Source organism: Bradyrhizobium sp. USDA3516, assembly GCF_057651995.1.
The window spans coordinates 959,972-1,074,513 of sequence record NZ_JBYGYN010000001.1 but is presented as its reverse complement, the minus strand read 5'-3'; the positions used below and the strand labels follow the sequence as shown (position 1 = coordinate 1,074,513).

General features: G+C 65.2%; 103 protein-coding genes (2 of these 103 running past the window's edge). 52 read left to right on the top strand and 51 right to left on the bottom strand.

Annotated elements, in window-relative coordinates; genetic code table 11:
• Nucleotides 1-242: the 5' end (the start) of an ArnT family glycosyltransferase gene (locus AC24YW_RS05165; RefSeq protein ID WP_487481692.1), read on the bottom strand. The gene continues 1,408 nt to the left of window position 1, outside the view; only the first 242 of its 1,650 coding nucleotides appear in the window; its start codon is at nt 240-242; its stop codon lies beyond the left edge, outside the window.
• A 329-nt stretch (nt 243-571) separates the two neighbouring features.
• Here AC24YW_RS05165 and AC24YW_RS05160 point away from each other — a divergent pair, with 329 nt between their 5' ends.
• Both AC24YW_RS05160 and AC24YW_RS05155 read left to right on the top strand, forming a co-directional pair.
• Nucleotides 572-1,432: a DUF308 domain-containing protein gene (locus AC24YW_RS05160; protein ID WP_487481691.1), complete on the top strand. Its 861-nt coding sequence runs from the start codon at nt 572-574 to the stop codon at nt 1,430-1,432.
• A gap of 146 nt (nt 1,433-1,578) precedes the next feature.
• Complete coding sequence (locus tag AC24YW_RS05155) at nt 1,579-1,995, top strand: Ros/MucR family transcriptional regulator (RefSeq protein ID WP_487481690.1); 417 nt, start codon at nt 1,579-1,581, stop codon at nt 1,993-1,995.
• 5 nt (nt 1,996-2,000) lie between these two features.
• Here AC24YW_RS05155 and AC24YW_RS05150 read toward each other — a convergent pair whose 3' ends face one another.
• Together AC24YW_RS05150 and AC24YW_RS05145 are read right to left on the bottom strand one after the other, a co-directional pair.
• The gene (locus AC24YW_RS05150; RefSeq protein ID WP_487481689.1) at nt 2,001-2,429 is read right to left on the bottom strand and encodes a SufE family protein; all 429 of its coding nucleotides are present in this window, start codon (nt 2,427-2,429) and stop codon (nt 2,001-2,003) included.
• A 68-nt stretch (nt 2,430-2,497) separates the two neighbouring features.
• Nucleotides 2,498-2,971: a DUF5330 domain-containing protein gene (locus AC24YW_RS05145; protein WP_487481688.1), complete on the bottom strand. Its 474-nt coding sequence runs from the start codon at nt 2,969-2,971 to the stop codon at nt 2,498-2,500.
• A 411-nt stretch (nt 2,972-3,382) separates the two neighbouring features.
• Here AC24YW_RS05145 and AC24YW_RS05140 point away from each other — a divergent pair, with 411 nt between their 5' ends.
• Genes AC24YW_RS05140 through AC24YW_RS05130 form a run of 3 tightly spaced genes read left to right on the top strand, consistent with a single transcriptional unit; the run spans nt 3,383 to nt 6,351 of the window.
• Nucleotides 3,383-5,245 carry a sensor histidine kinase gene (locus tag AC24YW_RS05140; protein WP_487481687.1) on the top strand — a complete coding sequence of 621 codons (1,863 nt, stop codon included), beginning with the start codon at nt 3,383-3,385 and terminating at the stop codon, nt 5,243-5,245.
• A complete protein-coding gene (locus AC24YW_RS05135) occupies nt 5,238-5,948 on the top strand; it encodes a peptidoglycan-binding protein (protein ID WP_487481686.1) in 711 nt (236 codons plus the stop codon). The genes AC24YW_RS05140 and AC24YW_RS05135 overlap by 8 nt, the downstream gene beginning before the upstream one ends.
• 58 nt (nt 5,949-6,006) lie before the next feature.
• Entirely contained in the window at nt 6,007-6,351 is a 345-nt protein-coding gene (locus AC24YW_RS05130; protein WP_487481685.1) for a DUF1491 family protein, read from the top strand.
• Nucleotides 6,352-6,499: 148 nt separating this feature from the next.
• On the opposite strand, the gene AC24YW_RS05125 is transcribed toward AC24YW_RS05130, so the two are convergent.
• Entirely contained in the window at nt 6,500-7,474 is a 975-nt protein-coding gene (locus AC24YW_RS05125) for a DUF2336 domain-containing protein (RefSeq protein ID WP_487481684.1), read from the bottom strand.
• A gap of 253 nt (nt 7,475-7,727) precedes the next feature.
• Here AC24YW_RS05125 and AC24YW_RS05120 point away from each other — a divergent pair, with 253 nt between their 5' ends.
• From AC24YW_RS05120 to AC24YW_RS05095, 6 genes are all read left to right on the top strand, one after another.
• Complete coding sequence (locus AC24YW_RS05120) at nt 7,728-7,916, top strand: hypothetical protein (RefSeq protein WP_036005903.1); 189 nt, start codon at nt 7,728-7,730, stop codon at nt 7,914-7,916.
• 16 nt (nt 7,917-7,932) lie between these two features.
• Entirely contained in the window at nt 7,933-8,694 is a 762-nt protein-coding gene (locus AC24YW_RS05115; RefSeq protein ID WP_487481683.1) for a hypothetical protein, read from the top strand.
• A gap of 280 nt (nt 8,695-8,974) precedes the next feature.
• Nucleotides 8,975-12,316: a CHAT domain-containing protein gene (locus AC24YW_RS05110; protein WP_487481682.1), complete on the top strand. Its 3,342-nt coding sequence runs from the start codon at nt 8,975-8,977 to the stop codon at nt 12,314-12,316.
• Nucleotides 12,317-12,341: 25 nt separating this feature from the next.
• A complete protein-coding gene (locus AC24YW_RS05105) occupies nt 12,342-12,782 on the top strand; it encodes a hypothetical protein (RefSeq protein ID WP_487481681.1) in 441 nt (146 codons plus the stop codon).
• Between the two features lie 10 nt (nt 12,783-12,792).
• On the top strand, nt 12,793-13,005 hold the full coding sequence (locus AC24YW_RS05100) for a hypothetical protein (protein ID WP_487481680.1): 213 nt from the start codon (nt 12,793-12,795) through the stop codon (nt 13,003-13,005).
• Nucleotides 13,006-13,007: 2 nt separating this feature from the next.
• Nucleotides 13,008-13,772: a hypothetical protein gene (locus tag AC24YW_RS05095; protein WP_487481679.1), complete on the top strand. Its 765-nt coding sequence runs from the start codon at nt 13,008-13,010 to the stop codon at nt 13,770-13,772.
• A 28-nt stretch (nt 13,773-13,800) separates the two neighbouring features.
• Here AC24YW_RS05095 and arsC read toward each other — a convergent pair whose 3' ends face one another.
• The 4 genes from arsC to AC24YW_RS05075 are packed head-to-tail and all read right to left on the bottom strand — an operon-like array spanning nt 13,801 to nt 15,782.
• The gene (gene arsC / locus AC24YW_RS05090) at nt 13,801-14,202 is read right to left on the bottom strand and encodes an arsenate reductase (glutaredoxin) (protein WP_487481678.1); all 402 of its coding nucleotides are present in this window, start codon (nt 14,200-14,202) and stop codon (nt 13,801-13,803) included.
• Nucleotides 14,199-14,900, bottom strand: coding sequence for an aquaporin (locus AC24YW_RS05085; RefSeq protein WP_487481677.1), 702 nt, complete (start codon nt 14,898-14,900; stop codon nt 14,199-14,201). Before AC24YW_RS05085 ends, arsC begins: the two co-directional genes overlap by 4 nt.
• On the bottom strand, nt 14,900-15,427 hold the full coding sequence (locus AC24YW_RS05080) for an arsenate reductase ArsC (protein WP_487481676.1): 528 nt from the start codon (nt 15,425-15,427) through the stop codon (nt 14,900-14,902). Before AC24YW_RS05080 ends, AC24YW_RS05085 begins: the two co-directional genes overlap by 1 nt.
• Nucleotides 15,420-15,782, bottom strand: a complete 363-nt coding sequence (locus AC24YW_RS05075) for an ArsR/SmtB family transcription factor (RefSeq protein ID WP_487481675.1) — start codon at nt 15,780-15,782, stop codon at nt 15,420-15,422. The genes AC24YW_RS05080 and AC24YW_RS05075 overlap by 8 nt, the downstream gene beginning before the upstream one ends.
• A gap of 126 nt (nt 15,783-15,908) precedes the next feature.
• On the opposite strand from AC24YW_RS05075, the gene AC24YW_RS05070 reads away from it, so the two are divergent.
• Genes AC24YW_RS05070 through AC24YW_RS05060 form a run of 3 tightly spaced genes read left to right on the top strand, consistent with a single transcriptional unit; the run spans nt 15,909 to nt 18,808 of the window.
• Entirely contained in the window at nt 15,909-16,226 is a 318-nt protein-coding gene (locus tag AC24YW_RS05070) for an ArsR/SmtB family transcription factor (protein WP_487481674.1), read from the top strand.
• Nucleotides 16,227-16,274: 48 nt separating this feature from the next.
• On the top strand, nt 16,275-17,636 hold the full coding sequence (locus AC24YW_RS05065; protein ID WP_487481673.1) for an NAD(P)-binding domain-containing protein: 1,362 nt from the start codon (nt 16,275-16,277) through the stop codon (nt 17,634-17,636).
• Nucleotides 17,633-18,808, top strand: coding sequence for an MFS transporter (locus AC24YW_RS05060; protein ID WP_487481857.1), 1,176 nt, complete (start codon nt 17,633-17,635; stop codon nt 18,806-18,808). Before AC24YW_RS05065 ends, AC24YW_RS05060 begins: the two co-directional genes overlap by 4 nt.
• A 22-nt stretch (nt 18,809-18,830) precedes the next feature.
• On the opposite strand, the gene AC24YW_RS05055 is transcribed toward AC24YW_RS05060, so the two are convergent.
• On the bottom strand, nt 18,831-19,241 hold the full coding sequence (locus tag AC24YW_RS05055; protein WP_487481672.1) for a GFA family protein: 411 nt from the start codon (nt 19,239-19,241) through the stop codon (nt 18,831-18,833).
• Between the two features lie 152 nt (nt 19,242-19,393).
• On the bottom strand, nt 19,394-20,281 hold the full coding sequence (locus AC24YW_RS05050) for a LysR substrate-binding domain-containing protein (protein WP_487481856.1): 888 nt from the start codon (nt 20,279-20,281) through the stop codon (nt 19,394-19,396).
• A gap of 135 nt (nt 20,282-20,416) precedes the next feature.
• Here AC24YW_RS05050 and AC24YW_RS05045 point away from each other — a divergent pair, with 135 nt between their 5' ends.
• The 5 genes from AC24YW_RS05045 to AC24YW_RS05025 all read left to right on the top strand — a co-directional run bounded on the left by AC24YW_RS05045 (nt 20,417) and on the right by AC24YW_RS05025 (nt 26,130).
• The gene (locus tag AC24YW_RS05045) at nt 20,417-21,178 is read left to right on the top strand and encodes an SDR family NAD(P)-dependent oxidoreductase (RefSeq protein ID WP_487481671.1); all 762 of its coding nucleotides are present in this window, start codon (nt 20,417-20,419) and stop codon (nt 21,176-21,178) included.
• A 17-nt stretch (nt 21,179-21,195) separates the two neighbouring features.
• A complete protein-coding gene (locus AC24YW_RS05040; protein ID WP_487481670.1) occupies nt 21,196-22,041 on the top strand; it encodes a transketolase in 846 nt (281 codons plus the stop codon).
• The gene (locus AC24YW_RS05035) at nt 22,038-23,048 is read left to right on the top strand and encodes a transketolase family protein (protein ID WP_487481669.1); all 1,011 of its coding nucleotides are present in this window, start codon (nt 22,038-22,040) and stop codon (nt 23,046-23,048) included. Before AC24YW_RS05040 ends, AC24YW_RS05035 begins: the two co-directional genes overlap by 4 nt.
• A 167-nt stretch (nt 23,049-23,215) precedes the next feature.
• Nucleotides 23,216-24,241: a TRAP transporter substrate-binding protein gene (locus AC24YW_RS05030; RefSeq protein ID WP_487481668.1), complete on the top strand. Its 1,026-nt coding sequence runs from the start codon at nt 23,216-23,218 to the stop codon at nt 24,239-24,241.
• A gap of 14 nt (nt 24,242-24,255) precedes the next feature.
• Complete coding sequence (locus AC24YW_RS05025) at nt 24,256-26,130, top strand: TRAP transporter large permease (RefSeq protein ID WP_487481855.1); 1,875 nt, start codon at nt 24,256-24,258, stop codon at nt 26,128-26,130.
• A 44-nt stretch (nt 26,131-26,174) separates the two neighbouring features.
• Here the strand turns inward: AC24YW_RS05025 and AC24YW_RS05020 are convergent, their stop codons facing one another.
• The 5 genes from AC24YW_RS05020 to AC24YW_RS05000 form a co-directional block, all read right to left on the bottom strand.
• Nucleotides 26,175-27,254, bottom strand: a complete 1,080-nt coding sequence (locus tag AC24YW_RS05020) for a Cj0069 family protein (protein WP_487481667.1) — start codon at nt 27,252-27,254, stop codon at nt 26,175-26,177.
• Between the two features lie 158 nt (nt 27,255-27,412).
• A complete protein-coding gene (locus AC24YW_RS05015; protein ID WP_487481854.1) occupies nt 27,413-28,195 on the bottom strand; it encodes a sulfite exporter TauE/SafE family protein in 783 nt (260 codons plus the stop codon).
• Nucleotides 28,196-28,430: 235 nt separating this feature from the next.
• Complete coding sequence (locus AC24YW_RS05010; RefSeq protein WP_487481666.1) at nt 28,431-29,015, bottom strand: DUF1254 domain-containing protein; 585 nt, start codon at nt 29,013-29,015, stop codon at nt 28,431-28,433.
• On the bottom strand, nt 29,012-29,590 hold the full coding sequence (locus AC24YW_RS05005; RefSeq protein ID WP_487481665.1) for a DUF1214 domain-containing protein: 579 nt from the start codon (nt 29,588-29,590) through the stop codon (nt 29,012-29,014). The genes AC24YW_RS05010 and AC24YW_RS05005 overlap by 4 nt, the downstream gene beginning before the upstream one ends.
• Nucleotides 29,591-29,600: 10 nt before the next feature.
• A complete protein-coding gene (locus AC24YW_RS05000) occupies nt 29,601-31,889 on the bottom strand; it encodes a transglycosylase domain-containing protein (RefSeq protein ID WP_487481664.1) in 2,289 nt (762 codons plus the stop codon).
• A 293-nt stretch (nt 31,890-32,182) separates the two neighbouring features.
• Between AC24YW_RS05000 and AC24YW_RS04995 the strand changes: the two genes are divergently transcribed.
• Nucleotides 32,183-32,698 carry a YcgN family cysteine cluster protein gene (locus AC24YW_RS04995; RefSeq protein ID WP_487481663.1) on the top strand — a complete coding sequence of 172 codons (516 nt, stop codon included), beginning with the start codon at nt 32,183-32,185 and terminating at the stop codon, nt 32,696-32,698.
• 156 nt (nt 32,699-32,854) lie between these two features.
• Nucleotides 32,855-34,438, top strand: coding sequence for an MDR family MFS transporter (locus tag AC24YW_RS04990; protein WP_487481662.1), 1,584 nt, complete (start codon nt 32,855-32,857; stop codon nt 34,436-34,438).
• Between the two features lie 3 nt (nt 34,439-34,441).
• Here the strand turns inward: AC24YW_RS04990 and AC24YW_RS04985 are convergent, their stop codons facing one another.
• The 7 genes from AC24YW_RS04985 to AC24YW_RS04955 form a co-directional block, all read right to left on the bottom strand.
• A complete protein-coding gene (locus tag AC24YW_RS04985; RefSeq protein WP_487481661.1) occupies nt 34,442-36,937 on the bottom strand; it encodes a GAF domain-containing sensor histidine kinase in 2,496 nt (831 codons plus the stop codon).
• Between the two features lie 103 nt (nt 36,938-37,040).
• Nucleotides 37,041-38,696: a thiamine pyrophosphate-requiring protein gene (locus AC24YW_RS04980; RefSeq protein WP_487481660.1), complete on the bottom strand. Its 1,656-nt coding sequence runs from the start codon at nt 38,694-38,696 to the stop codon at nt 37,041-37,043.
• An 86-nt stretch (nt 38,697-38,782) separates the two neighbouring features.
• On the bottom strand, nt 38,783-41,620 hold the full coding sequence (locus tag AC24YW_RS04975) for an ATP-binding protein (RefSeq protein WP_487481659.1): 2,838 nt from the start codon (nt 41,618-41,620) through the stop codon (nt 38,783-38,785).
• Nucleotides 41,621-41,837: 217 nt separating this feature from the next.
• Entirely contained in the window at nt 41,838-42,254 is a 417-nt protein-coding gene (locus AC24YW_RS04970) for a putative quinol monooxygenase (RefSeq protein WP_487481658.1), read from the bottom strand.
• A gap of 77 nt (nt 42,255-42,331) precedes the next feature.
• Nucleotides 42,332-43,162 (bottom strand): VOC family protein, encoded by an 831-nt coding sequence (locus AC24YW_RS04965; RefSeq protein ID WP_487481657.1) that lies wholly within the window; start codon nt 43,160-43,162, stop codon nt 42,332-42,334.
• 87 nt (nt 43,163-43,249) lie between these two features.
• A complete protein-coding gene (locus tag AC24YW_RS04960) occupies nt 43,250-44,263 on the bottom strand; it encodes an aldo/keto reductase (protein WP_487481656.1) in 1,014 nt (337 codons plus the stop codon).
• A 56-nt stretch (nt 44,264-44,319) separates the two neighbouring features.
• Nucleotides 44,320-45,075 (bottom strand): alpha/beta fold hydrolase, encoded by a 756-nt coding sequence (locus AC24YW_RS04955; protein WP_487481655.1) that lies wholly within the window; start codon nt 45,073-45,075, stop codon nt 44,320-44,322.
• A gap of 337 nt (nt 45,076-45,412) precedes the next feature.
• On the opposite strand from AC24YW_RS04955, the gene AC24YW_RS04950 reads away from it, so the two are divergent.
• The 7 genes from AC24YW_RS04950 to AC24YW_RS04920 all read left to right on the top strand — a co-directional run bounded on the left by AC24YW_RS04950 (nt 45,413) and on the right by AC24YW_RS04920 (nt 51,696).
• Nucleotides 45,413-46,348 (top strand): helix-turn-helix domain-containing protein, encoded by a 936-nt coding sequence (locus AC24YW_RS04950; RefSeq protein ID WP_487481654.1) that lies wholly within the window; start codon nt 45,413-45,415, stop codon nt 46,346-46,348.
• Between the two features lie 82 nt (nt 46,349-46,430).
• The gene (locus tag AC24YW_RS04945) at nt 46,431-46,895 is read left to right on the top strand and encodes a (2Fe-2S)-binding protein (protein WP_487481653.1); all 465 of its coding nucleotides are present in this window, start codon (nt 46,431-46,433) and stop codon (nt 46,893-46,895) included.
• Nucleotides 46,896-46,905: 10 nt separating this feature from the next.
• Nucleotides 46,906-49,152 carry a xanthine dehydrogenase family protein molybdopterin-binding subunit gene (locus tag AC24YW_RS04940; protein ID WP_487481652.1) on the top strand — a complete coding sequence of 749 codons (2,247 nt, stop codon included), beginning with the start codon at nt 46,906-46,908 and terminating at the stop codon, nt 49,150-49,152.
• A gap of 8 nt (nt 49,153-49,160) precedes the next feature.
• Nucleotides 49,161-49,793 carry a hypothetical protein gene (locus AC24YW_RS04935; protein ID WP_487481651.1) on the top strand — a complete coding sequence of 211 codons (633 nt, stop codon included), beginning with the start codon at nt 49,161-49,163 and terminating at the stop codon, nt 49,791-49,793.
• A gap of 127 nt (nt 49,794-49,920) precedes the next feature.
• Nucleotides 49,921-50,610: a type 1 glutamine amidotransferase domain-containing protein gene (locus tag AC24YW_RS04930; RefSeq protein WP_487481650.1), complete on the top strand. Its 690-nt coding sequence runs from the start codon at nt 49,921-49,923 to the stop codon at nt 50,608-50,610.
• Between the two features lie 76 nt (nt 50,611-50,686).
• On the top strand, nt 50,687-50,992 hold the full coding sequence (locus tag AC24YW_RS04925) for a putative quinol monooxygenase (protein WP_487481649.1): 306 nt from the start codon (nt 50,687-50,689) through the stop codon (nt 50,990-50,992).
• A 509-nt stretch (nt 50,993-51,501) separates the two neighbouring features.
• Entirely contained in the window at nt 51,502-51,696 is a 195-nt protein-coding gene (locus AC24YW_RS04920; protein WP_487481648.1) for a hypothetical protein, read from the top strand.
• A 67-nt stretch (nt 51,697-51,763) separates the two neighbouring features.
• On the opposite strand, the gene AC24YW_RS04915 is transcribed toward AC24YW_RS04920, so the two are convergent.
• From AC24YW_RS04915 to ku, 5 genes are all read right to left on the bottom strand, one after another.
• Nucleotides 51,764-53,359 (bottom strand): MBL fold metallo-hydrolase, encoded by a 1,596-nt coding sequence (locus tag AC24YW_RS04915; protein ID WP_487481647.1) that lies wholly within the window; start codon nt 53,357-53,359, stop codon nt 51,764-51,766.
• Nucleotides 53,360-53,362: 3 nt separating this feature from the next.
• Complete coding sequence (locus AC24YW_RS04910) at nt 53,363-54,889, bottom strand: thymidine phosphorylase family protein (protein WP_487481853.1); 1,527 nt, start codon at nt 54,887-54,889, stop codon at nt 53,363-53,365.
• A 111-nt stretch (nt 54,890-55,000) separates the two neighbouring features.
• A complete protein-coding gene (locus AC24YW_RS04905; protein ID WP_487481646.1) occupies nt 55,001-55,165 on the bottom strand; it encodes a Flp family type IVb pilin in 165 nt (54 codons plus the stop codon).
• A gap of 273 nt (nt 55,166-55,438) precedes the next feature.
• Entirely contained in the window at nt 55,439-55,675 is a 237-nt protein-coding gene (locus tag AC24YW_RS04900) for a hypothetical protein (RefSeq protein WP_487481645.1), read from the bottom strand.
• A gap of 59 nt (nt 55,676-55,734) precedes the next feature.
• Nucleotides 55,735-56,739 (bottom strand): non-homologous end joining protein Ku, encoded by a 1,005-nt coding sequence (ku, locus tag AC24YW_RS04895; RefSeq protein ID WP_487481644.1) that lies wholly within the window; start codon nt 56,737-56,739, stop codon nt 55,735-55,737.
• Between the two features lie 229 nt (nt 56,740-56,968).
• Here ku and AC24YW_RS04890 point away from each other — a divergent pair, with 229 nt between their 5' ends.
• From AC24YW_RS04890 to AC24YW_RS04795, 20 genes are all read left to right on the top strand, one after another.
• Nucleotides 56,969-57,124 carry a hypothetical protein gene (locus AC24YW_RS04890; RefSeq protein ID WP_487481643.1) on the top strand — a complete coding sequence of 52 codons (156 nt, stop codon included), beginning with the start codon at nt 56,969-56,971 and terminating at the stop codon, nt 57,122-57,124.
• A 238-nt stretch (nt 57,125-57,362) separates the two neighbouring features.
• A complete protein-coding gene (locus tag AC24YW_RS04885; protein WP_487481642.1) occupies nt 57,363-58,037 on the top strand; it encodes a response regulator transcription factor in 675 nt (224 codons plus the stop codon).
• A gap of 108 nt (nt 58,038-58,145) precedes the next feature.
• Nucleotides 58,146-59,522 (top strand): ATP-binding protein, encoded by a 1,377-nt coding sequence (locus tag AC24YW_RS04880; protein WP_487481641.1) that lies wholly within the window; start codon nt 58,146-58,148, stop codon nt 59,520-59,522.
• A 162-nt stretch (nt 59,523-59,684) separates the two neighbouring features.
• Complete coding sequence (locus tag AC24YW_RS04875; RefSeq protein WP_487481640.1) at nt 59,685-61,085, top strand: hypothetical protein; 1,401 nt, start codon at nt 59,685-59,687, stop codon at nt 61,083-61,085.
• Between the two features lie 98 nt (nt 61,086-61,183).
• Complete coding sequence (locus AC24YW_RS04870; RefSeq protein ID WP_487481639.1) at nt 61,184-61,453, top strand: hypothetical protein; 270 nt, start codon at nt 61,184-61,186, stop codon at nt 61,451-61,453.
• A 132-nt stretch (nt 61,454-61,585) separates the two neighbouring features.
• Nucleotides 61,586-62,692 (top strand): c-type cytochrome biogenesis protein CcmI, encoded by a 1,107-nt coding sequence (ccmI, locus tag AC24YW_RS04865; protein WP_487481638.1) that lies wholly within the window; start codon nt 61,586-61,588, stop codon nt 62,690-62,692.
• Between the two features lie 37 nt (nt 62,693-62,729).
• Nucleotides 62,730-63,239 carry a cytochrome c maturation protein CcmE gene (ccmE, locus tag AC24YW_RS04860; RefSeq protein WP_275513421.1) on the top strand — a complete coding sequence of 170 codons (510 nt, stop codon included), beginning with the start codon at nt 62,730-62,732 and terminating at the stop codon, nt 63,237-63,239.
• On the top strand, nt 63,236-65,218 hold the full coding sequence (locus AC24YW_RS04855) for a heme lyase CcmF/NrfE family subunit (RefSeq protein ID WP_487481637.1): 1,983 nt from the start codon (nt 63,236-63,238) through the stop codon (nt 65,216-65,218). Before ccmE ends, AC24YW_RS04855 begins: the two co-directional genes overlap by 4 nt.
• 4 nt (nt 65,219-65,222) lie before the next feature.
• Nucleotides 65,223-65,705, top strand: coding sequence for a cytochrome c-type biogenesis protein (locus AC24YW_RS04850; RefSeq protein WP_487481636.1), 483 nt, complete (start codon nt 65,223-65,225; stop codon nt 65,703-65,705).
• Nucleotides 65,706-65,835: 130 nt separating this feature from the next.
• Nucleotides 65,836-67,179, top strand: a complete 1,344-nt coding sequence (locus AC24YW_RS04845) for a methyl-accepting chemotaxis protein (RefSeq protein ID WP_487481635.1) — start codon at nt 65,836-65,838, stop codon at nt 67,177-67,179.
• 221 nt (nt 67,180-67,400) lie between these two features.
• Nucleotides 67,401-68,984 (top strand): Do family serine endopeptidase, encoded by a 1,584-nt coding sequence (locus AC24YW_RS04840; RefSeq protein ID WP_487481634.1) that lies wholly within the window; start codon nt 67,401-67,403, stop codon nt 68,982-68,984.
• A 275-nt stretch (nt 68,985-69,259) separates the two neighbouring features.
• The gene (locus tag AC24YW_RS04835) at nt 69,260-69,940 is read left to right on the top strand and encodes a response regulator transcription factor (protein WP_036023302.1); all 681 of its coding nucleotides are present in this window, start codon (nt 69,260-69,262) and stop codon (nt 69,938-69,940) included.
• A gap of 194 nt (nt 69,941-70,134) precedes the next feature.
• A complete protein-coding gene (locus tag AC24YW_RS04830) occupies nt 70,135-71,358 on the top strand; it encodes a TetR/AcrR family transcriptional regulator (RefSeq protein ID WP_487481633.1) in 1,224 nt (407 codons plus the stop codon).
• 276 nt (nt 71,359-71,634) lie between these two features.
• On the top strand, nt 71,635-72,867 hold the full coding sequence (locus tag AC24YW_RS04825) for a branched-chain amino acid ABC transporter substrate-binding protein (RefSeq protein WP_487481632.1): 1,233 nt from the start codon (nt 71,635-71,637) through the stop codon (nt 72,865-72,867).
• Nucleotides 72,868-72,981: 114 nt separating this feature from the next.
• The gene (locus AC24YW_RS04820; RefSeq protein WP_487481631.1) at nt 72,982-73,929 is read left to right on the top strand and encodes a branched-chain amino acid ABC transporter permease; all 948 of its coding nucleotides are present in this window, start codon (nt 72,982-72,984) and stop codon (nt 73,927-73,929) included.
• On the top strand, nt 73,926-75,224 hold the full coding sequence (locus tag AC24YW_RS04815) for a branched-chain amino acid ABC transporter permease (RefSeq protein ID WP_487481630.1): 1,299 nt from the start codon (nt 73,926-73,928) through the stop codon (nt 75,222-75,224). Before AC24YW_RS04820 ends, AC24YW_RS04815 begins: the two co-directional genes overlap by 4 nt.
• Nucleotides 75,221-75,970, top strand: a complete 750-nt coding sequence (locus AC24YW_RS04810; RefSeq protein ID WP_487481629.1) for an ABC transporter ATP-binding protein — start codon at nt 75,221-75,223, stop codon at nt 75,968-75,970. The genes AC24YW_RS04815 and AC24YW_RS04810 overlap by 4 nt, the downstream gene beginning before the upstream one ends.
• Nucleotides 75,970-76,665 carry an ABC transporter ATP-binding protein gene (locus tag AC24YW_RS04805; protein ID WP_036005758.1) on the top strand — a complete coding sequence of 232 codons (696 nt, stop codon included), beginning with the start codon at nt 75,970-75,972 and terminating at the stop codon, nt 76,663-76,665. The genes AC24YW_RS04810 and AC24YW_RS04805 overlap by 1 nt, the downstream gene beginning before the upstream one ends.
• Nucleotides 76,666-77,031: 366 nt before the next feature.
• A complete protein-coding gene (locus tag AC24YW_RS04800; protein WP_487481628.1) occupies nt 77,032-78,492 on the top strand; it encodes a sensor histidine kinase in 1,461 nt (486 codons plus the stop codon).
• Nucleotides 78,489-81,458, top strand: a complete 2,970-nt coding sequence (locus AC24YW_RS04795) for a bifunctional [glutamine synthetase] adenylyltransferase/[glutamine synthetase]-adenylyl-L-tyrosine phosphorylase (RefSeq protein WP_487481627.1) — start codon at nt 78,489-78,491, stop codon at nt 81,456-81,458. The genes AC24YW_RS04800 and AC24YW_RS04795 overlap by 4 nt, the downstream gene beginning before the upstream one ends.
• On the opposite strand, the gene AC24YW_RS04790 is transcribed toward AC24YW_RS04795, so the two are convergent.
• The 5 genes from AC24YW_RS04790 to AC24YW_RS04770 are packed head-to-tail and all read right to left on the bottom strand — an operon-like array spanning nt 81,433 to nt 87,401.
• Nucleotides 81,433-81,666, bottom strand: a complete 234-nt coding sequence (locus AC24YW_RS04790) for a formate dehydrogenase subunit delta (protein WP_487481626.1) — start codon at nt 81,664-81,666, stop codon at nt 81,433-81,435. The genes AC24YW_RS04795 and AC24YW_RS04790 overlap by 26 nt on opposite strands.
• Entirely contained in the window at nt 81,656-82,483 is an 828-nt protein-coding gene (gene fdhD, locus AC24YW_RS04785; RefSeq protein WP_487481625.1) for a formate dehydrogenase accessory sulfurtransferase FdhD, read from the bottom strand. Before fdhD ends, AC24YW_RS04790 begins: the two co-directional genes overlap by 11 nt.
• A 4-nt stretch (nt 82,484-82,487) precedes the next feature.
• Entirely contained in the window at nt 82,488-85,361 is a 2,874-nt protein-coding gene (fdhF, locus tag AC24YW_RS04780; protein ID WP_487481624.1) for a formate dehydrogenase subunit alpha, read from the bottom strand.
• A 10-nt stretch (nt 85,362-85,371) separates the two neighbouring features.
• Nucleotides 85,372-86,928, bottom strand: a complete 1,557-nt coding sequence (locus tag AC24YW_RS04775; protein WP_487481623.1) for a formate dehydrogenase beta subunit — start codon at nt 86,926-86,928, stop codon at nt 85,372-85,374.
• Nucleotides 86,925-87,401 (bottom strand): formate dehydrogenase subunit gamma, encoded by a 477-nt coding sequence (locus tag AC24YW_RS04770; protein WP_487481622.1) that lies wholly within the window; start codon nt 87,399-87,401, stop codon nt 86,925-86,927. Before AC24YW_RS04770 ends, AC24YW_RS04775 begins: the two co-directional genes overlap by 4 nt.
• Before the next feature lie 225 nt (nt 87,402-87,626).
• Between AC24YW_RS04770 and AC24YW_RS04765 the strand changes: the two genes are divergently transcribed.
• Nucleotides 87,627-88,520, top strand: a complete 894-nt coding sequence (locus AC24YW_RS04765) for a LysR family transcriptional regulator (RefSeq protein WP_487481621.1) — start codon at nt 87,627-87,629, stop codon at nt 88,518-88,520.
• Between the two features lie 189 nt (nt 88,521-88,709).
• On the opposite strand, the gene AC24YW_RS04760 is transcribed toward AC24YW_RS04765, so the two are convergent.
• The 16 genes from AC24YW_RS04760 to AC24YW_RS04685 form a co-directional block, all read right to left on the bottom strand.
• Nucleotides 88,710-91,040 carry a PAS domain-containing sensor histidine kinase gene (locus tag AC24YW_RS04760; protein ID WP_487481620.1) on the bottom strand — a complete coding sequence of 777 codons (2,331 nt, stop codon included), beginning with the start codon at nt 91,038-91,040 and terminating at the stop codon, nt 88,710-88,712.
• Nucleotides 91,041-91,266: 226 nt separating this feature from the next.
• Nucleotides 91,267-92,640 (bottom strand): cation diffusion facilitator family transporter, encoded by a 1,374-nt coding sequence (locus AC24YW_RS04755; RefSeq protein ID WP_487481619.1) that lies wholly within the window; start codon nt 92,638-92,640, stop codon nt 91,267-91,269.
• A gap of 256 nt (nt 92,641-92,896) precedes the next feature.
• Entirely contained in the window at nt 92,897-93,865 is a 969-nt protein-coding gene (locus tag AC24YW_RS04750; RefSeq protein ID WP_487481618.1) for a zinc-binding dehydrogenase, read from the bottom strand.
• Nucleotides 93,866-93,890: 25 nt separating this feature from the next.
• Complete coding sequence (locus AC24YW_RS04745) at nt 93,891-94,886, bottom strand: NAD(P)H-dependent flavin oxidoreductase (protein WP_487481617.1); 996 nt, start codon at nt 94,884-94,886, stop codon at nt 93,891-93,893.
• 294 nt (nt 94,887-95,180) lie between these two features.
• Nucleotides 95,181-95,843, bottom strand: a complete 663-nt coding sequence (locus AC24YW_RS04740) for a hypothetical protein (protein ID WP_487481616.1) — start codon at nt 95,841-95,843, stop codon at nt 95,181-95,183.
• 51 nt (nt 95,844-95,894) lie between these two features.
• Nucleotides 95,895-96,092, bottom strand: coding sequence for a hypothetical protein (locus tag AC24YW_RS04735; protein ID WP_198399686.1), 198 nt, complete (start codon nt 96,090-96,092; stop codon nt 95,895-95,897).
• A gap of 194 nt (nt 96,093-96,286) precedes the next feature.
• On the bottom strand, nt 96,287-97,690 hold the full coding sequence (locus tag AC24YW_RS04730) for a hypothetical protein (RefSeq protein ID WP_487481615.1): 1,404 nt from the start codon (nt 97,688-97,690) through the stop codon (nt 96,287-96,289).
• Between the two features lie 558 nt (nt 97,691-98,248).
• Complete coding sequence (locus tag AC24YW_RS04725; protein ID WP_487481614.1) at nt 98,249-99,031, bottom strand: fumarylacetoacetate hydrolase family protein; 783 nt, start codon at nt 99,029-99,031, stop codon at nt 98,249-98,251.
• Complete coding sequence (locus AC24YW_RS04720; protein ID WP_487481613.1) at nt 99,031-100,050, bottom strand: 2-dehydropantoate 2-reductase; 1,020 nt, start codon at nt 100,048-100,050, stop codon at nt 99,031-99,033. The genes AC24YW_RS04725 and AC24YW_RS04720 overlap by 1 nt, the downstream gene beginning before the upstream one ends.
• A 103-nt stretch (nt 100,051-100,153) precedes the next feature.
• Nucleotides 100,154-100,582: a CBS domain-containing protein gene (locus AC24YW_RS04715; protein ID WP_487481612.1), complete on the bottom strand. Its 429-nt coding sequence runs from the start codon at nt 100,580-100,582 to the stop codon at nt 100,154-100,156.
• A 173-nt stretch (nt 100,583-100,755) separates the two neighbouring features.
• Nucleotides 100,756-102,072, bottom strand: a complete 1,317-nt coding sequence (gene oxlT / locus AC24YW_RS04710; protein WP_487481611.1) for an oxalate/formate MFS antiporter — start codon at nt 102,070-102,072, stop codon at nt 100,756-100,758.
• A 238-nt stretch (nt 102,073-102,310) separates the two neighbouring features.
• On the bottom strand, nt 102,311-103,603 hold the full coding sequence (gene oxlT / locus AC24YW_RS04705) for an oxalate/formate MFS antiporter (protein WP_487481610.1): 1,293 nt from the start codon (nt 103,601-103,603) through the stop codon (nt 102,311-102,313).
• Nucleotides 103,604-104,013: 410 nt separating this feature from the next.
• Entirely contained in the window at nt 104,014-105,513 is a 1,500-nt protein-coding gene (locus AC24YW_RS04700; protein ID WP_487481609.1) for a tripartite tricarboxylate transporter permease, read from the bottom strand.
• 42 nt (nt 105,514-105,555) lie between these two features.
• Nucleotides 105,556-106,053, bottom strand: coding sequence for a tripartite tricarboxylate transporter TctB family protein (locus AC24YW_RS04695; RefSeq protein WP_487481608.1), 498 nt, complete (start codon nt 106,051-106,053; stop codon nt 105,556-105,558).
• Between the two features lie 84 nt (nt 106,054-106,137).
• On the bottom strand, nt 106,138-107,142 hold the full coding sequence (locus AC24YW_RS04690) for a Bug family tripartite tricarboxylate transporter substrate binding protein (protein WP_487481607.1): 1,005 nt from the start codon (nt 107,140-107,142) through the stop codon (nt 106,138-106,140).
• A gap of 461 nt (nt 107,143-107,603) precedes the next feature.
• Nucleotides 107,604-107,741, bottom strand: coding sequence for a hypothetical protein (locus tag AC24YW_RS04685; protein ID WP_487481606.1), 138 nt, complete (start codon nt 107,739-107,741; stop codon nt 107,604-107,606).
• 325 nt (nt 107,742-108,066) lie between these two features.
• Between AC24YW_RS04685 and AC24YW_RS04680 the strand changes: the two genes are divergently transcribed.
• A complete protein-coding gene (locus tag AC24YW_RS04680; protein ID WP_487481605.1) occupies nt 108,067-109,389 on the top strand; it encodes an Hsp70 family protein in 1,323 nt (440 codons plus the stop codon).
• Between the two features lie 221 nt (nt 109,390-109,610).
• Here AC24YW_RS04680 and AC24YW_RS04675 read toward each other — a convergent pair whose 3' ends face one another.
• Nucleotides 109,611-110,054, bottom strand: a complete 444-nt coding sequence (locus tag AC24YW_RS04675; RefSeq protein ID WP_487481604.1) for an SRPBCC family protein — start codon at nt 110,052-110,054, stop codon at nt 109,611-109,613.
• 497 nt (nt 110,055-110,551) lie between these two features.
• On the opposite strand from AC24YW_RS04675, the gene AC24YW_RS04670 reads away from it, so the two are divergent.
• The gene (locus AC24YW_RS04670; RefSeq protein WP_487481603.1) at nt 110,552-110,797 is read left to right on the top strand and encodes a hypothetical protein; all 246 of its coding nucleotides are present in this window, start codon (nt 110,552-110,554) and stop codon (nt 110,795-110,797) included.
• A gap of 109 nt (nt 110,798-110,906) precedes the next feature.
• On the opposite strand, the gene AC24YW_RS04665 is transcribed toward AC24YW_RS04670, so the two are convergent.
• Together AC24YW_RS04665 and AC24YW_RS04660 are read right to left on the bottom strand one after the other, a co-directional pair.
• Nucleotides 110,907-111,593, bottom strand: coding sequence for a hypothetical protein (locus AC24YW_RS04665; RefSeq protein WP_487481602.1), 687 nt, complete (start codon nt 111,591-111,593; stop codon nt 110,907-110,909).
• A gap of 205 nt (nt 111,594-111,798) precedes the next feature.
• The gene (locus AC24YW_RS04660) at nt 111,799-112,836 is read right to left on the bottom strand and encodes an AraC family transcriptional regulator (RefSeq protein WP_487481601.1); all 1,038 of its coding nucleotides are present in this window, start codon (nt 112,834-112,836) and stop codon (nt 111,799-111,801) included.
• Nucleotides 112,837-113,173: 337 nt separating this feature from the next.
• Here AC24YW_RS04660 and AC24YW_RS04655 point away from each other — a divergent pair, with 337 nt between their 5' ends.
• On the top strand, nt 113,174-114,542 hold the 5' portion of the coding sequence (locus AC24YW_RS04655; protein WP_487481600.1) for an outer membrane protein. The gene runs 1,934 nt beyond the window's last position; the window shows 1,369 of its 3,303 coding nt (coding positions 1-1,369); its start codon is at nt 113,174-113,176; the stop codon falls past the right edge of the window.

Here is a 114,542-nt window from a genome sequence, read left to right as displayed (position 1 = left end):
TACATGTAGAGATTGGCGAAGGACAGCGCAGCGGTGTCCTTGAAACCGGAACCAAACATGCGCAGCAGCAGGTCGGCATATTCGGCGTGGGTGTAGTCGTCCCAGCCGAGCCCGTAGTCGCGGAAGGTCAAGCCGGCAATGACGGCGACCGCTGCCAGCACCAGCATGGCGAGATCGTCGCAAGTCCGTTCGATCGAGCGCCGCTGAGGCGTGTCGATCGCCGAAGTCGTGATGGATGTCATAGCTATCGGTGCCCCGGAATCCCCTCTTGGCCCTGCCGGCGCGCGCGGGCCTCAACCCCGGACTCCCTATAGCGCAGTTCCATTACCAAGTAATTGGGCATTATGGCTAAATTCCTGATGCGACGCAGCAATTCCGGTTGGCACCAATTCAGTTGAGTTGCGAGCAGCTTCAGCAGTAGCGAGGCCCGGCTGAAGGGAATGTGAATAAGTCCCTGATTTCCTTCCCTTTAGGAACACGGCTCGGAATTGGCCGTTGGCGTGGAACAGCGTATGACGGTATCGTGGCGTAGCGGTTCTTGCGCGTGGATGCGCGGCCGGGGGTGAGTTCGATGAATTTGGCATTGCTGATCGTGGGGATTTGCGCCGTGCTGGCGGGTCTCCTCGCGATGATTTTCGGCATGACGATCCGGGAATTCAGCCTCGGTGGGACTCTCATAATCTCGGGCGCCATTGGCGTCTGCTCCGGAATGTTACTAGTCGGCCTGTACCTCGTGCTACTCGAGCTCAAGGGCATCGCGCGGCGGCTGGCCGGTGCGGTCGCACCATCCGAGGTCCGGGTCAGGCCCGTGCTGCCGGGCCTCGCCGTGCCCGGCGCGGTCGCGCCCGAGCCGGTGCCCGCTGCGGCGGTGAGAGCCGAGCCCACGCCGCCGCCACCGCCCGGAGGTCCGCCGCCATGGCAGAGCGAAGCTGCCGCGCGCGAGCGTCCGCGCGCCGAGGCACCGCAGCAGGAGGCGGAATCGCCGACATCGCCTCCCTCTCCCGAAGCGCCGCGACGGCGCAACCTGCTGTTCGCCTCGACCTCGCGCAAGGAGCGCGATCGCGCCGAGGCGAAATCCGGTGAAGCTGCGCCGCCAGCTGCGGAGGCGGGTGAGGCCCCCAACCTTCCGCCGCCTGCGAGCTTTGACGTGGCCTGGCCGAAGCCGGACCGTACGCGCGCGCCGGAGCCGCCGGCCGCCCCGCGCCGTCCGCCGCCGCGCTCGCCGTCGACCCTCGCAGAGACCGCCCCACCGCCGTCACCCGAGCCGCCGCCCGTGGAGCCCGCACCCGTGACGGTGCTCAAGTCCGGCGTCGTCGATGGCATGGCCTATTCGCTCTATTCCGATGGCTCCATCGAGGCGCAGATGCCGGAGGGCATGATGCGCTTTGCCTCGATCGACGAGCTCCGCGCCCATCTCGACCAGCGCGGTTGACGCAGCCTGCGCCCAAGTAAAGCGACGCTTTCGCCAGTAATCAGCGCCTCGACGTCAGTTGTCGTGTTTTGGCCGAATGTATTCTTGACAGGGAATACTTCGGTGTCGTCAATCCTGTAGCCACAAGCGGACAAGGGAGGGGGCGCATGTCGGATGCGGGGGCGAAGAATTTCATCGAGCTGACCGCGAGCATCGTGTCGGCCTATCTCAGCAATAATCCGACGCCGGCGGCCGAGATCCCGAACCTGATCAGTCAGGTGCATGGCGCCTTGGTGCGGGTCTCGTCAGGCCGCACCGAGGCCGTACCGCTGGAGCCGGCCAAGCCCGCCGTCTCGCTCAAGAAGTCGATCGCGCCCGATTATCTCGTGTGCCTCGAAGACGGCAAGCGCTTCAAGTCGCTGAAGCGCCATCTGCGCACGCAGTACAACATGACGCCCGAGCAGTACCGCGAGAAGTGGGGCTTGCCGCCCGACTATCCCATGGTCGCCCCGAACTATGCGGTGGCGCGCTCGCAGCTGGCCAAGCAGATGGGCCTCGGGCAGCAGCAGCGGAAGCGGAAGTAGGCTTCCTACGACGCTTCCGCGAGCGCCTCTCTCGCGTCGGTCTTGATGCGCTCGACCATCGAGCGCAGGCCGTTGGAGCGCTGCGGCGTCAGATGGTCGCGAAAGCCGAACTCGTTGAACACGGCGATCGCGTCGGTATCGAGGATCTGCCGCGGCGTGCGGCCCGAATACAGCGCGAGCACGATCGCGACCAGTCCGCGCACGATATGGGCGTCGCTGTCGCCGCGATATTTCAGGACCGGCTCGCCATTGCTGCGATCGACCGTCTTCTGCAGCCAGACCTGGCTGACGCAGCCCTGCACCTTGTTCTCGGCCGAGTGTTCCGCCTCCGGCATCGGTTCCAGAGTGCGGCCGAGCTCGATGACGTACCGGTAGCGGTCGTCCCACTCGTCCAGAAGCTCGAAATTGTCCCTGATGTCGTCGATCGCTGTCATATCGGCCCGCAGTTCCAGTTGAGGCCAATATAGAGACGCGAAGCCCTGAAATCGATAGGGTTCGGGCGCTAATTCGCCGGCCCTGGCCCGCGCCATTCGAGCGCGAGGTCGTCCTGGGACAGGGTATCGCGCGGCGCCTCGCTCGCAGCAAGATCGCCTTCGCCGGCCAGCGCGATCGAGCCGGTATGGTCGGGCGCTTTCTTGTTGTCGGTCTTGCCGCCGTCGGTCTTGCCGCCGTCGTTCTTGCCGCCCTCGTTCTTGTCGTTGGTGATGTGCTCTTTCTTGTCGTTGATGATCTGATAGAGCTTCTTCGCGCCGTCCTGGGCGCGCTGGCCGATGATGGTCGCGGCCTGGCCGCCGACCTCGCAGGCCGCCGGCTGGCGCTTGCAGAACTGGGTCACGTCGGACACGGCCGCGGTCGCGGCCTGCACCGCATCGGCGGCGCCGATCTGCGGCAGCTTGTCCGATTCGGGCGTCTTGTCCCGCGGCAGGAGCACCAGCACCAGCCCGAGCCAGAATGTGATGCGAAGCAGAAAGCGCATCTTGTCGACCTGTCCGTTAGACTCCGCCCGCGGCGATCTCCCGCGGATGTCGGACCTAGCAATCCTCGATAAATCGCAAGTGATTGCCTTGAGCTTAATTCGCGGAAAATTGACGCAAGATTCTTCGCCAGCGACGTTCCGGTAAATTTTCGATTGACGCCCGCCCGTGTTTCCGCCGGCCGGCCCGCCTCCACCAATTCGAAACCATGCCGAGCGAGGTGAAACCCTGCGTTCACCATTCGCGGCGAAGACGTCGCCAAATCGTCTAAAAAGCTCCGCGATAACGCGGTGTCCGGCCACACGCTGTGCCGCCTTAGCACTCGTTTAAGGTCGCTCTGACACGGTGGCTCAACGACAAGGAGGCGTTCCGGCGCGTCTTCCAAGAGACGATTGAGCCGAAGCGCGAGACCCGTGACAGTTTTGAGTATCATCCGCGATTGTCTCGATGCACTGCTGCATCCCTCCGCGCGTTACGATGCGCTGATGCGCGCGCGCCATCGCGCCTTCATGGCACCGCGGCTGCTCGGCAGCCTCGTCGCCTTCGCCGCATTCCCGGTCTATCTCGCCATGCGCGGCGCGCCGAGCGCGATCGAGGTCGCGGCTTTTGCCTGGCTGATCGCGCCGATCATGTTGTCCTGGTTCCTTTCGCGCACCGGCCGTTACGAGGGTGCCCATGTGCTGTCCTCGCTGGCGCTCGCCAGCCTGATCATGGCCGTCGCCATCACGACGGGCGGCATCGAATCGTTTGCCGCGGTCTGGCTGGTCGTGGTTCCGCTCGAAGCTGCGCTGTCGGCCTCGCGCCGCGTCGCGGCGTTCGCCTCGCTGCTCGCGCTGTCCTGCGCCGGAATGCTGATCCTGGTCAGCCAGCTCGGCTGGCTGCCGGTGGTTGAGCCGAGCGCCGCCGAGCGCGGCGTGCTGATGGCCTTCGGCGTCGCATCTGCCACTCTTTATGCCGCCGGCCTTGCGTTCGGCGCGGAATCGCTCGCGCGCACCGGCGTCGCGCTGTTGTCGCGCGAGGAGGAGCGGTACCGCCTGCTGGCGCGCAACATGAGCGACGTCATCTCGCGGCATCAGCGCAACGGGGCGGTGCAATTCATCTCGCCGGCGGTGGAGGCCATGCTCGGCATGCAGGTGGTGCAACTGCTCGGCCACGGCCTATTCGACCGCGTCCATGTCGCCGATCGGCCGGCCTATCTCACGGCACTGTCCGATGCGGCGCGCGGCGAGGTGCGCAGCGTCGAGTTCAGGCTGCGGCGCGAGCCCGCCGCCGAGAGCGGTCAGGTCGATTTCATCTGGGTCGAGATGCGCTGCCGGCCGCTCGATCAGGACAAGGCGCGTGACGTCACGTGCGAAGCCGAAGTCGTTGCCGTGATGCGCGACGTCACCGACCGCAAGCTTTTCGAGCAGGCGCTGGACCAGGCGCGCAGCGCCGCCGAGGCGGCCGATGCCGCCAAGACGCGCTTCCTCGCCACCATGAGCCACGAGCTGCGCACGCCGCTCAACGCCATCATCGGCTTCTCCGAGATGATCGCGCAGGAGCAGACCCTGATGCTGGGTGCTGCGCAGCGCAAGGAATACGCCCACCTGATCAACGATTCCGGCCAGCACCTGCTCTCGGTCGTCAACGGCATCCTGGACATGTCGAAGATGGAATCGGGCAATTTCGAGATTGCGTCCGAGCCGTTCGCGCCGCGCGCCTCGCTATTGCATTGCTGCAATCTGCTGGCGCTGAAGGCGCGGGAGAACGGCATCGACCTGATCACCGATGCGCCGCAGGACCTGCCCGTCATGACCGGCGATCCCAGGGCCTTCAAGCAGATCGTGCTCAACCTCGTCGCCAACGCCATCAAGTTCACCGAGCGCGGCGGCCAGGTCTGCGTATCGGCCGCGGTGTCCGGCTCGCTGCTGACGCTGCGCATCAGCGACACCGGCGTCGGCATCGCGCCCGACGATCTCAAGCGCATCGGCGCGCCGTTTTTCCAGGCCGGCACGACCTATCAGCGCCGTCACGAGGGCACCGGCCTTGGACTTTCGATCGTGAAGAGTCTCGTGGCGTTGCATCTCGGCGAATTGACGGTACAAAGCAGGTTGGGCGAGGGCACGGCGGTCACCGTCAAGCTGCCGCTCGTCTACACGCCGCCGCAAGCCAAGCCGGCCGAGCGCAAGATTGCGACGCTGACGCCCGTGCTGCGCCAAGAACTTCAAGGTCAGGATCTTCAAGACCAAACTCACGATCAGTCTTACCAACCCGCTCTGGTGAAGAAAAGTGCCTAAGAAGTCTGCCAAGGACGAAGCCGCTACGCGGCGCCGTAGCAAGGCCGCGGTCATCGATGTCGAGACCGAGCGCAATCTCGTGATGCGCGTGCTGCTGCACAGCCCGAAGGACACACTGGCCGGCCTCGTCGCCGTCGCCGCGATCGCCGCGATCGTTGCCAATGCGCTGTTCCTCCAGACCGGCCGGCACCCCGCGCCGATGTTCGGCACGGTGATCAATCTTCCCGCGCCGTCGTCCGTGCCGCTGTCGAACCCCATGCCGCGTCCGCGCCCCGTCGGCGCCGATACCTCGCCGCTCGAGCCGCGCGCGACCGAGTTCCGCGTCGAGCCCAAGCCTGCCGCTGAGCCCAAGCCTGCCGAGCGTGCCGCCGAGAAGGAAAAGCCGGTCGAGGCGACCGCCTCGACGCGGTCGAACGATCCGATGACCAATCTGGTCAAGGCGACGACCTCGACGCCGCCCGCGGCCATGCGTCCGCCGGCGCCGATCCCGGCGCAAAGCCCGGCCGCACGCCGCATCGCCGGCGTGCAGCGCGCGCTGTCCGAATATGGTTACGGCAATCTGAAGATCACGGGCAGCATGAGCGCCGAGACCCAGGCGGCGATCCAGAAGTTCGAGCGCGAGCACAAGATGCAGGTCACCGGTCAGGTCTCCGACCGGCTGCTGCGTGAGCTCGCCGCTGCAATCGGCCACCCCGTCGAATGATTGTCACGCTCCCGCGCAAGGCTGGTGCTGATGGCGGCACTGGCCTATCGTGCGATTCATGCGTTTGAAATCCAACATATGGGTCGCGGCCTACTTGCGCCGCTGCCAGACCGAGGGCGTGTTCGGCGCCGTGCGGCGTCGCGGTGCCGAGGAGGCGGGCGCGGTGTTCGTCAAGGTGTCGCTGCTCGACGGCAATGCGATGCTGTACGCGCCGGCGCCGCAGACTTCTTACGACGACGGCCGGCCGATCGACCGCTTCTTCGTGCCGGTCGCGCCGCAGCCTCTGCCGGAGCACACGATCGAGGAGCGTCTGATCAAGGAAGTCCGCTTCGATCCGGATGCCTGGATCGTCGAGACCGAGGATCGCGCGGGCCGGCATTTTCTGGAATTGGCGAAGGCGTAGCTGTTGCCTCCACCGTCATTGCGAGCGCAGCGAAGTAATCCAGAATCTTTCCGCGGAGGGACTCTGGATTGCTTCGCTGCGCTCGCAATGACGAGCTTGGGGCGCGTTGCGTGCCCAATACTCGCTCGCTGAGGCGGTGTAACCAAAATCAGCGATCCGACGAATCGGTCCCCGTCCGCACCGCTGGGCTGGAGCCCGGCTGCACGCCCGGCCGCGTCTGGCTCGCGCTTGCGCGGGCGCGCTGGCGTTCGCCATCATGCAGCGCGGATTGGTACTTCGCGCGCGTCACCGCGAGCGTCGAGCCGCGCCAGGCCGCCAGCATCACCAGCGCCGATCGCTCCGCGAGGCGGTCGTAGAGCCGCGACAGACGGTACACGGCGTTCACGGACGTTCCGATCTCCGGCTTGAAGAACAAGAGGATGCGCTGGAACACCGGGCTCGGCATGTCGAGCGCGCGCGCGGCGACCGCAAGCGCCTCGCCGCCGGCATCGTCGACGATCTCAGCTGCGACGCGCGAGGGCAGGATCAAGCTGTCGCCGAGCTCGAAGGTGAAGCTTTCGATATCACCCGCGATCGCCGCCATCTCCAGGATCTGGATCGCGCGCTTGGCGTGCACGGTCGGAATGCGGGGGGCGGCTTTCAGCGGGGTCTGCGCCAGATTGTGCAGGATCAGCGCGCGCTCCGAGGCGTCGGCGCGGAAGAACATGTTGTGGATCTCGGCCGCCTCTTTCGGCTGCATCGCCAAGTTGGCGGCCATGCGCTGCTCGGCCTCGGTCGGCACGCGCGCCGGAGCGGGCGCGCGCGGCGCAGCTGGTATCTCCCGGGCCAGTGGAACCCTGCGGCCTTCCTGGGTGGCGACCAGGCCGAGCTTCTGCAGGATCAGGACGGGCGTCTGCGGATAGACCGCGAGGCGGGCCTTGACGGCCGCGCGCGTCGCATCGTCGACCTGGTCGATCAGCCGCGTGGCGAGCTCGACGAATTGCCGCTGCTCGTCGTCGCTGTGGGTGCTCGTCTGGACATAAAGGTCGGTCAGCACGCGCAGCAGCGTCGGGCGGACATCGACACCTTCGCGACGGGACAGGGTCATCAGCCCGTCGAATCCGGGAAACAGCGACTTGGTCATGGAGGCGTACGCAACTCGGGAAAGACTTGGTGGCGAGCCTAGCGCAGGTTCGTTTAAAGCCTCGTTAAGGAAAACGAGGCGTGAAGGCGGCCCTGCAATTTGAGCCGTTGCCGTGCCGCAACGGGACGGCGCGGCGCGGCCCGTGCGGCTACGGTTGAAGCGGCCCGTTTACACCCCGTTAACCATGAGCTGATCTTAATGAATGCATGTTGCTGGGGCGCGTTCGGTCGCGCGGCAATCGAAGAGAGCTGACATGGGGACCATCATCGAATTTCCGGCCGGTCGCCGGGTGGGCTCGTCCGGGGATGTCGCTCCGCGCGCGGACATGGGAACGGTCCTGATCCTTCCCGTGATTCGAATCGAGCGCGAGGCGGACGAAACCAGCGGCGATCGCGGGCCGGAGCAGGGCACAGCGCCGGGGCGCCGTCGTCGCCGCCGCTGACATCCGGCTTCATGCGATGCCGGACGTCATCCGCCAGATCCGGCCTGTCCTGTCGGCCGTCCTGCTCACGCTGCTGGGCGCCTTGCTCGCGGCGTGTAGCGGCGGCGACTTCGGCCGCACCCGCGAGAGCATGCGCAGCGACGACATGCATCGCTGGCTCGGTGCGGAGGTCACCTCCAGCGTCGGCCTGAAGCCCTCGCAATTCCAGCTCACCGACGAAGAGCGCCAGCTCCGCGATCTCGCCTATCCCATGATCGAGCCGCCGCTGTCGCGCCCGGCATGGAAGAGCGTGTTCGGCGACTACAAGGCGCTGCCCTCGCCGTGGCGGCAGAAGGTCGTGTTCGACCGCACCATGTACGGGCGCACGCTGATCGACGAGCCGCACCGCTCGCATTCCTCGCGCTATGCGCAGCTGATCGAGGACGTGCGCAACGACATCACCCGCTTCGAGCCGTTCTTCGCATCCGCGATCCGCGTCATCGATCTCGACAGGAAGCGCGATGCCAGCATGGCGCGTGTCTCCGCGCTGTCGCCGAGGGAGAGGGACGATGCGGTCGCGCGCATGCAGGAGAACTCGCTGATCATCCAGTGGGTGCAGCAATGCCTGGAGCAGCGCATCTCGTCCTATCGCTGGGCGCTGGAGCGCCTGGTGATCCAGGCCCCCGACGGCATGGCCGCCGATGCCGACCGCCTGATCGGCGAGCTCGCCGCCCAGACCGCCAATCCGCCCGTCGCAGGCCAGCCGCCTTACGGCCGCGCGGTCGTCTCGAAGGGCTGAGGGAAGGACTGTTGGGTCGCGGCAGTCCCGCTGCGACCGACCGGCACGATGAGATTCTCAACCCGCGCGTTTGCGCATCCGCACGGCCATGGCGGCAGCGCGGCCTCCTTCCCGGTTGAGACTTGGTACGGGAACCCTGATTGCGCTTGTCCTTCCGAGCCGGATGGGTAGGATTATTTCGTTTTTCTTCAAGTCATTTTACCGAAGGTCCTTAGCGATGCGCCTTGTCGCCCCGCCTCCCTTCTCGAGCCGCTTCAACGTCGCCCCGAGCCGCCAGCTGATGGCACTTGCCCTTCTGCTCGGATCGACCGCCTCCGCGGCTGCGCTGACCAAGGAAGCAGCGCTCGAGAACTGCCGGATGAGCGTCGGCAAGCCGATCGTGCAGGCCTGCATGCGCTCCGGCGGCGCCAATCTCGAAGCTTGCCGCGCCAAGGCCTCGCCCCAGGTCCGGGCCTGCACGATGGCGGCGCTCAACGCCGCCAACGGCCGGGCCAACGTCGCCGTCGAGCTGCCGAAGGAAGCGGCGCCGAAGCTGGAACCAGGCACCGCACTGCCGAAGGGCTTCATCGCGCCCCCTCGCACCATCGCCGACATCACGGCGATCCTGGATAGCGAGAAGCCGAACGAGAAGCTGATCCTGAAGTTGAAGGCGGACGCCGATTCCACGCCCACCGGCAAGGAATCGCGCGCAGATCTGGCACAGTTCTATTTCGACCGCGCCAATGCGCGTGCGCAGCTCGGTCGGCTCGCCGAATCCATTGCCGATGCCGGCAAGGCCATGGAGGTCGGCCGCGGCGCGGTCGAGGCCACCCTGATGGGCCGCATCCAGCAATTGCTCTCGCTGCAATACGCGGCAGCCGGCGATCCAAAACGGTCGCTGGAGGTGATCCAGAAGTTGTTGCGTGAGACCGCCACCCAGCCGGGCGCAAAGGGATTCCAGCTGAGCGCCAACCGGTCCATTGTCGGCAATCTCATCCAGATGGGCGATGTCGCCCAGGCAGAAGCCTATCTGCGTCGCACACAGGCCGTCATCCAGGAGGCGCGCACCAGCGGTCATCCGGGGTGGCGCGCCTCCTATGCGCGCTTCGGACAGAACTGGGAAGGGGAGCTCGAAGCGACCAGGGCGATGATCTTCGAAGCGCGCGGGCAATTCGCGGAGGCCGAGGCCGCCTATCGCGTGGCCGAGCAGCGCAAGCGGGCCGGCATGAAGGGCGTGATGAACTCGGACAATCCCCCGGCAGAAACCGTCTTCCTGCAGTCGATCGACGGTCTGGTGCTCAGTCAGGCCCGCATGAAGGCGCGACAGGGCCGGCTGGCCGAAGCCGAGGTCGACGCCCGTCGCGCCCTGCTGGCGCGACTGACGGACACCGGCAAATACAATCCGGTGACGCCGCGCTACGTCACGGGCCTCGCCGGTATCCTGGTCGAACAGGGACGCTACGAGGAAGCCGAGCAGCTCGGCCGCGTGGCCCTCGAGATCAACAAGACCGTCGGTGTTCCCGACGATTCCCAATCCACCGTGCAATTGCTGTCGCAACTGGCCGGCATCCTGTCGCTTCAGCGCAAGGCGGCCGAAGCCAACGCGATGTACGCGGCGATCGACAAGGCGATCGCCAATTGGGATCCGCAGCGCCGCCAGGTGTTCGAGCTCAATCCGTCGCGCATTCTCTCGCTCTATTCGTCCGGCCAGCTCGAGGCCGGCATCGCCGCGGCCGAACAATTGGTGAAGAAGCAGGTCGGGCGCGTCGGCGAGAATCATTTCGATGCGGCCTCGGCGCGCGGCACGCTGGCGGTCGGTCTGATGCGGGCGCGGCGCGATGCCGAGGCGATCCGCGAGTTCAAAGCCGCCATCCCGATCATGATGGCGAGTGCGCGGGAAAACGCCGACGACGAGAACACCACGGTGGTCGCCGCGCGCAGCCAGCGCCTGCAGAGCATCGTGGAAAGCTATTTCGTGCTGCTCGCACGCACCGAAGCTGCAAGCGGCGGGGTCGGCGAGGAGACCTTCAGTCTCGCGGACGCCATCCGCGGCCGCTCGGTTCAGCAGGCTCTGGCGGCATCGAGCGCGCGGGCGGCCGCCAAGGACCCGGCGCTGGCCGATCTCGTCCGCAAGGAGCAGGACCTCACCAAGCAGGTCAACGCGCAGCTCGGAACGCTCAACAACGTGCTGGCGCTGCCGTCCACCGAGCGGGACGAGAAGGGCGTGCAGCAGATCCAGGCCTCGATCGCCGCCTTGCGCGCCGAACGTGACAAGGCGCGGCAGGAGATCAAGCAGAAGTTCCCGGTCTATGCCGATCTCGTCGCTCCCAAGCCGCCCAGCGTCGCCGAAATCCGTGCGACGCTCGCCGACGGGGAGGCGATGTTGTCGTTCTATTTCGGCCAGAGCGCCAGTTTCGTCTGGGCCGTGCCGAAGTCGGGCCCGGTGGCGTTCGCCGCGGTCAACGCCAGGATTGGCGATATCGAGAGCAAGATCCGCAAGCTGCGCGAGGCGCTCGAGCCGCAGGCAGCGATGATCTCGGACATTCCGCCGTTCGATCTGAAGCTCGGATACGAGCTCTACGAGCTGCTGCTGAAACCGGTCGAGAGCGGATGGAAGCCGGCCAGGAACCTGATCGTCGTGACCAACGGCGCTCTCGGACTTCTGCCGCTGTCCTTGCTGCCGACGGCGCCGGTTGAGGTGGCTACGGACGAGGACCCACTCTTCGTCGGTTATCGCAACGTGCCCTGGCTGGCGAGAACCCATGCCGTGTCGACGGTGCCGTCGGCGGCGGCGCTGCGCACGCTGCGGCAGTTGCCGCCCGGCAAGCCCGGCCGCGGCGACCTCGTCGCGTTCGGCGATCCCTATTTCAACAGCGATCAGCACGCCGAGGCGGAAGGCACGGGTGAGAAGATTCAGCTCGCCGACGCCGGCGGCAACCTCACGCGCGGCGGGCCGCTGAAGCGGCGCAACAGTCCCAAGCTCGATGGCGTCGACAGCGCCGAACTCGGTCTGCTGCCTCGGCTTCCCGATACTGCCGATGAGTTGAAGTCGATCGCGCTGGCCTTGCAGGCGGATCCCTCGAAGGTGCTGTTTCTCGGCAAGAGCGCGACCGAGAGCGCGGTGAAGACCATGAATCTCTCCGGCTTCAGGATCCTGGCCTTTGCGACCCACGGCCTGGTCCCGGGCGAGCTCAACGGACTGACGCAACCGGCGCTCGCTCTGTCGTCGCCGGTGGTGACGGGCGAGGGCGGCGACGGACTGCTGACGATGGAAGAGATTCTCGGTCTCAAGCTCGATGCGGACTGGGTCGTCCTTTCGGCCTGCAATACCGGCGCCGGCGCAGGCGCTGGGGCCGAGGCGGCCTCCGGGCTGGGCCGCGCGTTCTTCTACGCCGGCACGCGCGCCCTGCTGGTGACGAACTGGTCGGTGCACTCCCAGTCGGCGCGGCAATTGGTGACGGACCTGTTCAAGCGACAGGCCGACGATCCCAAGCTGTCGCGCAGCGAAGCGCTGCGCCAGGCGACGATGGCTCTTGTTGATGGTCCCGGCTATCTCAACAGCGAGGGCAAGACCGAGTTTGCCTATGCGCATCCGTTGTTCTGGGCGCCGTACACGATCATCGGCGATGGCGGCTTGCGCTGACGGCATGGGAAAGGGGTGCAGGGGAATGAAACGGAATATGTTGCCCGGGCTTGTTGCTGCGGCTTTGCTGGTATCGGCACCATCGCATGCCGCGCAGTTGATCACGGAAGAGGAGGCCAAGCTGCCGCCTCCCAAGGGTGCCGTTGCCGTCGAGCAGCGCGGCATCCTGCGTGGCCCGAAGGTCGAGTTCGTCTCGCCGGGCAGCGCGGCGAGTTCGCCGCTGCGGCTGGTGTTGAAATTTCAGTCCTATGGCGGAGCGAAGATCGACCCGGACTCCGTCAAAATGATCTTCCTCCGCACGCCGAATGTCGACCTGACCCAAAGGGTCAAGCCCTTCGTGCAGGCTGACGGTATCAACATGCAGGAAGCGGAGCTGCCTCCCGGCGAATACACCATGCGCGTCGACATCAAGGACAGCGATGGCCGGCCGGGCACGACCGTCTTCACCCTGAAGGTCGCGAAGTGAGCTGTACCAAGTGAGCTTTGCCCAAGTGAGCTGCCCGTACTGCCGGTCCGAAAATCCCGAGGGTGCGCTGGCCTGTGCGTCGTGCGGGCGCGACATCGCGCCCCCCGCGACGCTGATCGCCGAACGCGACGATCTCCTGCGCAAGCGCGAAGCGTTGCGCGATGAACTGCGAAGGGCCAGAGACGAGATCGAAGCCATCATGAGGCGAAGGAAGTCGCGCTAGCGATGGAATGTCCGTTCTGCGCCGAGACGATCAAGGACGAAGCCATCGCGTGCAAGCATTGTTCGCGCGACTTGCGCGTTGTGCGGCCGACCCTTCTCGAGATCGACGAGATCGTTGCGGAGCTGGACAAGCTCAGGCGCGATCTCGATCGCGTCAACGTCCGTCTCGAGCGCTACAACAATCCGCTGCGCTACTACGGAACGCATGCGGTTCTCTATGTCGCGATCCCATCCCTGCTGCTCGTGATCGCGCATGTGCTTGTGACCATCACCTTCAACCTGTCGCCGATCCCGCTTCGGATCGCGTCGATTGCCGTACCGCTGTTGTTCGGATTTGTCGCCTATCCGCTGCACAGGGTCTACGTCCTGGCGGCATTCGTGCTGGCGTTCCTGACCGCAACTGTCAGCATCCTCGCAATGCTGACGGTCACCGGGATCCATGATGATGTCTCGATCCTTCCAGCGGTGTGGATCGAATGGCGGGAGGTGTTCGAATATGGCGCCAGTATCCTGCTCGCCTTCGTCTCGGGTAACATTCTCAGCGTCATGGTCTTCCAGATATTGCCGCGCGTGCTGACCCAGGGCGGCAAGCCGAATGCATTCGCCTTCCGCATGGCGCGTCTATTGGGCCAGCATGTCGGAGAGGAGCAGCTGCGCCGCCGCGCCCGGTTGATTCAGAACCTCATGCAGACCGCGGGGCCACTGGTCGGCGTTGCCGCGACCGGCGTCGGCTCGATCTATGCGGGCTTGAAGGGCTTGCTGGGATAGCCGAACCTTCCGAAGCGCGCTTGCAGCCCTATCGCGCTTCCACCACTTCGCCGTCTTCCTTCACGAAGCGGCCGACCGGATTGTCCAGGAGATCCACCACGGCTTCCGACGGCCGGCACAAGCGCGTGCCCTTTGGCGTCACCACGATTGGCCTGTTGATAAGGATAGGATGGGCGATCATGACATCGAGGAGTTGGTCATCGCTCCATTTGGGATCGTCGAGGCCAAGCTCCTTGTAAGGCGTTCCCTTCTCGCGCAGCAGCGCGCGGACGGGAATGTCCATGGTCGCGATCAGCTCCTTGAGCTTGTCGCGCGAGGGCGGCGTCTTCAGATATTCGACGACGACGGGCTCGGTGCCGCTCTGCCGGATCATCGCCAGCGTGTTGCGCGAGGTGCCGCAGGCGGGGTTGTGATAGATCGTGACGGTCATCGAGCTGTCTCCGTGATTGCGACCGAGGCGGACGCGCGTGAGCGTCCGAGCAGCCAGTTCATCAGCAGCATGCCGGCGAACGCTCCGCACAGCTCGGCAATGATGAAGCCGGGCAGGTCGGCGGGCCGAATCCCTGAGAACGTGTTGGTCAGCGACCTCGCAATGGCCACGGCTGGATTGGCAAACGAGGTGGAGGCCGTGAACCAATAGGCCGCGGTGATGTAGAGGCCGACCAGCCAGGGGATCGCCGTCCGCTGAAACCGGATGCCGGCCAGGATCGTCGCGACCAGCCCGAACGCAGCGACCGCTTCGGCGAACCATTGCGGCCCTCCGGTTCGGACTTTCGTCGAGAGGTCGAGCAGCGGCAGGCCGAACATCAGATGCGCCGCCACCGTTCCCGCGATGCCGCCGGCGATCTGCGCGACAATATAGAGCGCAGCCTCGTATCCCGGCAGCTCGCGCTTGCCGGTGAAGACGAGCGTCACCGCGGGATTGAAATGTGCGCCGGAGATCGGGCCGAGCACCGTGATCAGGACAATCAGGATGGCGCCGGTCGGCAAGGTGTTGCAGAGCAGTGCAAGCGCGACGTCCTTGGTCAGCGTTTCCGCCATGATGCCGGAGCCGACCACGGTGGCGACGAGAATGCCTGTGCCGAGCGCTTCGGCCGCAAGGCGCCGCGGGAGATCGAAACTGTCCATCAGCCGGCCTTCGGCGCCGGATCGGTTGCGCCTTCGGAGCGGCCGATTTCGCGCAGCTTGGTGCCGAGCGAAAGCTTGTCGATGCTCCTCAGCGGGAGGTTCACGAATGTAGCAATGCGGTTTCTCAGATAACGAAACGCGGTGACGAATGCCGCCTGTTTCTCCAGTTCTGAGCCCTCTGCCGCGGCAGGATCTTCGATGCCCCAATGTGCCGTCATCGGCTGACCCGGCCAGATCGGACAGGCCTCACCGGCTGCGTTGTCGCAGACGGTGAAGACGAAATCCATCACCGGTGCATCCGGAGCGGCAAACTCCAGCCAGCTCTTCGAGCGCATTCCGTCGGTGGGATAGCCGATGCTCTCCAGCGTGCGCAACGCCAACGGATGGACTGCGCCTTTTGGGGTGCTGCCGGCGGAGAAGGACTGAAAGCGGCCGCCGCCGTCCTTGCGCAGGATCGACTCGGCCAGGATCGATCGCGCCGAGTTGCCGGTGCATAGGAACAAGACGTTGAACCTGTGATCAGACACGGCTTCGCTCCTTTCGTCTTGGCGAGCAGCACGATTGCAAGGACTCGACGACGGGGTCGCAAACTTCCGGCCGTCCGCCACAGCAATCGCGCAGCAGGAAGAGCGCGACGTCGCGAAATTCGCCGAGATTGGCGCGGTAGACGATCGAGCGACTATGCCGCTCGGACGACACGAGGCGGGCGCGGCTCAGTATCGACAGATGCGCCGACAGCGTGTTTTGCGGGACTTCCAAGAGGCGCGCGAGATCGCCGGCCGCAAGACCTTCAGGCTCGTGCCTGACCAGCGTCCGGAACGCCTCCAGACGGGTCGGTTGCGACAGCGCGGCGAGCGCCAGGACGGCTTGCTCTGTTTCCATATATCCAGATTTATGGAATTACGCGTGCCGAGTCAATCCGGGCCTCCGGCCATGGCGTAGCGGTTATTTCCAATATTCTAGAAATATCGTTTGACAATCGATGTTCGCGGGCACATCGTGTCGCTCATGAAGATCGACGACGCAGCAGCACGCCTGGAAGCCCTGGGGAATCGGACTCGCCTGCAGATTTACCGGGCGCTGGTCCGGGCCGGGCACGCGGGCATGCCGGTCGGCCGATTGCAGGACAAGCTCAAGATCCCGGCCTCCACGCTGTCGCACCACATCAAGACCCTGGTCTCGGTCGGATTGGTCAGTCAGATCAGGGAATCGACGACCCTGATTTGCCGCGCCAATTTCGACGCCATGCGCGGGCTGGTCGACTTCCTGGCCGCGGAGTGCTGTGCGGAAGAAGTGGGGTGCAAGGATGCCCAGACCGCAGCCTGATTCATTTGCTCAGTAATTCCATAATTCTAGAAGGATGGAGATTTCGAAATGGACAAGACCGTAGCCATCATCGGGGCGGGGCCGGTCGGCCTCGCAGCCGCAGCTCATGTGCTCGAACGCGGCATGTCTCCTGTCGTGCTCGAAGCCGGACCCGAGGCCGGGCATGCGGTGCGGCAATGGCAGCACGTCCAGCTCTTCTCGCCTTGGGAATACAACGTCGACAACGCGGCGGCGCGCCTGCTTGCGCCGACCGGATGGAATTCGCCGGACCCGAGCTCCTATCCGACCGGCGGCGAACTGATCGATCGCTATCTCGCGCCGCTGGCGACGCGAACGCCATTGCGCGAGACGATCCGCACCTCGAGCCGCGTCATGGCGATCAGCCGCGCCGGCTTCGACAAGGCGAAGACGAAGGGGCGGGACCAAGCGTCGTTCGAGATCCGCTACCGGAACGGCAAAGGCGACGAGATGCTGCGCGCCGATGCCGTGATCGACGTCTCCGGTACGTGGTTCTCGCCGAATCCCGCCGGCAGCAACGGTCTGCCGGCGTTCGGCGAAAGCGAATGCGCCGGCCGCATCGCTTATGGCATGCCGGCCGTGCGCGGCTCCGCTCGCGACAGGTATGCGGGCAAGACCGTCGCCGTGCTCGGTGCCGGCCATTCCGCGCTGGGCACGCTGATCGATCTCGCACTGCTCGCCGAGGAGGTGCCCGGCACCAGGCCGGTTTGGCTGCTCCGCGGCGACGATCCGGCAAAGGCCTTCGGCGGCGGCGGCAACGACAAGCTTGCCGCGCGCGGCGAGCTCGGCGCGACCTTCGCCGCGCTCGTGACTGCCGGAAAGATCGCGGTCGAGCCCGGTTTCGCTGTCACCCACATCTCGGAGCGCGAAGGCCGCCTCAGGATTTCGGCAGGCGCCGGCTCGGCTGTGCGGAGTGTGGTTGCCGACGAGCTGGTGGTGTCGACCGGCTTCCGGCCCGATCTTTCGTTCCTGTCCGAGCTGCGGCTGCGGCTCGATCCGGCGATCGAGGCGCCCATCGCGCTGGCGCCGCTGATCGACCCCAACGAGCATAGCTGCGGAACGGTGCGGCCTCACGGCGCGCGCGAGCTGGCGCATGATGAGCCGGGCTTCTATCTCGCCGGCATGAAATCCTACGGCCGGGCGCCGACCTTCCTGATGATGACCGGCTACGAGCAGGTCCGTTCGATCGCCGCCGACATCGCCGGCGACAAGAGGGCCGCGGCACGGGTCGAGCTCGTGCTGCCGGAGACCGGCGTCTGCACACGCGCCAGCGTGGCGTCCGCCGCCGCGGCGGGATGCTGCGGCGGCCCGGCCAAGGCCGAACCCTCGGCCTGTTGTGCCGCGGATGAATCCGCCAAGAAGGCGGGCGGTGCGGGGTGCGGTTGCTCATGAGCCGAGGCGCTGCCGGCCCGCTCACCGTCGTCATCGCGCTCGGCACCGCGCAGACCATCGCGTGGGCGTCGAGCTACTATCTTCCTGCGATCCTGGCCGCGCCGATCGCGAGCGATCTCGGACTCGCGCCGACTTACGTGTTCGGCGTGCTGTCTGGCGCACTCGTCATCTCCGGCCTGATTGGTCCGCGCGTTGGGCACGCCATCGATACGTTCGGTGGGCGCAGCATGCTTGCGGTCTCGAACCTCGTTTTCGCGGCTGGCTTGCTGCTGCTGTCCGTGACCAATGGCGTAGCGGTGCTGATCGCAGCCTGGACCCTGCTCGGGATCGGCATGGGCATGGGTCTCTATGAAGCCGCGTTCGCGACGCTTGCGCGCATTTACGGCGCCGATGCGCGACGAACGATCACCGGCATCACCCTGATCGCGGGTTTCGCCAGCACACTCGGCTGGCCGCTCACGACGTGGCTCGCCACGGAGTATGGCTGGCGCGCGGCCTGCCAGCTTTGGGCGGTGATCCACATCGGCCTTGCCTTGCCGCTCAACCTTGCGCTGCCCCGCGCCGCTCCGTTGCGTCAGGAGGCCGGACCGAGCGCGAGCGCAAGCCAGCAACCCGGCCGCCAGAGCGAAACCTTCGCAATGATTCTGCTGGCGTACATGTTTGCGGCCGCGAGTTTTGTCAGCTCCGGAGTCTCGGCCATTCTGCCCACCATGCTGGTTGCGTTCGGCGCCACGCCAGCACAGGCGTTGCTCGCAGGAGCTTTGGTCGGACCGGCGCAGGTCGGTGCCCGCCTGCTGGAAGCAGGATGGCTTGGCCGGTTTCATCCGCTGCTGTCGGCGCGGCTCGCCCTGCTCATGAATCCGATCGGCGTGCTTGCGCTGGTCGCGGGCGGCCCCATGCTCGCACCGGTCTTCACGGTGCTGTATGGCGCCGGTAACGGCATCATCACCATTGCCCGTGGTACGCTGCCGTTGGCGCTGTTTGGGCCGGTAGGATTCGGCCGGCGTATCGGGATGATTTCGCTGCCTTCCAGGGCAACGGGCGCTTTCGCGCCGCTTGCGCTGGGACTGATGGTGGAGCATCTCGGCAGCAGCGCGCTCTGGATCGGCGCGCTGGCCTCGGTCTCTGCGTTCTTCGCGCTTCTGCTGCTCCGTGCTGATCGGAACGCATAGGCTGCATTGCCGAAATGGGGTGCTACTCCGGCTGCGGCGGATAGCGCTCGAATGCCGGCAGTTCGTGCGCATGCTCCATCCAGCGCAGGCGCTCGGCGACCTGGATCTGCATCGTGGCGGGCACCGCCTCGGGATCGTCGTAGGTCGCGCTCTGGATGTCGATGACACCCGGCAGCATGTCGGCATTGACGTAGAACAGTCCGGTTCCGCACGCGCTGCAAAAGTGCCGCCGCCCGTGTTCCGAAGAGCGGTAAACTTTCGGCTCGCCCTTCGTCACCTTGACCGCGCCCTCCGGGTACATCGTCCAGCCGACGACCGGAGCCCCGGCGTGAAGCCGGCAATCGCGGCAGTGGCAAAGCGCGTGCACGATCGCGTCGCCCTCGACGTCGTAGCGGATTGCACCGCAGTGACAGCCGCCGGTGATTTTGCTCATGCGTTCCTCCGATCGAAGATGACTTTTCAGATCGATAGCTCTCGTGCCCGGTGGCTTCAACAACGCAGCCAAGCCGGGATTGCGTCGTACTGTCGCCTGACAGCTGCTGCCATCGCGTGGTTGGCCGGCTGTGTTCCAGGGACCGCGACGGTTCAAGCCGAGCGGCCGGCCGCAAGCTCGCGCGTGATCCAGTCGGCGAACACGCGGATCGAACGGCGCTGCTGGCCTGCGCGCGGAAACACGAGATGGTGGCCGACATAGCGCATGTCGACCGAACGTCGAGCGAGCGGCGCAACCAGCCGCCTGGTCGCGATTTCGCGTTCGGCCAGCCGGGTTGATTCCAGCGTCACGCCGAGGCCGCTTGAGGCCATCGCGATTGCCAGGAAGCTGCGATCGAAGCGCATGCCGTGAATGGCCGGCGCTTCGAGGCCGTTTGCGCTGAACCATTGATGCCACTGCACCTGCTTGACTTCCGAGCGGATCAGCACCTGATCGACCAGGTCCTTCGGCTTGCGGATCTTCTTCGCGAGCTCGGGAGTGCAGAGCGGCGTCACGGTCTCCTCGCCCAGCGGAATGATCTCGACCCCTTCGGCCCGTGGCTGGCCATAGACGATGTCGATGTCGAAATCGTCGTTGCTGAACCTTGCATACTCGGTATTGGCCGCGAGGCGGACCTCGAGCTTGGGCTCGGCGGCCATGAAGCGGGCAAGGCGCGGGGCGAGCCACTGCGCGGCAAAGCTCGGTGCGCAATGCACCCGTAGCAATTGCGGGCCGCGGCCTGCGACCTCCTCGATGCCGCGGCGCAGATTGTCGAAAGCGGCGCCGGCATGACGCATCAGGTTGGCGCCCGCCGGCGTCAGGCGGATCGCGCGGGCGCTGCGTTCGAACAGGATCGTGCCCATCGCGCTTTCGAGCTTGCGAATGGCGTGGCTGACCGCGCTCGGAGTGAGGTGAAGCTCGTTCGCGGCATCTCGGAACGAGCCGGTGCGCGCGGCCGCCTCGAAGGCGCGGATGGAGGATATGGGGATACTCGACAGCAGCATCCCATGAGTGAACCAAATTCACCTGAGCAAGACAACAGCGCGTTTGTGGGAACGGCGGCAGGGGCCTATTCACCCGGGTCAAGAACAGCGGCGCGACCAGGTGCCGGCAACGGCCATTTAGGGAGGATCACAATGCTGCTACGCGGCAAGACAGCCATTATCACCGGAGCAGCCTCGCCGCGGGGCATCGGCCTCGCAACGGCCCGCCGCTTTGCCGCCGAAGGCGCCCGGGTCGCCATACTCGACATCGACGCTCTGGCCGCGGAAGCCGCCGCACGCGGCCTGGAACCGGTCGCTGGCGAGCCGCATCTCGGCCTCGCCCTGGACGTCACCGACAAGCAGGCCTGCATCAAGGCCGTCGAAGCAGTCGTCGGAAGGTTCGGCCACATCGACATCCTCATCAACAATGCCGGCGTGACCCAGCCGGTGAAGCTTCTCGACATAACGCCGGAAGATTGGGACCGCATACAGGATGTCAACCTCAAGGGCATCCTGTTCCTGTCGCAGGCCGTGATCCCGCATATGCGAAAGCGCAAGAGCGGATCGATCGCCTGCATGTCCTCGGTCTCCGCACAGCGCGGCGGCGGCATTTTCGGTGGACCGCATTATTCGGCGGCCAAGGCCGGCGTGCTCGGCCTTGCCAAGGCGATGGCGCGCGAATTCGGGCCCGACGGCATCCGCGTCAATTGCGTGACGCCGGGCCTGATCGGCACCGACATCACCGCGGGCAAGCTCACCGACGAGATGCGGACGAAGATCCTCGAAGGCATTCCGCTCGGCCGGCTCGGCGAAGCGGCCGATGTCGCCGGCATCTACACCTTCCTCGCCTCGGACCTGTCGGCCTACGTCACCGGCGCCGTCATCGACGTCAACGGCGGCATGCTGATCCACTGAGCGGGAAGGGGAGACACATGGCGACACCGACACTCGCAAACGCGCCGACGCTGGCGCAGCGCGCCCGCAACATCCGCCGCAATGCTCTGTTGATGGGCGAGGTGCAGGGCCAAGGCTATATCGCCCAGGCGCTCGACATCGCCGACGTGCTGGCGGTGGCCTATTTCCACGCGATGCGTTTTCGCGCCGAGGATCCTGCCTGGGAAGGCCGCGACCGCTTCCTGCTGTCGAACGGACATTACGCGATCGCGCTCTATGCGGCCCTGATCGAGGCCGGGATCATTCCCGAGGCGGAGCTCGAAACCTACGGCTTCGACGAGAGCCGCCTGCCGATGTCGGGCATGGCCTCCTATACCCCGGGCATGGAGATGTCCGGCGGCTCGCTCGGCCTTGGCCTCGGCATTGCCGTCGGCATGGCGCTCGGGCTGAAGCGCAAGAAATCGGCGTCGCGAATCTTCACGCTGTTCTCGGATGGCGAGCTCGACGAAGGCTCCAAATGGGAAGCCATCATGTCGGCGGCCCATCACAAGCTCGATAACCTCATCGCGATCGTCGACGTCAACAATCAGCAGGCCGACGGTCCCTCCAGGCAGATGCTCGGCTTCGAGCCGCTGGTGGACAAGCTGGAGGCCTTCGGCTGGTTCGTGCGGCGCGTCGACGGCAACGATCTCGACGCGGTCGTAGGCGCCTTCGATGCCGCGATGACGCATGCCGAGCCGAAGCCGCGCATGATCGTCGCCGACACCTTGATGGGCAAGGGCGTTCCCTTCCTGGAGCAGCGCGAGAAGAATCATTTCATCCGCGTCGAGCCGCACGAATGGCAGCTCGCGCTCTCGGCCCTGAACGCGGGAGAGCAGCCATGACGTCCGCCGGATCGCCCCCTTCGGCCAAGCCGCGCCTCACCACCTCCGCCATGATCGCCTCGATCGCGTCGGAAGGACAGCGCACCAAGCCCGCCCCGTTCGGGCACGCGCTCGTCGAGCTCGCCCGCGGCCGCGAGGAGGTCGTCGGCATGACCGCCGATCTCGGCAAATACACCGATCTGCACATCTTCGCGCAGGCCTTTCCCGATCGCTACTACCAGATGGGCATGGCCGAGCAGTTGCTGTTCGCCGCAGCCTCGGGGCTGGCGGCCGAAGGCTTCATGCCGTTCGCAACGACCTACGCGGTGTTCGCCTCGCGCCGGGCCTACGACTTCATCCACCAGACCATAGCCGAAGAAGACCGCAACGTGAAGATCGCCTGCGCGCTGCCCGGCCTGACCTCGGGCTACGGCCCGAGCCATCAGGCGGCCGAGGACCTCGCGCTGTTCCGCGCGATGCCGAACATGATGGTGATCGACCCTTGCGACGCGCATGAGATCGAGCAGATCGTGCCGGCCATCGCCGCGCATCGCGGGCCGGTCTACATGCGGCTGCTGCGCGGACAGGTGCCGCTGGTGCTCGACGAATACAATTACCGCTTCCAGCTCGGCAAGGCCGCGCTGCTGCGCGACGGCACCGATGTTCTGATCGTCTCCTCGGGTATCATGACCATGCGCGCGCTGGAGGCGGCCCAGGCCTTGACGGACGACCGCGTCAACGCAGCCGTCCTGCACGTGCCGACGATCAAGCCACTCGATACCGCGGCGATCCTGCGCGAAGCGCGCAAGCCAGGTCGCCTGGTCGTGGTCGCCGAGAACCACACCGTGATCGGCGGCCTCGGCGAGGCGGTGGCGACGCTGTTGATGCGCTCTGGCGTTCATCCCGCATTCCGGCAGATCGGGCTTCCCGACGAGTTTCTCGCCGCCGGCGCGCTGCCGACGCTGCATGACCGCTATGGTATCTCGACCGCGGAAGTGAAGCGGCAGATCAAGGAATGGCTGCGCTAGCTGCCACCGCTTTACGACCGGCGCAACCGACATGCTTCGCGGCATTGCTGCGGAGAACGACGGCTGCTGTGCAAATGCCGGCGCATCGAGAGCCGGCCGGCAGCAACAATGGCGGCGACGAGTCATCGCCGCAGATCGACCAATCCATGCTCGACAGGAGGAAAACGATGACCTTGCGCAAGCCGACCACTCTCAGCCGTCGTAAGCTGCTCATGGCCGGCGCCGCCGTGCCACTGTGCGCCATTCTTACGCGTCCGGCTTCGGCCGCGGAATTCACCTACAAGCTCGCGACCGGGCAGGATCCCACGCATCCGGTCAATATCCGCGCCAAGGAAGCGATCGACCGCATCCGCGAGGCGACGAGCGGCCGGCTCGAGATCAACCTGTTCCCGGCCAACCAGCTCGGCTCCGATACCGATCTCCTGACGCAGGTCCGCAACGGCGGCGTCGAGTTCTTCAACCTGTCGTCGCTGATCCTCGCGACGCTGGTGCCCGCGGCCGGCATCGTCAATCTCGGCTTTCTCTTCACGAGCTATGACGCGGTCTGGAAGGCGATGGACGGCGAGCTCGGCGCCTATATCCGCGCGCAGATCGCGCGGATGCCGATCATGGCGGTGTCGAGCCCGTGGGACAACGGCTTCCGCCACGTCACCTCCTCCGGCCGCGAGATCAGGACGCCCGAGGACCTCAAGAACTTCAAGCTGCGCGTGCCGGCAGCCCCTAACCTGACCTCGCTGTTCCAGGCGCTCGGCGCCGGGCCTGCGCCGATCAATTTCAACGAGGTCTACTCCGCACTGCAGACCAAAGTGGTCGACGGGCAGGAGAATCCGCTGCCGATCATCGCGACCGCCCGGCTCTACGAGGTGCAGAAGACCTGCTCCCTGACCGGCCATGTCTGGGACAATTACTGGATCCTCGGCAACAAGCGCGCCTTCGAGAAGCTGCCCAAGGACGTGCAGGCGATCGTGACGCGCGAGCTGGATCGCTCGGCCCGGGACGAGCGTGCCGACATCGCCAAGCTGAGCGACACGCTGCGCGCGGATCTCACCGCCAAGGGCATGCAATTCATCGAGGTGGACCGCGGCGCGTTCCGCCAGGCCCTGGCGAAGACGAGCTTCTACGCGGACTGGAAGGGCAAGTTCGGCGAGGAGGCCTGGGCGCAGCTCGAGAAAGCAGCGGGCAAGCTGTCATGACCGCGATCAACCAAATGCATGGAATCCATCAGGCTGCCGTAGCCGCGGCACCTCAATCCATCGCGCACCGGTGGGCAGTGGCAGCCAACAGGGTGCTTGGTCATGTGGTTGCGATCCCGGCAGCGCTGCTGGTGGTGGCCGAGATCGTCGTTTTGTCGGCCGGCATCGTCGGACGATATGTCTTTCACGCCCCGATCGTCTGGGCGGACGAGCTCGCCGGCATCCTGTTTCTGTGGCTCGCGATGCTCGGTTCGGTGCTTGCGTTCCAGCGCGGCGAGCACATGCGGATGACGGCCATCATCGGCATGCTCGGGCCGAACGCGCGAGCATTCCTCGACGTCGTTGCCGCAGCGGCGTCGCTGGCGTTCCTGTTGCTGGTGATCCATCCGGCCTACGAATTCGCGGCGGACGAGCTGTTCATCACCACACCGGCACTCGAGATCGTCAACAGCTGGCGGGCCGCGGCATTGCCCGTCGGGATCGGATTGATGCTGATCGCGGCGCTCCTGCGGCTCGTCCGCATCTCGGGGCTGCGCAACCTGCTCGCGGCCATGGCACTCGTCGCCGGCATCATCGCCGCGCTGGTCCTCATCGCGCCGGTCCTGAAACCGCTCGGCAATCTGAACCTCCTTATTTTCTTCGTGATCATCGTCGGCGCGATGGTGCTGGCGGCGGTGCCGATCGCCTTCGCCTTCGGCCTCGCCACCGTCGGCTATCTGGCGCTGACGACGAGCACGCCCGATGTCGTCATCATCGGGCGCATGGACGAGGGCATGAGCCATCTGATCCTGCTGGCGGTGCCGCTCTTCGTGTTCCTCGGTTTGCTGATCGAGATGACTGGCATGGCCCGCGCCATGGTCGGCTTCCTCGCCAGCCTGCTCGGCCATGTGCGCGGAGGCCTGCATTATGTGCTGGTCGGCGCGATGTATCTGGTGTCGGGCATCTCCGGCTCGAAGGCGGCCGACATGGCGGCCGTGGCGCCGGTGCTGTTTCCGGAGATGAAAAAGCGCGGCGCGAAGCCCGGTGATCTCGTCGCGCTGCTCGCCGCGACCGGCGCGCAGACGGAGACCATTCCGCCGTCGCTGGTGCTGATCACCATCGGCTCGGTGACGGGTGTCTCGATCGCGGCGCTGTTCACCGGTGGCCTGCTGCCCGGCATCGTGCTCGCGATCGGCCTCTGTGCTGTGGTCTGGTGGCGATACCGCGGCGAGGACCTGTCGCATGTGAAGCGGGTCACGGGAAGGGAGATCGGCCGCGCCTTCGTCCTCGCCATTCCGGCGATGGCGCTGCCCTTTGTCATCCGCGCGGCCGTGGTCGAGGGCGTTGCGACCGCGACCGAGGTGTCGACCATCGGCATCGTCTACGCGGCTCTCACCGGGCTTCTGATCTATAGGCAGTTCTCTTGGCGCCGGCTCTATCCCATGCTGGTGGAGACCGCGTCACTGTCAGGCGCGATCCTGCTGATCATCGGCGCCGCGACCGGCATGGCCTGGGCTCTGACGCAATCGGGCTTTTCGGCCTCGCTCGCCAAGTTCATGACGGCGCTGCCCGGCGGCACACCTGTTTTCCTTGGCGTGACCATCGTGGCTTTCGTCATCCTCGGCAGCGTGCTCGAGGGCATCCCGGCCATCGTGCTGTTCGGGCCGCTGCTGTTTCCGATCGCCCGCCAGGTCGGCGTGCACGAGGTGCACTACGCCATGGTCGTCGTTCTCGCCATGGGCATCGGGTTGTTCGCTCCGCCGTTCGGCGTCGGCTATTACGCGGCCTGCGCGATCAGCCGTATCAGTCCCGACGAGGGCATCAGGCCGATCGTCGGCTATATCGTCGCCCTGCTGATCGGCACGCTGATCGTCGCCGCGATCCCGTGGATATCGACAGGCTTCCTGTGAGGCACGAGTAGCCGTAGCGCAGAGCTGCGGCTCCGCCGACCAAGCTAAGTTCGCGCCCGTGTGCTCTCGGTCCGCATCAGCCGTTGCTTCACCGTCCGCGCGATCGCTGCCGGCGCTTCCTCGGGGATCGCAAAGCACGAGCTCGCGTTGATCTCGCACAGCACAAAGGTGTCTGCGCCGGCCGCATCTTTCGGCCCGTACAGGAAGTCCGCATCCCAGATCACCGGCAACGACGACTCATCGATGCCGAGCGTTGCCATCATCTGAGGCGTCCATTCGTCCTCCATCGCTCCTCGCAGCGCCTGGAATGGCGAAGCATCAGGCCCGTGCATGATCCGCGGCCCGGGCTGGGCCTCAGGCGCCTCCGGTCCTTCCGGCGGCGGCGGGATCAGGGCCTTGATCTTCTGGTGGCCGAAGCCTGCGACTTTGGCGCCGCTCATGTAGCAGCGGATCATGCCGTCGGGCAGGCGCGGTTGAAACGCCTGGTCGATGATGCAGCCGCCCCAACTGAAATAGGGCTCGCACCGTGCGAGCAGCGCATCGATCGGCATGTCCTCAGGCGTGCTGCCGCGCTGTGCATGCAGCACGCGAACCATGCCTTCGGTATCGGGCAGGACCTCAACCTTCCAGACCCCCTGGCCGCCATTGCCGCGGTTCTGCTTCAGCACGCGCGGGCCGCCGGCACGAAGGCGCGCCGGAAACTGGCTGCGGAAGCTTGCCGCGGTGTCATAGCGATGCGTGTCGGCGCCCCAGCCCAGATGACGCGTCCGGTAGAGCACCTCCTTGACGCCCATCTTCAGAATGATGTCCGGATGCGCGCTCACCCACGGCCCTTGCGCCGCGACGTCGCGCAGCAGGGCGTCGAGCTCGGCGCGGGTCTTGCCCTGGTGGATCGGATCGACCCAGACCAGCACGCCGTCGGCTGGAAGCAATTGGTCGCGGACCGCGCCCGCAAAGCTCTCGTCGTAGATCACCGGGAAAGCTTCGATACCTGCAGCGGCCAGCGCCTCGAAGACGCGGACGAAGCGGCTGTTCTGCGCCGTCGCCTCGCGCCGCGCGGCAACGTCGCCGCGCGAGAGGATGGCGATGGTTCGGAGGGGAGAGGAGTGACGTTCGGTGTCCATGCGCAAGCTCCACGGATTTGCGTGCTGCGCAGAGCTTGGACCTGGGTCTCACGGGGAGTCTGCATCGTCCCCACGCCGACCATTTTACGTGAGATGGCCCTTGAGTTTCAAGAGAGGTCAGCGGTCCCGCATAGTCAGTCACCGGCGCCCAAGGCCGCCTACTCATGCCGCCAGATTCTCACGGCCGAAATGACCAGGATCGCAGCCAATCCCGGCAGAAGAATCGAATTTGGGACGACCCCGAGAAGCAGGCCGCCTACGAATGTGCCGGCGATGGATCCGATGGCCATCGCAAGCATGAACTGCCAATTGGCGCGGAGCACGGAAAAGCTCTGGTCGCGACTATAGCGCGCAAATCCCACCAGCATGGTCGGCAGGCTCACCGCGAGTGAGAGGCTGCCCGCGAGCTTCACGTCCGCGCCGAACAACAGGATGAGGGTGGGGATCAGGAATTCCCCTCCGGCAACGCCGAGCAACGATGCCACGATCCCGATCGCAAAGCCCGCTGCTATGCCCGCGACGATCAGGCTCGCGCCTGTCAGCGCCGGTGGGGTTGCCGCCTCGTTGCCGTGCGCGAACAGAAGCATGGCGGCGATCAGGAGCAGCAGGACGGCAATGATCTTGTAGAGCGTCCCGGACTCCAGGCGCGTCGCCCAGGATGCTCCGGCATAGGCGCCGACGAGGCTGCCCGCCAGCAGGTTCAGGATGATCGGCCAATGGGCATAGATCTCCGCGAACGGAACGGCGCGTGCGCGAAACGGCAGTGCGCTCGCCACCACGATCAGGCTCGCCGCTTTGTTGATAACCACGGCCTCGAGGCCGCGAAATCCGAACAAGCCGATGAGCAGGGGTAGCCGGAATTCTGCACCACCGAGACCGATCAGGCCGCCCAGCGTGCCGATGATTGCGCCGGAGCCGAAGGCGGCAGGATTGTTTCGCATGGACACGACGCAAAGATGCGCGAAAGACAACACCCGCGACGGACGGCTCCGTGCGGGTGTGACGAACTCTCGATGATGCCAGTATGCCCCTGTTTTGCCCGACGAGTCAAAGGGAGCGCGTGGAATCGGCAGCCTCAACACCATCGATCCGAAGAGCGTAATGATTTCAACATCCCCGCTACTGTGCATGGGGTTGTTTTCGCAACTTTTGTTTTAGCCCGCCGAAACGGCCGACTCATCGCCGTCCGCGGGGCGCCTCGGCCTTGGCCGGCGGCTCGGTCTGCGGGGCGCAGGTCGCAGCCTGGAGCGAGCCTTGCGCCTGCTGCATCAAACCGGGCTCGGGGGCGAGCGCCTTCATCAGGATCAAGCCGGTCGTGGTCGGAGAATCGATGATCAGGCGGTCGGCCGCGGTGACCTCTTCGTCCTCCGGCAGCTCGCTGTGCTGCGCTTCCGTCATCAGATCGAGCTCGATCACCTTGCGGCCCGCGGAGCGGTCGTTGATGGCGTAATAGGCGATCTCGTTGCGGGTGTAGAACGACACCGAGGTGTAGGCCTGGCTCACCGGCACGGTGAGCTTGATCGGCCCGCCAGACAGATCATAACGACAGATCGCCAGCGCGAAGGCCGGATCCATGAACGGCATCGGCGAATTGTTGGGATCGGCGAGGGGGAGCTGGGTGACGGCGTTCACCCTGGTCATCGGTGTCAGCCGCGAATAGGCATCCTGCGTCGCGATCCGCGGCAGCGCCAGCACGCTGACGAGATGGACCACGAGGCCCAGCACCACGCCGGCGACGATGGTGAAGACGAGCCGGATCATGAGCAGCCCACCGTGGTGATGCTCGGCATCGGCGCATCGCGCTGGGTGCGCGTCCCAACGCCGACCGGCGTGTCGTAGAGACGCAGCATCAAGGCGTAGCGCTCGATGCCGCCGGTCGGCAGCCAGTTGCCGGCGCGCGAGCGCGAGGCGATCCGGATCTCGAACGAGCCGTCGGAGGCGCGCACGATCTCCTGGCTGGTGAAGCCGTAGCGCTGCAAGGAATTGGCGACGAGATGGCCCTTGCGGTCATAGAGCGTCAGCGTCCAGAACCGCGCCGGCGGCGTCACGCCGGAGACGACCACGTCGCAGCGGCCGTCGAGCGCCTTCTTCCTGTCGTCGGTGGTGGCAGTGAAGGCGACACCGTCGCCGGTGCCGATCGGCAGCTCCCCGTTGCGGACGATAGTGGCGCGCGAATAGGGATCGACGTCGGCGGTGCCGGTGCGCGGCCGCGCGGTCCAGGCGCCGATGGTCAGCGCGCCGATCTCGGTGCCGCGCGTCGTGGTCATCCACGTCGCGCCGACGCCGACTACGCCTGCGAGAAGAAGCGCCGTCAATGTGATCAGGATCAGCCGCACTTGCTTTCGATCAGTTCTTGCGCGGGGCAGAGGCGTTGGCGTTGTCTTCCGCATAATTCTGCGGGAAGGCGAGCGCGCTCGTCGACGAGGACGGCCTCGCCGGATTGCTGTCATTCGCCGTCGATTTGTTTGCGGCCTTGGCCGCATCATCCAGCAGCTTCTCGACCCGCACCAGGATGTCCGCGCCGCGCTTGGTCAGCACCGGCGGCGGACCGGGCTTGGTCTCCAGCACCTTCGGCGCCGCGTTGGCCTGCGCGTTGCTCACATGCTGCGGCGGCAGCTTCTGGCCCATGCCGATGCCGGGGATCTCCCGGACCTCGACGCCCTGATGCGCCACCAGCATGATGTCGTGCCAGGTCTGCGCCGGCAGCGAGCCGCCGGTCATGCGGTTGGTCGGCGAGTAATCGTCGTTGCCGTACCACACCGCGCAGGTGAAATTGCCGGTGAAGCCGACGAACCAGGCGTCGCGATAGGCATTGGTCGTGCCGGTCTTGCCCGCGGTCGGAATGCCGTCCAGCGCGGCGCGCCGTGCGGTGCCTTCGCTGACGACGTGGCTCATCATGCCGGACATGTCGGCGGCGACGGAGGCGGGGATCGCCTGCCGCGGCTTCGGCCCGTCGCGGTCCCAGCGCCAGACCAGATCGCCGGCGCCGGTGCGCACCTCCAGCACCGCATGCGGCGTCACCGCCTTGCCGCGGTTGGGGAAGGTCGCGTAGGCGACCGCGTGCTCGAGCACGGTGACTTCGTCCGAGCCGATCGGCAGCGACGGCGTGTCGGGCAGCGGCGCCTTGAGGCCGAAGCGGCGCGCGACCTCGACGATCTTGGCGCGGCCGACCTTGGCCGGGTTCTGCGTCTTGGGCTCGTTCTTCCGGCCGATCTCGATCGACAGCTTCACCGGCACGACGTTGATCGAGCGGGTGATTGCCTGCGTCAGCGTCACCGAGCCGGAATAGGAATGGCCATAGTTCTGCGGGCACCAATTGCCGATGCAGACCGGACCGTCGACCACGACCGAGTTCGGCGTGTAGCCGTTCAGCAGCGCCGTGGCGTAGACGTATGGCTTGAACGAGGAGCCCGGCTGGCGATAGGCGTCTGTGGCGCGGTTGAACTGGCTGGCGCCGTAGTCGCGCCCGCCGACCATGGCGCGGACGCCGCCGTCGAGGTCGGCAACGACAGTCGCCGCCTGCGTTGCGTGATAGTCGCGACCGAACTGGCGCAGCTGGTTCTCGACAGCGGCCTCCGCCGCCTTCTGCAAGTTGGCGTCCATCGCCGTGCGGACCACGAAGACGCGCTCGGTGTAGGACCTCGGGAAGGTGTCGACCAGCTTGCGCATCTCGTCGAAGGCATAGTCGAGATAATAGTTCGGCGAGGCCTCGTCGCGGCGGTCGACCGCGAAGGCCGGGTTGCGGCGGGCGCCGAACACCTGGCCCTCGGTCATGAAGCCGGCATCGACGAGGTTGTCCAGCACGACGTTGGCGCGCGCGCGGGCGGCGGGCAGGTTGATGTGCGGGGCGTACTTGGTCGGCGCCTTGAACAGGCCGGCAAGCATCGCCGCTTCCGCCAGTGTCACGTCGCGCGCGGACTTGTTGAAGTAGAAATGCGCCGCGCCGTCGACGCCGAAGGTGCCGCCGCCCATATAGGCGCGGTCGAGATAGAGCTTGAGGATCTCGTTCTTGGTCAGGCGCCATTCCAGCCAGATCGCGAGGAAGGCCTCGTTGACCTTGCGCTCGATGGTGCGCTCGTTGCTCAGGAACAGGTTCTTGGCGAGCTGCTGGGTGATCGAGGAGCCGCCCTGGCGCACGCCGCCGGCTTGCGCGTTGGTGACGAGCGCGCGCGCGGTGCCGGCGATGTCGATGCCGAAATGCTCGTAGAAGCGGCGGTCCTCGGTCGCCAGCGTCGCCTTGATCAGCACGTCCGGAAAGTCTTCCAGCGGAATGGAGTCGTTGTGCTTGATGCCACGGCTGCCGATCGGGTTGCCGTAGCGGTCGAGGAAGCTCACCGCGAGGTCGGACTTCTTCAGCCAGTCCTCGTCCGCGGTCTCGCGGAAGGCGGGAATGGCGAGGGCGAGCATCACGACAAGGCCGCCGAGCCCGAGGGTTGCGGCCTCCGACAGCGGCTCGATGAACACCCAGCGCTTCCACCGCCCGACATAGAAGCGGTCCATGAAGGTCGAGTAGCGCTCGTAGAGCTCGCGGATGCCCTTGGCCGAGGAGAACAGCGAGGAGTCGATGCGCGCATCGAGATCCAGGAAGAAGTTCCGGATCCTCTGCTTCCAATGCGGTGGTATGATCTGGCGCACCTAGAACCCTTGCGGCTTGCTTCGAAAGCGTTCAAGCACCCGGCCGGGGCGGCATCGAGACGTCTTGCGGGAATGTTGCGGCAAACCCAAGGCGCCCGGCCAGCATCCGAGGGGCTTGCTGTTCCTTCTAGCCGAGCGGGGCCCATAAACCAATGGTCACGCTCGCGATTTTGAACAACAGGCCTAATTGACCCCGGTTCATTACGGGCCTCAAAGGGGCCTCGCTTGCAACCCTGCCGCCGCGCGCCCTAGATGGCGTTGCTAGTTGCTCTTTCGAACTCTTGTTGAGGCGCATGACCGCAGCTCCCAAACGATCTCAAGGCCAGGAAGGATTCTTCTGGAAAACCAAGACGTTGGAACAGATGTCGCAGCGCGAATGGGAAAGTCTGTGCGACGGCTGCGGCCGCTGCTGCCTGAACAAGCTCGAGGACGAGGATACCGGGCAGATCTACTTCACCCATATCGGCTGCAAGCTGCTCGATGGGACGAGCTGCGCCTGCAAGGACTATCCGAATCGCTCCGACAAGGTTCCGGACTGCGTCCGTCTGACCCCGGCCAATGTCCGAACCCTGAACTGGCTGCCGCCGAGCTGCGGCTACAAGCTCGTCGCCGAAGGGCGCGACCTCTATTGGTGGCATCCGCTGGTTTCGGGCGATCCCAACACCGTGCACGAAGCCGGCGTCTCCGTGCGCGGCCGCGTCGAGGGCAGCGAGGAGGAGGTCCCGGACGAGGAGCTCGAGGACCACATCGTGCAGTGGCCGGCGGTCTTGCCGAAGCAGGCGCGCTTGAAACGACGTCCGAAGGACTGATCCGCCGCCGCGCCGAGGTCACGTCCTTGGGATGACCTCAGGGTGGGATGCACCCATGCGCCGCGGTGCCTGCCTGGGAAGAAATTTCCCCTCTACATTGGACTGCATAGAACGAATCCTTCGCGGTGTTGCGCCGCATCACGACGTCCGATCGAGATGAACAAGTTCGACCGGCAGAGCGATTCTGCCGACATCCAGGCCTTGCCCGACGATATTGCCGAAGAGCTGTCCCGCCTGCCGAGCGAGGTCATCAGCGTCGACGACGCGCCGTCGATCGCCCCGCCGGTGCCGCTGAGCTCCGACGAGGTCCGCACCATCGTCATCAGCCTGATGGTGACGATGTTCCTGGCCGCGCTCGACCAGACCATCGTGGCGACGGCGCTGCCGACCATCGGACGCCAGTTCCAGGACGTCTCCAATCTGTCCTGGGTGATCACCGCCTATCTGCTCGCCTCGACTGCGGTCGCGCCGGTGTTCGGCACGCTCAGCGACATCTACGGCCGCCGCGTCATGATCATCATCTCGCTCAGCCTGTTCGTCGCAGGCTCGGTGCTGTGCGCGATCGCGCCGAACATGCCGATGCTGATCCTGGCGCGCGGGCTTCAGGGCCTCGGCGGCGGCGGCATCATGCCGGTGGTGCAGACCGTGATCTCCGACGTGGTGAGCCCGCGCGAGCGCGGGCAGTACCAGGCCTATTTCTCCAGCGTCTGGATGGTCGGCGGCATCCTCGGCCCGGTCATCGGCGGCGTGTTCGCCGAGCATCTGCACTGGTCGATGATCTTCTGGATCAACCTGCCGCTTGCGGCCGCAGCGCTCGCATTGCTGCTGCCGAAGATGAAGAAGATCCCGGTGTTCCACCGCAAGCGCAAGGTCGACTGGCTCGGCGGCGTCTTGCTGATGGCGTCTGCCGTCGTCTTTATGCTGGTGCTGACCTGGGGCGGCACGCGCTATCCCTGGCTGTCGCCGACCGTGCTGGCGATGGTGGGCGGTGCTGTCGCGCTCGCGGTGACCTTCGTGTGGCACGCCCGGCGAGCCGACGAGCCGTTCCTGCCGCTGCCCTTGTTGACGGGATCGGTGGCGCCTTTCGCGCTGACCGCGGGCGGCTGCGGCCTCGGCGCGATCACCGGCCTGACCGTGCAGCTGCCGCTCTATTACGAGCAGGTCTATCATCTCAGCGCCAGCGAGGCGGGGCTTGCGCTGATCCCGCTCGCGGCGGTCTCGACCGTCGGCGCGGCCGTCGCCGGCCGCACCATGGCTCGCGCAAAACACTACAAGCGCGTCGCCATCATCGGAACGTCATGGGCCGCGCTGTGCGGTCTCGCCCTCACGGTCACCACCTTGCCGCTCTGGGGCCTGCTGTTGCTGATGGCCGCGTTCGCGCTGGGACTCGGCACGACTTTTCCGGTATGCGTGGTCTCGCTGCAGAATTCGGTGGCTCGTCCGCAAGTCGGCACCATCACCGGCGCGATGAACTTCTTCCGCTCGCTGATGTCCTCGTTCACGGTCGCAGCCTTCGCCGCGATCCTGCTCATCGCGCTCGGCACCGACATCCCGCTCGCCGGCGAGCATCACGCCGCAGGTGCCGTCGCGATCCCCGCCGACGACATGCGGCACGCTTTCCGCTACGTGTTCGGCGCCGCCACCGCGCTGATGACGATCGCTGCGCTGTGCCTGATCGCGATGGAGGAGCGGCCGCTGGCCGGTCCCTCGGCCAAGCAACCCGTGGAGATGGCCGAGTAAGGCTCAGCGGCTAGCGTCCGGGAAGCTGCTCTTTCGCGGCAGCCGGATCGTGAACTCCGTGAACGCGCCGAGCTCCGTTGCGACGTCGATCGTGCCGCCGTGCTGCTTCACGACGATGTCGTGGGTCATCGACAGCCCGAGGCCGGTGCCTTCGCCGGCTGGCTTGGTGGTGAAGAACGGATTGAACATTTTCTCCCTCACATCGTCGGCAATGCCGGTGCCGTTGTCGCGGATCGCAATCTCGACGTCATCGCCGCGATCGCGCGTCGCCGCGATCAGCGTCGGCTCGTAACCGGCGGCACCGTCGGCCTTGCGCCTGATGACAGCGTGGAAGCCGTTCGAGATCAGATTCAGGAGCACGCGGGTGATTTCCTGCGGAAACACTTCGGCCTGTCCGGCCGCTGGATCGAGCGCGCGCTTCAGCGTCACGTGGAATCCGGGTTTCTCGGCGCGTGCGCCGTGATAAGCGAGATTCAGGCTCTCCTCGACCAATGCATTGATGTCGCTCAACCCATGCTCGCCGCCGCCTTCGCGCGAATGCAGCAGCATGTTCTTGACGATGGAATCGGCCCGGCGGCCGTGCTGCACGATCTTGCCGAGATTGTCCTGCAGAAGCTCCGTCAGCTCGTCGACCTCGCTGCGGACATTCTCGGGGAGCGCGACCGGCGTGAGCACCTCGTTCAGCTCCTCCGTCAGCTCGGCAGACAGTGAGGCGAAATTGTTGACGAAGTTGAGCGGATTCTTGATCTCGTGCGCAATGCCGGCCGTGAGCTGTCCCAGCGACGCCAGCTTCTCGGTCTGGATCAGGCGATCCTGCGCGGCGCGCAGATCATCGAGCGATTTGGCGAGCTCACGGGTGCGGTCCTGAACCTCGTTGAACAGGCGCGTGTTCTCGACCGCGATCACGGCCTGGTCGGCAAAGGTCTTGATCAGGTTGATGGCCTTGTCGGGGAAATGACCGGGCTCCCGCCGCGTGACGGCGATGGTGCCGATCGCAAGGCCATCACGCAGCATCGGCACCACGAGGATGCTGCGATAACCGCGTGTTCGCGCCAGCTCCTTCATCGCTTCGGTAAGATCAGGCTCGTTCTGCATGTCGCTGCGGAAGGCAAACACGCCGCTCCTCGCCACCCGACTGTGAATGCCCGACGAGGACAGCGGCGTCGGAAACGAGCTCAGCAGATCCGCATTGCCGGCCTCATTGTCGGTCGTGAAGGCGGCCAGATGCAGCATCCCGTCGACGACGCGGGTGACGGTGGAGGAGTGCGCTCCGATCAGCGCCTTGGCGCTGTCGGAAATGGCCTGGAACACCGGCGTGACATCGGACGGTGAAGCCGCGATCACCTTGAGAATGTCGGCAGTCGCAGTCTGACGTTCCAGTGCTTCCTTGGTCGCGTTGAACAGGCTGACATTCTTGATCGCGATCACGGCCTGGTCCGCGAAGGTCTGCAGCAGGCGCACATGATGCTCGGCGAAGTTGCCGGTGGCGCGTCGCGTCGCGATGATGATGCCGATGGCCTCACCTTCGCTCATCAAGGGCGCGAACAGCATGCTGCGATAGCCGCGGGCCCGCGCGATGTCGCGCGCGGCCGGCTCGAGCTCCGTGTCGGGCAATTGCGCCGCGGCACCATTGGCCACGAGCTGATAGGGCGGGAACTGCGCGAACGGCACCGGGAACGAGGCCTGGAGCACGCGATCGCCGGCCGGATCGGTCGGGGTGAATGCCGCAAGGTGCGCGGCGCCGTCGATATAACGCAGCACCGCGGTGGAGAAGCCGCCGATCAGCCGGTTGGCATTATTCGCGATGGCCGCGAACACGGGCTGCATGTCGGACGGGGAGGCCGCCATCACCTTCAGGATATCGGCCGTCGCGGTCTGGCGTTCCAGCGCCTCCCTCGTCTCGTTGAACAGGCGCGCGTTCTCGATCGCGATCACGGCCTGGTCGGCGAAGGTCTGCAGCAGCTGGACGAGGTCGGGCGCGAATGCGCCCGGCTCCGCGCGCGTGACGCTGATCATGCCGACCGGCGCGCCCCGGTTCATCAGCGGCATGAACAGCACGCTGCGGAAACCGCGCAGCCGCGCCAGCTCCCGGTTCAATGCCGGGACGTCGGCCGCCTCGCTGTCGGGAAACTGGATCGTCTCGCCCTCGCGCACGAGGGCAAAGGTCGGGAAGTCCGTGATCTTGCGCGGGAACGAGGCTTTCAGCCCTGCGTCCGCCTCCGGGCTGGTCGGCGTGAACGCTACCAGGTGCAGCTCGTCGCCGATGAATTGAAGCACGGTGGCGGAGAAGCCGCCGAGCAGGCGCTTCGCGCTGGCGGCGACTGCCGCAAAGACCGGCCGCGCATCGGACGGCGAGGCTGCGATGGTGCGCAGGATCTCGGCGCTGGCGCTCTGGCGATCCCGCGCAATCGCAAGCTCGGCGCGCAGCCGTGCGTTCTCGGCCGCGGCCGATTGGAATCGGCGCTCGAGTTCCTCGATGTCGTACGAAGGGGTGATCATTCCTCATCCAGCCCGATGCCGCGACACGGCGGCACCGGGCCGGATTATCACAATTTCTGCGGCCGGAGCCAGCGCTCGCAGCCATGCTCCGCACCGGCCCGTCTCACGTCCCCGGCCGCGACACCTCGGTCTCCTTGGCTGTGATGAACTCCAGCAGCACTGGCACGCCTTCCTTCGTCTTCGCGATGCCGCGCTTGATCGCGGGGACGATGTCCTCCGGCCGCGTCACCCGCTCGCCGTAGCCGCCGAAGGCGCGCGCCATCGCGGCGTAGTCGCCGGAGATGTCGGTCGAGCGATATTTTTCGGTCGAGATCGGCATCACCTTCAGCTCGATCGCCATCGAGAAATTGTTGAGCAGGATCGACATGATCGGGATGCGCTCGCGCACCGCCGTCTCGAAATCCATGCCGGTGAAGCCGATGGCCGCATCGCCCCAGACGTTGATGCAGAGCTTGTCGGGCTTTGCCAGCTTGGCGCCCATCGCAAGACCGAGGCCGTAGCCGAGCTGGGTGGTTTTGCCCCAGCCGAGATAGGTGAGGGGCTCGACCGATCGCCAGAACGGCGAGAGCTGGTCGCGCGGGCTGCCGGCATCGTGGGTGATGATGGTATTCTCGATGTCGACGGTGTGCTGCAAGTCCCAGAGCACGCGATAGGGGCTGAGCGGCGCATCGTTGCTGGTGAGCTTCGGCATCCATTTCGCCAGCCATTCCTTGTGCGAGGCCGCGATCTCGGCGGCGACCGCTGACGCATCGCGATCCGCAGTGACGGTCTTGCCGATCTCCTCGAGCAGCGCATCGAGCACGAGGCCGGCATCGCCGACGAGGCCGATTTTGGCTTCCACGTCCTTGTTGAGATGATTGGGGTCGAGTGTGGAATGGATGATGGTCTTGCCCTTCGGCATCGCGATGCCGAAATTGGTCTCGGTGAAGGAGCAGCCGATGCCGAAGATGACGTCGGCCTCGCTCAGGAACTTCGGCACCGCGCGCGGTACCGCAAGCCCACCCGAGCCGAGCGAGAGGGGATGCGTTTCCGGGAACGAGGATTTTCCGCCTAAGCTGGTGGTGACGGGGATCGCCAGCCGCTCCGCCAGCCGCTTCAACTGCGGCCAGGCCTGTGCGTAGTGCACGCCCTGGCCGGCATAGATCACAGGCCGTTTTGCATTCACGAGCAGGCTGGCGGCTTCCTTCACGTGAACCGGGTCGGCGCCGTAGCGGGTGCGCAGCACCGGCGTGTAGTCGAGCGGCTCCGGCACCTCCTCGTTCCACATGTCGGCGGGGATCTCGACGATCACGGGCCCACCGCGGCCGTTCTTCAATTTCGTGAAAGCGCGGCGGAGGATGTTGGTGACCTCAGCGGCGAGGATGATCGGCTCGGACGATTTCGCGAACGGCTTCATCGCCTCGCTGGAATTGAAGTTCGGCTCGATATGCGCCAGCCGGCGCTGATAGCCCATCGGCAGCACCAGCACGGGGACGGATTCGCCGAAGCACTGCGCGACGCCGCCCATCGCGTTCTCCGCGCCCGGCCCGTGCTGCATGCAGAAGGCGCCGATGCTGCGCCCCGACGTCACCCGCGAGATCGCGTCCGCCATATGGATGCCGACGCGCTCCTGCCGCACCATCACGGGGCGGATCTCGGCCCTGGCCGCGTGCTCGATGAGATGGTTGACCGGATAGCCGCAGAGGATCTCGATCCCCTCGCGCCGCATGATTTCCGCAATGGCGGTGCCGAGCTTCATGGCGTCTCTCTCCTCAGGCAAAGCCGGTTGATCCGGCTTGTTGGGAAGAGAGGATCAGGAATTTCCGGTAGCGTAAAGCGCGCGCGGCGAGCGCGGCGGTAGGCCAGCTATGCGTCGCGGGCGTGTACCGGCTCCAACCTGTGATAGTCGCCGCAGCCGCTCGCGGTCGGCCGCAGGCGCTGCAGCAGGCGCTTGGCCGCAAGCAGATCCGGCGTCGCGAAGCCCTCGGTGAACTCGCTATAGATCGGGGAGAGCAGCCGGACAGCCTTGGATCTGCGGCCGGTCGCGATCCAGTGTGCCGCGAGATCGGTCGCGATCCGCAACTGGAACGTCAGCGCGCCTATGGTGCGCGCTTCGGTGAGGGCCTGCTGAAGCCGTTTTTCGGCGCGCAGCGGCTCGCCGGTGTGGAGAAGGATCGCGGCGTCAACCCTCTGGAGCTCCGGCCGGCACCAGCGCTCGCCCTGGCGTTCCTGATGCTCGATCGCCCGGGTGATGGCCTGGCGCGCTTCCGCGATCCGCCCTTGCCTCAGATAGGCGCGGGCGAGGACGGCGAGATAGCTGCCGATCCGCATCAGGAACCGGCATTCTATCAGCTCGTCGATCGCGGCTCGAATATCCTCCACCGCGCGCGGATCGCCCCGCAGCTCGCGAAGGCAAGCGGAGAAATAGCGCTCGACCGGAACCCAGCGTGAGATGCGCTCGCGTTCAAGGTTGCGACGCAATCGCTCAGTGTAGCTCGCGAGCCCGTCCAGATTGCCGGTTTCGAGCGCGACGGGAAGGGCGGCGAGCCCAAATGCGTTCGACTGCGACACCCAATGGCCGCTGCGGTCGGCGGCATCGACGGCGTCCTTGGCGAGCCTTGCCGCATATTCGGCTTGCCCTTGCATCCACGCCACGAAGGGCAGGTTGAAGCGGACGGTGATGAACCGGTAGACTTCGTTCGCATCCTTGCGCGAACGGCCCTCTGCCAGCGAATAAGTTGCCGCGAGGCGATCGAGAACCGGGCGGCTCTTGCTCAACTCGCCGGCAAAAGCGCGGGCCCAGGCGAGCGCCCGATCGGCTTCGGACGTTGCCGTGAGGTCGCGGTGGCGGTCGGCAAGCTCAGTGGCTTCCTCGAGATAGGTCGTGGCGCGCGGGACCTCGCCAATCTGCAGCAGGTAGAAGCCAAACCCGACCAGCGATCGCTGCTGATATTCGATGTTGCCGGCCCGCTTTGCAAAGAGGATGGCATCGAGCCAGGCAATCTCGTTCTCATTCGACAATTTGCGGGCGTAGAATAGGCTCCACCCAAGGGCGCAGGCGAGTTTTGTCTTCGACAGATCGTCGCAGGGGACGGTCTTGGCCAACGCGAGCGCAGCTGCCAACCGCGCCTGCGCTTCCGACAGGATCGACGTTTCCGACCACAAGGTGATCGCGGCAACCGTGAGCCTGATCCCGAGCACGGGATCTCCGTGCTCGCCGAACGCCCATGACAGAGCGGCGCGCAGATCGGCGATGCGGCCGAGGTAACGCTGTGTCCAATCGGCCGGCTCGCGCCATTTCCACTCCTCCTCGGACCGTTCGAACAGGGTGAGGACGCGTTGCGCATGACGGCGCAGCGCCTGGTCGCAGACAGGATCGGCCCGGCGCCGCTCGCCCGCGTAGCGGCAGGTGCTGTCGAGCAGGCGATAGCGGAGGCTCGCGCCATGTGCCTGCGCGCTCAAAAGCGATTTGGCCACGAGACTGCCGAGGCCGGTGGCGACGTCGACCGGCGTGAGCCCTGCCGCTTCGGCGACGAAGACCGCGTCCTCGACCTCGAACGCTTCGCTGAACACCGAGAGCAGGCCGAACAGTCTGGCTTCCCGCTGCGACAGCAGCCTGAAGCTCCAGTCGATCGTCGCCATCAGCGTTTCATGGCGCGGCGGCGCGCCATCGGCGGCGGGGGCACGAAAACCCAGATTCTGGTCGAGCAACTCCACCAATTGGCGAGGATTGAACCTGCCGATCTGGGCTGCCGCCAATTCGATCGCCAGCGGGAGGCCGTCGAGCGAGTGGCAGATTGCGGCGACGGCCTCGCAATCATCATCGACGAATTGGTAGTCCGCCCATTCAGCGGCGCGGCTGACGAACAATTGCACTGCCGGAAACCTGACGGCTTGATCGGCGGTCAGGGCGTGACCGGGTTTGGGTGAGACCAGGGAGCCGAGCCGGACGACGTGCTCGGTGGCGGTGCCGAGCGGTTCGCGGCTGGTCGCAAGCAGCCTGGACGGCGACGTGTCCGCCATGAGCCTGCCGGCGAAGATCGTTGCGGCTGGCAGTACGTGCTCGCAATTGTCCATAATGACCAGCATCTGCCGCGGTCTCAGATAGTCGATGGCCGCAGCCAGGCTGTTGTCCGGATTGCCCCTGATGCCCAATGCCGTCACCAGCGCGGTGCCGAACAGCGTCGGGTCGGAGATCGTTGCGAGATCGACGAAGCACACGCCGTCGCGGCACTGTGGCGCAAATGCCTGGGCGACAGCCAAGGCAACCGTCGTCTTGCCGATTCCTCCAGCGCCAGCCAGAGTCACGTGCCTGTTGCCGGTCAACAGACCCGTGATCTCGTCGATTTCCGCTTCACGACCAACGATGCCGCGCAGCAATGGCAAACTGGACGAGGGGACCGGTTCGGCGAGGGCAAGATCGTCGTCGACCTCGCCGATGCTGATCTGCACCTGCGCGATGAACTTGTATCCGCGGCGCGCCACGGTCGCGATGTATACGGGCTCGATCTGGGTATCTCCCAGTGAACGCCGCAAGCTCCACATGTTGACCTTGAGATTGCTGTCGTGGAGGAAGATGCCCGGCCAGGCGGCCGCCATCAGCTCGGTCTTGCTGACCAGCTCGCCGCAGCGCTGCACCAGCAGCTGCAAAAGCTCGAATGCGCGTCCACCCAGCTTGACGGGGTGCCGGTTGAGAAGGAGCAACTGGCGGCTGGGTATCAGTCGAAACGGGCCGAAGCAGTAGGTGAGCTCCCGCCGGCCTGTGCCCCGTTGTCGTGTCTCCGTGGCAGCCCGCATTGATCATGGCCAATCGATCGAACCGATCGACCGGTATTATCATGCACTGCAATATTTTTGAAGAGAACCCTTCCGAGTTCGTACGATTTGCCGCAGGGCAAAGCGCTCGCGCAGGACGGTTCGGCTATTTTTTGGGCTTGCCAAGAATGGCCATGCGCATGACTTCGACGCCGCCGTCGGCAAGTTCCGGAAGCTTGGCGAACCAATCCTTCACATAAGGCATCGCGTTGTGTGCGTCGAAATCGGCCTGGCTGGCGAACACTTCGTAAAAGATGAAGTGGCCGGGCTTGGCGCGGTCTTCCTGAAGGAAATAGATCAGGTTTTTGGGATCGCTGCGGACCAGGTCGATCAGCGGCAAGGTGGCGGCGCGCAGCATGTCTTCCTTTCCAGGCTTGGCGCGCACCTGGGCCACCACGGAATATGCACCCTCCGGAATCTCCCGATAGTGCACGCGCGGCGCTTCCTGAGCCAGAGCCGGAAGCGTCGGTGTCGCCGTCGAGGCGATCAGCAGGGCGGCGAGCGAGTTGCGGAGAGCTTGCATGGTGAAGTCCTTGACATGTGATTGTATCGCCGGGTGACCAGCTGAGGCACGGACAGCCGCTCCCGCCGCACGAGCGTTCAGCGCACGATCTTCTGTTGCCGTTTTGCCAAGGCCTCGCTGAAGCGCTTCTTGACTGGACCGAGCGCCTTGACGAATTCGAGCTGCTCGCCCTCCGGTCCCTTGCAGTAGATCAGCTCCCAACCGTTCGAAGGTTCGGCGGTCACCCGGTTCGTGTTGGTGTTGCGGGGCGCGGCCTTGCGATCCGCTTCCGTCATGACGCGGATGGTGCGGTTCGCTCTCACCTGCGTCATGCCGCGACGCGTCGATTCCGCTTCGAGATCGGCAATGAACTTGTTGAAGTCGACATCGTCGCGAACATAGAAGCAGATGTGCATCATGCGCGGGAAAGCAGGGCTCATGTGCTCCACCGGTTCGGCGAAGCTCTTCGCGCTGCCCATGGGCTGATCGGCCTCGCGATATTGCAGCAGCTCCAGCACCATGTTGTCGAACTGGATGAAGCGGACATCGAGCCGCTGCGCCCCGGTTCGCAAGTCGGGCACGCCAATGGTTCGCGGATTGACCCCGCGTGCATTCGCCTCGATCTCCTGGTCGGCCAGCAGCGTGTTCTGCACCCCGTCGCCCTGGAAGTCGCCGTGCCGGAACACCTCGGTGCCGCCGAGAACCTCCGTGTAGAACTGGTAGGCCCGCTCCATGTTCTGGACCGTGAGCCCGAAATGCTGGACGCCCTGGAGCCGCGCGCCGAGCGGCGCCTCGTCGCGCTCGGCATCCTGTGTCGCGGCCCGTGCGTCGATCGCCGTGCCGGCGACGAGACCCGTGACGACGGCGCCGGCGGTCTGAAGCAAGGCGCGGCGACCCATGTCGGTGGTGTTGTCGGCTGCATCTGTCATGTCGTTCTCCTTGGTCGTTCGGTGGATTGGTCTGCGTTGTCCTGCCGAGCAGTGCTTGGCCGGGGTGAACCCGCCGCCCTCGGGCTTTCAATCGGCGGCGGGAAGCGGAGCTGCGGGGCTGACCAGCCCCTCGGAGCGGAGCTCGCGCCAGAAGTCCGCGGGGATGGCTTCCTCGAGCGCAGCGCGATCCTCGGCGATGCGCCCCGGGCGGCTCGCACCGGGAATGACGGCGGCGACCACCGGATTGGCGAGCGCGAACTGCAGGCCGGCCGCCTTCATGCTGATGCCATAGCGGTCTGCAATCGCTTTGATCCGCGCCACCTTCTGGAGGATTTCACGAGGCGCCGGCGCATATTCGAAGTTCGGGCCGCCGACGAGCGCGCCGGAACTGTAGGGGCCGCCGACGACGATCGCGAGCTCGTGCTCGGCGACCGCCGGCATCACCCGCTGCAGCGCCCTTGCATGGTCGAGCAGCGTGTATCGGCCTGCGAGCAGGAAGCCGTCGGGGCGCGGCTCGTCCAGCGCGAGCAGCAGCTCGATCGGCTCGACCCGGTTGACACCCAGTCCCCACGCCTTGATCACGCCCTCGTCGCGCAGCCGGTCGAGCGCTCTGAAGGCGCCCTTGCGGGCGCCTTTGAACACCGAGAGCCACTCGTCGCCGTAGAAGTCCTGCGCAACGTCGTGCACGAAGACGACGTCGATGTGGGAGGTGGCGAGCCGCATCAGGCTGTCCTCGATCGAGCGCAACGTTCCGTCCCGGGAATAGTCGTTCACGATCCGGTTCGGGCGTCCGTGTCTGAAGACGCCGCCCTTCTCGCCGAGGTCGCGCGCATCGACGTCCTCGATCTCGTCCAGGATCAGTCGGCCGACCTTGGTGCTGAGGGCGTAGTCGCTCCGCGGCCGGCCGGCGAGCGCGGCGCCGATGCGGATCTCGGCGAGCCCCGCGCCGTAGAACGGCGCGGTGTCGAAATAGCGGATGCCGTCCTCCCAGGCTGCGCTCACCGTCGCGATCGCTTCCTGCTCCGGGATGTCGCGAAACATGTTGCCGAGCGGCGCCGCACCGAACCCCAGTTTTCTCGGCAGAATATCCTTGAGGGCCATGTGGTGAGTCCTTGTCTGCGACAGGCAAAGTCCGTCCGTGTGCGGCGCCGCCGATCTCAGTCGGTCGCTGAGGTATCTGCGCTTCTGATGAACGCCGCGACTTCGCGCGGATGCGACAGCATCACCGCGTGGCTGCTCTTCATCTCCGTCACCTTCGCGCCGGAACGCTTGGCCATGGTGCGCTGTGCCGTCGGCGGGATCATGTGATCCTCGCTCGTCACCATGTAATAGGTTGGCTTCGTCTTCCAGGCCACGCGATCGACCTTGGTCTGCACCGCCTGCAGTCCCCAGGGCAGCTGCGCCGCATTCATGAACCGGGTCGTGGCCGGGTCGACATCGGCCGCGAACGAGGTGGGGAATTTCTCGCGGTCGACGAGCAGATAATTGCCCTCGGTGACCAACGGAGCCTTGTGCTCGCCGGGCGGTACGGGCGCTTCCGCCAACGTGCTGACGGACTCTCCGGCGTCGGGAGCAAACGCCGCGAGATAGACCAGGCTGCGAACCTTCGGATTGTCGCCGGCTTCCGTGATGACCATTCCGCCATAGGAATGCCCGACCAGAATGACCGGATGCCGCGCCTTGGCGATCACGCGTTCGGTCTCCGCGACATCGTCGCGAAGCGAGATCGTCGGCTGCTGGACGACGAGCACCTCATAGCCCGCCTTCGAGAGAACGTCATAGGTGTCCTTCCAGCCCGATCCGTCGACGAAGGCGCCGTGCACAAGAACAATCGAAACATTCCTGTCGGCCGCGGCCGCGGGGACGGCGGTTGCGATCGACAATGCAGCAAGCGCGAAGATAAGCGGCTTCATGGCAGGCTCCTGTCCTCGACACGGCGACATCGCCGTTGATGCGCTCTTCGATAGAGGACGCCCGCCTTGCGGTATTTCCGATTCCTGCGCGATGAGGTACGCATCTTGCTGAGGTGCGACGAGATCGGCTTTCGAAGCCGAACGCGCCTGGCTTCAAGCCTTTGCGCTGCCTGGCTTTTACCTCTTTTAACCGCGCCGCCTCTGGACTTCGGCGGCCCAGCTTGTGAGTAATGAGCTACCGGCGTGGCAGTGACCGGGACTGCAACTCTCTACCGGATGGAATGATCGCTCGCGCGAGACGGGGGCCGGGAATCGCCGCAACGAAGCGGAGGTCGTGATGGCGCTCGTGACGCATGGAGATCAGAAGTACAAGAACAGCGAGAAGCTCGCGGAAGCCAATGATTGGCCGGGGCTGAGTATCGAGCATCGCAAGTTCGAGGCGGGCCGTCAGGCAACGCCCGAACCCCTCTGCACCGAACTCATCATGCTGCTGTCGGGCGGCGGGATGGTGTGCCGCGCCGGCAACGGCGAACTCCAGAAAAGCCTCGCGCGTCCGGGCATGAGTTACCTTGTGCCCGTGGGGACGCAGGAGAGTCACCTCGAGCTTTCCGACCGGATGGAATGTCTGCATCTCTATCTGCCGCCGGCGCTGCTGGACCACAGCGCGCTTGCGGATTTCGGCATCGATCCGGCGAAGGTCGAGATCGCCTACGCTCACGGCCTGGCGGACCATGTGCTCTTCCACATCTGCTCGCCGCTTCGCGATCTGCTCCATCGCCCGCGTCAGCCGACCGACGCGCTGTTCGTGGAGGGGATCCAGGCCGCTCTCGCGGCGCATCTTCTGGGCAATTACACGATCGACCGTTGGCGCGCGCCCGAAAGGTCACCGTCGCTCGATCCGAGGCGCCTGCAGCGGGTGCTGGACTATATCGAGGCCACTCTCGGCGGTGAGATCAGGCTCGAGGATCTGGCGGGCCAGGCCTGCCTTAGCCCCTATCATTTTTCCCGGCTTTTCCGCGAAGCGACCGGATTGTCACCGCATCGCTACGTGACCGATCGCCGCGTCCAGGCGGCGCGGCACGAACTCGCGCGCGACCGCTTCTCCCTGGTCGAGATCGCCCTGGAGTTCGGCTTCGGCTCGCAGGCGAATTTCACGCGTGTGTTCAGGAAGGCCGCAAATCTCACCCCGGGCCAATATCGCGAATTGTGCTGCGGCGGGGCCGAGATGGAGACCGACTCCGACGATGCCGCATCGCGCAGGAATTGCGCATGATCCCGCAGGATTCGGAAATATTCATCAACGTGCATCGGGCAGTGCTGTTGCTGCGACCAGGTCGGCGAGAGGACATATCGACATGATCGAGCTCACGGTGAACGGGATCAAGCGCCAGGTCGACGTCGTTCCCGAGATGCCCCTGTTGTGGGTGCTGCGTGACGAACTCGGCATCACCAGCGCCAAATACGGCTGCGGGGTCGCGCAATGCGGTGCCTGCACCGTTCACATCGACGGCAAGGCGGTGCGGTCCTGCCAGGCCCATATGGGCGAGGTCGCGGGCAAATCGGTTGTCACGCTGGAAGGACTGCACAACAAGGACCATCACCCGGTCCTTCAGGCCTGGATCGCGCATCAGGTGCCGCAATGCGGCTATTGCCAGACCGGCCAGATCATGCAGGCCATCTCGCTTCTTGCGTCGATCCCCAAACCGACGGACGAGCAGATCAATCAGGTGATGTCCGGCAATCTCTGCCGCTGCGGCACCTATCCGCGCATTCGTACGGCAATCCATGCGGCTGCCGCAAACAAGATGGCGGAGAAGTGAGATGGGCCACATGCAGACCCTTTCGCGTCGGTCCTTCGTTTTCGGCTCTGCCGCCGTCGCCGGCGGCATCGCTTTCGGTGCCTATAGTCGGGCCGAAGCGGCCGCGCCGAGCGCCGATGGCAATCCGCTGGCCGCCGGCCTCGGCCCAAATTCGGTGACCTTCAATCCGTGGGTAGAGATCAGCCCCGACAAGATCACGCTGATCGCGCAGCACGCCGACATCGGCCAGGGCGTCGGCTCGGTGCAGCCGATCATGATTGCCGAAGAGATGGACCTCGACCCCGGCCAGTTCGAAGTCCGCTTCGCCGGCCCGAGTCCGGCTTACTTCAACACCGGATTCAAGGAGGAGCTGGCGCCGTTCCTGGCCGCGGACCAGAGTCCTGAGGCCGAAGCGGCACGCGCTGCCGCGCTGGAGAGTCTTCGGAAATCCGGCCTGCAGATGACGGGCGGCTCGAGCACGATCCCGGACACCTATGAGAAGCTGCGCGTGGCAGGGGCCGTTGCGCGCGAGACGTTGAAGGCAGCTGCGGCCAAACGTTCGGGCGTCGCCGTCGCCGACATCCGCACGCAATCCGGCCACGTGATCCTGCCTGACGGACGCAAAATTCCGTACGTCTCACTGGCGGCCGAGGCCGCGAGGATTCCGCCGGTGCTCGATGCGCAGCCGCGCGATCCCTCGACATGGCGCATGCTGGGTAAGCCGATGACGCGCCTCGACGTGCGCGCCAAAGTGATGGGCGAGCTGCAATTCGGCATCGACCTGAAGATGGAGGGCATGCTCTACGCCTCCGTCAAGCTGAACCCCGGCAAGGGACAGCCGCTGAAATCCTACGACGCCAGCAAGGCGCGCGCGATGCCGGGGGTCAAGAAGATCCTCGAGATCAAGAACGGCGTTGCGGTGATCGCCACCAACAGCTGGTACGCGATGAAGGCGGTCGACGCCATCGCTTGCGAGTGGGCGCCCTCGGCCTATCCCGCCGAGCAGGCCGATCATTGGAAGGTGCTGGAATCATCGTTCAAGCCCGAGTTCCTCGGCAAGGAGTGGCGGACGATCGGCGACGTCGAAGCCGGCCTGAAGAGGGGCATGCTCGTCGAAGCCGAATATCGCGCTCCTTACGTGGCGCATCAGCCGCTTGAGCCGCTGAACGGGATCGGTCTCGTTACCGACAAGGGCATGGAAATCTGGGTTGGCCATCAGAGCCCGCAGGCGGTGCAAGCCATCGCGGCGAATGCGATCGGCCTTAAGCCGGAGCAGGTCACCTTCCACAATCAATGGACCGGCGGAAGCTTCGGCCATCGTCTCGAATTCGAGAACGTCCGTGTGCTCGCCGAGATCGCCAACCAGATGCGCGGGACGCCGATCAAGCTCGTCTTCTCGCGCGAAGAGGATTTCCGTCAGGATATTCCGCGGCAGATTGCGGTCGCGCGTCACAGGGGAAGCATTGCCGACGGCAGGATCGTTGCGACCGACCTGCAACTGGCATCGACGGCGCCGTTCAAGGGACTGCTCGAGCGCATGGGTGCACCCTCGAAGGATCCCGATCCTCAATTGGCGGCCGGCACGTGGAACGTCTATTACGACATTCCCAATTTCCGCGCCACCAGCTACGAGGCGCAAGGGCTGTCGCCATGCACCACCTGGCGCTCCGTGGGAGCGTCCACGGCCGGCTTCTTCACCGAAAGCTTCATTGACGAATTGATCCATGCGGCCGGCCTCGATCCGATGAAGGCGCGCATCGCGATGTGCAATGTGCCGCATTATCGCAAGCTGCTGGAGACGGTCGCGGATATGTCGAACTGGAAGGGGCCGCTCGGCGATGGCAGGGGCCGCGGCGTCGCGTTCGTCGAGTCGTTCGGGACACCGGTCGCCGAGGTCGTCGAGGTGACGGCGACGGACCGCGGCATCAGGATCGACAAGGTCTGGGTCGCGGTCGACGTCGGCAAGATAATCGATCCCGTCAACTTCGAGAACCAGGTCGAGGGCGGCGTCGTCTGGGGCCTAGGCCACGCCATGAACTGCGAGCTCACCTACTCCAAAGGCGCAGCGCAGCAGACCAATTACAATCACCATGAGGCGATGCGGATCTACCAATGCCCGGTTATCGAGGTTCGCGGGCTCGAGAACGATCCGAAGGTGAGGGGTCTCGGCGAGCCGCCGGTGCCTCCGGCCGCGCCTGCGCTCGCCAACGCGATCTTCGCGGCGACCGGAAAGCGCATCCGCGAAATGCCCTTCAACAAGTTCATCGATTTCGTGTGAGACGGGCCATGCAGAGATCTCTGATCGCGTTGGTCTTGGCAGCCTCCGCCGTCGCGGCCCTTACCGGGATCGTCGCGGCCAAGGACGAGGCCGTCAAGGATGTGCTGCCGCCCGGCAGCGTCAGCCGCGCCGAGGGGCTGGAGGCGTGGAAACGGATCGAGGCCGTCGTGACCCATCCACGGTGTGCCAACTGCCATGTCGATGCGAAGGCCATCCCGATCTGGACGCCGGCCGGCGAAACCAAGTCTCGTCCGCACGGCATGAACATCCATGGCGGCGAAAGCCGCATCGGCGCAGAAGCGATCCCGTGTTCGACCTGCCACATGACCTCGACCCAGGCAAACGAGCCGTCGCCGTCGCCGCCGCGCGCCGGGATCGACTGGCAGCTCGCGCCGGTGGCTTTCATCTGGTTCGGCAAGAGCGGCGCCGAGATCTGTGCGCAGTTGAAGGATCCCAAGCGCAATGGCGGCCGCGACGCCGCCGGCCTCGTCGGGCATTTGCGCCACGATGCCTCGCTGAACGGCTTCATCCCGCGCGGCTGGGCGCCCGGAGCCGGCCGCTCGACGCCGCCAGGCAGCTTCGAGGATCACGTCAAGGACATGGCGATGTGGGGAGCGGCCGGGCAGCCCTGTCCGAACTGATGCGTTCTCCAGGCCGCGCCGAGGCGATCCGATCGTAGAGTCGGGATCCCGACAGCAAAGATATCGGTCGGCCAGTCCTGGTGTTCCGCCCGCCTGAATGCATCGCGTTATCGAAAAGGAGAAAACCATGACCCAACATGTCCTCTTCATTGTCACCAACGCAGCCGTGATCGGTCCGCATAGTCGCAAGACCGGCTTCTTCTTCGCCGAGGTCGCCCATCCTTTCGAGGTGCTCGACAAGGCTGGGGTCGCGGTGGAGTTCGCGTCCCCGGCCGGGGGATGGACGCCTTACGACGCGTACGACGAGAAAGATCCCGCTCAGAAGGATTTTCTCGCGAGCAAGGCCTTTCGCCGCCTAAATCACAGCCGCAAATTGTCCGAGGTGGATGCCGCCGACTACGACGCCATCCTGGTGCCCGGCGGTCTCGGGCCCATGGTGGACATCCAGCGCAATGCAGCGGTCCAGCATGCCATTGTGCGTGCCTGGACCACGAGCAAGCTCGTGGCCGCTGTTTGTCACGGGCCGTGTGCGCTGCTCGGCGTCCACCTCGGCGATGGCGTCCCCTTCGTGCGCGGCAAGAAGCTCACGTCCTTCTCGAAGAAGGAGGAGTACGACTACGCCCGCGACGATGTGCCTTACGAGCTCGAGGATGCGTTGAGGGCAGAGGGTGCCGAGTACTCGTCCGCTGCGAACTGGCAACCTCACGTCGTCGTCGATGGCCGACTCATCACGGGGCAGAACCCCGCGTCGGCCGGAGCGCTGGGAAAGGAATTGCTGGCCGCCCTCAAGGACAGGAGCAGCGGCGCGAAAATCTGAAGATTCGCAGGTACGGAATTCAAGCGGGATAAGCGTGACACTGAGGCCGCGCTTATCCTCGCATGAGGAGCTATCGATGACGCAATCGCCGTCCAAGATTACTGCTATCCTCGTTGCTCGCCCGGGCAAGTCCGCTGAACTCAGCGCATTGCTTGTCGGTATGGCTCCGCATTCCAGGGCTGAGCCCGGCAACCTGCGTTGGGATGTCTGGCGCGACATATCGAACGAAGACCGCTTCGTACTCGACGAGCTGTACCGCGACGTTGCGGCCGTCGAAGCTCACCGAGCCTCGCCACATTACCAGGCTTACCTCGCCAAAATTCCCGAGCTGGCCGATCGGACGGCAGTGGTCCTGGAAGCGGTCGAGGTTGGGGACAGGTGAACGGCGTCGGCGAATCTTCGAAGTAACCGCAGTCCCTATTTGCAGCAGGGCAATCGCATTTAAGAGTTTTTCCCCGCGGCCATCCTTCGAGACGCCCGCTTTGGGCGGGCTCCTCAGGATGAGGGCGGAGTGCGCGGCAGCAGTTTCAACGAGCACTGATGCTGGTGAGCCTCATCCTGAGGAGGCGCATCAGCGCCGTCTCGAAGGACGAGGCGTGCGCGCAGGCCGCCGCCACAAGTCGTATGCGATAGCCCTGCTATTTGCAGTTCTGGCAGATCATCAGCTTTCGCTTCAACGCCCCATCTTCCTGATCGAGGCCATTTGCATCTGGATTGGAATTGGCGTCCCTTGCTGCGCGCGAACGCACAGGCGGCGTCACGCGGCTCGGGGTGTCAACGTCATCGACGGTGCCGACGCTGAAGCCATCGTAGTCGGCAGCCGAATTCGGCCTCGGTTGGGGCCCTCCGATCACGGAAGGCTCTCTGCCGGACGCCGCCGGCGGAGTTCTGTTGGTCGTCGCCCGCGCGGGCTTGGTGGCACTGGGGCGTGGCGGCGATGCATCGGGCGGAGCAAGCGAAACCGGCGGCGCGGCCGAAGTCTGGCTTCTCGCGCTGTCGTGCGGCCCGGCGCCGACAAGCATGAGGCCGAGAGCCAAGAGCGTCACGTTTCTCATCGGCATCCTCTCGGCAGCGCTGGTTGATTGATCGACAGCATGGCCCGTCGAGCCCGCTCCGCCGAAGAATATCAGCACTAAGAGGGCCGTCAAAGCGTCTACGCCGTCTCCTGCAGCGCCCGGCGCAGCTTCCGGATGATGACGCCGCGGGCGCGGTCGTCGGCGGCTGCGGCGACGCGATCGTTGATGTCGAGCATGAGCTCGGACATCTCGTTGTGCCAGTCGAGGCGGGTCACGGCCTCCGGTGCGAGCCGTCGGCGATGACCGGCGTCGAGCACGCGCGGTTCGGGTGCGGCGAGCTCGAAAGTGTCGTCCAGCAGCGGCTGGTAGATCCTGGCTCCGGGAATGATGCGCTCGGCGACGCGCTCGGCGAGGCCCGCAACCGCCGCTTCCTCGCCGTGGACCAGGAACAGCCCGCGCGCGATCGGACGACGCGCGGCGATCCAGCTGGCCATGCCGGCGCCGTCGGCATGGCCCGAATATTCGTCGATCATGCGGATGCGGGCGGCGACCTTGATCTCGTCGCCCTGGATGCGGACGGCCTTGGCTCCGTTCTGGAGGAAGCGGCCGAGCGTGCCGTTGGCCTGGAAGCCGGCCAGAAGCACGGTCGCGCGCTCGTTCCACAGCCAGCGCTTCAGATGGTGGCGGATGCGGCCGGCGTCGCACATGCCGCTCGCGGCGATGATGATGTGAAATCCGGACAGACGCATGATCGCCTTGCTCTCGTCCGCGGTCTCGGTGAATTTGAGATGCGGCGAGTTGAGCAGGCGCGTCGCATCGACCGACGGATCGAGGCTCTCGGAATGGCGGCGGAACACTTCGGTCGCGCGGATCGCGAGCGGTGAATCGAGGAAGATCGGCGCCGTCGGAATCTCGCGGTGCTCCATCAGATCAACGAGATCGACGATCAGCTCCTGGGTGCGCTCGACCGCGAAGGCGGGGAGCAGCAGCGCGCCGCCGGCCGCCGCGGCATCGCGTACCTCGGCGGCGAGGTGCTCGCGGCGAAGCGCAGGTGTGGTGGCCTCGCGCACGCGGTCGCCATAGGTCGCTTCCGAGATGACGTAGTCGAAATCGCTCGGCGCTTCCGGATCGGGCTGGAGCAGCTTGGCCTCCGGCCCGACGTCGCCGGACACGAGCACGCGCAGCGGCCGCAGCGCGCCCTGCTCGGCCATTTCCAGCTCGATCGAGGCGGAGCCGAGCAAATGGCCGGCGTTCCAGTAGCGCGCGCGGACGCCGGGGATCACGTCGGTCCAGCGTTCGTAGTCGACGGCGCGGAACGATCGCAGGGATGCGATCGCGTCGGCCTGCGTGTAGATTGGCTCGACTTCCTTGCGCCCGCGCGAGGCATTGCGCCGGTTGAGCTGCTTGACCTCCGATTCCTGGATGTTGCCGGCATCGGGCAGCATGTAGGAGCAAAGGTCGATCGTGCCGCGCGTCGCCAGGATCGACCCCTCGAATCCGGCGCGCACGAGCTTCGGCAACAGACCGCTATGGTCGATGTGAGCATGCGTGAGCAGCACCGCATCGATGTCGGCGGGGCGAAACGGAAAGGCGCGGTAATTGAGCTCCTTCAGCGTCTTCTGGCCCTGGAACAAGCCGCAATCGACCAGGAAGCGGCCGCTTGCGGTCTGGAACAGATAGCTCGAGCCGGTCACGGTGCGGGCGGCACCGCAAAATCGAACGGTGATGCTCATCTGTCATGCTCCGAGGGGCTTGCCGTTGATCGCATAGCCGTTGTCGGCCGCGGTCGCGCTGGCCGCCAAATCGTGCTCCGACCGGCCGAACGTGTAGACGCGATAGAGTGGCTGGCCCTGCTCGACGCGGTCGCCGATCTTCTTGAACAGGCGGATGCCCGCGCCCTTGTCGAGCGGCGCGCCGGCGGTGCGGGCGAGGCGGTTCAGGCGCAGGCAGTCGATTGCGGACACGATGCCATCACGCCTGGCCTCGACGTCGAAGCTGAGCGGTCCGAGCTCGTTGCTGCATGTCGAGGGCCCCTGTGCGTCGATGATCTTCTGCATCTGCTTCAGCGCCGCGCCGCTATCCAGCAGTTCGCGCGCCCGGGCATAGCCGGCCCCGCCGCGCAGCTTGGGATCGTATTCCAAGAGATGGGCGGCGAGCCGGAGCGACTTCTCGCGCAGATCGCGCGGCGCACCCGGCTCGTTGCCAAGCACCGCCATGACGTCGTTGGCCTCCAGCACCGGCCCGATGCCGTTGCCGATCGGCTGGCTGCCGTCGGTCGTGATCACCTCGACCGTCCGGCCGAAGCGGTCGCCGACGAATTCGAACAGCTTTCGCAGTCGCATGGCCTCGACACCGCCGGTGACCTTCGCGGTCGGCCCGACCGGAATGTCGATCAAGAGATGGGTTGAGCCTGCCGCGATCTTCTTGGACATGATGGAGGCGACCATCTGCTCGCGGGTATCGAGGCTGAGCGGGCGCTCGACCGAGATCAGCACGTCGTCGGCCGGCGACAGGTTCACGTGCCCGCCCCAGATCAGGCAGCCGTTGCAGGAGGAGACGATCGCCTTCATCTCCTCGACTGCAATATTCACCCGCGCCAGCACCTCCATCGTATCGGCGGTGCCGGCCGGCGAGGTGATCGCGCGCGAGGAGGTCTTCGGAATCGGCAGGCCATGCGCGGCGACGATCGGCACCACCACCATCGAGGTGCGGTTGCCGGGGATGCCGCCGATGCAATGCTTGTCGACGACCACCGGGGTCGGCCAGACCAATTGGGTGCCGGCCTGCGCCATGGCCCCCGTGAGGGCGAGCAGTTCGTCGCTGGTGATGAAGCTCGCCGAACCGATCAGGAAGGCGGCGATCTCCATGTCGGAGTAACGATAATGGGCGAGGTCGCTGATGATCGCGCCGATCTCGGCCTGGCTCAAGGTTCGTCCGCGGATCTTCGCACGTACTGCTTCCAGGCTCTCCGGAGGCGAGGCGGGCCTCACCGTGACCTCCGTTCCGACCGCTTCGGCGAAGCGCCGGAACGCAGGCTCGGAGAGGCCGATCTCGTCGGGAGCCGCCAGCGTATCGTCGTCCGTGATCAGCAGGGTCGCCAGCAGAACCTTGCCGCCCTGACGAAGCTCGACGCGACTGAAGCCGCGGAAGATCTCCGCGCGCAGCGCCTTGGACCGCCTGGAGACGACGACGACGTTCTCACGGCCGGTGTCGAGACGGACGCGGCGGATCTTCAGTTGGGAATGCGGAAGCTCTGGATGCATGGGCGGGCCGGCAGCAGGGAGACGGACCTCCATGCTTAGACGCCGCCGTCCGGACGCTGTTGACCCAGATCATGGCCCGCCAGGTTGTCAGGGCGCGGGCCAGGCCGGCCGTTACTTCATCGCCGAGCTGACCGAGCTGAACTTGTTGTTGAGCAGCGCAGCGCCCGTGCTGTTGACGATGGTCACGATTGCCAGGGCGATCCCTGCGGCGATCAGGCCGTACTCGATTGCGGTTGCGCCATTCTCATCGGCAAGGAAGGACCTAAGCAGACGCATTGCCAACTCCTGTTCATCCGATCCGATGGATGGTCGCGTCGTTATCGGACTTGCAAATCGATCGAATAAGTCTTCGGGCGCGCCAAAACAGGGCGATCGCACCTTACCTCGTACGACGGCATTCATTAAATTAAGGTTCCGTCGACCCGTTCAAATGAACTCAAACGTACAGCCCGGCGCGGGCTGATCGGCAAATTGCCCATCTTGGCTTGACCGCTTAACCGATTGTTGAGCCTGTTCGTCAACCTATCGGCAAGGATGGCTTGATCGCGCTCATCCGCGCCGGCCGTCCGTATTCAGTGCCCGCAGCATCGCGATGCGGGCGAACATCACCCAGCCGCCGCCGGTCTCGGCCGCATTGATCAAGGTCTCAATCGCGGTCTGCCAATGCGCCTCGTGCTGGGCGTCCTCAGGCAGCTGCATGATGTAGTCGGCTGCTTCTTGAAGCGTGAGCAGCTTGCGCTTGTTGCTCACGCGAACCGGATCCTCGAACGGCGTCGACCAGGGCATGTCAGGCCGGCCGATCGGCGAGGAGAGACATCACGGCGCGATCGCGGGGTGTGATGCTGTCAGCCGGCCTTCTTTGCCCGCGCCGGCGCGCGCACCGGCTTGTCGGCGGCCTTCTTCGGCGTGGTGGCAGCCTTCGCTGCAGCGTCCTTGCCGCCCTTGCCCGATATCGGCAGCAGCATCTCGCGCTGGCCCTCGACGCGCTTCTTCGCCTTCTTGGCCTTGGCCGTATCCTTGGCCGTGTCCTTGACCGTATCCCTGGCGACCTTCGCCGCGGGCACGGCGTCCTTCTCGTTCGCGATACTCTTCTTCAGCGCGTCCATCAGGCTGATGACGTTGCCGCCGGTCTTCGGTGCGGCCTTGGCGGTAACAGGCATGCCGCTGCGCTTCTTGTTGATGAGATCGATCAGGGCGGTCTCGTAATGATCCTCGAACAGCTCGGGCTCGAACGCGCCGGACTTCTTCTCGACGATGTGCTTGGCAAGGTCGAGCATGTCCCTCGTCAGCTTCACGTCCTGGATGTCGTCGAAATATTCCTTTTCGCTGCGGACCTCGTAGGGGTAGCGCAGCAGCGTGCCCATCAGCCCGTTCTCGAGCGGCTCCAGCGCGATGATGTGCTCGCGGTTGGTCAGCACCACGCGGCCGATCGCGACCTTGTCCATGCTGCGGATGGTCTCGCGGATCACCGCATAGGCGTCGTGGCCGACCTTGCCGTCCGGCACGAGGTAGTAGGGACGGATCAGATAGCGGTTGTCGATGTCGGCCTTGGGCACGAACTCGTCGATCTCGATCGTGTGGGTGGAATCGAGCGCGATGTCGTCCAGCTCGTCCTTGGTGACCTCGATATAAGTGTCGGTGTCGACCTTGTAGCCCTTGACGATGTCCTCGGAGGTCACCTCGTCGCCGGTCTCGGCATCGACCTTGAGATACTTGATGCGGTGGCCAGTCTTGCGGTTGATCTGGTTGAACGAGACCTTCTCGGTATCCGAAGTGGCCGGATAGAGCGCGACCGGGCAGGTCACGAGCGACAGACGCAGAAAACCCTTCCAATTGGCGCGGGGGGCCATGGTCTACTCCAGACGCAACAGAGGACAAGCCCTAAAGGATACCATCGCCCAGTTGCGAATCATAGCAACCGCCGGCGCGGAATCTTGCAACGGCGTTAATCGCCGCCTGCGCCGTGTTGCCCCGCGGGCCCAAGGCCCGGAACATCGCTCGAATTGACGCGTTGCCCCGGCAGTTCATCGCCGAGGAGGTCGCGGCCATCCGACGCGACAGCCACAGATTGAGGTCACCATGGCATCCACGCGAGAGCAGAACCGGATCGTCGAAACTCCGACCGAGGCGCGCCAGGGCGAGCCCGGGCCTTCCGTGGCGGCGCTGCTCGCCATCTCGACCGGGCTTGCGATTCTGATCCTCGCCGTCGTCTGGTTCGTGTTCTTCCGGACCTGACGACCGGCAAAGCACGCCGGCACGTTCCGGCTCGCCGCACGATGCGGCAAATTGCGCCCACCATGCCGCTCCTCCGGCGGCATGGTGGGCGCAGTCGCATTTTCCGCGCGCCAGGTCGTATATGACCAAAAAGTAACGTAGGCCGGTTCCTTGCGTTCATATTCAGTTCACGCCGGAATTGCTCATCTGTGGCGGTATTCAAGTCGCCTGTTCTTGCAGCCCATCTTTGGAGAGAAGCGTGCGCCTGCTCGTTGTTGAGGACGACCCCGATCTCAATCGCCAGCTCACCAAGGCGCTGACCGACGCCGGCTATGTCGTCGATCGGGCTTTCGACGGGGAGGAGGGGCACTATCTCGGCGACAACGAGCCGTATGACGCCGTGGTGCTCGATATCGGCCTGCCGAAGAAGGACGGCATCTCGGTGCTGGAAGCCTGGCGCCGCAACGGCCGCACCATGCCGGTGCTGATCCTCACCGCGCGCGACCGGTGGAGCGACAAGGTGCAGGGCTTCGATGCCGGCGCCGACGACTATGTCGCAAAGCCGTTCCACCTGGAGGAGGTGCTGGCGCGCATCCGCGCCCTGCTGCGCCGCTCCACCGGCCATGCCCAGAGCGAATTGACCTGCGGCCCGGTTACGCTCGACACCCGGACCGGCCGGGTCAGCGTGGCGGGCAACCCCGTCAAGATGACCTCGCACGAATATCGGCTTCTGGCCTATCTGATGCACCATTCCGGGCGGGTGGTCTCGCGCACCGAGCTGGTCGAGCATCTCTACGACCAGGATTTCGACCGCGACTCCAACACCATCGAGGTCTTCGTCGGCCGCATCCGCAAGAAGCTCGACGTCGACATCATCCAGACCGTCCGCGGCCTCGGCTATCTCCTGACCCCGCCGCCGGCGCCGGGCGCCTGAGGCGCTCCGGCCTTTGACTATCTTGGCTTGACGGGAGGCCGAACTGGGCCCTTGGTCCGGTCATGACGTCCGACCACCTGCCATCCTGCGCCGCCCGAGATCATTCCGATGGCCGCTAGCTCGCTTGCGAACCGACTGTTCCTGTCGGCGACCGCCTGGCTCGTGGTGATCCTGGCCATCACAGGCGTCGTGCTGTCGTCGGTCTACAAGGACGCCACCGAGCGCGCCTTCGACCGCCGGCTCAATCTCTATCTGCGCACCCTCATCGCCGAGGTCGCAACCCCGGACGAGCCGCCGGACCGCCAGTTCCAGTCGCTTGGCGAGCCCCTGTTCGACCTTCCGCTGTCCGGCTGGTACTGGCAGATCACGCGGACCGACACCGAAAAGCCGGAGGTGCGCTCCTCGCGCTCGCTCTGGGACAAGAAGCTGCCGAAGCTGGAAGAGCAGGGCGCCGAGCTCACCGCCGCCGGCATCCGCCTCGCTTATGTCGACGGGCCGGAAGGGCAGAATCTGCGCATGGTGGAACGGCCGGTCGATCTCGGTGCCGATGGCAAATTTCTGGTCAGCGTCGCCGGGGACGACACCGAGATCTTCGACGAGACGCGCAGCTTCGACTATTATCTCGGCGGCACCTTCACTGCGCTCGGTATCGTGCTGCTGCTGACGACCGTGTTCCAGGTCCGCTTCGGCCTTGCACCGCTCAAGCGCATCTCGGACGCGATCGCCGACATCCGCTCCGGGCGGGCGGAACGGCTCGAGGGTGAATTCCCGGTCGAGATCGCGCCGCTGGCGCGCGAGACCAACGCGCTGATCGACGCCAATCGCGAGATCGTCGAGCGGGCGCGCACCCATGTCGGCAATCTCGCCCATGCGATCAAGACGCCGCTTTCGGTCATCGTCAATGAAGCCAGCGCGCATGCCGCCGATCCGTTCGCGGAGAAGGTGATGGAGCAGGCGGATGTGATGCGCGACCAGGTCGCCCATCATCTGGAGCGCGCCCGCATCGCGGCCCGGGTCTCGGTGGTCGCGACTGTGACGGAAGTGGCGCCTGCCATTGAGGGGTTGCGGCGGACCATGGAGAAGATCCATCGCGACCGCGGCATCGTGGTCGAGGCCAAGGCCGATCCATCCGCCAGGTTCCGGGGCGAGCGGCAGGATCTGGAGGAGATGGTCGGCAACCTCGTCGACAATGCCTGCAAATGGGCGGCCTCGCGCGTCCTCATCGAGGTCCTCGTCGAGCCGGCGCAGCAGGCCGGCGCCGGCCCGCGTCTGCGGGTCGTCGTCGATGACGACGGTCGCGGCCTGTCGGAAGCCGAGCGCGCCCAGGTCGCCCGGCGCGGCCAACGCCTCGATGAGTCCAAGCCCGGGTCGGGACTCGGGCTGTCGATCGTAACTGACCTCGCCGCCCTCTATGGCGGCAGCCTTTCGCTCGGCAGCGCGCCGACTGGGGGCCTGCGCGCCGAGCTGGTTCTTCCCGGGATATAATCCCTTGTTTCAACGACAAATTTCCGGCATGGCCGAGGTGCCTCCAGGGAGGTGCCGGCGGCATTCAAGGCAGCTTCCTAAACGGCTTCTTAAGTCGGGACCCCCTATGATCGCGCCGGACCCATCCCATGTCCGCCATTTTACCGTGCATTACCCGGGCGCATGAGCCAGACATCGATCGAGCGGCTGAGGGAATATCTCGCGCAGCTCCCGCCGCAGTCGCAGGCGCTGCTGATGCGGGAGTTCGAGCGTGCGCTGGAGCGTGGCCAGGACACGGCGGTGGCCACCCTCGTGCTCGAGCAGCTGCGCAAGATCGTCCGCAAGAGCGAGGCCGAAGAGGCTTTGCCGCCGCGTACGGACGATCTGTCGCGGCTGTTATTCCAGGTCTTGGAACCGTTCCTCGTCGAACCGGGTACTCCGGTCAGGGCCGGCCAGATTCGCCGCTCCTCGCTGCAGCCGATCTGGCAGTGGCTTGGCCGTGACGGCGCTCCGGACAAGCTGAACGAATTCGAGGCGGCGCTGTCGCGCATGCCGGCGGACAGTGTAGGGCAGGTCGAAGCCTTGGCGCAGAAGCTTCAGGCCGTGGCCGCGGACGCCATCTTCCAGCTGACGGGGCCGGGCGGCGGCGACAAGTCGCGGGCGCTCGCCCGGGTCGGACCGCCCAATGTGATCGAGGATCTCTATTCGATCGGTGCGGTGCTCCAGGTCCGCGACGCCATCGCGACGTTGAACGAGAAATTGCCGCGCACCTTGCGGGCCTTCGGGGACCCCCAGATCGCCTCGGTGACGTCGGCGCTCAACATTCCGGCGCTTCAGACGCCGCAGATGCTGCCTTTCGCCTTGTCGATGGTCGTGCAGCGGATGACCGCGCCCTGGCAGATCATCCGCCTTGCGGTCAAGATCGCGGCGTCCGATGACGAGATCCGCGTCGCGGCGACGCCTTACGGTGTTGCCGTCACCATGGCTTTGCACGATCTGTCCTGCGTTGCCGCGATCCTGCGCACGGACATCAAGCGCGGTCATTTCGACAATGTCGCCGCCAACCTCAAGACGCTGCACGACGGGGTGCGCGGACTGCGCACCGAGCTCGACCTGCGCAACGATTCCGCCTGGGGAAAGCAACTGACCTCGATCCGGGCCGACATCTCCAATGCGCTGCAATCCGAGATCGACAGCGTTCCCGGCCGCGTCCGCCGCATCCTGCGCCAGCGCCCCGAAAAGGACATTCCGCCGGGGGCACGGATCGACAGCACCGAAGTCGAGGAAACGGTGGCACTGATCGACTTCGTCGCGACGTGCCGCAACTATGCGAGCGAGCTTGCGATCAACGAGGTGACGCTGCGCACCTATTCCGATCTCCAGCAATATGTGGAACGCTCGACCGAGCAGCTGGTGCAGTCGCTGCGCGCTGCCGATCACAAGGTCCGTACCTATCGGCAGCAGCAGGTTCAGGCCGCGATCCGCTTCTGCCAGGTGCTGTTCGGCGACGATTACGCCTCGTTGATGAGCCGGGCCGCCGAAAATGCACTCACGGGCGAACGCAAATCGTCGCGCGCTGGCTGATCTGCGCGCATTTTTCCCGACCACAATTTGAAGTTGACGGCGCCGATGGCGCGCCGTACTTTCCCGGTGCACGTCTGGGAATTTCTATCTGTGGGCGCATGAAACCCGTTATCAGCTCGATCGAGATTGAGAACCGCGTCATCGTGGCCAAGTATCAACGGCTGATGGTTGGGGCCAAGGTGGTGCTGGTCGAGAAGGCCAGCGATAGGCAGCTGCCTGAGACCATCACGAGGGTTGCATCGCGGGTTCCGGTCGGAGCGCTACGCATCAGATTGCCGGACGCAATCAAGCCGGGAATATACTTCCTCAAGGCCTTCGACGGGCACGGCGAGCAGGCCGCGCAAAGTGTCGACTTCGAGATCGGCTAAGCCGTTGGATTTTCACCTTTTCGGGACGACATGCGGGTCGCGACGAATTGACAATTGTCAATTGCCGCATCCTCCGGCCGTGGTGTAAAGGCACCTACAGGCGCGGTTCGGGCGCCGCCGGAAGCTTGCCAGATGACGCTATGGTTCGTGTTCGCGCTGATGACGGTCGCGGCGATTTTCGCCGTGCTCTGGCCGCTTGGCCGCACCAGCCGCGCACAGGATCAGGGCAGCGAGGTCGCGGTCTACAAGGATCAGTTGGCCGAGATCGAGCGTGATCTCGCCGCCGGGTTGATCTTGGCGCCCGAGGCCGAGGCTGCGCGCGTCGAGATCAGCCGCAGGCTGCTTGCGGCGGCGGCCAGCGAGCCGGCGGTGGCGCCGACGTCGAACCTCAAATGGCGCCGTGCGGCGGCCGTGCTGGCGCTTGCGGGCCTGCCGCTCGTCGCGGCCGGCGTCTACATGCCGCTCGGTTCACCCCGGCTGCAGGACTTCCCCCTGGCGCAGCGGGAGCGCGGGTCCGGCATGGCGCAGTCGCTCGAGAACCTCGTCGTGCAGGTCGAGCAGCATCTGGAAAAAAATCCGACGGACGGCCGCGGCTGGAACGTGCTCGCGCCGGTTCTGGAGCGGCTCGGCCGCTTCGACGATGCGGTGCGCGCCTATCGCAACTCGCTCACCTACAACGGCGAGAGCGCGGAGCGCCGGTCCGATCTCGGCGAAGCGATCTCGGCTGCCGCCGGCGGCGTGGTGACCGCCGAGGCCAAGGCCGAATTCGAGCGCGCGCACGCCTTGAACGCCGACGATCCCAAGGCAAACTATTTTCTGGGGCTCGCCGCCGAGCAGGATGGCCGCAAGGACGATGCGGCCAACATCTGGCGTGCGCTGCTTGCGAAAGCGCCGGCGGATGCGCCGTGGCGCGCCCTGGTGCAGTCCTCGCTGGCACGGGTCGGTGGGGGTGGCTCGATGCCCGCGCTGTCCGACGAGACGATTGCTGCCTCCAAGGACATGGCCGAAGGCGATCGCAACGCGATGGTGCGCGGCATGGTCGATCGTCTGGCGACGCGGCTGAAGCAGAACGGCGACGATGTCGAGGGCTGGCTGCGTCTGGTGCGCGCCTATCTGGTGATGGGCGAGCGGGACAAGGCAATGGGCGCTTCGGCCGACGCCCGGCAGGCGGTTGCCAGCAACGCCGAGCGGCTGCGCCAGCTCAACGAAGGCCTCAGGACTCTCGGAATCGGCGGATGACGATTTCGGGACGACAGATGCGGAGAACGGATACGCCATGACGCGCAAGCAGCGACGTATGACCATCATCGGCGGATCGCTCGCCGTGCTCGCGCTTGCGGCCGCGCTGGTGCTCAACGCGCTGCGCGACTCCATCGTGTTCTTCTCGACCCCGACGATGGTCGCCGAGAAGCATGTCGAGCCGGGCAAGCGGTTTCGCCTCGGCGGCCTGGTGCAGCCCGGCTCGCTTCAGCGCGGCGACAACCTCGCGGTGACGTTCGAGGTCGCCGACGGCAACGCCAAGCTGCCGGTCGCGTTCAAAGGCATTCTGCCCGACCTGTTCCGCGAAGGGCAGGGCGTCGTCGCCGAAGGCGCACTCGACGCCAACGGGGTGTTCAAGGCCGATACCGTCCTTGCCAAGCACGATGAGACCTACATGCCCAAGGACGTCGCCGATGCCCTGAAGAAGCAGGGGCACTGGAAGGACGATTACGGTACCCAAGCCTCCGGTGCCGCCAAGCCCGCGGCGACGACCGCGCAGGGCAATCCGCAAGGAGCGGTACGGTGATCGCGGAATCAGGACATTACGCGCTGGTGCTGGCGCTCGCCCTCGCACTGATCCAGTCCGTCGTGCCGCTGATCGGCGCGCGCCTTGGCGACGCCGCCCTGATGAACGTGGCGCGCTCGACCGCACTGGCTCAGCTGCTGTTCGTCGGCGCCTCGTTCACGGCGCTCGTGATGCTGCACGTGAACTCGGATTTCTCCGTCGCCAACGTCTACGAGAATTCCCACTCGATGAAGCCGCTGCTCTACAAGATCACCGGCGTGTGGGGAAATCATGAAGGCTCGATGCTGCTGTGGGTGGCGATCCTCGCGCTGTTCGGCGGCCTCGTTGCGGCCTTCGGCAACAATCTGCCGCTGTCACTTCGCGCGCATGTGCTGGCCGTGCAGGCCTGGGTCGCCGGGGCGTTCTACCTCTTCATCCTGGTGACATCGAATCCGTTCCTGCGCATCGCGAGCCCGCCGATCGAGGGGCGCGATCTCAATCCCGTGCTCCAGGACATCGGTCTCGCCGTGCATCCGCCGATGCTCTATCTCGGCTATGTCGGCTTCTCGATCTCGTTCTCCTTCGCCATCGCTGCGCTGATGGAGGGCCGGATCGACGCGGCCTGGGCGCGCTGGGTGCGGCCCTGGACGCTGGTCGCCTGGATCTTCCTGACCCTCGGCATCGCCATGGGCTCGTACTGGGCCTATTACGAGCTCGGCTGGGGCGGCTGGTGGTTCTGGGATCCGGTGGAGAACGCTTCGCTGATGCCTTGGCTTGCCGGCACCGCGCTGTTGCATTCGGCGCTGGTGATGGAGAAGCGCAACGCGCTGAAGGTCTGGACCATCCTGCTCTCGATCCTGACCTTCTCGCTGTCGCTGCTCGGTACCTTCCTAGTGCGCTCCGGCGTCATCACCTCGGTACACGCCTTCGCCACGGATCCGACCCGCGGCGTGTTCATCCTCTTGATCCTGTGCCTGTTCATCGGCGGCAGCCTGTCGCTGTTCGCGGGCCGCGCCACCTCGCTGAAGCAGGGCGGCCTGTTCGCGCCGATCTCGCGCGAGGGCGCGCTGGTGCTGAACAATCTCCTGCTCACGGTGGCCTGCGCGGTGGTGCTGTTCGGCACGCTCTATCCGCTGGCGATGGAGATGCTCGCCGATTTCAAGATGTCGGTCGGCGCGCCCTTCTACAATCTCAGCTTCGCGCCGCTGTTCGCACTGCTGCTGCTCGCAGTGCCGTTCGGGCCGATGCTGGCGTGGAAGCGCGGCGACCTGCTCGGCGTGATGCAGCGCCTGCTCGCGGCCGGCGTTGCCGGGCTTGTCGTGGTCGCCATCGTCTGGGCGTGGGTGAGGGGCGGCAGCGCGCTGGCGCCGCTCGCGATCGGGCTCGGTGTCTTCGTCATTGCCGGAGCGGTCACCGACCTGGTCGAACGGACCGGCCTGGTGCGCCTGCCGTTCGCAACGGTGCTACACCGGGCGCGCGGCCTGCCGCGCTCGGCCTGGGGCACCGCGTTCGCGCATGCCGGCCTCGGCGTTGCGCTGATCGGGATCGTCTGCGAGACCACCTGGAACAGCGAATACATCGCGACCATGAAACCGAACGAGGTCGCCCATGTCGCCGGCTACGATCTGAAGCTCGACGGGCTGTTTCAACGCCAGGGCCCGAACTACCGCGAGATGATCGCCGAGTTCAAGATCAGCCGCGATGGCGAGGCGGTGTCGGTGATGACGCCCTCCAAGCGCAGCTTCACCACACGCGGCTCCTCGACCACCGAGGCGGCGCTGCTGACGCGCGGCGCGAGCCAGCTCTACGTCTCGCTCGGCGACGCCACCGCCGAAGGCGCCATCGCCGTGCGCATCTATCACAAGCCGCTGGTTCTCCTGATCTGGTGGGGGCCGGTGCTGATGGCGTTCGGCGGCGTGCTCTCGCTCTCCGACCGCCGCCTGCGGGTCGGCGCGCCGAAGCCGGCGCGGGCCAAGCAGCGCCTCCAGCCCGCGGAATGATCCGATGCGCCGGATGATGGCCGTCTTCGTCGCCTTGCTGCTGCTGGCCTTGCCGGCGGCCCACGCCGTGCAGCCCGACGAGATCATGCCGGATCCGGTGAAGGAATCGCGCGCGCGCGAATTGTCGCGCGAGCTTCGCTGCATGGTCTGCCAGAACCAGTCGATCGACGATTCCGATGCGCCGCTGGCGCGCGATCTCAGGCTCTTGGTGCGCGAGCGCATCGCGGCCGGTGACAGCAATTCGCAAGTGCTCGACTTCCTGGTGGCGCGCTACGGCGAGTTCGTGCTGCTCAAGCCGCGCTTCGAGCGGCAGACCCTGCTGCTGTGGCTGCTCGGGCCGGTGCTGCTGATCGGCGGCGGCCTGGCGCTGTGGCTGCAAATCCGCCGCCGCTCGCGAAGCGGTGTGGCCGTACCGGCGCCGCCGCTCACGCCCGAGGAAAAGGCGCGGCTTGCGGCCTTGATGTCGGACGAACCCAAATCCTCCTGAAGTCAAATCGCTCTGAAACGTCGAGCTACGTACTGCCACGCAGTCCCCGGCAACGGCTGCTTGGTTCATGCTAAATTGACCTTTGTCTGGAAGCTTGTCGCGAGGTTTGATTCCAGCTCCTGAGTCCCCGATGTTCGCGAACAGCAATCTGACGATCCGCTTCCTGGTCGGCGCCGTCGTCGCTGCATTATTGTTCCTTCTTGGCATCGGCGGCGGCACCGGCTTCATCGCCGTGCTCTATCTCAACAACGAGATCACCAGCCTTTCCTCGAACTTCGCCGCGCTGAGCGGCCCGGCACGCGACCATGCGATGCAGATCTACCAGCAGGCGCAGTCCGCGTTCTCCTGGTTCCTGGTCGCCTGCGGCGTGATCGCCGTGATCGCTTTCGCGATCTGCTTCACCACCTGGTTCGCCGTGCGCAACGGCATCCTCAATCCGCTGGCGGCCATCGTGCATGCCATGCGCGAGGTTGCCGACCAGAAGTTCGAGACATCCGTTCCGGGGCTCGGCTGCACCAACGAGATCGGCCTGCTCGCCGGTGCGCTGGAGGTGTTCAAGACCAACGGCATCGAGCGGCGCCGCCTCTCCGAGCAGCAGCTGCATGAAGCCCAGCATCAGGCCGAGCGGTCGAAATTCCTCGATAACAGGATCAAGCGCTTCAACGATCTCGTCGCCAGCGTCGTCACCAACGTTGCGTCATCGGCCGTGCATCTGAAGACCAACGCGGAGACGCTGTCGCGGACCGCCAATGACACCAGCACCAAGGCCAATGCGGTGGCCAGCGCCGCGGGTCAGGCCAGCGCCAGCGTGCAGACGGTCGCAGGGTCTGCCGAGGCGATGACGAACTCGATCGGCACGATCAGCCGCCGCGTCACGGACGCGACCCAGCGCGCCGAAGGCGCTGCAAGCCAGGCGGAGAAGAGCCGCGATACCATTCACACGCTGTCGGATGCCGCCGAAAAGATCGGCGAGGTCGTCCAGCTCGTGCAGGCGATCGCATCGCAGACTAATCTCCTGGCGCTCAACGCCACCATCGAGGCGGCACGGGCCGGCGAAGCTGGCAAGGGATTTGCGGTGGTCGCCTCGGAAGTGAAGAACCTGGCGCATCAGACCAGCAAGGCGACGGAGGAGATCACCTCGCATGTCGCCAGCATTCAGGGCATCACCGCGGAGACCCGCGGCGCGATCGACGGCATCTCCAGGACGTTGGCGGATATCTCGTCCATCATGTCGGGCATCGAGGTCGACACCGCCCAGCAGCGCAACGCCACACAGGAGATCACGCGCAGCGCGCAGGATGCCGCGCGCGGAACCCTCGACGTCTCCAACCATATCGTCCAGATCACCTCCACCTCGGCCGAGACCGGCCGCATGGCGGCCGAAGCCAGGGATTCGGCCGTCGATCTGTCGCGGCAGGCCGAGACCTTGAAGCGCGAAGTCGACGAGTTCATCGTCAGTGTCAGGGCGAGCTGAGGGCCAGAACGCGCGCCCGCCGCCTTTTCGGCGGAACTCGATTAAGTTCCTGTAAGGCCACGATTTTCGCCCTGTGCCGAACTGCCGCATCCGGCTCGGCGCATCATTACAAAAGTTTAACCCCGCCGCCAGCGCGCGGTAAGGCGGGAGACCCCATCTTCAGGTCCGCAAGGTGCTGGCATCCGGCACCAAAAGGAATTCAAGGCCCTGGAGATTTCTGCATGACCGACCGCATCGACCTTTCGAACCTCCCGTCCTACCGGCAGCCGCGCCGGTCGGTGTTTTCCGCGCGCAAGCTCGCGCTGATGGCTTCGGTCGTCGCCGGCCTCGGCGCGGCCGTCTATGGCTTCAGCCCGTCGTCCTTTCCGGCCGACCTGTTCTCGAGCCCGGCTCATGCGCAGGTCAACAATGAGGTCCGCAAGGTCGAGCGTCCGGTCGGCTTCGCCGACGTGGTCGAGCGCGTGAAGCCTTCGGTGATCTCGGTGAAGGTCAACATGAAGGAGAAGACCGCGAGCAATGACGACGGCGACGATTCCTCCTCGCCGTTCCAGCCCGGCTCGCCGATGGAGCGCTTCTTCCGCCGCTTCGGCGGTCCGGATGGTTTGCCACCCGGCCTGAAGGGCGGCGGTCGTGGCCGCGTCGTGCAGGGCCAGGGCTCGGGCTTCTTCATTTCGGCTGACGGCTATGCCGTGACCAACAACCACGTGGTCGATGGCGCCGACAAGGTCGAGATCACCACCGACGACGGCAAGACCTACACCGCCAAGGTGATCGGCACCGACCAGCGCACCGACCTCGCGCTGATCAAGGTCGATGGCAGCACGAACTTCCCGTTCGCCAAGCTCGCCGACAGCAAGCCGCGGATCGGCGACTGGGTGCTCGCGGTCGGCAATCCCTTCGGTCTCGGCGGCACCGTGACCGCGGGCATCGTCTCGGCGAGCGGCCGCGACATCGGCAACGGCCCGTATGACGATTTCATCCAGATCGACGCGCCCGTGAACAAGGGCAATTCCGGCGGTCCCGCCTTCGACACCAACGGCGAGGTGATGGGCGTCAACACCGCGATCTACTCGCCTTCCGGCGGCAGCGTCGGCATCGCGTTCTCGATCCCGGCCAACACCGTCAAGAGCGTAGTGGCGCAGCTCAAGGACAAGGGCTCGGTCAGCCGCGGCTGGATCGGCGTGCAGATCCAGCCCGTCACCTCCGACATCGCCGACAGCCTCGGCATGAAGAAGGCCGAAGGCGCGCTGGTGGCGGAGCCGCAGGCGAGCGGTCCGGCCGCGAAGGCGGGTATCGAGTCCGGCGACGTGATCACCGCGGTCAACGGCGAGCCCGTCAAGGACGCCCGCGAGCTCGCCCGCACCATCGGCGGCATGGCCCCTGGCGCGACCGTGAAGCTCAACGTGCTGCACAAGGGCCAGGACAAGGTCGTCAACCTCACCCTCGGCCAGTTGCCGAACACGGTCGAGGCCAAGGCCGACCTCGACAAGGATAGCGGCAAGGGCGCCAGCAAGGGCACCGACGTACCGAAGCTCGGCATGACCGTTGCGCCCGCCAATTCCGTGGCCGGCGCCGGCAAGGAAGGCGTCGTGGTCACCGAGGTCGATCCGAAGAGCGCCGCGGCCGAACGCGGCTTCAAGGAAGGCGACGTGATCCTCGAGGTCGGTGGCAAGAGCGTGGCGACCGCCGGCGAAGTCCGCGACGCCATCAATGCGGCGCGGACCGACAACAAGAACAGCGTCCTGATGCGCGTGAAGAGCGGCGGCCAGTCGCGCTTCGTCGCCGTGCCCATCGCCAAGGGCTGAGGTCTTCAGGAGGCCTACGAGATGAAGGGTACCGCCGGCATCAGTCGCCCCCGCCGCCGGTGCCCTTCGGGGAAGCAGCGCAACGCTGGCTTCCCTCGTCTACCTTCCGGTGGAATTACGCCCCCCTCCGTCGGAAGGCCTAGGGCGGTGAGGTCCCCCCAGCCTCGCCGCCCGCCTTTTTCCCGCGTCGAGCCTTTCCTGCTCGGCTTGCATGCGGTTGCCGCTCGCGCCATGTTTAGAGAAGGTTGACCTCCTTGACCGCCGCCGAACGCACGATGCGCCTCCTCATCATCGAAGACGACCGCGAATCCGCCGACTACCTCGCCAAGGCGTTTCGCGAAGTCGGACACATCGCCGACCACGCCGCCGACGGCGAGGAGGGCCTCGCCATGGCCGAGAACGGCGAGTACGACGTGCTGGTGGTCGACCGCATGCTGCCCAAGCGCGACGGCCTGTCGCTCATCGGGGCATTGCGCGACAAGGGCAATACGACGCCGGTGCTGATTCTCTCCGCGCTCGGGCAGGTCGATGACCGCATCAAGGGCCTGCGCGCCGGCGGCGACGATTATCTGCCGAAGCCCTATTCCTTCGCCGAGCTCTTGGCCCGCGTCGAAGTGCTGTCGCGCCGCCGCGGCGGTCCCGCCGAGGAGACGCTTTATCGCGTCGGCGATCTCGAGCTCGACCGGCTCTCGCATCGCGTCGCCCGCGGCAAGGACGAGCTGACGCTGCAGCCGCGCGAATTCCGCCTGCTCGAATATTTGATGAAGCACGCCGGCCAGGTGGTGACGCGAACCATGCTGCTGGAGAACGTCTGGGACTATCATTTCGATCCGCAGACCAACGTCATCGACGTGCACATCTCGCGGCTGCGCTCCAAGATCGACAAGGGCTTCGAGCGCCCGCTGCTGCACACGATCCGTGGCGCCGGGTACATGATCCGTGATGGAATGAGATAGGGCGCTCGGCGTTGCCCGATCGATCTACGGCGAGCTCGAACCTGCAATCATCGGCTGCGTCTTCATTTTGCTCCGCCGTCCGAGGGTTGCGGGCGATGCTGGCCTAGCGCCGTCCGATGGCAAGAATATCCGACCTGTGGTAGTGGACGTTTCACCGGGGTGAATCCGTCCACGATCAGGAAGGGTATTCAAGCTTGCAAGTTGCCGCCTTCCCGTCCGACCGAGCGGAAGAGATCCTTGTGTCGGCTTCCAAGCTCTTTGCCCGCCATAGCTATGCGAACGTGACGATGGAGCAGGTCGCAGCATCGGTTCGATCGGTGCCGGGAGCGCTGTACCACTATTTTCGCGACAAGGAAGACCTGATCTTTCACTGCTACTTGCGCGGCCTTGCGATCTACAGCCACGAAATCGAGACCGCGGCCGAGCCCGGGATAGATGGGCTCGAAATCGTCAGGCGCTTCATAAGAGCCCGGCTGCGGCCTGAAGGCCAGCGCATGATCCTGTTCTCCGACATCGATGCGCTGGCTGCGTCTTACAGCAACGACGTGCACGCCAGGCGCTGGCAGAATGCCGCGCTGCTCGCCGACATTCTGAAGCGTGGCGTTGCCGACGGCTCGATCGCCTGCGAGGAGCCCCTCCTTACGGCCGTCGCCCTCATCTCCATCCTGGATTGGGTTCCGTTCTGGTTCTCCGAGCGCGACTACTATTCGCGCCAGCAGGCGATTGATGCCATTGACGACATCATCACGCATGGGGTTTACCGGCGTGACATTGCCTTACCCGACATGCCTGAAGCACCGAGCCTGGCACCATTTCTCCAGTCCCGCTCGAAATGGAACAAACGCGCCGCGAAGCTCGACAGGATGCTCTCGATTGCCTCGGACAGTTTCAATCGAAGGGGCGCGTCCGGTACGTCGCTCGAGAGCATCGCGGCGGAGGCAGGCATGACGCGGGCCGGCATCTATTATCATTTCCGCGAGAAGGAGCGCCTGTTGCTGGCTTGCCTGCGAAGAGGCCTGGCCGGCGAGATCGGGATTCGAGAATATTTGCAGGACCTCGGGCTCGGGGCGTTCGATTACGTCGTTCAGAGAGTCCGCCTGTTGTTGATGCTGCACGATACCCCTTGCGGCCCCAAGGCGACCTACCACAACATCAACTATCTCAACGACGTTGACCGCAAGCACTATGTCGGGCAGGTGCTTGCAACGATCCAGCAGGACCAGAGAAACCACCAGCGTTGGATCGACGAGGGATACTTCCGTAGCGTCGACACTTACTTCGCCGAACGCGTTCTGACTGGAATGGGCCACTGGTACCCGATCTGGTTCAGGGGCGAGCGGAGCTGGTCTCCGATGCAGGTTGCTGATTATTTTTCGCGGCTGTTCCTTTCGGGGCTCAAGCCCCGCGCGGTGGTATAAAGCAACCCCTCTGAGACCCCTGATCGCGCTCTTCATCTTTCCCGTTCGGACTTGATGTCAGCCGCAGATTGAGCGCGGGCTTTGGTCTCAAAAGTTGCCTGTGAATTCAATATCCCGGACGGGCGCGCGGCATTCTTCATGTTGAGGCCGCAATTATTCCTTGCGACAAAACTTTACACAGTATTCAATATTGGAGTAGCGAAGAATGGCGCGACCGACGTTGTGAGTCAGCTTCGATCGCCAAGTAACAAGAACATGCAAAGGGAGAAGGCCAGGATGCACAAGCTCGCAATTGCTGCGGCGGCAGCGCTGACGATGCTCGGAGGAGCGGCATTCGCGCAGGAAACAATCAAGTTCGGCTACATCGATCCGCTGTCCGGCGGCGGCGCCAGCATCGGTGAGGGCGGCTTGAAAACGTTTCAGTATCTGGCTGACGAGATCAACGCCAAGGGCGGTATATTGGGCCGCAAGATCGAGATTCTGCCTCTCGACAACAAGACCAACCCGCAGGAAAGCCTGGTGCAGGCGCAGAAGGCCATCGATGCCGGCGCCCGCTTCATCACGCAAGGCAACGGCTCGTCGGTCGCCGCAGCGCTGTCCGACTTCGTCACCAAGAACAACACGCGCAATCCCGGCAAGGAAGTGCTCTACTTCAACTACGCCGCCGTCGATCCGAGCCTGACCAACGAAAAGTGCAGCTACTGGCATTTTCGCTGGGATGCGAGCTCCGACATCAAGATGGAAGCGCTCACCAGCTACATGAAAGATGTCCCCGCGATCAAGAAGGTGTACCTGATCAACCAGGATTACTCCTTCGGCCAGTCGGTGCGCGCCGACGCGCGCAAGATGCTGGGCGCCAAGCGGCCCGACATCCAAATCGTCGGTGACGAACTGCATCCGCTGCTGAAGATCACCGACTTCTCGCCTTACATCGCCAAGATCAAGGCTTCGGGCGCCGACAGCGTCGTGACCGGCAACTGGGGCCAGGACATCGCGCTGCTGCTCAAAGCCGCGGCGGACGCCGGCCTGAAGGTCAATTGGTACACCTATTATGCCGGCGGCGCTGGTGGTCCGACCGCAATCAAGCAGACCGGTCTCGACCATCAGGTCTTCCAGATCACCGAGGGCTTTGCCAATTCCGGCCACCAGCCGGCGATGGATTTCGAAAAGGCCTTCCGCGCCAAGGTCAACATGTCGCTGTGGTATCCGCGTGCCGTCAACGAGATGCGCATGTTCAAGGCCGCGGCCGAGAAGGCCAACTCGCTCGACCCGGTGAAGGTCGCGGCTGCCCTCGAGGATCTCAAGTTCGAGGTGCTGGATGGCGGTGAGGGCCTCATGCGCAAGGACGATCACCAGTTCTTCCAGCCGATCTACATCTCCTCCTTCGGCAAGCTCGCTGCAAACGAGCCGTTCGACGAGGAAGGCACCGGCTGGGGATGGCATCTGGTTTCCAAGATCGACACCTCCAAGACGATGGTTCCCACAACCTGCAAGATGACCCGGCCGTAAGCCTGGAATAGCTTTGCCTTCCCGCAGCCGGCAGCGGCTCGCGGGAAGGTTGCCGCTCGCAACCGGACCGACTTCGCCGGGGCCCTTTCTGTCCCGGCCAGAGGTGTGATTACTGTGCTTGAACTGATCGTTATATCGACGCTGAACGGTCTGCTGTTCGGCATGCTGCTGTTCCTGCTGTCGAGCGGCCTGACCGTCATCTTCAGCATGATGGGCGTGCTCAACTTCGCCCATGCCAGCTTCTACATGCTCGGCGCCTTCTTCGGTTTCCAGCTCACCAAATGGATTGGCTTCTGGCCGGCCCTGCTGCTGGCTCCGCTGCTGGTCGGCGCGATCGGCATGGCGGTCGAGCGCTACGGCCTGCGCAATACGCACAAGCACGGCCATGTGGCGGAGCTGCTCCTGACCTTCGGTCTTGCGTTCGCGATCGAAGAAATCGTGGCGATGATGTGGGGCAGGAGCCCCGTCGATTACCGCGTGCCGGCGCTGCTCGACTTTCCGGCCTTCACGATCTTCTCGACGAATTATCCCGCCTACAAGATTTTCATGCTGGCTGTGTCGATCCTGATATTCATCGTGCTGCTGATGGTGCTCAAACGCACGAGGGTGGGCCTGATCGTTCAGGCCGCGCTGACGCATCCCCATATGGTGGGGCATCTCGGTCACAATGTCGGACGCATATTCATGCTGGTGTTCGGCGTCGGCAGCGCGCTGGCGGGAATTGCCGGCGTGATCGCCGGTCCGGCGCTGGTGACGCAGTCCGATATGGCCGCGGCGCTGGGACCGATCCTGTTCGTGGTCATCGTGTTCGGCGGCCTCGGCTCCTTGCCGGGTGCCTTCATCGCTTCGCTGGTGATCGGCCTGATACAGACCTTTGCGGTGGCGCTGAACGGTTCGCTCGCGAGCGCCTTCGGTCCGCTCGATCCGTCGGCTGGGCCGTCCGTGCTCACCGACATCTGGAACGTCACCATTGCCCAGGTGGCGCCGATCGTGCCCTACCTGATGCTGGTGATCATTCTGATCGTACGCCCCATGGGCCTGATGGGGACGCGCGAGACATGAACGCCAAAACGACATCGACGCCGACATCGACAGGGAAGCCGGCCGGCGACGGCCTGCGCTTCTATGGCATATGGCTTGCCGGCATCGCCGTGCTGATCGTGCTGCCGCTGATCTTCTCCTCCGGCGGCTCGCTGACGTCCTTCAGCCTGATCGGCATCGCGATCGTGTTCGCGCTGTCCTACAACATCCTGCTCGGCCAGACCGGCCTCTTGTCGTTCGGCCATGCGGTGCATTATGGCCTCGGCGGCTTCGCAGCATGCCACATGATGAATGCGGTGGTCTCGCACGGCTGGCCAATCCCGCTGCCGTTCATACCGCTGTTCGGTGGACTCGGCGGCCTCGTTTTCGCGATCATCATAGGCTGGCTGATGACCAAGCGGGCCGGTACCGTGTTCTCGATGATCTCGCTCGGCATTGCCGAACTGGTGGCGTCGTCCTCACTGATCCTGCGTTCGGTGTTCGGCGGCGAGTCCGGAATATCGACCGACCGCACGGCTTTGCCGAAGATCTTCGGCTTGAGTTTCGGCCCGCAGCTTCAGGTCTACTATCTCATCGCGTTCTGGCTGGTGATCTCGGCCATCGCGATGTATGCGCTGACGCGGACCCCGCTGGGGCGGATCAGCAATGCGGTGCGGGACAACCCCGAGCGCGTCCAGTTCATCGGCTATGACCCGCACGTGGTGCGCTACATCGCCTTCTGTTTTGCGGGGTTCTTCGCCGGCGTGGCGGGGGGCCTGGCGGCGATCAACTTCGAGATCGCCAACGCCGCCTATCTCGGCGCGATCCAATCCGGCCTCGTGCTGTTCTCGACCTTCATTGGTGGCGTCGCGTTCTTCTTCGGACCCATCCTGGGTGCAATCCTCGTGACCTATCTTCAGCTCGGGCTGACCAGCGTCACCGGCGTGTGGCAGCTCTATTTCGGCATTATCTTCATCGGCATCGTGATGCTGTCCCCCGGCGGCATCGCCGGGTTGGTCATGATGCACCGGCCGCTGGTTCGCGCCGGAACTCTGCCGACAGTGATCCCTTCCTATCTGCTCGCGGCGGTGCCGACCTTGGCACTGGCTTGCGGTGTGATCCTGACGATCGAATCGATCGCGCGCGCGCATGGCGGTCAGGGCAATCCGATCAACCTGTTCGGCGTTGCCTTCAGCCCGGCGTCGCCGGTGACGTGGGCGAGCGCGGCGGTCCTCGTCGCCGGCGGCTTCTTCGTCGCGCGCCTGAGCTGGCGGCGCGTCGCCGAGGCATGGGACCGCGCGGCGACGGTCGCGCGCGACCGGGGGTACCTGGCATGACGGCAGCGATCGAAGTCCGCGCTGTCGAGAAGCGCTTTGGCAATGTCGGCATCATCCGCGATCTCAATCTCAGCGTCGCGCAAGGTGAGCGTCACGCCATCATCGGTCCGAACGGTGCCGGGAAATCGACGACGTTCAATCTTATCAGCGGTCACATCAAGCCGACCTCGGGCGAGGTGAGACTGAACGGCGATGTGATCTCCGGCCTCAGGCCGTTCGAGATCAACCGGCGCGGCCTGTCGCGGTCGTTCCAGGTCACCAACGTATTCGCGCGCATGTCGGTCTGGGAGAACGTCCGCTGTGCCGTGCTGTGGGCGACGGGACACCGTTACGCCTTCTGGAAGAACGTCGATAGCCTGCCGGAGGTGCACGAGCGCACGGCGCAAATCCTCGACGACATCCATCTGACGCATCGGCGCGATGTTCCGGCCGGCTTGTTGACCTACGCGGAGCAGCGCGAACTCGAGATCGGCATCACCATCGCCAGCGGCGCGACCGTCGTGCTGCTGGACGAACCGACGGCGGGCATGAGCCACGCTGAGACCGACCGCGCGGTGTCGCTGATCCGGCGCCTGACCGAGGGCAAGACCCTGGTCATCGTCGAACACGACATGAGCGTCGTGTTCGGCCTGGCCGACCGCATTTCCGTGCTGGTCTACGGCCACATCATTGCTTCCGGCACGCCGGAGGAGATCAGGCGGGACCCGAAAGTCAAGGAAGCCTATCTCGGCGAGGAGGCGCACTGATGCTGGAGGTCAGGGACCTGCACGCCTATTACGGCAAGAGCCACATTCTCCAGGGCGTCGATCTCGACGTTGCCGCGGGCGAGGTCGTCAGCCTGCTCGGTCGCAACGGCGTCGGACGTTCGACCACGGTCAAGGCGATCATGGGTGAGGTTGCGCCGCAAGGCACGATCCGCTTCAAAGGCAAGGACATCGCGGGGCTGCCGAGCTACAGGATCGCGCGCCTCGGCCTCGGCTATGTGCCGGAGCATCGGGACATCTTTCCGGGGCTGACGGTCCGCCAGAATCTGCTCCTCGGCATCAAGGATACGCGGCGTCCCGGCAAATGGCAGCTTCAGGACATGCTCGACATGTTTCCGAATCTTGCCGCCCGGGCGGATACGCCTGCAGGGGTGCTGTCGGGCGGCGAGAAGCAGATGCTCACGACCTGCCGGACCCTGATGGGCGACCCCGATCTCATCATGATCGACGAGCCGACCGAAGGTCTTGCGCCGCTGATCGTGCAGCAGGTCGGCGATCTCATCGCCCGCATTGCGCAGGCCGGCGTCGCAATTTTGCTCGTCGAGCAGAAGCTGTCGATTGCGATGAAGATCTCCAACCGCGTCTACGTCATGGGGCACGGTCGTGTGGTCTTCGAAGGTACGCCCGAGCAACTGAAATCAAACAGCGACGTTCGCGCGCAATGGCTGGAAGTGTGAGGGAAGCCGGCGGATTTGACCGCAATGCGCGCGATGCCCTCGACAAGGACGTCCGCCTGTAACGGCTGATGTTCCTCAGCGTGGTCGGAAGGGGAGGTCCACAGCCGATCACTGCTCTCGCAGGCTCCGTCCGGTGTCCGCATGGCCCGAGCTTGCGGGGATTTAACTTGGTTCCGATCGAGTGCCCCTTTAACGTTCCGCGTGCGCCTTATCACGTGTCGTCACGGATACCTTTCGCGTTGCTCGTTCCACAAGGACCTGGGCGCAGGTGTGCCAATCTATAGGCTATGTTATTGTAAACAAAGCGAAATACGTGAGTGTCGATGCCGTGATGGCGATGCGTGGTTGAAACTGGACCCATGATCCGTGACGGCATTCGGTAAACTCTTCCGCACCACGGCGTTCCGGCTGACGCTGGTCTATCTGCTGCTGTTCGCGATGTTCGCGGCCTCGCTGCTGGCCTATTTCGCTTGGAACACGCGGCGGCTGATTACCGAGGAGATCACGCAGACGGTCAATGCCGAGACCTCGGAGATCAACGAGATCTACAACCGCGGCGGCATGGTTCGCCTAGTGCGCACGATCGAGTATCGGGCACTGCGGCCGGGCGCCAATCTCTACCTCGTGACCACGCCGACGGGCCAGGCGATTGCCGGCAATGTCGGTTCGCTGGCGCCCGGCGTGATGGCGACGCGCGGCTGGTCGGAGACGGCCTACCGGCGGATCGAGGATACCGATGACCGCGATCATCGCGCGCTCGTTCGCGTCACCGAATTGGAGAACGGCTTCCGGCTGCTGATCGGCCGCGACCTGGCCGAGCGGCGGCGCCTGTTCGGCATCGTCGCCAAGGCGGCGCAGTTTTCGGTCCTGATCGTCGTCGTGCTCGGCCTCGGCGGCGGCATCTTCGTCGCGCGGCGGGTGCTGAGGCGCATCGACGCGATGACGGGCACGGCGCAGCGTATCATGACCGGCGATCTCAGCGAGCGCCTGCCGGTGGGACGCAGCGGCGACGAGATCGATCGCCTCGCCGAGAACCTCAATGCCATGCTCGAGCGGATCGAGGCGCTGATGGCGGGGCTGAAGGAGGTTTCCGACAACATCGCCCACGACCTCAAGACGCCGCTGACGCGGCTGCGCAATCGCGCCGAGGAGGCGCTGGCGAGATCGGGCGGCGAGGCGGATTATCGCGCGGCGCTGGAGCGGACCATCGAGGAATCCGACGGGCTGATCCGGACCTTCAACGCGCTGCTGATGATCGCGCGCGCGGAATCCGGCCAGGCGCGCGGCAACATGGACGACTTCGACGCAGCGGAGGTCGCGGAGGGCATCCACGAGCTCTACGAGCCGCTCGCCGAGGACGACGGCATGACGCTGAAGGTCAAGTGCGAGCCGACACCGGTTCATGCCAATCGCGAGCTGATCAGCCAGGCGCTCGCCAATCTTGTCGAGAACGCGATCAAATACGGCAAGCCCGCGGCACAGGCGGCGGGAACCGTGGTCAACATGGACGCGCGGCAGATCACGGTCGAGGCGAGACGCGAAGACGACAAGGTGCTGCTCAGCGTCACCGATCGCGGCCCCGGCATCCCCGAAGCCGACCGCAAGCACGCCGTCGAGCGATTCGTCCGGCTGGAGGCCAGCCGCACGCTGCCGGGCTCGGGCCTCGGGCTCAGCCTCGCCGCGGCGGTTGCGACGTTGCACGGCGGCGAATTGCGCTTGGGCGATGCCCATCCCGGCCTCATCGCCACGCTCGTGCTGCCGGCGCGCGCGGGTGCCGGCGACAGGGTTGCTCCGCCAATACCGGATGTGCCACAGAAGGTGGCATGAACCACGCCGCGCCGGGAAACGCGGACAAGCATGGTGAGAGGCTGGCCGCACGCTTCGCGGAGGCTCCCCATATTGCCGCTTCCGCAACCGACGAACGCCGTTTCGAAAGCTGGCTGGCCGGGCTCGACCCGGCACAATCGGCCCGTCTCGAAACGCATCTCGGCCATCCCTTCGCCCGCGAGATCCTGACCGGGATCGCGGAATTCTCGCCCTATCTGTTCGATCTGGTGCGCGCCGATGCCTTGCGCCTGATCCGGCTGCTCGAATGCGATCCGGATGCGCATCTGACGGCGCTGATCGCGGAGGCGCGCAGCGCGGTGCTCGCGGCCTCGGATGAGGCCGAGGTGATGCGGCTGCTCCGCCGCATCAAGGCTGAGGCTGCGCTCCTGATCGCGTTGTGCGACATCGGCGGTGTCTGGCCGGTGATGCGGGTGACGGCGGCGCTGACCGATGTCGCGGTGTCCTCGGTGCAGGCGGCGCTGCAATATCTGCTGCGACAGGAAGCCGCACGCGGCAAGCTCTCGCCGCCCAATCCGGAGGCACCCGAAGAGGGCTGCGGCCTGATCGTGCTCGCGATGGGCAAGATGGGCGCGGGCGAGCTGAACTACTCCAGCGACATCGATCTCATCGTGTTCTTCGATCCCGACGCGACGACCCTCGCGCCCGACATCGAACCGCAGCCGTTCTTCGTCCGCGTGACGCAAGGCATGGCGCGCATCCTGCAGCAGCGCACCTATGACGGTTACGTCTTCCGCGTCGATTTGCGGCTGCGGCCCGATCCGTCCTCGACGCAGGTGGCGATCTCCAGGGACGCCGCGCTGAACTATTACGAGCGGGAAGGGCGTACCTGGGAGCGTGCCGCGATGATCAAGGCGCGCGCCTGTGCCGGCGATTTCGGGGCGGGCCAGGCGTTGCTCGCCGAGATCGCGCCGTTCGTCTGGCGCAAGCATCTCGACTTTGCCGCACTTGCCGACGTTCACGACATGAAGCGGCAGATGCAGACCTATCGCGGCCAGAGCGAGATTTCGGTCGAGGGCCACAACGTCAAGGTCGGGCGCGGCGGCATTCGCGAGATCGAGTTCTTCGCGCAGACCCAGCAATTGATCGCCGGCGGCCGCCATCCGCAATTGCGGGTGCGGCCGACGCTGAAGGCGCTCGACGTGCTCGCCTCCAGCAGCTGGATCAGTGTGGCGGCGCGCGACGAGCTGGCGACCGCCTACGAATTCCTGCGCCGTGTCGAGCATCGCCTCCAGATGATCGCCGACGAGCAAACCCACACGCTGCCGGAGGACAAGCAGGCGGTCGAGCGCTTCGCATGGTTCTTCGGCTATCGGAATCGCGAGGCCTTTGCGCGCGACCTCTTGCACCAGCTCCAGATTGTCCAGGGCCATTACGAAAAACTGTTCGAGGGCGACGACCCCACCGGCACGGCGAGGCTGCCGGCGCTCGACTACGGTGCGGGCCCCGATGATCCGCGCCTGCTGCAGCACCTCGCGACGCTCGGCTTCAAGAAGCCCGCCGCTGTCGCGCAGACGGTGCGCGACTGGATCACCGGCGACTATCGCGTCTTCCGCGCTGAGGCGACGCGAAGCGCCTTCGTCGAGTTCGTGCCGGCCTTGATCGACGGCCTTGCCCATGCCGAAGAGCCGGATCGCGCCGTCGTCTCGTTCGATCATTTCCTCGGCGCGCTGCAGCGCGGCGGCCGGCTGATCACGCTGCTCGGCCAGAACCGCGATCTCGTCGCGTTGGTGGCGCTGGTGCTGGGAGCCGCGCCGCGGCTCGGCGACATGCTGGCGCGGCAGCCTCAGCTGATGGATGGCCTGATCGATCCGCGCTTCTTCGGGGCCATGCCCGACAGGCAGGAATTGTCCGGGCGGCTGGCCGCCACCGTGCAGGACGCCGGCTCATACGAGGAGTTCCTCGATCGCCTGCGCCTGTTCGGGCAGGAGAGCCTGTTCCTGATCGGCACGCGCATCCTTTCCGGCACCGTCTCGGCGCAGCAGGCGAGCACGGCCTTCGCCGACGTCGCGGAGGGTATCGTCCATACCGTGCACGGCCTGGTCGCCGATCGCTTCGCCGCCCAGCACGGCCGCATCAAGGGCCAAGAGACCGCGATCGTCGCAATGGGCCGGCTCGGGAGCCGCGAGATGACGGCCTCGTCCGATCTCGACCTGATCCTGCTCTATGATTTCGACGGCGAGCATCCCGACTCCGACGGGGTGAAGTCGCTTCACGGCGCGCACTATTTCGCCCGTTTCACCCAGCGCCTGATCAGCGCCTTCACGACGCGCACCAATTACGGCGTGCTCTACGAGATCGACATGCGGCTGCGGCCCTCGGGACGCGCAGGTCCGGTGGCTTCGAGCCTGGTCTCTTTCGCGGATTACCAGGCCAACGAGGCTTGGACCTGGGAGCATATGGCGCTGACGCGTGCGCGCGTGGTGTCGGCTTCGCCCGAATTTCGGATGCGGATCGAGCGCGTCATCCGCGATGTCCTGACCCGCCGCCGCGATCTCGCCATCACCGCCAACGACGTCGCCGACATGCGGCGTGCGATCGCGCAGGAGAAGGGCGAGGCCGATTGCTGGGATCTCAAGCATGCCGCCGGAGGCATGGTCGATATCGATTTCATCGCGCAATATCTCCAGCTCGTGCACGCCCACGACAAGCCCGAGATTCTCGACGTCAGTACCATGCAGGTGCTGGAGAATGCCTGCAGGATCGGCGTGCTCGCGCAATCGGAGACGGAGATCCTGCGGGCCGCCTCGCGGCTCTATCACGACCTCACGCAGATCCTGCGGCTCTGCGTCAGCGAGCGCTTCAAGCCGGAAACCGCCGGCACCGACCTGCAGCGCGTCATGGCGCGCGCCGGCGACGCGCCGGACTTCTCCTCGCTGGAGGCGCGGGTGAAGGAGACGCAGAGCGAGGTGCGGCGCGTGTTCAGGGCGCTGCTGGAAGGGTCATAGACTGCTTCAGCGCGGTGATGGCCTCGCGCACGTTGGGCTCCAGGCCCGCACCGCCCGCATCGAGATGGGCGAAGATCGCGCGCTTCATGCGAGGGTCCCAGAACTTCTTGATGTGCTCGGCAATGCCGGGCACGGCCTTGTCGGAGCCTTGGCTGGCAAAGAACTTGCCGATCTGGTTGGCCATGTAGATCAGGCGGTCAGGCGACATCGGCAACCTCCGTGGCATGGTGCGCGACGACCCGGCCGCCATGTGAAAAAACCTCGAACCCGTCCTGCCGCGCGATCGCGATCAGCGTGATGCCGGCGGCTTCCGCCGTGCGCACCGCGAGGGCGGTTGGCGCCGACACGGCGACCATCACCGGCGCGCCGATCGCGGCGGTCTTCTGTACCATCTCGACCGAGACGCGGCTCGTCAGCAGGACCATGCCGCCGCGCGGTTCGTTGCGGCTGCGCGCCAGGGCGCCGGCGAGCTTGTCGAGCGCGTTGTGGCGGCCGACATCCTCGCGCAACGCGACGATGGAGCCGGCAGCGGACCAGAACGCGGCGGCGTGAGCGGCGCGGGTCTGCAGATTGATCGATTGCAGCGGCGCGATGGCCTGCATCGCCGCCATGACCTGCTCGGGCGTGAAGGTCTGCCCGTCCGGAACGATCGCCGCGGGCCGCACGGCTTCGGCGATGGACTCGACCCCGCAGATGCCGCAGCCGGTAGGACCTGCGATGTGGCGACGGCGCTGGTTGATGCGCGCGGCATCTTCCGATGCGAGCCATATGCGCAGCTCGATGCCCTCGTCGAGGCGGACCACTTCGAGCGAGCGGATGTCGTCGACCGACTTGACGATGCCTTCGGTCACGCTGAAACCGACCGCAAAATCCTCCAGGTTCTGCGGCGTCCCCATCATGACGGCGTAGGTGCCGCCATTATAGGTCAGCGCCAGCGGCGTCTCCTCCGGGACGAATCGCGTCCCTTCCGACGCCGCGCCGTTGCGCCAGATGTCGCGATCGATGGCCTGGGTCGCTACGTGCATGCGCTTACTCCGCGGCTTCGGCCGGCACGATGCGGCGGGATTGGCGCGCCTGCGCATCATAGGCCTTCTGCCAGTCGGACGGGCCGTTCGAGGGCGAGACCTGCACCGCCGTGACCTTGTATTCGGGGCAGTTGGTCGCCCAGTCCGAATAGTCGGTCGTGATGACGTTGGCCTGCGTGTCCGGATGGTGGAAGGTGGTGTAGACGACGCCGGGCGCGACGCGGTCGGTGATCTCCGCGCGCAGCGTGGTCTCGCCGGCGCGGCTCTTCAGCCGCACCCAGTCGCCGTCGCGCACGCCGCGCTGCTCGGCATCATGCGGGTGGATCTCGAGGCGATCCTCGGCGTGCCAGACGACGTTGTCGGTGCGCCGCGTCTGCGCGCCGACATTGTACTGGCTGAGGATGCGGCCGGTGGTGAGCAGCAGAGGATAGCTCGGGCCGGTGCGCTCGTCGGTGGCGACATATTCGGTGACGACGAACTTGCCCTTGCCGCGGACGAAGCCGTCGATATGCATCACCGGCGTGCCCTCGGGCGCCTTGTCGTTGCAAGGCCACTGCACCGAACCGAGCTCGTCCAGCTTGGCATAGGAGACGCCGGCGAAGGTCGGCGTCAGCGCCGCGATCTCGTCCATGATTTCGGAAGGGTGGCTGTAGCTCATCTCGAAGCCCATCGCCTTGGCAAGGCCGATCGTGACCTCCCAGTCGGCGAGGCCGTTCTTCGGCGTCATCACCTTGCGCACGCGCTGGATGCGGCGCTCGGCGTTGGTGAAGGTGCCGTCCTTCTCGAGGAAGCTCGAGCCGGGCAGGAAGACGTGGGCGTAGTTCGCGGTCTCGTTCAGGAAGAGATCATGGACGATGACGCATTCCATCGCGGACAGTGCCGCCACGACGTGGCTGGTATTGGGGTCGGACTGCAGGATGTCCTCGCCCTGCACGTAGATCCCCATGAAGGTGCCTTCGACCGCGGCGTCGAACATGTTGGGGATGCGGAGGCCCGGCTCGGGGTTGAGCTTGACGTTCCAGAGCGCCTCGAACTGGTCGCGCACGGCGTCGCCCGATATATGGCGGTAGCCGGGCAGCTCGTGCGGGAACGAGCCCATGTCGCAGGAGCCTTGAACGTTGTTCTGGCCGCGCAACGGATTCACGCCGACGCCGGGACGGCCGATATTGCCCGTTGCCATCGCGAGATTGGCGATCGCGATCACGGTGGTCGAGCCCTGGCTGTGCTCGGTGACGCCGAGGCCGTAATAGATCGCGCCGTTGCCGCCGGTCGCGTAGGTGCGGGCTGCCTTGCGCAGATCCTTCGGATCGACGCCGGTGAGGATGGCGGTCGCTTCCGGGCTGTTGTTCGGCTGGGCGACGAAGGCGGCCCATTCCTCGAACTCGCTCCAGTCGCAGCGCTCGCGCACGAAGGCTTCGTTGACGAGCCCTTCGGTGACGATGACATGCGCCAGCGCGGTCATGACCGCGACGTTGGTGCCGGGCATCAGGGGCAGGTGCAGTGCCTTCACATGCGGCGATTCCACCATCTCGGTGCGGCGCGGATCGATCACGATCAGCTTTGCCCCCTGGCGCAGCCGCTTCTTCAGACGCGAGGCGAAGACCGGATGGGCAGACGCCGGGTTGGCGCCGATCACGACGACGACGTCGGTGTCCTCGACCGAGTCGAAATCCTGCGTGCCGGCGGAGGTGCCGAAGGTGGTGGCAAGACCATAACCGGTCGGCGAATGGCAGACGCGGGCGCAGGTGTCGACATTGTTGTTGCCGAAGCCGGCGCGGATTAGCTTCTGCACCAGATAGGTCTCCTCGTTGGTGCAGCGGGAGGAGGTGATGCCGCCGATGGCGTCGCGGCCGTATCTCTTCTGGATGCCGCGCATCCTGGCGGCGGCAAAGGAGAACGCCTCATCCCATGACACTTCGCGCCAGGGATCCTCGATCCGCTCGCGGATCATGGGCTTGAGGATGCGCTCCTTGTGATTGGTATAGCCCCAGGCGAAGCGGCCCTTGACGCAGGAATGGCCGCGATTGGCCTTGCCGTCCTTGTAGGGCACCATGCGCACCACTTCCTCGCCGCGCATCTCCGCCTTGAAAGCGCAGCCGACGCCGCAATAGGCGCAGGTGGTGACGACGGAGTGCTCGGGCTGGCCGATCTCGATCACCGACTTCTCGGTGAGCGTCGCGGTCGGGCAGGCCTGCACGCAGGCGCCGCAGGAGACGCATTCGGAGCCGAGGAAGCTTTCGCTCATGCCGGGCGAAACGCGGCTGTCGAAGCCGCGTCCGGAGATGGTCAGCGCGAACGTGCCTTGCACCTCCTCGCAGGCGCGGACGCAGCGCGAGCAGACGATGCACTTGGAGGGATCGTAGGTGAAGTACGGATTGGACTCGTCCTTCGGCATCCAGTTGTCGTTGGTGCAGCCGTTCGTCTTGGCGAAGACGTGATTCTCGCCCTCATACCCGTAACGCACGTCGCGCAGGCCGACGGCGCCCGCCATGTCCTGCAATTCGCAATCGCCATTGGCGCCGCAGGTGAGGCAGTCGAGCGGATGGTCGGAGATGTAGAGCTCCATCACACCCTTGCGCAGCTTCTTCAGCCGCTCGGTCTGGGTGTGCACGACGAGGCCAGGCATCACCGGCGTGGTGCAGGACGCCGGCGTGCCGACGCGGCCCTCGATCTCGACGAGGCAGAGGCGGCACGAGCCGAACGCGTCGACCATGTCGGTTGCGCACAGCTTCGGGATCTGATGGCCGGCGTCCATCGCCGCGCGCATGATCGAGGTGCCCTCGGGCACCGTGACCTCTCTGCCGTCGATGGTCAGCGTCACCATCGTCGTGGATTTGGAAGCCGGCGTGCCGTAGTCGATTTCTTCGATCAGAGACATTGTCGTTCTCCTATTCCGCGGCCTGCAACGTGGTCGGCGCCGGGACAAAATCCTCCCGGAAGTGCTTCAATGCACTCAGCACCGGGTAAGGCGTGAAGCCGCCGAGTGCGCAGAGCGAGCCGAACTTCATGGTGTTGCAGAGGTCCTCGACCAGCGCGATGTTTTCATGGACGCGCTCTCCTCTCATGATCTTCTCGATGGTCTCGACGCCGCGGGTCGAGCCGATCCGGCAGGGCGTGCACTTGCCGCAGGATTCGACGGCGCAGAACTCCATGGCGAAGCGCGCCTGCCTGCGCATGTCGACGCTGTCGTCGAACACGACGATGCCGCCGTGGCCGATCAGGCCGTCGCGTGCGGCAAAGGCCTCGTAGTCGAACGGCGTGTCGAACAGCGCACGGGGGAAATAGGCCCCTAACGGCCCGCCGACCTGCACGGCGCGGACCGGGCGGCCGCTGAAGGTGCCGCCGCCGATGTCGTCGACGAGCTCGCCGAGCGTCACACCGAAGGCGGTCTCGAACAGCCCGCCGTGGCGGATGTTGCCGGCGAGCTGGATCGGCATCGTGCCGCGCGAGCGGCCCATGCCGAAATCGGCATAGGCGTTGGCGCCCTCGACGAGGATGAAGGGGATCGCGGCGAACGACAGCACGTTGTTGATGACGGTCGGCTTGCCGAACAGGCCGTGGTGCGCCGGCAGCGGCGGCTTGGCGCGCACGATGCCGCGCCGGCCTTCGAGGCTTTCCAGCAGCGAGGTCTCCTCGCCGCAGACGTAAGCGCCGGCGCCGACGCGGACTTCGAGATCGAAGGTTTGCTTGGAGCCGCCGATGTTGGTGCCGAGATAGCCGCCGCGCTTGGCCGCTGCGATGGCGGCGTTCATGGCCTCGACCGCATGCGGATATTCGCTGCGGATATAGATGTAGCCCTTGGTCGCGCCGACGGTGAGGCCGGCGATGGTCATGCCCTCGATCACCAGAAAGGGATCGCCTTCCATGATCATTCGGTCGGCAAAGGTGCCGCTGTCGCCTTCGTCGGCGTTGCAGACGATGAACTTGCGGTCGGCCTTGACCTGCGCGACGGTCTTCCACTTGATGCCGGTCGGAAAGCCCGCGCCGCCGCGGCCGCGCAGGCCCGATGCGGCGACTTCGGTGAGGACCGCATCCGGGCCAAGCGACAGAGCCCGCGCGAGGCCCTTGTAGCCGCCATGGGCGCAATAGTCGTCGAGCGAGCGCGGATCGATCACGCCGCAGCGGGCGAAGGTGAGGCGGGTCTGGCGCTTCAGCCAGGGAATCTCGTCGGTCGCTCCTAACCGCAGGAGATGCGGCGTCTTGCCGGCGAGCGCATCGAGCAGCGAGGGCACGTCGGCCGCGGTGACGGGGCCAAAGGCGATGCGTCCCTGCGGCGTTGCGACCTCGACCAGCGGCTCCAGCCAGTACATTCCGCGCGAGCCGGTCCTGACGATTTCGATGGCAACGCCGTGATTGGCGGCGGCCTGCTCCAGCGCCAGCGCGACCTCGTCGGCACCGACGGCGACGGCGCCGGCATCGCGTGAGACGTAGACACGCATGCTCATCGCTGCGCCTCCGCAACCAGCGCATCGAGGCGCTTCTGGTCGAGCCGGCCGATCAGGCGGCCGTCGAGCATTGCGGATGGCGCGCTCGCGCACAGGCCGAGGCAGTAGATCGGCTCCAGCGTCACGCGATCGTCGGCCGTGGTGTTGCCGAGCGAGACACCGAGCTTCGCCTCGGCCTGCGCCGCCAGCGCATCGCCGCCCGCAGCCTGACAGGCCTCGGCGCGGCACAGCTTCAGCACATGGCGGCCGGCGGGTTTGTGGCGGAAGTCATGATAGAAGGTGAACACGCCATGGACTTCGGCTCGCGACAAAGCGAGCGCTTTCGCCACCATGGGAATCGCCGCCTCCGGCACGTAGCCGAACGCCTCCTGCAGGGCATGCAGGATGACCAGCGTCACGCCCTCCTGGTTGGCATGTTCGGCGATGATCTCTGCGCCGCGCGTCTCGTTCCAAGGCTCAAAAACCGCAGTCATTCTTCGTTCTCAACCAGAGCGTTTCCTTCGCCGCAAACTAGTTGGAATCATTCGCAGATCAATAAAGCTGTCCCGTGCTGCGATTGCGGATTCCGATCGATTTGCAACCGCGATTGATCGATACGGATTGGCAATGAAAGTTGGATCCGGCTGCCGGTTTTTACGTGTTGGTGCAGGTCCGGCGTGCTAGCCTGCACGCCAGATGAAATTCGAGGGGACGATCGGTTGATCGACAAGCTTGAACTATTGCTGGCGCTGGCGAAGGAGCGGCATTTCGGACGCGCGGCCGAAGCCTGCGGCGTGACGCAACCGACGATGTCGACCGGGCTCAAGCAGCTCGAGGAAATCCTCGGCGTGATGCTGGTCCAGCGTGGCTCGCGCTTTCAGGGTTTTACGCCCGAAGGCGAGCGGGCGCTGGACTGGGCGCGGCGGATCGTCGGCGATGCCCGCGCGATGCGCGACGAGATCAACGGGCTGAAGCATCAGCTCTCCGGCGAGATCCGCATCGCAGCGATCCCGACCGCGCTCGGCATGGTCGCCGCGCTGACGACGCCGTACCGTGCCAAGCATCCCGAGGTGCGCTTCCGCATCCAGTCCACCACCTCGTCCGAGGTGCTCGGGCTCTTGGAAAATCTCGAGGTCGATGCGGGGCTGACCTATATCGAGAACGAGCCGATCGGCAAGGTGCGCACCATCCCGCTCTACAACGAGAGCTATCGCCTGCTCACCGCGCCGGACGGGATGTTCGGCGATCGCGAGACGGTGACCTGGACCGAGGTCGGGCAGGTGCCGCTGTGCCTCTTGACCCCCGACATGCAGAACCGCCGCATCATCGACCGCGCATTGCGATCGGTGGGCGCGGAGGCGACGCCGACGTTGACCTCGAACTCGCTCCTGGTGCTGTTCACGCATGTCAAGACCGGGCGCTGGGCGAGCGTGATGCCGGCTAAGCTCGCCGAGACGCTCGGCCTGTCCGACACCGTGCGGTCGATTCCGATCGTCGATCCCGAGGTCAATTACAGCATCGGCCTGGTGATCCCGCAGCGCGATCCCATGACGCCGCTGATCGCAGCTTTGGTCAACGTCGCGCGCGAAGTCGCGCCGACGCTGCAATCGTAGGGGTCAGGGCGGAAGGGCCCGAGCAAGCGCCTCGTCCTTCGAGACGCCTGCTTCGCAGGCTCCTCAGGATGCGGCTCTGTGCGATCCAAACTGCTTTGAAATTGCCGCAGCATACTCCGTCCTCATCCTGGGGGCCCGCCGCAGGCGGGCGTCTCGAAGGATGGCAGCAGGCGAGCTGCTCGCGCCGCCTCAAGCTGCAGCCGGTATCCCCGCCCCCGCCTTCACCGCGTCGCGCGGCAGGGTCACGCGCACTACGGTGCCGACGTCGATCTTCGAGCGCAGGCGCATCGAGCCGCCGTGGAGCTGCGCCAGCGAGCGGGCGATGGCAAGGCCGAGGCCCGAGCCGTGATAGGTCTTGGTGAGCTGACTCTCGACCTGCTCGAAGGGGCGGCCGAGCCGCGCCAGCGAATGCGGTGCGATGCCGATGCCGGTGTCGGCGATCATCAGCACGATCCTGTCGTCGAGCTGCCGGCTGCGCACCACGACGCGTCCGCCGTCGGGCGTGAACTTCACCGCGTTGGAGAGCAGGTTGACGATGATCTGCTTGGTGGCGCGGCGGTCGGCGACGACCGAGATGGATTTTGCGATGTCGGCATCGAGCGTCAGGTGCTTGTCCTGTGCGCGGCCGGTGACGACCCGCAAGGATTCCGCCAGCGTCTGCGCGAGGTCGAGCTCCTCCATGTCGAGCTTCATGCGGCCGGCCTCGATCTTGGACATGTCGAGGATGTCGTTGATGACCTCGAGCAGATAATGGCCGCTGGTCAGGATGTCCTGGCAGTATTCCTGATACTTCTCGCTGCCGAGCTCGCCGAACATGCCCGAGCCCATGATCTCGGAGAAGCCGATGATGGCATTGAGCGGCGTGCGCAGCTCGTGGCTCATATTGGCGAGGAATTTCGACTTGGTCTGGTTGGCTTCCTCGGCGCGGGTCTTCTCGCGCTGGTACTTCTCGGCGAGGTCGGCGAGCTCGACGGCCTGGCGCTCCAGCGCGGCCTGCGAGCGCTTGAGGTCGATGACGGTGGCGCGCAGGCGCAAATCGTTGTCGACCAGCTTCTGCTCGTGCTCCTTGATGCGGGTGATGTCGGTGCCGACCGAGACGTAGCCGCCGTCCTTGGTACGGCGCTCGCTGATGTGCAGCCAGCTGCCGTCGTCGAGCTGCGCCTCGAAGGTGCGCGCCCCCGGGCCCTGGGCCGCGGTCTCGTTGTGGCGGGTGCGCACCTCCGGCATGCGGCCGACCTCGAGCACGGTCTCGTAGGAGGTGCCGGGGATGACCGCTGTCTCGGGCAGCTTGTGCAGGCGCTGGAAGTGCGAGTTGCAGAGCACCAGGCGGTCGCTCGCATCCCACAGCACGAAGGCCTCCGGAATGGTCTCGATCGCGTCGCGCAGGCGAAGGTCGGCTTCCACGGTCTTTTCCGCGAGGCTCTTCTGCTCGGTGATGTCGACGGCGATCCCGATCAGGTGCACGCTGGAATCGGTCGCCCCGCGCGTCTTCTCGCAGCGGACGCGGAGCCAGATCCAGTGGCCGTCGACATGTTGCATGCGGAAGGTCTGGTCGATGTGGTCGATCTTCTCGGAGATGAGCTGGTCGGCGATCGCGAACAGGTCGATGTCGTCGGATTTCACCAGCGCGTTGACCTCGCCGAAGGTGAGGAGCTCGTGACGGCCGTCGAGGCCGAGCATCGAGAACATCGACTGCGACCAGAAGATCCGGCCGCGCGACAGGTCCCAGTCCCACAGCCCGCAGCGGCCGCGGTTGAGCGCGGTGTCGATGCGGCCGCGCACGGCGTCGTTGATGAGATCGCCTTCGCGGGCGCGGGTCGACTGCCAGTGGAAGGCGAAGCCGAGGATCAGGACGACGAATCCGGTCGTCGCCGACAGGGTCACCGAGAGCGCGGCGTCCGAGCCCCAGATCGGCTCGTTGCGCTCCTGGATCACGGTGACGAAGCCGGGCAGCGACTTGATCTGCCGCGAAGTCGCCATTGCGGCATTGCCGCTCGGCAGAGTCATGTCGGAGACGTTGGCATCGCGGGGCGGCGCCGCGATCAGCTGCGCAGTCGTGATCGCATCGAGCAGGCGGTCGTTGCCGGCAGCGTCGCTGTCGGCCGGGATGCGGGCGAGGATGCGGCGGTCGATGCCGGCGGAGGTGACGATGATGTGGCGCCCCGAGGCCGTGGCCCAGGACGGAACGAGATCGGGCAGCAGCGTCGGCAGGCTCTCGATAGTCTTGAGCCGCTCCTGCCGAACCGAGGTGAGGCGGTCGATGCGCTCGGCGAGCAAATCGGCGAGGGCCGAAATGTCGTGGCGGATCACCAGCCGCTTCTGGCGCGTCTGATCCACCACCTGCACGAAGGCGCCGAGGCAGATCGTGATCAGGAAGGCGATGATGAGCGTCGGCACGGCGCGACGAAGCGCCGGCTCCGCGATCAGGAGCCGGTGATAGGCAGGTTTCGCGATCGATTGCGCCAATCCCTTGATCGAATCGGATTGGACGCACGCGTTCGCGGCGTCTGCACGCGACATGCCTTCGGCCCCCTGAAAACCAGCTTGCAACTGAAGTCCGGAAGCAGCCCCACATCGCTTCCGAATCACACCGATTTGAATCCAGTTTTCGCGGGCTGTCGAGAGTCAACGAATCGTTAACGCGAAATTATTCTTATCCAACATGGAGTTTGTGCATCGCGCGTCCGCAAACGCACGGGTGCAACGAGTCCGAAACGAGAACGTGTGACTCGCCGCGCATTCTTCGTCACGCCCGCGGCGGCTCGGCATGGCTGATGACGCGCTTCACGCTCGGGAACGCGCGCCGCAACGCACGCTCGATCGCGTCGACATGCTCGTGCACCTTGATCACGCTCATCGACGGTGTGGCGCGGCAGTGGAAGTTGACGATCTCGCCGGCGTCGGTGTTGCGGACCCGCACATTGTGGATGTCGTGGATCTCGCTGCCGGCGGCATATTCCGTCAGCGCGGCGGCGATGGTCCGCACCCGGTCCGGCGTGGCATCGACCCCGAACGGAAGTTCCGGTTCCAGCGGCTCGATGTGAACGTCGACCTCGACGTCCTCGCCGAACTCCTCCTGGATGTTGCGCTCCAGCGTGTTGGCGATGTCGTGCGCGGCCTCGAGCTGCATGTCGGCATCGACCTCGAGGTCGATGCTGACGATCAGCTTGGCGCCCAGATCGTGCACCGTGACGTGGTGCACGGCGAGGGCGGAATTGCGCGCAATCACCATGATGCGGTCGCGCACGGTCTCGTTGTCGCGCGCGACCGGCACTGCGGCGAAGGTGAGGTCGGAATCGCCGAAAGCCCTGGCGACGGCGGCCTGCGCGTTGCGCTTGATGTCCTCGACCCGGTCGATCGGATAGGTCCGCGGCACCTTCGCTATGGTGTCGATGAAGGTGGTCGCTCCGACCATGCGCACGCGCAGGCGTTCGACGTCGATCACGCCCGGCACGCTCCGGATCGCGGCTGTGGCCTTTTCCTGCGCCCCTTCGGGAGCGCGATCGACCAGCGTCTGCACGGTCGAGCCGGCCATGCGCAGGCCGAGCGCTGCGATCATCACGGCAACTGCTGCGGCCGCCGCGGCGTCGCCCCACCAGAAGCCGAGGCCAGCCAGGATCAGGCCCACGATCACGGCGAAGGAGCCCATCACGTCCGAGGCGAAATGCAGCGCGTCGGCCGCTAAGGCCTGGCTCCTGGTCTCCCGCGCGGCACGGTCCAGGGCGCGGGCGCGCCAGAGATTGACGGCGATATCGATCACCAGCACGACGAACGGCACGGCCGTGATGGTCGGCGGCGGGGTTCCCTCGCTCAGCCGGCTATAGGCCTCGACCAGGATGCCGCCGGCGAGCACGTAGAGCAGGGCGGTGACGCCCAATGCGGAGATGCTTTCCAGCTTGCCATGGCCGTAATGGTGCTCCTCGTCCGCGGGCTTGTCGGAGACCCGCACCACCGCCCAGGTGATGATGGTCGCAACCAGGTCGATCGAGGAATGCAGGGCCTCGGAAATCAGCGCCAGCGAGCCGATCGCGATCCCGACCGCGAACTTGGCCGCCGCCATGCCGCCGCTGGCGAAGATCGAGATGGCCGCGACCGAGGTTTTGTCGTGCTGGGAGGTCATGGCGGGGGATTTAGCAGCCCGGTGTGGGACATCAAGCGATGATCCACAGAACCAGTCGCGACTGAGTTGCAGGAGAGCTGTTGCGAATGCTTCCGAATTGAATGCCTGCTTGCGCCACTCGCTCCGTCATGCCCGGGCTTGTCCCGGGCATCCACGTTCTTCGTGCCACCTCGCAGAGACGTGGATGGCCGGGTCAAGCCCGGCCATGACGAGTGGAGAGAGACGATGCCCCCTCGTTCTCGCCCACTCTGGCCCCCTACACCGTCACCACGATCTTCCCCAAATGCTTGTTCGCTTCCATGTGCTCGAACGCCTGGTCGATGTCGTCGAACGAAAACACCTTGTCGATCGGCAATTGCAGTCTCCGCGCCTCGACCGCGCCCCAGATGTCCTTCCTGACCTCCGCAAAGATCTCGCGCACCTCCTCGATGGTGCGGGTGCGGAAGGTGACGCCGACATAGTCGATGCGGCGGGCCGCATGCAGGTCGAAATTGAAGTCGGCGTGGGTGCCGCCGAGGCGGCCGACATTGACGATGCGGCCCTTGATCTTCGTCGCGGCGAGGTTCTGGCTCGCGACCTTGCCCGAGACCTGGTCGATGATGAGATCGACGCCTTCACCGTTGGTCGCCTTCAGCACCTCGTCGGCCCATTTCGGATCGGAGCTGTCGACGGCGAGGTCGGCGCCATACTCCTTCAGCCGGCCACGGCGATAGGCGTCGGTGGACGAGCCGATCACGAGTTTTGCGCCTTTGAGCCTGGCAATCTGCATCGCCATCAGCCCGACGCCTGAGCTCGCGCCTTGGATCAGCACGCTCTGTCCTGCCTGAATGCCGCCAACGGTGACGACGGCGTTGTGCATGGTCGCGAGCGCGACGGGGAGGGTGGCGGCCTCCTCGAAATTCATGTTGGATGGCGCGTGGAATAGCCGGCCGTGATCGGCCAGCGTATATTCGGCAAACGCCGCACCGCCCGATCCCATGATGCGGTCGCCGATCTTCACGCCCCTCGCGTCGGGCCCGAGCTCGGCGACCTCGCCGGCCCATTCCATGCCGAGCACGGTGCCGACGCCGCCGGCCGCGCCATGGGCGTGGCCCTTGCGCATGCCGGTGTCGGCGCGGTTGAGACCACAGGCGCGGACGCGGACGAGCACCTGCGTGCCCTTCGGTTTCGGTTGAGCGACGTCGGAAATCCGAGCGCCTTCAGGGCCGTAAATGTAGGCTTTCATGCAATATTCTCGCGTCTTGCAGTGACTATTCCGCTGCTTCACGTTGCGGCTGAACGATCATCCCTTCCAGCCGGCTGCGAATGATCGCCTCCGCCTCGCGCACGATGCGGGAGACGAGCTCGGCACAGCTCGGGATGTCATGGATCAGGCCCTGCACCTGGCCGGCCGACCAGATCCCTTCGTCGGAATTGCCGGTGGCATAGACCATCTTGCCGCGGGCACCAGCGACGAGCTCGCGGATGTCCTCGAACTTGGCGCCTTCCTTCTCCATCGCGACGACCTTGGTCGAGACGGCGTTCTTGGCCACGCGCGAGGTGTTGCGCATGGTGCGGAAGATCAGCTCGGTCTCGCGCTCGTCATTGGCGACGATCTTCTCCTTGATGGACTGATGGATCGGGCTCTCCTTGGTGGCCATGAAACGGGTGCCCATGTTGATGCCCTCGGCTCCCAGCGCCAGCGCCGCAACCAGGCCGCGGCCATCGGCAAAGCCGCCCGAGGCGATCATCGGGATCTTGATCTTGTTGGCGGCGGCGGGGATCAGGATCAGGCCGGGCGTGTCGTCCTCACCGGGGTGGCCGGCGCATTCGAAGCCGTCGATCGAGATGGCGTCGACGCCCATGCGTTCGGCCGAGAGCGCGTGACGGACGCTGGTGCATTTGTGCACGACCTTGACGCCGTGCTTCCTGAACTCGTCGACATGCTCCTGCGGCTTGTTGCCGGCGGTCTCGACCACCTTGATGCCGCTCTCGATGATCGCGGCGCGGTATTCGGCATAGGGCGGCGGCTTGATCGCCGGCAGGATCGTGAGGTTGACGCCGAACGGCTTGTCCGTGAGGTCGCGGCAGCGGGCGATCTCCTTGGTGAGATCCTCGGGCGTCGGCTGGGTCAGCGCCGTGATGAAGCCGAGCGCACCGGCATTGGCGACGGCGGCGACCAGCTCAGCGCGTCCGACCCATTGCATGCCGCCCTGAACGATGGGGTGCTGGACGCCGACGAGCTTGGTGAACCGTGTCTGCAACATGATCTGTTTCCCCCCGCGCCCGCGTGGCGCTCTGTTCTCGGTTGATGGCGGCAGGATGCCGCCGGGGGTGGGAAAAGTCTATTGCACCGCCCGGCGGGGCGACCATGCGGAAGGCGAGGAGTTCCGCGAGGCGGATAATTGGGCTCATACTCTCTGAGGTGCGCGCTCAGGATGGCGGTCGTAGATGGTGCTCGCTGCTTCAACCCGTCATTGCGAGCGCAGCGAAGCAATCCAGGCTGTCTCCGCGGCGGGATTCTGGATTGCTTCGCTGCGCTCGCAATGACGGTAGAGTTGCTACTTCGCCGACAGCCGCACCATCTGGCGTCCGCCGTTGATTTCCCTGAGGCTGTTGACGAAGTTTTCCGGGCGCTGCCAGCGATGGGGCACCTTCAATCCCATGAACTCCGCGATGTCGCCGATGAAGCCGGTGCAGTTGATGGTCTCGGCATTCCAGACCGGAGAGCTGGCCTGCAACTCCTTGATGTAGGCGAACACGCGCTTGGCGTCGGCTTCGTTCAGGTAGACCCGATAGCTCGCGGTCAGGTATTCCGGATCGAGATCGCCGTAGCTGGCGCCGGTCTCGGATGGCACAAAGGTGATGTGACCGAGCACGTAAGCGAGCGTGTCGCCGGCCGGCGTCAGGCCCGCAACCTCGACGGCCTTCTCACTGGTTTTGCCGTACCAGACGAAGGCATGGCCCCAGCTCGCAGCCGTGCGGGCGCGGAAGTCGACGTAGTAGGGGCCTTTCTCCGCACGCGCGACCGAGCGCCGCGTCGATTGCGGCTGTGGCCGCGAGGCGGTGTCGGTCGTCGCAAGCGCATTCGCATCGGCAACGCGCCTGTCGGTCTGCTTGTCGGTCTCATGGGCCGAGGCCGAGGGCGTCGTGCACGAGAGCATGGCCGCAAGAGCGAAGCCCGCGAGGATGCAGGATCCCGATCGACCGGCTTTGTTCGTCACGCTATTCCCCTCGACCATCGGTCTCTAATGCGGCGCGTCCTTTGCTGCGCGTCAGTAGCGCGCGGCGACCGGGCCCGGCGCCTTGCCGATCGGGGCCTTTCCAATCGGGCTCTTGCCAATCGGCATCTTGCCGATCGGCGCCTGCTCGCCCGGATAGGCTGGCACGGGCTGACGGCGCGGCAGATCCGCAGCGTTTGCAGCCGTCGCAAAAGCAAGCGTGGCACCCAGAGCAAATACAATCTTCTTCACAGCGATACCCCTAGAAGGTTTGGTCCAAACACGGTCATGCCGTGCCCCCAGACACGCCTCCCAAAAGGGCGACCGAATGCGACGACAGTGCGGCAGGCACGGGACATGTTGGCGGCATTGATCGGGCGCGCGGAAATGTGATGTGTCTGGATGTTTCCGAGCGCGACCGATGCTGCGGCCGGTCGGCGAAAGATTCACCCGATCCGGTTCAAGCTGTTCCTGATCGTCGCGAAGATGCCGCCGATGTCCTTGCGAAGTGCATCGAGCGCGTTGAAATTCTCGAAGACGCGGGCGAGGCGGTCTTCGACCTCGCGCTTGCTCTTTGTCAGCATGTCGAGGCGCGAGGCCAGCGTCACGCCGGCGCTCGCCTCGATCTCGCTGACGGTTTTTTCCAGGAGATCGCGGGTGGCGCCGACCTCGGCGATCATGGCCTCGATGCCGAACACCGGCGCCTTGAGCGGGATGAGATCGGCCTGCGACTTCGACAGCTCGGCCTTGAAGGCGTTCAGCGTCGCCAGCGTCTCCTGCAGCGCGCCGAGGCGCTGGCGCGACTGCAGCACGAAATCGTTCAGCGCGTTCTGGCGATCGGCCAGCGTCTTGCCGTCCGCATCGGTCTCGACATCGGCGAGCGCGCGCGCGAGCTGGGCCTGGCGCTGGCCGAGCTCCTCGAAATCGAGCCGGATGGCCTTCAGGATGTTGAAATTGTCGTCGATGCGGGCGAGGCGCTGCTCGATCTCGGTCTTGTTCTTCGACAGCGTCTCCACACGGGTGGGAAGCGGCGCTTCGCCGCCCTCGAGCCCGTCGAGACTCTTGGCGAGGCTGTCATGGCTGAGGCTGAGCTCGCCGATCAGGGCGTTGATGCCGGCCTCCGTCGACCGCAGCGGCGCCAGCTCCGCGTGAGATCTCGCCAGATCCTCCTTGTACCGGTTGAGCGTCGCAAACGTCTCCTGGACCGTGCTCACCCGTGTCAGCAGCGTTGAGACGTCCCGTGCGATGTCCTTGAGCCGGTCGGCGAGATTGTTCTTGCGGTCGTCGGTCTCGAGGTCGTGCAGGGAGCGTTCGAGCTGGTTCTGGCGGTCGCGGATCTCGGTGAAAACAGGCTCGATGGCACGGCGCTGCTCGGCGACCTTGCCGACCATCTCGCGCAGCTCCTGCTGGCGGCGGCGGATTTCGGCGAGCTGGTCGTGCATGTCGGTGGATTCGTTGCGGCCCTGCTGGAGCAGGGCGCGCCGTTCGGTCTCGCCCAGCTTGTCGTGGAGGGCGGAGACCGCTTCCCGGGGATCGCTCTCGATCAAATGCTGGACGGTGGCATCGAGGTGGTTCTGCAGGGCGTGGGCGACCACGACGTCCTCGCGGGTCTTCCTGAGGCGGTCGCGGAGCGTCTTCACGCTGCGGTCCTGCCGCGAGTGCTGCCAGGCGGAGCCGGCGATCAGTGCCAGGGCAAGGATTGGGATTGCGCCGGAGGCAATGCGCTGCGGCACGGACAGGCCCGCGAACCAGGCGGGCAGGTGGGCGACGTCGTAACCGAACGCCTGCTGGGCAAACACTGCGATGACGGCGAGCAGGGCGACCCAGGCAACCAGGAAAAACAGCCACATCGTGAATTCCTCACGCCGGCGCACAATATCCTGTGTTGCTATTGAAGAGCGGAACCGAGATCAAGAGGCCGGGGCGACGCGGGACGTTTGTGGCCGGACGATCCACAGCCGGCTCGGGCCCGGGGCGTGCGGGGAGGAAGCCGGATTATGCCGAAATTCGGCTTGATGCTGACAGGGGGGGCGCGCTGTGCTTGCCCAGAGGGCGAGCGGCGCCGGATTCCGCCAACGCCAGGCGCTGCGGACAGATCCCAAGATGGCTCGCACGTCGCTGTGCCGGCCCGCTTGCACCCAGGCCAGCCGCCAGCGCCAAGACGAACCAACCTGCCCCGGGGCTATTGCTTGCCGAGCAAGTTCGACCGCATCTTGTCGGCAAACCAGACCACGAAGATCGCGGCGAACGAGAGAGCGAAGTACAGCACCGTCCACAGAAGTGCGTTGCCGGCATTCGACATGTGCATCCTCCCTTGCATCAGAAATTGATTTTTGCCGGAAGGATAGCGTCTGCCGCGACGGCCGATTTGCGCGAGATCAATTTTGCTGCGCTGCGGCGGCGAAAGATTACAGCCGAAACTCGTTGGTGAGCTCGCCGATGCCGTCGATCGCAACGGTGACCGTGTTGATGGACTCCTTCATCACGCCGACGCCGACCGAGGTGCCGACCGCGATGAGGTCGCCCGGCAGCAGGGTCATGTCGTGGGAGATCCTGCTCACCAGCTCCTGCGCGCTGAAGATCATGTCCGAGATCGGGTAGTTCTGCCGCTCAGCGCCGTTGAGGATGGTGCGCACGGTGAGTTTTGCCGGATCGAGAGCGGTCGCGATCACAGGACCAAACGGGCCGTAATCGTCGATGCCCTTGGCGCGGGCCCATTGGGCGAAGGTGGGGTCGCGCGTCAGGATGTCGTTGGCGGTGATGTCGTTGACGCAGGTGTAGCCGAAGATGAAGGCATCCGCTTCGCCCGGCGACACGCGGGCGCAGGCCTTGCCGATGACGATGCCGAGCTCGCCCTCATAGGTCGTCTTGCCGTCGTAGTAAGAGGGGCGGCGGATCACGGCGCCGGGTGCGGCGATGCTGGTGGTGGCCTTGAGCAGGTACAGCGGCTCCGGCGGTTGGGGCTGGTTCAGCTTGGCCGCGAGCGCGTGGAAATTATTCCAGAGCGCGACGATCTTGCTGGGCGCGCAGGGCGCAAGCAGCTCGACCTCCGACAGCGCGAGTGTCTTGCCGGTGCTGGCATTGCGGCCGAACATCTCGCCCTCGTGCACGGTGATGCCGGAGGGCGTCAGCGTGCCGAAGCCCGTCGTGCCGGCATGGCGGAAGCGCAGCCATTTGGTCACGCTCGTCATCACGCCACCGCCAGTGCGCGCGGATCAGCCGGTGTCGAGACGCCGTCATAGAGACCGGCGATGCGGGCGCGCTGCGTCACCATGGCCAGCACCGAATCGAGCGCGGGCGTCGGGATGCCGGTGAGCCGGCCCATCTCCTGCACCACGGTGACGAGCGGATCGATCTCCATCGGGCGGCCGCGCTCGAGGTCCTGCAGCATCGAAGTCTTGTGCGCGCCGACCTTGCGCGCGCCCTCGATGCGGCGCTCGACGTCGACGCGGAACTTGACGCCGAAGCTCTCGGCGATGGCTTGCGTCTCCACCATGATCGCGCGCGACAGCGCGCGCGTAGCGGGATCGGTGCAGATCACGTCGAGCGTGGCATGGGTCAGTGCACTGATCGGATTGAAGCAGACATTGCCCCAGAGCTTCAGCCAGATCTCGTCGCGGATGCGGTCGAGCACGGGAGCTTTCAGGCCGGCGGCGACGAAGAGATCGGCGAGGCGCTGCACGTCGGAGGTGATCTCGCCCGAGGGTTCGCCGAGCGGAAAGTTGTTGCCGTAGACGTGGCGGATCACGCCTGGCGCCTCGATCTCGGTGGCGGGATAGACGATGCAGCCGATGGCGCGCTCGGCCCCCAGCTCGCGCCACTGCCGGCCGCCGGGGTCGATGCTCTCCAGCGTCGCGTTCTCGTATGGGCCGCCGTGCTTGTAGAAGTACCAATAGGGAATGCCGTTGACGGCGGTGACGATGCGGGTGTGAGGTCCGAGCAGCGGCTGCATCTTTTCGATTACGCCGGTGATCGAATGGGCCTTCAGCGTGATGATGATGAAGTCCTGCACGCCGAGATCGGTGGGGTCATCGGTGCAGCGCGGATGCACGGTGTGCGTTTCCTCGCCCGCGAGCAGCGTCAGGCCGCGCTCGCGCATGGCGGCAAGGTGCGCGCCGCGCGCGATCAGGCTGACGTCGGCGCCCGCGCGGGCGAGCTGAACCCCGAGATATCCGCCGATCGCGCCGGCGCCGTAGATGCAGATCTTCATGAAGTCCTCGCGAGCAGAGACCGGATTTGGGGACGAAAGATCCGGTCCGGCTCGGAGGGATCCGAGCCGGGGCCGGTAGTCGCAGGGGGAGCTTTGCCGCTTTTTAGGCTGCCGCTTGCGGCGCGCCGTTGAGAGCCTCGTCAACGGCAGCGGCGATGTCGCGCATGCTGATGACGGAGACGAGGCTGTAATCGTCGATCACGGGCAGATGGCGGATGTGATGACGGTTCATCAGATGCCGGACGTGCTCGATCGTATCGGTGGAGGTGCAGGACACCAGCTGCTGCACCGACACCAGCTGGGAGACCTTGACGTTGACGGCGCCCGCGCCGTGCTCGGCGACGGCGCGCACCACGTCGCGCTCGGTAAACATGCCGACCGCGGTGTTGCCCTCGGAGCGGACCACGTCCTTGACCACCAGCGCGCTGATATTGTTGGCGCGCATCAGCTTTGCCGCGATTCCCACGGTTTCGTTCATACGCACCGTGACAACGCGCGGCGTCTTCTTGCGCAGAATGTCTCCGACCAGCATTGCAACCTCCCTGGGTGAGTGGTGAGGAAGTGTGGTATACATAATGCCAATCGTCAAGCGCTGGATTTGGGGGATCCGAAAAATCTTGCGACAGGCGTACTGACGTTATCGCCGCGATAAAAAGAAAGGGGCGCATCGCTGCGCCCCTTCGCAAGCCGGCAAGGTGCGGCGCCTTATGCCGTCTCGGCAGTTCCGCTTGCGGTCTCCGTGCGCTCGGCTTCCTGGCCGAGGATGAAGGCGCGGCGCAGCGGCTTGATCACGAGCAGCGCCATCAGCGCCGCCGTGGCGTTCAGCGCCACCGCCACCACGAACACGGCCTTCCAGCCATAGGCGGTCGAGATCACGCTCGCGAGCGGGACGAGCAGGGAGGCCGTGCCCTTCGCGGTGTAGAGCATGCCGTTGTTGGTGGTTGCGAACTTCGCACCGAAGGTGTCGCCGCAGGTCGCGGGGAATAGCGAATAGATCTCGCCGAACACGCCGAAATAGACCGCGGTGGCCAGCACGAAGACGACAGGCACCTGGCCATAGGCCGAGAGCGTCAGCAGCATCAAGGCCGCGGTGCCGAAGGCGATGAACATGGTGGGCTCGCGGCCGATCGTGTCGGAGACCCAGCCGAAGAAGGGACGCCCGAATCCGTCGAGGATGCGGTCGAGCGAGATCGCGAAGGTCAGCGCCGCCATCTGAAAGCCGGCGAGCGTCACCGGCGTGTCGGCAATCCCGAAGTCGTGCGCGATCGGGGCGATCTGCGCCGCAGTCATCAGGCCGCCTGAAGCGACCATGACGAAGACGAGATACATCGCCCAGAAAACAGGGCTGCGCAGCACTTGCGGCGGAGTGAAATCGATCCTGGTCTGCGGCAGGTTGAGCTGCTTCTTCTTGGGCGGAATGGAGAGGCGCGGCGGCTGGATGAAGAAGGCGAGCACGAACACGACGAGGCCCTGGCCGATGCCGAAGGTGAGGAAGGCGTGCTGATAGCCGCTCGAGGCGATCATGCTCGCGATCGGCACGATGGTGATCGCGGCACCCGCGCCGAAGCCGGCGGCGGTCGCACCCGCCGCGAGGCCGCGGCGGTCGGGAAACCATTTCAGTGCGTTGCCGACGCAGGTCCCGTACACGGCGCCCGCTCCCATGCCGCCGACGATCGCCGCGGCATAAAGCAGCGTGAGGCTATCGGCGGAGGCGTTGAGGATCCAGGACAGCGCGATCATCACGCCGCCGAACATGATGACGAGGCGCGGGCCGTATTTGTCGACGAACCAGGCCTCGACCGGCACCAGCCAGGTCTCGGTGACGACGAAGACGGTGAAGGCGAGCTGGATTGCGGCGCGTCCCCAGTGGTGGGCGGCATCGATCGGATCGACGAACAGCGTCCAGCCATATTGCAGATTGGCGATCATCGCCATGCAGACGATGCCCATTCCGAGCTGGAGCCAGCGGAAGCCGGTGCGAAGCGGCGCAGCGGTCACGGCGCCGTCCGTGCTGGAAATCATCGAGAACCTCCCAACGCGCCTGATTGTCTGTGACACAGGATCGCAAGATGACCTGATGTCGCTAGTATTGTGGCTTATCGTCGCAGAGGGAAATTGGTATACGAAATTCCAGATTGCAAGCCCTAACTTATCACGCCTTGGTGGGTCGGCCGGGCGTCCCGGCGAGGCGATGCGGCGATCGCCAAAGAAAACGCCCGGCCGTGAGGCCGGGCGTCGTGCTTGTTGAACTGTCCGCCGGTCAGATCGTCGACTTCGCGACCACGACCTTGCGCCAGGGCTTGAGCACCGCGATCGCCAGCACCGAAGCCAGGATGTTGGCGCCGGCCGCGATGATGAACACGGCGTCCCAGGTGCCCGACGATTGCTGCATGTAGTTGGCGATCGGCACCAGCAGCGCAGCGGTGCCCTTCGCGGTGTAGAGCAGGCCGGCATTGGTGGTCGCGAACTTGGCGCCGAACGTGTCGGTGCAAGTCGAGGGGAACAGCGAGTAGATCTCACCCCAGGCGAAGAACACGAAGCCCGAGAGCAGCACGAACCAGACCGGATCGTGGCCCCAGAGGTAGAGCATCCAGATGCCGAACCCTTCCATGCCGAAGGCGATGAACATCGTGTTCTCGCGGCCGATCATGTCGGAGATCCAGCCGAAGAACGGACGCGTCAGGCCGTTGAGCACGCGGTCGATCGTGGCCGCGAAGGTCACCGCCGTCATCGTCACCGCCATCAGCGTCACCGGCACGCTATCGACCTTCCAGTCGACCGCGATCGGCTTCAGGTTCGCGGTGACCATCAGTCCACCCGCGCCGACGATCACGAACATGAAGTACATCAGCCAGAAGATCGGCTGGCGCAGCACTTCGGTCGGCTGATAGTTGCGCCGGGTCTGGATGATATTGGCATTCGCCACCACGTTCGGCACCTGGCCTGCCTTCGGCGCCAGCAGGAAGAAGGCGAGGATGCAGATGATAATGCCTTGGCCGAGGCCGAAATAGAGGAAGGTGGTCTGGAATCCGCTGTCCTTGATCATGGCCTGGATCGGCGCGACGGTCAGCGCGGAGCCTGCGCCGAAGCCGGCTGCCGTGATGCCGGCCGCCAGACCGCGCTTGTCCGGAAACCATTTCAGCGCGTTGCCGACGCAGGTGCCGTAGACGCCGCCGGCGCCGATGCCTGCGATGATCATGCCGAGATAATAGCCGTTCAGCGAGGTCGCCTGCGCGTTGATGGCCCAGCCGATGGCGCAAAGCACGCCGCCGACCAGCACCACAATGCGCGGGCCGTATTTGTCGACGAACCATCCTTCGACCGGCACCAGCCAGGTCTCGAACAACACGAAGAGCGTGAAGGCCCATTGGATCGAGGCGCGATCCCAGCCGAATGTCTTCTGGATGTCGGGGACGAAGAACGTCCAGCCATATTGGTAGTTGGCGATCATCACCATCGCCGCCACGCCGATCGCCAATTGCGCCCAGCGATAGGCATCGCTTACACGCGCGGCACTCGGGGCCGCTGCTGCCGACTGCACCATGTCCGTCATCAAAAACCCTCCCGAACGCGCCCATCATTGTTATGCATGCGCTGGCGCGCACTCTGGTATGCAATATGCCAAGATTCAAGCGAGGACGGGAGGGTGCGGCGAAATAGCGCAGGCTTGTGCACATGCGCCATAGCCCCGGGATTGTAAAGCCCGAATTGTTGCCAGGGTCGCCGCCGGCTCGGGCTTTACCTATGTAAGATATTGATTTTACGATGTTTATATTGTCTCGGCGTGTAGCCGAGAACTCTGCTGGCAGTTGCGCTCTCGGAGGTTTTTCTGCCTGCGCGCTGCTCACGGGGCGAGGGCGCGCGGGGCGTCTACCGACGCGCCACTCCTGGAATTCTATATTCCAGAAGTCAGTCCTGCGGCAATTTGGCGTCCGCACCGATGCGGATTGCGCAGATCCTGCCTCACGCCATCGACGTGCGCAGCCGGCTGTAACCTTCCTGGATCGCGGACCAGAACAGGGCGACCAGGCCGAGCGCCATGATTGTGCTGACGAGGCCGTTGGAGAAGAACACCCCGAGCGAGCCTTGCGAGCCCAGCAGCGATTGTCGGAAGGCTTCCTCGGCCTTGTCGCCGAGCACGATGGCGAGCACCAGCGGCGCGAGCGGGTAATTGCACTTCTTCAGGAGATAGCCGAGCACCCCGAACACCAGCATCAGCATCACGTCGAAGGTGCTGTTGTGCACCGAATAGGCGCCGATCGCGCAGAGCACCAGGATCAGCGGGGCGATGATGCCGAACGGCACGCGCAGGATCGCGGCGAAGATCGGCACGCAGGTGAGCACGACGATGAGGCCGGCGAGATTGCCGAGATACATCGAGGCGATGAGGCCCCAGACGAATTCCTTCTGCTCGACGAACAGCATCGGCCCGGGCTGCAGGCCCCAGATCAGCAATCCGCCGAGCAGCACGGCGGCGGTCGGCGAGCCCGGCACGCCGAGCGACAGCATCGGCAGCAGCGCTGAGGTGCCGGCGGCATGGGCGGCCGTCTCCGGCGCGATCACGCCCTCGATCTCGCCCTTGCCGAAATTGTTGCCGCGTCGCGCCAGGCGTTTGGCGATGCCGTAGCTCATGAAGGAGGCGGGCGTTGCGCCGGCCGGCGTGACGCCCATCCAGCAGCCGATCAGGCAGGACCGCAGCGAGGTCATCCAATAGGCGGGCAGCTCGCGCCAGGTCTGGAGCACGACACGAAGGTTGATGCTGGCATTGCCGCCGCGGAAGGCAAGCCCTTCCTCCATGGTCAGCAGAATCTCGCCGATGCCGAACAGGCCGATCACGGCAATCAGGAAGTCGAATCCGTTGAGCAGTTCCGTGACGCCGAAGGTCAGCCGCAATTGCCCGGTGATCGAGTCCAGTCCGACGGCCGCGAGCGCAAAGCCTATCATCATCGCTGCGATGGTCTTGAACGGCGGCTCCTTGCTGAGGCCCACGAAGGAGCAGAAGGCGAGGAAATACACCGCGAATTTTTCCGCCGGCCCAAATCGCAGCGCAAAGCCGGCGACCAGCGGCGCGACCAGCGTGATCATGACGACGGCAAACAGCGCGCCGACGAAGGAGGAGGTGAAGGCGGCGGTCAGGGCTTCGCCGGGCTTGCCCTGCTGCGCCATCGGATAACCGTCGAAGGTGGTCGCCACCGACCATGGCTCGCCGGGGATGTTGAACAGGATCGAGGTGATGGCGCCGCCGAACAATGCGCCCCAATAGATGCAGGACAGCATGATGATCGCCGACGTCGGCGGCATGCTGAAGGTCAACGGAAGCAGGATCGCGACGCCGTTGGCGCCGCCGAGCCCCGGCAGCACGCCGATGATGACCCCGAGCACGATGCCGATCACCATCAGCATGATGTTGTAGGGCTGCAGGGCGACCGCGAAGCCGTGAAACAGATTGGCCAACTCTTCCATGTCAAAACGTCCTGCAGCAGCAATTGAATGAATGCATGGGTCTCAAAGGCCGAGCCATTCCTCGAGCGGCCCCTTGGGCAGCGGGACCAGGAACCAGCGCTCGAAAACCAGATAGGTCACGAGCGGCATGCCGACCGCCACCGCGGCGACGGTCAGCCAGCGATAGCCGCCGAGCCAGCGCATGAACCAGGCGATGAACACCATCGAGGCGACGTAAAGGCCGATAAACGGCATCGAGCCGACATAGATCGCGGTCGGCACCACGACGCTCATGACCTGGCGCAGCTGCCCCCATTCTGCGAATAGCCGGCCATCGTCGTCACGCTGCGCATGCCAGAGATTGAGGGCGCTCGCACCGACGATTGCCGCGCCGACGTAAAAGGGAAAGAAGCCGGCGCGCGGCCCCTCTGCGCCCCAGTTGATGCCGGCCTTCAGGCTGCCGAAGATCACGATGAGGCCGAACACGCCGATCAGCAGCGCCATGCCGATTTCCAGCGTCTTGTGCGCCGGGCCTGCGTCGGATCTGGATCGTTCAGTCATGAGGCCTCCAGGCGGAAATGCAGTCTTTCGCAGTCGCTGCCGGCCGGGGACGCGCAGCATCCCCGACTCTCATCGATGTCAGGCTCAATTCGATGCGAGAAAGCCGGCTTCCTTCATCAGGTCTTGGTGGCGCTTCTCCTCCGCCTCGATCCATTTGGCGTAATCAGCGCCCGTCAGGAAGGTCGTGTTGAAGGCGCCGCTCTTCATGAAGTCCTGCCATTCCGGCGTGGCGCGCACCTTCTTGAACAGCTCGACGTAATACTCGACCTGGTCCTTCGTGGCCTTGGGCGACATGAAGATGCCGCGCAGCATGAGATATTCCATCGCCAGGCCCTGCGACTTGCAGGTCGGAATATCCTTCCAGGCCTTGCCGTCGGCGATCGGCTCGTCATAGGCCATCGGCTGGGCGTCGAACACGCAGAGCGGACGGAGCTTGCCGCCGCGCCATTGCGCGACCGCCTCGATCGGATTGTTCACCGTTGAATCGACGTGATTTCCGACCAGCTGCACGGCGACTTCGCCGCCGCCCTTGTAGGGGATGTAGGTGAACTTGGCGTCGATCGCCTTCTCGATCCCGACCGTGATGATCTGGTCTTCCTGCTTGGACCCGGTGCCGCCCATCTTGAATGAGCCGCTTGGCGCCTTTTTCGCGGCCTCGATGTAGTCCTTGACGGAGCCGTACGGCTTCTCGGTATTGACCCAGAGCACGAACTCGTCGAGCGCCAGCATGGCGACCGGAGTCAGATCCTTCCAGTTGAACGGGATGCCCGTCGCCAGGGGGGTCGTGAACAGGTTCGACAGCGTGATGATGATCTTGTGCGGATTGTTCGCCGACGTCTTCACATCGAGGAAGCCTTCACCGCCCGCGCCGCCGGCCTTGTTGATGACGACCAGCGGTTGCTTCATCAGATTGTGCTTGGTGACGATGCCCTGGATGGTGCGGGCCATCTGGTCGGCGCCGCCGCCGGTGCCCGCGGGCACGATGAACTCGACCGGACGGACCGGCTCCCAGGCGGCTCGGCTTGCAGTGCTGCTCGCGCACGACATCACCATTGCCGCCAAGGCGACATTCAGAACGAATGGCTTCATCTTGTTTCACTCCCTGTCGAACCCTCAACGCAGCCGATCTTTGTCGGCTTGCGTCAGCCCATCTCGATTCAGATGCCTGGTGTCGCCCTTGTGGCCGATTCTTCCATGGCAGTCCCGGTGGAAACTTATGAGCAGGGACAACGCGCGGCATCCGCTCCTTTCGGCTAAGCCTTGGCCAAGGTTGCTGCAAATGTGCCCCTCGGCTGCTCCCGCCGCGCTACGTCCTCCCCGGCCTTATATCTCTGATTGTTTCAAACGGTCTTTCTGGTCGAATGGTATGCTAGATGCCAGAGGGCAACAATCGGATCGGCGCGCCCAGGGGTGGACGAATCGTCGCAGCTGTGATGGCGCGCGAGGCGCGCCATCAAATGAAAACGGCCCCGACATGCGGGGCCATTTGATCAAAAATTGGGGGTCTTAGGGTCTGCGATCCAGCCCTGCGCGGTGGGCGCCAGCCTTTCTTACAGCCCGAAACGGGGCAGGTCGCCGTTGCGAAGCGAAATCTGGGCGCTCGCCATCAACAGGCGGTCGATCGCGGCCACCAGACGGGCGAGCAGGGAACTGGAGGGCGCGAGGGCGACGGAAGCGGTCTTGGACATCGGTCTTTCCTTTCTTGCCGGGGCTGGGAGTCGCCGTCCGGTCTTCGAAACTCAATTTATGTATACCAGATGCCAAAAAGCCATGAGTTTGTTTGCATAGCAGCATGGAAGCCTTCGCATCGCAGCATAATACCGGGTTAACGGAGCCGTCTCGGCCCTAATTGCCGGTACTGTGAACAGGACCGGAAGCTATTTGTGGCGACGGGTAGATCGCCTACCCAGATGTTGACGTTTCGACCGCACTGCAGCAACGGGCCCTTGGCAGGCCCACGCAAAGCGGCTAGTGGTCCGCCCCCCTTCATCCAATCAACCGTCAGAGTGGTTCATGTCGAGCGCCTCGCCCGCCGTCTCGATCGGCATCGATTTTGGCACCAGCAACACGGTCGTCGCGCTGGCGGCGGACGACCGCCGGGTCGAGGCCATTCGCTTCGACCATGGCGGGCAACGCCACAGCGTCTACGTGTCGGCCCTGTGCTTCTGGGAGGACCGGCCGGGCGCCGGTGCCCAGGCCGAGGGCGGGCCATGGGCGATCGAGCAGTTCCTCGAAGGACGCCACGTCTACCGCTTCCTGCAATCCTTCAAGACCTTCGCCGCGAGCTCGAGCTTCAACACCACGCAAGTGTTCCGGCAGCGCTACAAGTTCGAGGACATCCTGGCGGCGTTCCTGCGCACGCTGGCGCGCCACGGCGGGGGCAAGTTCGGCTTCGACGCCGCGAACATCACGGTCGGCCGGCCGGTGCGCTTTGCCGGCGGCAATCCCGACGAGGCGCTGGCGATGCAGCGCTACCGCGCCGCGTTCGAGCGCCTGGGCGCCGGCCACGCGCGCTATGTCTACGAGCCCGTGGGCGCGGCATTCTCGTTCGCCCGCAGGCTGGAGCGCGATGCCACCGTGCTGGTCGCCGATTTCGGCGGCGGCACCAGCGACTTTTCCGTGATGCGTTTCTCGCGTGCGGGCGGCGTCCTTCGCGCCGAGCCGCTCGGCCACGCCGGTATTGGCGTCGCCGGCGACACCTTCGATTATCGCATCGTCGACCACATCGTCTCGCCCAGGCTCGGCAAGGGCTCCAGCTTCCGCTCGTTCGACAAGGTGCTGCCGGTCCCCAGCGGCCATTACACCAACCTGGCGCGCTGGCACCAGCTCGCGATGATGAAGAGCAACGGCGATCTGCGCGAGCTCCGCGAGCTCCAGCGCACCGCGCTGAAGCCGGAGCTGCTGGAGGATTTCATCACCATCGTCGATCTCGACCTCGGCTTTGCGCTGTACCGCGCGGTGTCCGACGCCAAGGTCGCGCTCTCGGCGCAGGACGAGGTGGACTTCCGCTTCAACGGCGGCGGCGTCGACATCGGCGCAACCGTCACGCGCAAGAAATTCGAATCCTGGATCGCCGACGACATCGCCCGGTTAGGGGCCACCGTCGACAAGGTGCTGGCCGAGGCACGTATCGCCTCGCGCGAGGTGGAGAAGGTGTTTCTGACCGGCGGCACCTCGTTCGTGCCTGCGGTCCGGAAATTGTTCGCCGACCGCTTCGGCAACGAGCGGCTGATGTCCGGCGAACAGTTCGAGTCGATCGCCTATGGACTGGCGCTGATCGGGCACAGTCCGGATCCCGACCGCTGGACGGCAGGCGGGCTTGCAAAGGGCGTGTAACGGCTCGATGCGAGTCGTTTGCGCGGGTGTCTCCCAATGACGAGGTGAATAGGTCTGCGTGCATCGATCGAACACCGTAGCTTGGGCAAAGGCGCGCTCTTCGCGCGCCGTGCCCACCATCTTTGCGAGGTTGAGAGACCGTTGGTGGGCACGCTTCCGCCTTCGCTCTTCGAGCTACGGCGGACAAGTCGCTTTGTCCGCCTACGATGCTGATGCGGTCGCTACTGGTTGATCTCCGGCTCGACGAGCTTCGCCAGATTGCGCAGTGATTCCTGCCAGCCGAGATAGCACGCCTCCGGCGGAATGACGTCGGGGATACCGGCCTGCGTGATGTCGATCTCGGTGCCAACCGAGACCTTCTTCAGCACCACGGTCACCTCGATCAGGCCGGGCAGATTGGGGTCGTCGAACCTGTCGGTGTAGCGGAGACGTTCGCCCGGCACGAGCTCGAGATATTCGCCGCCGAACGAATGGCTGTTGCCCGTCGTGAAATTCCGGAACGACATCTTGAACGTGCCGCCGACCTTGGGCTCGAAATGATGCACCGTGCAAGTAAAGCCGTTCGGCGGAAGCCATTTCGCCATCGCATCGGCTTCCAGGAAGGCGCGATAGACCTTCTCCGGGCTGGTGGCGAGAACGCGGTGCAGGCGGACAGTGCTGGGCATGGTTGTTATCCTCATTGTTGATGGGCCCGAGCTGGCCTCTATGGCCCATTCATGTCACGAGGACGACGGGCAAGCCGCCAATCCGACATGCGTATTGCAGATTATTTGTCGCAGGGGCGGGCCGACGTCGCGAGCCCGCCCGCCAGTCGGGCCTGATGCACGTCCCGTCTGCGCAGAGGAGGGCAATCGCATATGGAAGTGACCTCACCTGTGGCCATCCTTCGAGACGCCCGCTTTGGGCGGGCTCCTCGGGATGAGGGGAGTGCGCGGCAGCAGTTTCAACGCGCTCTGACGCTGATGAGCCTCATCCTGAGGAGGCGCGTCAGCGCCGTCTCGAAGGACGAGGCGTGCACGCAGGCCGCCGCGACAAGCCATATGCGAGAGCCCTGCCTGCGCAGGACGCGGAGCGCGGAAGTTCTGTTCAGGTTTAACCGCGGCACGTGAGGAACACAGAGCGCGGTGGCTTGTTGTTCGCGATCAGAACAGGAGACGGTCAGATGATCAAGAAGCTCATGCTGGGCGCAGTGATCGCCGCGATGATGGGATCCACCGCAATGGCGCAACCCAGTCAGCAGCAGGGAGGCGCACAAGCCGGGGTGGGCGGAACCAGCGACAGCACGAAGAACAATGACAAAACCAAAGGCGGGATGACGACCGGCACGTCCTCCGCCGGCACCACGGACGGCTCAGGCAGCAGCGCCCCAGGTGGACAATCCTCCAAGAAGAGCTCGACGCCCAAATGAGTTCAGGAGGCGCTCATTGTTCGGTCTGTGACCAAACGATGGGCGCCAACTTCAAGCCGCGGCGGAGAAGCTCTTCGCGAAGCAGCGGCGCGCTCTTGATCGGCTGGGCCTATGTTGCAACGTCATTCGGTGTCATCGTGAACGCTAACCTGTAGCGGCCGAGCGTCGGACCATCCTGCGCGCCCGCGCTTTGAAGCGATGGCGGCGAGAGCTGTCCGGCGATGACGGCGTCAACCGCATCGATGTCGTAACCCGACACCAGAATGATCCAGTCGGCGGCACCGTCATTGCCGCGGATCTGCTGTTCAGTGGTGGGCGAACTCGTCCTGGGCGTATCGGTCAGCAGGAGGTGGGCGCCGGTCAGCCCCGGCTTCGAGGCGAGAGCGCCAAGCGTATCGCGAAGGTGGGCCTGTAACTCGGCGGTACGCCCCGAGAGCGGCGACAGCCTGATGGTGGCGAGCGCGCCTGCGATGCCGCCGCCAAAGCTCGCGGCGATCCGGCACTGGCTGCGCACCATGCCGAGATGATGCGGCATCATCTTCGTCGACCACCGCGTTGGCGCGTTGAGTCGGTCGAGATATCCCTTGGACGTGAGAACCTCGTATCGCTCCAGCTCGTAGAGTACGAAGAAGCCCTCGGCATCCGTCGTGCTGCTCCAGCGCGATCCGCGCCGAAAGCCGGGAATGCTCATCCGCTCCGGAAAGTGCTCGTGCGAATGCCAGTCGCCGAACTCGCTGCGCTGCTCGGGACGAACGCTCCACCACATCGCGACGGCGGCCTCGCCGAGCAGTGACATGCTGACCTCCCTGTTTGCCGTCACTTTGCCCCAACGCCGACGGCGGCGGCAAGGGTTGCGCGCTGGCCAACCGAAGCCACAATTCGGCTAGCGTTCTTCATTCAACTCCCCCCGGGAAACCTTCCGTTGCGCAGCAGGCTCTGGGCTTTCAGTGATATGGTGCGCGGTGGATGCCAGCCAGCGGACCGCTGGACTGCGCGTCCGATCACCTCGACTCGCCGACATCGCGGCGATAATGCCTCGGCGAAGTTCCGAAGCGGCGGCGGAAACAGCGGTTGAAGTAGGAGACCTCGTTGAATCCGCAGGCATAGGCGATATCGCTGATCTTCGATCGGTCGTAGCGCGAGTCGAGGAGCATGCTTCGGGCCTTCTGCAGCCGCAGCTCGGTGACACGTTCGGTAAAGCTCGATCCGGTCTCCTGGAGCAGTTCCTGGACGTAACGCGGCGAAAGCCCTAAATTGCGTGCAAGTTCGCCTGGCGAAAACGACGCATCGGCGAAACGCGCCCTGAGATTCGCAATCACGTCCTGCAGCCGCGCGGCACGCAAGCCGCGGCGAGTTGCAAGTTCGGCTGAATCGCCGCGGGCGCCGAGGACCAGCGCGACCAGATCGATGAGATGCGTACTGATGTTCTCCTTCAGCACGAGGTCGGCATCGATATCGGAGTCGATGACGATGGCGAGATAGCGCTCCAGGTGACGCAAGGCCGGCGATGCAGCCAACGGCTTCACGGCAAGGTCCTCGAAATTCGGCAGCCGCTCGGCCAGCAGCGCGCGGGGCACCGTGACGCAGCGAATAGCGACCGGCCCATCGTGCTGCGCCGCGATCGGCGCTGCGTTGGTGTAGAGCATCGCCTGCCCGACGCCGCGAATGGCTTCGCGGCCCTCCTGCTGGATCAGCGTACTCGTACCGTTGAGCATGGTACCGATGATGTAGTCGCCGCGGGTATCGGCTTCGACGTGGCGATGGGTACGCACTGCCGTCTGAATATTGGCGTCAAGCTGGCTGACCGCGATATCGCCGAACTTCAGGAATTCGGACCGCGAATAAAACGGCGCATTAGGAAAGAACGAAATGTCTGCCGCGCACAAATGATCGGTGAACAGGTCGAGCCACAGCCGCTGGCGCGCACCTTCATCAAGATGCGCGGGAAGCTGATCCGAAGCGAATACGACCTTGGACATCGTTGCACGGCAAAGCTGTGGACGTAACCAGATACCGCCGCAGAGTTGATCGCAGCGCAAGCGCTACATGTGCGGTAAAGGGCCGCACGCTCTGCGGGAGCTGAGTGGCTGTTCGCCCCAGTCCTAGTCAGGTGCGCCGTTGTCCAACTTCGTCATGCGCTAAGCCCCGCAAATGTATCCGCCGAGCAACATGGGCGTCCGAAAAGACGAGACGATGCGGGATCGTCCAACTCGGGTGCAGGCCAGGACAAGAAGGCTATGCTATTTCGTGTCAGTAACTTAGCCGTGAAACGAAGGCGGCAAAGGCGTGGTGCACTACGCCTTGCGACGGGAGCCGCTCCTGTAGTTTGGAGCAGCTTCCTTGGAATTGGAATTGGAATTGGAATTGGGGGTTGGGGTGAAAAAGCTGACACTGACGGGCGCTTCATTGGCTGGCGCCTCGATCATGGTTTCTGCTGGAGCTCTGGCCGCCGACCTGCCGATCAAGGGGCCGCCCCGACCGGCTTGGATCGATAGCTGGGCCGGGCCCTATATCGGCGCTTACTTCGGCGCGGGTGCCGGACGTGTGACGGAATCCTCGACGGGCAGTTTCGGCAACAGCTCCGTCTCGACCAACGCCGGCGTGGTGACGTCGAGCTCGACCTTGGTCGGAACGACTGCGAGCAATCTTTCGGGCGACGTGACCGGTTCGATGGTCGACCTGTTCGCGGGGTACAATTGGCAGGCCGGGAATATCGTGGCGGGCGGCCAGGTCGAAGGCACGGTCTTTTCCGATGTCGCGATGAAGCCGTTCGGCAACCAGACGCTCAACAGCGTCAGCACCAACGTGCTGCTCGGGGCGGTGACCTCGACGACTGCCGGCACGGCAATCGTGCAGAGCAACCAGCAGCTGCGCTCGCGGGTCGGGCTGATCGGCCGGCTCGGTTTTCTCGCGCGTCCCGACCTGCTGCTCTATGGACTCGGTGGCCTCGAGCTCGGTCACTTTACCTTTGCCGATGGCGCCGATCCGTTCGGTGGCGATAACGGCAAATGGGTGGCCGGCTACACGGTCGGCGCCGGCGGCGAGTTGAAGCTGACCGGCAATTGGTCGCTGCGCGGCGAGTATCGGTATCTGAACTTTGGCTTCAACCGGAGTGCAGCCAGCAGCGCAACATCCAGCTCGGCGACAGGCGCAACCACTTTCGTGTCGACCAACAGCGAATCCTCCTCGTCACGGACGAATGCCGATTTCCACCTGGCCAAGATCGGTCTGGTCTACCAATTCGGTGATCCCGGACCGCTGTCCGCAATGGCGGCGATACCGCCGGCAGCACGCGGGTCTTCATTCGCAAGCGCCTGGGGTGACAGCTGGGCCGGCCCCTATATCGGTGCCTACATCGGCGCCGGCGCCGGGCGCGCAAGGCAGACCTCCACGAGAATCGACGACGAAGGCAGTGTCAGCACTCTCGGGGGGACGTCTGCGTTCACGCAATCAGGATTCGGCAATCTCGCCGGCGACATGACCGGTTCGATGGTCGATCTGTTCGCGGGCTACAATTGGCGAACCGGCAATGTCGTGGTCGGCGGGCAGATCGAAGGCACCCTGTTCAGCGACGTCACCACGAGGACGGTCGGTAACGAGTCATACAGCTCGGTTTCGAGCGACAACGGCGTCGTCACCTCGACAAGATCGGGGACGAACAGCATCGAGGACCGGCAGCAATTGCGCTCGAACGTCGGCGTGATCGGCCGGGCCGGTTATCTGGTGACACCGAATGTGCTGCTGT

Excerpts from the sequence above, each read along its gene's own strand:
- AC24YW_RS05160 (WP_487481691.1), top strand. The coding sequence starts at position 572 with ATGAATTTGGCATTGCTGATCGTGGGGATTTGCGCCGTGCTGGCGGGT.
- AC24YW_RS05155 (WP_487481690.1), top strand. The coding sequence starts at position 1,579 with ATGTCGGATGCGGGGGCGAAGAATTTCATCGAGCTGACCGCGAGCATC.
- AC24YW_RS05150 (WP_487481689.1), bottom strand. The coding sequence starts at position 2,429 with ATGACAGCGATCGACGACATCAGGGACAATTTCGAGCTTCTGGACGAG.
- AC24YW_RS05145 (WP_487481688.1), bottom strand. The coding sequence starts at position 2,971 with ATGCGCTTTCTGCTTCGCATCACATTCTGGCTCGGGCTGGTGCTGGTG.
- AC24YW_RS05130 (WP_487481685.1), top strand. The coding sequence starts at position 6,007 with ATGCGTTTGAAATCCAACATATGGGTCGCGGCCTACTTGCGCCGCTGC.
- AC24YW_RS05125 (WP_487481684.1), bottom strand. The coding sequence starts at position 7,474 with ATGACCAAGTCGCTGTTTCCCGGATTCGACGGGCTGATGACCCTGTCC.
- AC24YW_RS05120 (WP_036005903.1), top strand. The coding sequence starts at position 7,728 with ATGGGGACCATCATCGAATTTCCGGCCGGTCGCCGGGTGGGCTCGTCC.
- AC24YW_RS05115 (WP_487481683.1), top strand. The coding sequence starts at position 7,933 with ATGCCGGACGTCATCCGCCAGATCCGGCCTGTCCTGTCGGCCGTCCTG.
- AC24YW_RS05110 (WP_487481682.1), top strand. The coding sequence starts at position 8,975 with ATGGCACTTGCCCTTCTGCTCGGATCGACCGCCTCCGCGGCTGCGCTG.
- AC24YW_RS05105 (WP_487481681.1), top strand. The coding sequence starts at position 12,342 with ATGAAACGGAATATGTTGCCCGGGCTTGTTGCTGCGGCTTTGCTGGTA.
- AC24YW_RS05095 (WP_487481679.1), top strand. The coding sequence starts at position 13,008 with ATGGAATGTCCGTTCTGCGCCGAGACGATCAAGGACGAAGCCATCGCG.
- arsC (WP_487481678.1), bottom strand. The coding sequence starts at position 14,202 with ATGACCGTCACGATCTATCACAACCCCGCCTGCGGCACCTCGCGCAAC.
- AC24YW_RS05085 (WP_487481677.1), bottom strand. The coding sequence starts at position 14,900 with ATGGACAGTTTCGATCTCCCGCGGCGCCTTGCGGCCGAAGCGCTCGGC.
- AC24YW_RS05075 (WP_487481675.1), bottom strand. The coding sequence starts at position 15,782 with ATGGAAACAGAGCAAGCCGTCCTGGCGCTCGCCGCGCTGTCGCAACCG.
- AC24YW_RS05070 (WP_487481674.1), top strand. The coding sequence starts at position 15,909 with ATGAAGATCGACGACGCAGCAGCACGCCTGGAAGCCCTGGGGAATCGG.
- AC24YW_RS05065 (WP_487481673.1), top strand. The coding sequence starts at position 16,275 with ATGGACAAGACCGTAGCCATCATCGGGGCGGGGCCGGTCGGCCTCGCA.
- AC24YW_RS05060 (WP_487481857.1), top strand. The coding sequence starts at position 17,633 with ATGAGCCGAGGCGCTGCCGGCCCGCTCACCGTCGTCATCGCGCTCGGC.
- AC24YW_RS05055 (WP_487481672.1), bottom strand. The coding sequence starts at position 19,241 with ATGAGCAAAATCACCGGCGGCTGTCACTGCGGTGCAATCCGCTACGAC.
- AC24YW_RS05045 (WP_487481671.1), top strand. The coding sequence starts at position 20,417 with ATGCTGCTACGCGGCAAGACAGCCATTATCACCGGAGCAGCCTCGCCG.
- AC24YW_RS05040 (WP_487481670.1), top strand. The coding sequence starts at position 21,196 with ATGGCGACACCGACACTCGCAAACGCGCCGACGCTGGCGCAGCGCGCC.
- AC24YW_RS05035 (WP_487481669.1), top strand. The coding sequence starts at position 22,038 with ATGACGTCCGCCGGATCGCCCCCTTCGGCCAAGCCGCGCCTCACCACC.
- AC24YW_RS05030 (WP_487481668.1), top strand. The coding sequence starts at position 23,216 with ATGACCTTGCGCAAGCCGACCACTCTCAGCCGTCGTAAGCTGCTCATG.
- AC24YW_RS05025 (WP_487481855.1), top strand. The coding sequence starts at position 24,256 with ATGCATGGAATCCATCAGGCTGCCGTAGCCGCGGCACCTCAATCCATC.
- AC24YW_RS05020 (WP_487481667.1), bottom strand. The coding sequence starts at position 27,254 with ATGGACACCGAACGTCACTCCTCTCCCCTCCGAACCATCGCCATCCTC.
- AC24YW_RS05015 (WP_487481854.1), bottom strand. The coding sequence starts at position 28,195 with ATGCGAAACAATCCTGCCGCCTTCGGCTCCGGCGCAATCATCGGCACG.
- AC24YW_RS05010 (WP_487481666.1), bottom strand. The coding sequence starts at position 29,015 with ATGATCCGGCTCGTCTTCACCATCGTCGCCGGCGTGGTGCTGGGCCTC.
- AC24YW_RS04995 (WP_487481663.1), top strand. The coding sequence starts at position 32,183 with ATGACCGCAGCTCCCAAACGATCTCAAGGCCAGGAAGGATTCTTCTGG.
- AC24YW_RS04990 (WP_487481662.1), top strand. The coding sequence starts at position 32,855 with ATGAACAAGTTCGACCGGCAGAGCGATTCTGCCGACATCCAGGCCTTG.
- AC24YW_RS04985 (WP_487481661.1), bottom strand. The coding sequence starts at position 36,937 with ATGATCACCCCTTCGTACGACATCGAGGAACTCGAGCGCCGATTCCAA.
- AC24YW_RS04970 (WP_487481658.1), bottom strand. The coding sequence starts at position 42,254 with ATGCAAGCTCTCCGCAACTCGCTCGCCGCCCTGCTGATCGCCTCGACG.
- AC24YW_RS04965 (WP_487481657.1), bottom strand. The coding sequence starts at position 43,162 with ATGACAGATGCAGCCGACAACACCACCGACATGGGTCGCCGCGCCTTG.
- AC24YW_RS04960 (WP_487481656.1), bottom strand. The coding sequence starts at position 44,263 with ATGGCCCTCAAGGATATTCTGCCGAGAAAACTGGGGTTCGGTGCGGCG.
- AC24YW_RS04955 (WP_487481655.1), bottom strand. The coding sequence starts at position 45,075 with ATGAAGCCGCTTATCTTCGCGCTTGCTGCATTGTCGATCGCAACCGCC.
- AC24YW_RS04950 (WP_487481654.1), top strand. The coding sequence starts at position 45,413 with ATGGCGCTCGTGACGCATGGAGATCAGAAGTACAAGAACAGCGAGAAG.
- AC24YW_RS04945 (WP_487481653.1), top strand. The coding sequence starts at position 46,431 with ATGATCGAGCTCACGGTGAACGGGATCAAGCGCCAGGTCGACGTCGTT.
- AC24YW_RS04940 (WP_487481652.1), top strand. The coding sequence starts at position 46,906 with ATGCAGACCCTTTCGCGTCGGTCCTTCGTTTTCGGCTCTGCCGCCGTC.
- AC24YW_RS04935 (WP_487481651.1), top strand. The coding sequence starts at position 49,161 with ATGCAGAGATCTCTGATCGCGTTGGTCTTGGCAGCCTCCGCCGTCGCG.
- AC24YW_RS04930 (WP_487481650.1), top strand. The coding sequence starts at position 49,921 with ATGACCCAACATGTCCTCTTCATTGTCACCAACGCAGCCGTGATCGGT.
- AC24YW_RS04925 (WP_487481649.1), top strand. The coding sequence starts at position 50,687 with ATGACGCAATCGCCGTCCAAGATTACTGCTATCCTCGTTGCTCGCCCG.
- AC24YW_RS04915 (WP_487481647.1), bottom strand. The coding sequence starts at position 53,359 with ATGAGCATCACCGTTCGATTTTGCGGTGCCGCCCGCACCGTGACCGGC.
- AC24YW_RS04910 (WP_487481853.1), bottom strand. The coding sequence starts at position 54,889 with ATGCATCCAGAGCTTCCGCATTCCCAACTGAAGATCCGCCGCGTCCGT.
- AC24YW_RS04905 (WP_487481646.1), bottom strand. The coding sequence starts at position 55,165 with ATGCGTCTGCTTAGGTCCTTCCTTGCCGATGAGAATGGCGCAACCGCA.
- AC24YW_RS04900 (WP_487481645.1), bottom strand. The coding sequence starts at position 55,675 with ATGCCCTGGTCGACGCCGTTCGAGGATCCGGTTCGCGTGAGCAACAAG.
- ku (WP_487481644.1), bottom strand. The coding sequence starts at position 56,739 with ATGGCCCCCCGCGCCAATTGGAAGGGTTTTCTGCGTCTGTCGCTCGTG.
- AC24YW_RS04890 (WP_487481643.1), top strand. The coding sequence starts at position 56,969 with ATGGCATCCACGCGAGAGCAGAACCGGATCGTCGAAACTCCGACCGAG.
- AC24YW_RS04880 (WP_487481641.1), top strand. The coding sequence starts at position 58,146 with ATGGCCGCTAGCTCGCTTGCGAACCGACTGTTCCTGTCGGCGACCGCC.
- AC24YW_RS04875 (WP_487481640.1), top strand. The coding sequence starts at position 59,685 with ATGAGCCAGACATCGATCGAGCGGCTGAGGGAATATCTCGCGCAGCTC.
- AC24YW_RS04870 (WP_487481639.1), top strand. The coding sequence starts at position 61,184 with ATGAAACCCGTTATCAGCTCGATCGAGATTGAGAACCGCGTCATCGTG.
- ccmI (WP_487481638.1), top strand. The coding sequence starts at position 61,586 with ATGACGCTATGGTTCGTGTTCGCGCTGATGACGGTCGCGGCGATTTTC.
- ccmE (WP_275513421.1), top strand. The coding sequence starts at position 62,730 with ATGACGCGCAAGCAGCGACGTATGACCATCATCGGCGGATCGCTCGCC.
- AC24YW_RS04850 (WP_487481636.1), top strand. The coding sequence starts at position 65,223 with ATGCGCCGGATGATGGCCGTCTTCGTCGCCTTGCTGCTGCTGGCCTTG.
- AC24YW_RS04845 (WP_487481635.1), top strand. The coding sequence starts at position 65,836 with ATGTTCGCGAACAGCAATCTGACGATCCGCTTCCTGGTCGGCGCCGTC.
- AC24YW_RS04840 (WP_487481634.1), top strand. The coding sequence starts at position 67,401 with ATGACCGACCGCATCGACCTTTCGAACCTCCCGTCCTACCGGCAGCCG.
- AC24YW_RS04835 (WP_036023302.1), top strand. The coding sequence starts at position 69,260 with ATGCGCCTCCTCATCATCGAAGACGACCGCGAATCCGCCGACTACCTC.
- AC24YW_RS04825 (WP_487481632.1), top strand. The coding sequence starts at position 71,635 with ATGCACAAGCTCGCAATTGCTGCGGCGGCAGCGCTGACGATGCTCGGA.
- AC24YW_RS04815 (WP_487481630.1), top strand. The coding sequence starts at position 73,926 with ATGAACGCCAAAACGACATCGACGCCGACATCGACAGGGAAGCCGGCC.
- AC24YW_RS04810 (WP_487481629.1), top strand. The coding sequence starts at position 75,221 with ATGACGGCAGCGATCGAAGTCCGCGCTGTCGAGAAGCGCTTTGGCAAT.
- AC24YW_RS04805 (WP_036005758.1), top strand. The coding sequence starts at position 75,970 with ATGCTGGAGGTCAGGGACCTGCACGCCTATTACGGCAAGAGCCACATT.
- AC24YW_RS04795 (WP_487481627.1), top strand. The coding sequence starts at position 78,489 with ATGAACCACGCCGCGCCGGGAAACGCGGACAAGCATGGTGAGAGGCTG.
- AC24YW_RS04790 (WP_487481626.1), bottom strand. The coding sequence starts at position 81,666 with ATGTCGCCTGACCGCCTGATCTACATGGCCAACCAGATCGGCAAGTTC.
- fdhD (WP_487481625.1), bottom strand. The coding sequence starts at position 82,483 with ATGCACGTAGCGACCCAGGCCATCGATCGCGACATCTGGCGCAACGGC.
- fdhF (WP_487481624.1), bottom strand. The coding sequence starts at position 85,361 with ATGTCTCTGATCGAAGAAATCGACTACGGCACGCCGGCTTCCAAATCC.
- AC24YW_RS04775 (WP_487481623.1), bottom strand. The coding sequence starts at position 86,928 with ATGAGCATGCGTGTCTACGTCTCACGCGATGCCGGCGCCGTCGCCGTC.
- AC24YW_RS04770 (WP_487481622.1), bottom strand. The coding sequence starts at position 87,401 with ATGACTGCGGTTTTTGAGCCTTGGAACGAGACGCGCGGCGCAGAGATC.
- AC24YW_RS04760 (WP_487481620.1), bottom strand. The coding sequence starts at position 91,040 with ATGTCGCGTGCAGACGCCGCGAACGCGTGCGTCCAATCCGATTCGATC.
- AC24YW_RS04755 (WP_487481619.1), bottom strand. The coding sequence starts at position 92,640 with ATGACCTCCCAGCACGACAAAACCTCGGTCGCGGCCATCTCGATCTTC.
- AC24YW_RS04750 (WP_487481618.1), bottom strand. The coding sequence starts at position 93,865 with ATGAAAGCCTACATTTACGGCCCTGAAGGCGCTCGGATTTCCGACGTC.
- AC24YW_RS04745 (WP_487481617.1), bottom strand. The coding sequence starts at position 94,886 with ATGTTGCAGACACGGTTCACCAAGCTCGTCGGCGTCCAGCACCCCATC.
- AC24YW_RS04730 (WP_487481615.1), bottom strand. The coding sequence starts at position 97,690 with ATGTGGCTGTTTTTCCTGGTTGCCTGGGTCGCCCTGCTCGCCGTCATC.
- AC24YW_RS04725 (WP_487481614.1), bottom strand. The coding sequence starts at position 99,031 with ATGACGAGCGTGACCAAATGGCTGCGCTTCCGCCATGCCGGCACGACG.
- AC24YW_RS04720 (WP_487481613.1), bottom strand. The coding sequence starts at position 100,050 with ATGAAGATCTGCATCTACGGCGCCGGCGCGATCGGCGGATATCTCGGG.
- AC24YW_RS04715 (WP_487481612.1), bottom strand. The coding sequence starts at position 100,582 with ATGCTGGTCGGAGACATTCTGCGCAAGAAGACGCCGCGCGTTGTCACG.
- oxlT (WP_487481611.1), bottom strand. The coding sequence starts at position 102,072 with ATGATTTCCAGCACGGACGGCGCCGTGACCGCTGCGCCGCTTCGCACC.
- oxlT (WP_487481610.1), bottom strand. The coding sequence starts at position 103,603 with ATGACGGACATGGTGCAGTCGGCAGCAGCGGCCCCGAGTGCCGCGCGT.
- AC24YW_RS04700 (WP_487481609.1), bottom strand. The coding sequence starts at position 105,513 with ATGGAAGAGTTGGCCAATCTGTTTCACGGCTTCGCGGTCGCCCTGCAG.
- AC24YW_RS04695 (WP_487481608.1), bottom strand. The coding sequence starts at position 106,053 with ATGACTGAACGATCCAGATCCGACGCAGGCCCGGCGCACAAGACGCTG.
- AC24YW_RS04690 (WP_487481607.1), bottom strand. The coding sequence starts at position 107,142 with ATGAAGCCATTCGTTCTGAATGTCGCCTTGGCGGCAATGGTGATGTCG.
- AC24YW_RS04685 (WP_487481606.1), bottom strand. The coding sequence starts at position 107,741 with ATGTCCAAGACCGCTTCCGTCGCCCTCGCGCCCTCCAGTTCCCTGCTC.
- AC24YW_RS04680 (WP_487481605.1), top strand. The coding sequence starts at position 108,067 with ATGTCGAGCGCCTCGCCCGCCGTCTCGATCGGCATCGATTTTGGCACC.
- AC24YW_RS04675 (WP_487481604.1), bottom strand. The coding sequence starts at position 110,054 with ATGCCCAGCACTGTCCGCCTGCACCGCGTTCTCGCCACCAGCCCGGAG.
- AC24YW_RS04670 (WP_487481603.1), top strand. The coding sequence starts at position 110,552 with ATGATCAAGAAGCTCATGCTGGGCGCAGTGATCGCCGCGATGATGGGA.
- AC24YW_RS04665 (WP_487481602.1), bottom strand. The coding sequence starts at position 111,593 with ATGTCACTGCTCGGCGAGGCCGCCGTCGCGATGTGGTGGAGCGTTCGT.